At 54.9% G+C, this 113881-nt stretch carries 112 protein-coding genes (2 of these 112 only partly in view); 49 read left to right on the top strand and 63 right to left on the bottom strand.

Annotated features, from left to right (window positions below):
* From GH984_RS06920 to GH984_RS06910, 3 genes are all read left to right on the top strand, one after another.
* A protein-coding gene (locus tag GH984_RS06920) for an ATP-binding cassette domain-containing protein (protein ID WP_369691984.1) crosses the window boundary here: on the top strand, positions 1-245 show its 3' end. The gene continues 517 nt to the left of window position 1, outside the view; only the last 245 of its 762 coding nucleotides appear in the window; the start codon falls outside the window, past its left edge; its stop codon occupies positions 243-245.
* On the top strand, positions 245-1036 hold the full coding sequence (locus GH984_RS06915) for a metal ABC transporter permease (RefSeq protein WP_153719475.1): 792 nt from the start codon (positions 245-247) through the stop codon (positions 1034-1036). The genes GH984_RS06920 and GH984_RS06915 overlap by 1 nt, the downstream gene beginning before the upstream one ends.
* A 94-nt stretch (positions 1037-1130) precedes the next feature.
* On the top strand, positions 1131-1529 hold the full coding sequence (locus GH984_RS06910; RefSeq protein WP_153719474.1) for a PAS domain-containing protein: 399 nt from the start codon (positions 1131-1133) through the stop codon (positions 1527-1529).
* On the opposite strand, the gene metC is transcribed toward GH984_RS06910, so the two are convergent.
* Positions 1522-2721 carry a cystathionine beta-lyase gene (gene metC, locus GH984_RS06905; RefSeq protein ID WP_153719473.1) on the bottom strand — a complete coding sequence of 400 codons (1200 nt, stop codon included), beginning with the start codon at positions 2719-2721 and terminating at the stop codon, positions 1522-1524. The genes GH984_RS06910 and metC overlap by 8 nt on opposite strands.
* Positions 2722-2883: 162 nt before the next feature.
* Here metC and GH984_RS06900 point away from each other — a divergent pair, with 162 nt between their 5' ends.
* The gene (locus GH984_RS06900) at positions 2884-3306 is read left to right on the top strand and encodes an organic hydroperoxide resistance protein (RefSeq protein WP_153719472.1); all 423 of its coding nucleotides are present in this window, start codon (positions 2884-2886) and stop codon (positions 3304-3306) included.
* 81 nt (positions 3307-3387) lie between these two features.
* Here the strand turns inward: GH984_RS06900 and GH984_RS06895 are convergent, their stop codons facing one another.
* The gene (locus tag GH984_RS06895) at positions 3388-4074 is read right to left on the bottom strand and encodes a fumarylacetoacetate hydrolase family protein (protein ID WP_153719471.1); all 687 of its coding nucleotides are present in this window, start codon (positions 4072-4074) and stop codon (positions 3388-3390) included.
* 114 nt (positions 4075-4188) lie between these two features.
* Between GH984_RS06895 and GH984_RS06890 the strand changes: the two genes are divergently transcribed.
* Positions 4189-5190, top strand: a complete 1002-nt coding sequence (locus GH984_RS06890) for a transposase (protein ID WP_153719470.1) — start codon at positions 4189-4191, stop codon at positions 5188-5190.
* Here GH984_RS06890 and GH984_RS06885 read toward each other — a convergent pair.
* Positions 5156-5668, bottom strand: coding sequence for a DUF4864 domain-containing protein (locus GH984_RS06885; RefSeq protein ID WP_153719469.1), 513 nt, complete (start codon positions 5666-5668; stop codon positions 5156-5158). The genes GH984_RS06890 and GH984_RS06885 overlap by 35 nt on opposite strands.
* Before the next feature lie 106 nt (positions 5669-5774).
* On the opposite strand from GH984_RS06885, the gene GH984_RS06880 reads away from it, so the two are divergent.
* Genes GH984_RS06880 through GH984_RS06870 form a run of 3 tightly spaced genes read left to right on the top strand, consistent with a single transcriptional unit; the run spans position 5775 to position 7506 of the window.
* Positions 5775-6233: an SRPBCC family protein gene (locus tag GH984_RS06880; protein WP_369691983.1), complete on the top strand. Its 459-nt coding sequence runs from the start codon at positions 5775-5777 to the stop codon at positions 6231-6233.
* 44 nt (positions 6234-6277) lie between these two features.
* On the top strand, positions 6278-6754 hold the full coding sequence (locus GH984_RS06875) for a PAS domain-containing protein (protein ID WP_153719467.1): 477 nt from the start codon (positions 6278-6280) through the stop codon (positions 6752-6754).
* Between the two features lie 11 nt (positions 6755-6765).
* Complete coding sequence (locus tag GH984_RS06870) at positions 6766-7506, top strand: SDR family NAD(P)-dependent oxidoreductase (protein ID WP_153719466.1); 741 nt, start codon at positions 6766-6768, stop codon at positions 7504-7506.
* Positions 7507-7535: 29 nt separating this feature from the next.
* Here GH984_RS06870 and GH984_RS06865 read toward each other — a convergent pair whose 3' ends face one another.
* The 21 genes from GH984_RS06865 to rpmH all read right to left on the bottom strand — a co-directional run bounded on the left by GH984_RS06865 (position 7536) and on the right by rpmH (position 27069).
* Entirely contained in the window at positions 7536-8876 is a 1341-nt protein-coding gene (locus GH984_RS06865; RefSeq protein ID WP_153719465.1) for a hypothetical protein, read from the bottom strand.
* Positions 8873-10714: a glutamine--fructose-6-phosphate transaminase (isomerizing) gene (gene glmS / locus GH984_RS06860; RefSeq protein WP_153719464.1), complete on the bottom strand. Its 1842-nt coding sequence runs from the start codon at positions 10712-10714 to the stop codon at positions 8873-8875. The genes GH984_RS06865 and glmS overlap by 4 nt, the downstream gene beginning before the upstream one ends.
* 31 nt (positions 10715-10745) lie before the next feature.
* The gene (gene glmU / locus GH984_RS06855) at positions 10746-12197 is read right to left on the bottom strand and encodes a bifunctional UDP-N-acetylglucosamine diphosphorylase/glucosamine-1-phosphate N-acetyltransferase GlmU (RefSeq protein ID WP_253939151.1); all 1452 of its coding nucleotides are present in this window, start codon (positions 12195-12197) and stop codon (positions 10746-10748) included.
* Between the two features lie 12 nt (positions 12198-12209).
* A complete protein-coding gene (locus GH984_RS06850; protein WP_153719463.1) occupies positions 12210-12635 on the bottom strand; it encodes a F0F1 ATP synthase subunit epsilon in 426 nt (141 codons plus the stop codon).
* Between the two features lie 12 nt (positions 12636-12647).
* Positions 12648-14024 (bottom strand): F0F1 ATP synthase subunit beta, encoded by a 1377-nt coding sequence (gene atpD / locus GH984_RS06845; RefSeq protein ID WP_153719462.1) that lies wholly within the window; start codon positions 14022-14024, stop codon positions 12648-12650.
* Positions 14025-14093: 69 nt separating this feature from the next.
* A complete protein-coding gene (gene atpG / locus GH984_RS06840) occupies positions 14094-14987 on the bottom strand; it encodes a F0F1 ATP synthase subunit gamma (RefSeq protein ID WP_153719461.1) in 894 nt (297 codons plus the stop codon).
* 21 nt (positions 14988-15008) lie between these two features.
* Positions 15009-16559, bottom strand: a complete 1551-nt coding sequence (gene atpA, locus GH984_RS06835) for a F0F1 ATP synthase subunit alpha (RefSeq protein WP_153719460.1) — start codon at positions 16557-16559, stop codon at positions 15009-15011.
* A gap of 14 nt (positions 16560-16573) precedes the next feature.
* On the bottom strand, positions 16574-17110 hold the full coding sequence (locus GH984_RS06830; RefSeq protein WP_153719459.1) for a F0F1 ATP synthase subunit delta: 537 nt from the start codon (positions 17108-17110) through the stop codon (positions 16574-16576).
* A 9-nt stretch (positions 17111-17119) separates the two neighbouring features.
* Positions 17120-17590 carry a F0F1 ATP synthase subunit B gene (locus GH984_RS06825; RefSeq protein ID WP_369691981.1) on the bottom strand — a complete coding sequence of 157 codons (471 nt, stop codon included), beginning with the start codon at positions 17588-17590 and terminating at the stop codon, positions 17120-17122.
* Positions 17591-17614: 24 nt separating this feature from the next.
* Positions 17615-17878 carry a F0F1 ATP synthase subunit C gene (gene atpE / locus GH984_RS06820; RefSeq protein WP_153719458.1) on the bottom strand — a complete coding sequence of 88 codons (264 nt, stop codon included), beginning with the start codon at positions 17876-17878 and terminating at the stop codon, positions 17615-17617.
* A gap of 62 nt (positions 17879-17940) precedes the next feature.
* Entirely contained in the window at positions 17941-18711 is a 771-nt protein-coding gene (atpB, locus tag GH984_RS06815; RefSeq protein WP_153719591.1) for a F0F1 ATP synthase subunit A, read from the bottom strand.
* Positions 18712-18739: 28 nt separating this feature from the next.
* Positions 18740-19099 (bottom strand): ATP synthase subunit I, encoded by a 360-nt coding sequence (locus GH984_RS06810; protein WP_153719457.1) that lies wholly within the window; start codon positions 19097-19099, stop codon positions 18740-18742.
* A 63-nt stretch (positions 19100-19162) separates the two neighbouring features.
* Positions 19163-20035 carry a ParB/RepB/Spo0J family partition protein gene (locus GH984_RS06805; RefSeq protein ID WP_153719456.1) on the bottom strand — a complete coding sequence of 291 codons (873 nt, stop codon included), beginning with the start codon at positions 20033-20035 and terminating at the stop codon, positions 19163-19165.
* On the bottom strand, positions 20032-20829 hold the full coding sequence (locus GH984_RS06800) for a ParA family protein (protein ID WP_153719455.1): 798 nt from the start codon (positions 20827-20829) through the stop codon (positions 20032-20034). The genes GH984_RS06805 and GH984_RS06800 overlap by 4 nt, the downstream gene beginning before the upstream one ends.
* Positions 20826-21449 carry a 16S rRNA (guanine(527)-N(7))-methyltransferase RsmG gene (gene rsmG, locus GH984_RS06795; RefSeq protein WP_153719454.1) on the bottom strand — a complete coding sequence of 208 codons (624 nt, stop codon included), beginning with the start codon at positions 21447-21449 and terminating at the stop codon, positions 20826-20828. Before rsmG ends, GH984_RS06800 begins: the two co-directional genes overlap by 4 nt.
* Entirely contained in the window at positions 21446-23311 is a 1866-nt protein-coding gene (gene mnmG, locus GH984_RS06790) for a tRNA uridine-5-carboxymethylaminomethyl(34) synthesis enzyme MnmG (protein ID WP_153719453.1), read from the bottom strand. Before mnmG ends, rsmG begins: the two co-directional genes overlap by 4 nt.
* Before the next feature lie 18 nt (positions 23312-23329).
* Positions 23330-24664 (bottom strand): tRNA uridine-5-carboxymethylaminomethyl(34) synthesis GTPase MnmE, encoded by a 1335-nt coding sequence (gene mnmE, locus GH984_RS06785; RefSeq protein WP_369691980.1) that lies wholly within the window; start codon positions 24662-24664, stop codon positions 23330-23332.
* Positions 24665-24669: 5 nt separating this feature from the next.
* A complete protein-coding gene (gene yidC, locus GH984_RS06780; RefSeq protein ID WP_153719452.1) occupies positions 24670-26340 on the bottom strand; it encodes a membrane protein insertase YidC in 1671 nt (556 codons plus the stop codon).
* Entirely contained in the window at positions 26340-26573 is a 234-nt protein-coding gene (gene yidD / locus GH984_RS06775) for a membrane protein insertion efficiency factor YidD (RefSeq protein WP_153719451.1), read from the bottom strand. Before yidD ends, yidC begins: the two co-directional genes overlap by 1 nt.
* On the bottom strand, positions 26558-26929 hold the full coding sequence (gene rnpA / locus GH984_RS06770; protein ID WP_153719450.1) for a ribonuclease P protein component: 372 nt from the start codon (positions 26927-26929) through the stop codon (positions 26558-26560). Before rnpA ends, yidD begins: the two co-directional genes overlap by 16 nt.
* Positions 26930-26934: 5 nt before the next feature.
* Complete coding sequence (gene rpmH / locus GH984_RS06765; RefSeq protein ID WP_153719449.1) at positions 26935-27069, bottom strand: 50S ribosomal protein L34; 135 nt, start codon at positions 27067-27069, stop codon at positions 26935-26937.
* Between the two features lie 150 nt (positions 27070-27219).
* Here rpmH and dnaA point away from each other — a divergent pair, with 150 nt between their 5' ends.
* The 4 genes from dnaA (at position 27220) to gyrB (ending at position 33446) form a co-directional block, all read left to right on the top strand.
* A complete protein-coding gene (gene dnaA, locus GH984_RS06760; protein ID WP_153719448.1) occupies positions 27220-28542 on the top strand; it encodes a chromosomal replication initiator protein DnaA in 1323 nt (440 codons plus the stop codon).
* Positions 28543-28765: 223 nt separating this feature from the next.
* Positions 28766-29869 (top strand): DNA polymerase III subunit beta, encoded by a 1104-nt coding sequence (gene dnaN / locus GH984_RS06755; RefSeq protein ID WP_153719447.1) that lies wholly within the window; start codon positions 28766-28768, stop codon positions 29867-29869.
* Between the two features lie 12 nt (positions 29870-29881).
* Complete coding sequence (gene recF / locus GH984_RS06750) at positions 29882-30991, top strand: DNA replication/repair protein RecF (protein ID WP_172973194.1); 1110 nt, start codon at positions 29882-29884, stop codon at positions 30989-30991.
* Positions 30992-31028: 37 nt separating this feature from the next.
* Positions 31029-33446, top strand: a complete 2418-nt coding sequence (gyrB, locus tag GH984_RS06745) for a DNA topoisomerase (ATP-hydrolyzing) subunit B (RefSeq protein WP_153719445.1) — start codon at positions 31029-31031, stop codon at positions 33444-33446.
* 7 nt (positions 33447-33453) lie between these two features.
* Here gyrB and GH984_RS06740 read toward each other — a convergent pair whose 3' ends face one another.
* Genes GH984_RS06740 through glyQ form a run of 4 tightly spaced genes read right to left on the bottom strand, consistent with a single transcriptional unit; the run spans position 33454 to position 37746 of the window.
* Positions 33454-34191, bottom strand: coding sequence for a lysophospholipid acyltransferase family protein (locus tag GH984_RS06740; RefSeq protein ID WP_153719444.1), 738 nt, complete (start codon positions 34189-34191; stop codon positions 33454-33456).
* Complete coding sequence (gene gmhB, locus GH984_RS06735; RefSeq protein WP_153719443.1) at positions 34184-34741, bottom strand: D-glycero-beta-D-manno-heptose 1,7-bisphosphate 7-phosphatase; 558 nt, start codon at positions 34739-34741, stop codon at positions 34184-34186. Before gmhB ends, GH984_RS06740 begins: the two co-directional genes overlap by 8 nt.
* A 3-nt stretch (positions 34742-34744) precedes the next feature.
* Complete coding sequence (gene glyS, locus GH984_RS06730; protein ID WP_153719442.1) at positions 34745-36850, bottom strand: glycine--tRNA ligase subunit beta; 2106 nt, start codon at positions 36848-36850, stop codon at positions 34745-34747.
* Complete coding sequence (gene glyQ, locus GH984_RS06725; RefSeq protein WP_153719441.1) at positions 36847-37746, bottom strand: glycine--tRNA ligase subunit alpha; 900 nt, start codon at positions 37744-37746, stop codon at positions 36847-36849. The genes glyS and glyQ overlap by 4 nt, the downstream gene beginning before the upstream one ends.
* 221 nt (positions 37747-37967) lie before the next feature.
* Between glyQ and glnA the strand changes: the two genes are divergently transcribed.
* From glnA to trmL, 4 genes are read left to right on the top strand one after another with little or no spacing between them, the layout of a single operon-like run.
* A complete protein-coding gene (gene glnA, locus GH984_RS06720; protein WP_153719590.1) occupies positions 37968-39377 on the top strand; it encodes a glutamate--ammonia ligase in 1410 nt (469 codons plus the stop codon).
* A 42-nt stretch (positions 39378-39419) separates the two neighbouring features.
* Complete coding sequence (gene glnL, locus GH984_RS06715; RefSeq protein ID WP_153719440.1) at positions 39420-40478, top strand: nitrogen regulation protein NR(II); 1059 nt, start codon at positions 39420-39422, stop codon at positions 40476-40478.
* Positions 40471-41868, top strand: coding sequence for a nitrogen regulation protein NR(I) (ntrC, locus tag GH984_RS06710; RefSeq protein ID WP_153719439.1), 1398 nt, complete (start codon positions 40471-40473; stop codon positions 41866-41868). Before glnL ends, ntrC begins: the two co-directional genes overlap by 8 nt.
* Positions 41869-41887: 19 nt before the next feature.
* A complete protein-coding gene (gene trmL, locus GH984_RS06705) occupies positions 41888-42355 on the top strand; it encodes a tRNA (uridine(34)/cytosine(34)/5-carboxymethylaminomethyluridine(34)-2'-O)-methyltransferase TrmL (protein ID WP_153719438.1) in 468 nt (155 codons plus the stop codon).
* On the opposite strand, the gene GH984_RS06700 is transcribed toward trmL, so the two are convergent.
* Genes GH984_RS06700 through GH984_RS06690 form a run of 3 tightly spaced genes read right to left on the bottom strand, consistent with a single transcriptional unit; the run spans position 42352 to position 44222 of the window.
* Entirely contained in the window at positions 42352-43347 is a 996-nt protein-coding gene (locus tag GH984_RS06700; protein ID WP_153719437.1) for an NAD(P)H-dependent glycerol-3-phosphate dehydrogenase, read from the bottom strand. The two genes, trmL and GH984_RS06700, sit on opposite strands and share 4 nt — an antisense overlap.
* Positions 43344-43775, bottom strand: a complete 432-nt coding sequence (gene secB / locus GH984_RS06695) for a protein-export chaperone SecB (protein ID WP_153719436.1) — start codon at positions 43773-43775, stop codon at positions 43344-43346. Before secB ends, GH984_RS06700 begins: the two co-directional genes overlap by 4 nt.
* An 18-nt stretch (positions 43776-43793) precedes the next feature.
* Positions 43794-44222 carry a rhodanese-like domain-containing protein gene (locus GH984_RS06690; protein ID WP_153719435.1) on the bottom strand — a complete coding sequence of 143 codons (429 nt, stop codon included), beginning with the start codon at positions 44220-44222 and terminating at the stop codon, positions 43794-43796.
* A 62-nt stretch (positions 44223-44284) separates the two neighbouring features.
* On the opposite strand from GH984_RS06690, the gene GH984_RS06685 reads away from it, so the two are divergent.
* Complete coding sequence (locus GH984_RS06685; RefSeq protein ID WP_153719434.1) at positions 44285-45403, top strand: murein hydrolase activator EnvC family protein; 1119 nt, start codon at positions 44285-44287, stop codon at positions 45401-45403.
* A 3-nt stretch (positions 45404-45406) separates the two neighbouring features.
* The gene (locus GH984_RS06680; protein WP_153719433.1) at positions 45407-46693 is read left to right on the top strand and encodes a S41 family peptidase; all 1287 of its coding nucleotides are present in this window, start codon (positions 45407-45409) and stop codon (positions 46691-46693) included.
* Here GH984_RS06680 and ubiB read toward each other — a convergent pair.
* The 11 genes from ubiB to lptM are packed head-to-tail and all read right to left on the bottom strand — an operon-like array spanning position 46683 to position 55763.
* Positions 46683-48347, bottom strand: coding sequence for a ubiquinone biosynthesis regulatory protein kinase UbiB (gene ubiB, locus GH984_RS06675; RefSeq protein WP_153719432.1), 1665 nt, complete (start codon positions 48345-48347; stop codon positions 46683-46685). The two genes, GH984_RS06680 and ubiB, sit on opposite strands and share 11 nt — an antisense overlap.
* A complete protein-coding gene (locus GH984_RS06670; protein WP_172973193.1) occupies positions 48344-48880 on the bottom strand; it encodes a ubiquinone biosynthesis accessory factor UbiJ in 537 nt (178 codons plus the stop codon). The genes ubiB and GH984_RS06670 overlap by 4 nt, the downstream gene beginning before the upstream one ends.
* Positions 48870-49613: a class I SAM-dependent methyltransferase gene (locus GH984_RS06665; protein WP_153719430.1), complete on the bottom strand. Its 744-nt coding sequence runs from the start codon at positions 49611-49613 to the stop codon at positions 48870-48872. Before GH984_RS06665 ends, GH984_RS06670 begins: the two co-directional genes overlap by 11 nt.
* Positions 49610-50014, bottom strand: a complete 405-nt coding sequence (locus GH984_RS06660; RefSeq protein WP_153719429.1) for a gamma-butyrobetaine hydroxylase family protein — start codon at positions 50012-50014, stop codon at positions 49610-49612. Before GH984_RS06660 ends, GH984_RS06665 begins: the two co-directional genes overlap by 4 nt.
* A 7-nt stretch (positions 50015-50021) precedes the next feature.
* Positions 50022-51350: an ATP-dependent protease ATPase subunit HslU gene (hslU, locus tag GH984_RS06655; RefSeq protein WP_153719428.1), complete on the bottom strand. Its 1329-nt coding sequence runs from the start codon at positions 51348-51350 to the stop codon at positions 50022-50024.
* The gene (gene hslV / locus GH984_RS06650) at positions 51347-51898 is read right to left on the bottom strand and encodes an ATP-dependent protease subunit HslV (RefSeq protein ID WP_369691979.1); all 552 of its coding nucleotides are present in this window, start codon (positions 51896-51898) and stop codon (positions 51347-51349) included. Before hslV ends, hslU begins: the two co-directional genes overlap by 4 nt.
* Before the next feature lie 57 nt (positions 51899-51955).
* Complete coding sequence (gene xerC, locus GH984_RS06645; RefSeq protein WP_369691978.1) at positions 51956-52876, bottom strand: tyrosine recombinase XerC; 921 nt, start codon at positions 52874-52876, stop codon at positions 51956-51958.
* Complete coding sequence (locus GH984_RS06640; RefSeq protein ID WP_153719426.1) at positions 52860-53558, bottom strand: DUF484 family protein; 699 nt, start codon at positions 53556-53558, stop codon at positions 52860-52862. The genes xerC and GH984_RS06640 overlap by 17 nt, the downstream gene beginning before the upstream one ends.
* Positions 53555-54394: a diaminopimelate epimerase gene (gene dapF / locus GH984_RS06635; RefSeq protein WP_153719425.1), complete on the bottom strand. Its 840-nt coding sequence runs from the start codon at positions 54392-54394 to the stop codon at positions 53555-53557. Before dapF ends, GH984_RS06640 begins: the two co-directional genes overlap by 4 nt.
* Entirely contained in the window at positions 54391-55635 is a 1245-nt protein-coding gene (gene lysA, locus GH984_RS06630) for a diaminopimelate decarboxylase (protein ID WP_153719424.1), read from the bottom strand. Before lysA ends, dapF begins: the two co-directional genes overlap by 4 nt.
* Complete coding sequence (gene lptM / locus GH984_RS06625; protein ID WP_153719423.1) at positions 55632-55763, bottom strand: LPS translocon maturation chaperone LptM; 132 nt, start codon at positions 55761-55763, stop codon at positions 55632-55634. Before lptM ends, lysA begins: the two co-directional genes overlap by 4 nt.
* An 85-nt stretch (positions 55764-55848) precedes the next feature.
* Here lptM and GH984_RS06620 point away from each other — a divergent pair, with 85 nt between their 5' ends.
* On the top strand, positions 55849-56526 hold the full coding sequence (locus GH984_RS06620; protein WP_153719422.1) for an alpha/beta hydrolase: 678 nt from the start codon (positions 55849-55851) through the stop codon (positions 56524-56526).
* Here the strand turns inward: GH984_RS06620 and argH are convergent.
* The gene (gene argH, locus GH984_RS06615) at positions 56523-57917 is read right to left on the bottom strand and encodes an argininosuccinate lyase (RefSeq protein WP_153719421.1); all 1395 of its coding nucleotides are present in this window, start codon (positions 57915-57917) and stop codon (positions 56523-56525) included. The genes GH984_RS06620 and argH overlap by 4 nt on opposite strands.
* A gap of 143 nt (positions 57918-58060) precedes the next feature.
* On the opposite strand from argH, the gene GH984_RS06610 reads away from it, so the two are divergent.
* From GH984_RS06610 to GH984_RS06590, 5 genes are all read left to right on the top strand, one after another.
* Positions 58061-58810, top strand: coding sequence for a LytR/AlgR family response regulator transcription factor (locus GH984_RS06610; protein ID WP_153719420.1), 750 nt, complete (start codon positions 58061-58063; stop codon positions 58808-58810).
* Positions 58811-58880: 70 nt separating this feature from the next.
* Positions 58881-59810 (top strand): hydroxymethylbilane synthase, encoded by a 930-nt coding sequence (hemC, locus tag GH984_RS06605; protein ID WP_153719419.1) that lies wholly within the window; start codon positions 58881-58883, stop codon positions 59808-59810.
* A 4-nt stretch (positions 59811-59814) separates the two neighbouring features.
* On the top strand, positions 59815-60567 hold the full coding sequence (locus GH984_RS06600) for a uroporphyrinogen-III synthase (RefSeq protein ID WP_172973192.1): 753 nt from the start codon (positions 59815-59817) through the stop codon (positions 60565-60567).
* The gene (locus GH984_RS06595; RefSeq protein WP_153719417.1) at positions 60564-61655 is read left to right on the top strand and encodes a uroporphyrinogen-III C-methyltransferase; all 1092 of its coding nucleotides are present in this window, start codon (positions 60564-60566) and stop codon (positions 61653-61655) included. The genes GH984_RS06600 and GH984_RS06595 overlap by 4 nt, the downstream gene beginning before the upstream one ends.
* Positions 61652-62836 carry a heme biosynthesis HemY N-terminal domain-containing protein gene (locus tag GH984_RS06590; RefSeq protein WP_153719416.1) on the top strand — a complete coding sequence of 395 codons (1185 nt, stop codon included), beginning with the start codon at positions 61652-61654 and terminating at the stop codon, positions 62834-62836. Before GH984_RS06595 ends, GH984_RS06590 begins: the two co-directional genes overlap by 4 nt.
* Here the strand turns inward: GH984_RS06590 and GH984_RS06585 are convergent.
* From GH984_RS06585 to GH984_RS06535, 11 genes are all read right to left on the bottom strand, one after another.
* Positions 62816-63793 carry a quinone oxidoreductase family protein gene (locus tag GH984_RS06585; protein WP_153719415.1) on the bottom strand — a complete coding sequence of 326 codons (978 nt, stop codon included), beginning with the start codon at positions 63791-63793 and terminating at the stop codon, positions 62816-62818. The two genes, GH984_RS06590 and GH984_RS06585, sit on opposite strands and share 21 nt — an antisense overlap.
* Complete coding sequence (locus GH984_RS06580) at positions 63790-66075, bottom strand: NADP-dependent malic enzyme (protein ID WP_153719414.1); 2286 nt, start codon at positions 66073-66075, stop codon at positions 63790-63792. Before GH984_RS06580 ends, GH984_RS06585 begins: the two co-directional genes overlap by 4 nt.
* Entirely contained in the window at positions 66059-66826 is a 768-nt protein-coding gene (locus GH984_RS06575; protein ID WP_153719413.1) for an alpha/beta fold hydrolase, read from the bottom strand. Before GH984_RS06575 ends, GH984_RS06580 begins: the two co-directional genes overlap by 17 nt.
* On the bottom strand, positions 66823-71628 hold the full coding sequence (locus GH984_RS06570) for an NAD-glutamate dehydrogenase (protein ID WP_153719412.1): 4806 nt from the start codon (positions 71626-71628) through the stop codon (positions 66823-66825). The genes GH984_RS06575 and GH984_RS06570 overlap by 4 nt, the downstream gene beginning before the upstream one ends.
* Positions 71625-72638 (bottom strand): 3-oxoacyl-ACP synthase III family protein, encoded by a 1014-nt coding sequence (locus GH984_RS06565; protein ID WP_153719411.1) that lies wholly within the window; start codon positions 72636-72638, stop codon positions 71625-71627. The genes GH984_RS06570 and GH984_RS06565 overlap by 4 nt, the downstream gene beginning before the upstream one ends.
* A 6-nt stretch (positions 72639-72644) precedes the next feature.
* The gene (lpdA, locus tag GH984_RS06560; RefSeq protein WP_153719410.1) at positions 72645-74420 is read right to left on the bottom strand and encodes a dihydrolipoyl dehydrogenase; all 1776 of its coding nucleotides are present in this window, start codon (positions 74418-74420) and stop codon (positions 72645-72647) included.
* A gap of 22 nt (positions 74421-74442) precedes the next feature.
* Entirely contained in the window at positions 74443-75747 is a 1305-nt protein-coding gene (gene aceF / locus GH984_RS06555) for a dihydrolipoyllysine-residue acetyltransferase (protein ID WP_369691977.1), read from the bottom strand.
* Between the two features lie 26 nt (positions 75748-75773).
* The gene (gene aceE / locus GH984_RS06550) at positions 75774-78455 is read right to left on the bottom strand and encodes a pyruvate dehydrogenase (acetyl-transferring), homodimeric type (RefSeq protein WP_172973191.1); all 2682 of its coding nucleotides are present in this window, start codon (positions 78453-78455) and stop codon (positions 75774-75776) included.
* 207 nt (positions 78456-78662) lie between these two features.
* A complete protein-coding gene (gene hemF / locus GH984_RS06545) occupies positions 78663-79574 on the bottom strand; it encodes an oxygen-dependent coproporphyrinogen oxidase (protein ID WP_153719409.1) in 912 nt (303 codons plus the stop codon).
* Positions 79571-80233 carry a biotin--[acetyl-CoA-carboxylase] ligase gene (locus tag GH984_RS06540; protein WP_153719408.1) on the bottom strand — a complete coding sequence of 221 codons (663 nt, stop codon included), beginning with the start codon at positions 80231-80233 and terminating at the stop codon, positions 79571-79573. The genes hemF and GH984_RS06540 overlap by 4 nt, the downstream gene beginning before the upstream one ends.
* Complete coding sequence (locus tag GH984_RS06535; protein ID WP_172973190.1) at positions 80230-82587, bottom strand: tetratricopeptide repeat protein; 2358 nt, start codon at positions 82585-82587, stop codon at positions 80230-80232. Before GH984_RS06535 ends, GH984_RS06540 begins: the two co-directional genes overlap by 4 nt.
* A 38-nt stretch (positions 82588-82625) precedes the next feature.
* Between GH984_RS06535 and GH984_RS06530 the strand changes: the two genes are divergently transcribed.
* Genes GH984_RS06530 through GH984_RS06520 form a run of 3 tightly spaced genes read left to right on the top strand, consistent with a single transcriptional unit; the run spans position 82626 to position 84295 of the window.
* Positions 82626-83057, top strand: coding sequence for a molybdenum cofactor biosynthesis protein MoaE (locus tag GH984_RS06530; RefSeq protein ID WP_153719406.1), 432 nt, complete (start codon positions 82626-82628; stop codon positions 83055-83057).
* Positions 83058-83059: 2 nt separating this feature from the next.
* Positions 83060-84085 carry a GTP 3',8-cyclase MoaA gene (moaA, locus tag GH984_RS06525; RefSeq protein ID WP_153719405.1) on the top strand — a complete coding sequence of 342 codons (1026 nt, stop codon included), beginning with the start codon at positions 83060-83062 and terminating at the stop codon, positions 84083-84085.
* Between the two features lie 3 nt (positions 84086-84088).
* Positions 84089-84295: a DUF6494 family protein gene (locus GH984_RS06520; protein ID WP_153719404.1), complete on the top strand. Its 207-nt coding sequence runs from the start codon at positions 84089-84091 to the stop codon at positions 84293-84295.
* Between the two features lies 1 nt (position 84296).
* Here GH984_RS06520 and moeA read toward each other — a convergent pair whose 3' ends face one another.
* Genes moeA through GH984_RS06500 form a run of 4 tightly spaced genes read right to left on the bottom strand, consistent with a single transcriptional unit; the run spans position 84297 to position 88283 of the window.
* Positions 84297-86111, bottom strand: coding sequence for a molybdopterin molybdotransferase MoeA (gene moeA, locus GH984_RS06515; RefSeq protein ID WP_153719403.1), 1815 nt, complete (start codon positions 86109-86111; stop codon positions 84297-84299).
* 5 nt (positions 86112-86116) lie between these two features.
* Complete coding sequence (locus GH984_RS06510; protein WP_153719402.1) at positions 86117-86395, bottom strand: MoaD/ThiS family protein; 279 nt, start codon at positions 86393-86395, stop codon at positions 86117-86119.
* Positions 86392-87195: a selenium cofactor biosynthesis protein YqeC gene (gene yqeC, locus GH984_RS06505; RefSeq protein ID WP_153719401.1), complete on the bottom strand. Its 804-nt coding sequence runs from the start codon at positions 87193-87195 to the stop codon at positions 86392-86394. The genes GH984_RS06510 and yqeC overlap by 4 nt, the downstream gene beginning before the upstream one ends.
* Positions 87192-88283: a WD40/YVTN/BNR-like repeat-containing protein gene (locus GH984_RS06500; protein WP_253939150.1), complete on the bottom strand. Its 1092-nt coding sequence runs from the start codon at positions 88281-88283 to the stop codon at positions 87192-87194. The genes yqeC and GH984_RS06500 overlap by 4 nt, the downstream gene beginning before the upstream one ends.
* A 69-nt stretch (positions 88284-88352) precedes the next feature.
* On the opposite strand from GH984_RS06500, the gene GH984_RS06495 reads away from it, so the two are divergent.
* The 10 genes from GH984_RS06495 to GH984_RS06450 all read left to right on the top strand — a co-directional run bounded on the left by GH984_RS06495 (position 88353) and on the right by GH984_RS06450 (position 97410).
* The gene (locus tag GH984_RS06495; protein ID WP_153719399.1) at positions 88353-88850 is read left to right on the top strand and encodes a DUF6505 family protein; all 498 of its coding nucleotides are present in this window, start codon (positions 88353-88355) and stop codon (positions 88848-88850) included.
* On the top strand, positions 88847-89347 hold the full coding sequence (locus GH984_RS06490; RefSeq protein WP_153719398.1) for a DUF3305 domain-containing protein: 501 nt from the start codon (positions 88847-88849) through the stop codon (positions 89345-89347). Before GH984_RS06495 ends, GH984_RS06490 begins: the two co-directional genes overlap by 4 nt.
* Positions 89337-89861: a DUF3306 domain-containing protein gene (locus GH984_RS06485; protein WP_172973189.1), complete on the top strand. Its 525-nt coding sequence runs from the start codon at positions 89337-89339 to the stop codon at positions 89859-89861. Before GH984_RS06490 ends, GH984_RS06485 begins: the two co-directional genes overlap by 11 nt.
* 2 nt (positions 89862-89863) lie before the next feature.
* Positions 89864-91504: a 4Fe-4S binding protein gene (locus tag GH984_RS06480; RefSeq protein ID WP_153719396.1), complete on the top strand. Its 1641-nt coding sequence runs from the start codon at positions 89864-89866 to the stop codon at positions 91502-91504.
* An 82-nt stretch (positions 91505-91586) separates the two neighbouring features.
* Positions 91587-92198, top strand: coding sequence for a TorD/DmsD family molecular chaperone (locus tag GH984_RS06475; RefSeq protein ID WP_153719395.1), 612 nt, complete (start codon positions 91587-91589; stop codon positions 92196-92198).
* Positions 92199-92223: 25 nt separating this feature from the next.
* Positions 92224-92439 (top strand): twin-arginine translocation signal domain-containing protein, encoded by a 216-nt coding sequence (locus tag GH984_RS06470; RefSeq protein ID WP_153719394.1) that lies wholly within the window; start codon positions 92224-92226, stop codon positions 92437-92439.
* 15 nt (positions 92440-92454) lie between these two features.
* On the top strand, positions 92455-95436 hold the full coding sequence (locus GH984_RS06465) for a formate dehydrogenase subunit alpha (protein WP_153719393.1): 2982 nt from the start codon (positions 92455-92457) through the stop codon (positions 95434-95436).
* 29 nt (positions 95437-95465) lie between these two features.
* Positions 95466-96056 (top strand): formate dehydrogenase FDH3 subunit beta, encoded by a 591-nt coding sequence (fdh3B, locus tag GH984_RS06460; RefSeq protein ID WP_153719392.1) that lies wholly within the window; start codon positions 95466-95468, stop codon positions 96054-96056.
* 35 nt (positions 96057-96091) lie between these two features.
* Positions 96092-96304 carry a hypothetical protein gene (locus GH984_RS06455; protein ID WP_216643633.1) on the top strand — a complete coding sequence of 71 codons (213 nt, stop codon included), beginning with the start codon at positions 96092-96094 and terminating at the stop codon, positions 96302-96304.
* 29 nt (positions 96305-96333) lie between these two features.
* Positions 96334-97410 carry a formate dehydrogenase subunit gamma gene (locus GH984_RS06450; protein WP_153719391.1) on the top strand — a complete coding sequence of 359 codons (1077 nt, stop codon included), beginning with the start codon at positions 96334-96336 and terminating at the stop codon, positions 97408-97410.
* Between the two features lie 13 nt (positions 97411-97423).
* Here GH984_RS06450 and tsaC read toward each other — a convergent pair whose 3' ends face one another.
* Genes tsaC through GH984_RS06425 form a run of 5 tightly spaced genes read right to left on the bottom strand, consistent with a single transcriptional unit; the run spans position 97424 to position 102250 of the window.
* Positions 97424-97981: an L-threonylcarbamoyladenylate synthase type 1 TsaC gene (gene tsaC / locus GH984_RS06445; RefSeq protein ID WP_153719390.1), complete on the bottom strand. Its 558-nt coding sequence runs from the start codon at positions 97979-97981 to the stop codon at positions 97424-97426.
* The gene (locus tag GH984_RS06440; protein WP_153719389.1) at positions 97978-100341 is read right to left on the bottom strand and encodes a DNA topoisomerase I; all 2364 of its coding nucleotides are present in this window, start codon (positions 100339-100341) and stop codon (positions 97978-97980) included. Before GH984_RS06440 ends, tsaC begins: the two co-directional genes overlap by 4 nt.
* A gap of 9 nt (positions 100342-100350) precedes the next feature.
* Positions 100351-100824 carry a Smg family protein gene (locus GH984_RS06435; protein WP_153719388.1) on the bottom strand — a complete coding sequence of 158 codons (474 nt, stop codon included), beginning with the start codon at positions 100822-100824 and terminating at the stop codon, positions 100351-100353.
* Positions 100821-101894 carry a DNA-processing protein DprA gene (gene dprA, locus GH984_RS06430; RefSeq protein ID WP_153719387.1) on the bottom strand — a complete coding sequence of 358 codons (1074 nt, stop codon included), beginning with the start codon at positions 101892-101894 and terminating at the stop codon, positions 100821-100823. The genes GH984_RS06435 and dprA overlap by 4 nt, the downstream gene beginning before the upstream one ends.
* Complete coding sequence (locus GH984_RS06425) at positions 101894-102250, bottom strand: hypothetical protein (RefSeq protein WP_153719386.1); 357 nt, start codon at positions 102248-102250, stop codon at positions 101894-101896. The genes dprA and GH984_RS06425 overlap by 1 nt, the downstream gene beginning before the upstream one ends.
* A 60-nt stretch (positions 102251-102310) precedes the next feature.
* Here GH984_RS06425 and def point away from each other — a divergent pair, with 60 nt between their 5' ends.
* The 12 genes in view from def to hisH are tightly spaced (at most 52 nt apart) and all read left to right on the top strand, a layout consistent with a single transcriptional unit that may run on beyond the window.
* Positions 102311-102826, top strand: coding sequence for a peptide deformylase (def, locus tag GH984_RS06420; RefSeq protein ID WP_153719385.1), 516 nt, complete (start codon positions 102311-102313; stop codon positions 102824-102826).
* Entirely contained in the window at positions 102813-103778 is a 966-nt protein-coding gene (fmt, locus tag GH984_RS06415; protein WP_369691976.1) for a methionyl-tRNA formyltransferase, read from the top strand. Before def ends, fmt begins: the two co-directional genes overlap by 14 nt.
* Positions 103762-105063 (top strand): 16S rRNA (cytosine(967)-C(5))-methyltransferase RsmB, encoded by a 1302-nt coding sequence (gene rsmB, locus GH984_RS06410; protein ID WP_369691975.1) that lies wholly within the window; start codon positions 103762-103764, stop codon positions 105061-105063. Before fmt ends, rsmB begins: the two co-directional genes overlap by 17 nt.
* Positions 105029-105625: a DUF4390 domain-containing protein gene (locus GH984_RS06405; RefSeq protein ID WP_153719384.1), complete on the top strand. Its 597-nt coding sequence runs from the start codon at positions 105029-105031 to the stop codon at positions 105623-105625. Before rsmB ends, GH984_RS06405 begins: the two co-directional genes overlap by 35 nt.
* Positions 105622-107754: an ATP-binding protein gene (locus GH984_RS06400; protein WP_153719383.1), complete on the top strand. Its 2133-nt coding sequence runs from the start codon at positions 105622-105624 to the stop codon at positions 107752-107754. Before GH984_RS06405 ends, GH984_RS06400 begins: the two co-directional genes overlap by 4 nt.
* The gene (locus GH984_RS06395; protein ID WP_153719382.1) at positions 107751-109124 is read left to right on the top strand and encodes a sigma-54-dependent transcriptional regulator; all 1374 of its coding nucleotides are present in this window, start codon (positions 107751-107753) and stop codon (positions 109122-109124) included. The genes GH984_RS06400 and GH984_RS06395 overlap by 4 nt, the downstream gene beginning before the upstream one ends.
* A complete protein-coding gene (gene trkA, locus GH984_RS06390; protein WP_153719381.1) occupies positions 109121-110497 on the top strand; it encodes a Trk system potassium transporter TrkA in 1377 nt (458 codons plus the stop codon). Before GH984_RS06395 ends, trkA begins: the two co-directional genes overlap by 4 nt.
* 12 nt (positions 110498-110509) lie before the next feature.
* Positions 110510-111967 carry a TrkH family potassium uptake protein gene (locus tag GH984_RS06385; protein ID WP_153719380.1) on the top strand — a complete coding sequence of 486 codons (1458 nt, stop codon included), beginning with the start codon at positions 110510-110512 and terminating at the stop codon, positions 111965-111967.
* Between the two features lie 52 nt (positions 111968-112019).
* The gene (locus GH984_RS06380) at positions 112020-112391 is read left to right on the top strand and encodes a hypothetical protein (RefSeq protein ID WP_153719379.1); all 372 of its coding nucleotides are present in this window, start codon (positions 112020-112022) and stop codon (positions 112389-112391) included.
* Positions 112388-112840, top strand: coding sequence for a D-aminoacyl-tRNA deacylase (gene dtd / locus GH984_RS06375; RefSeq protein ID WP_153719378.1), 453 nt, complete (start codon positions 112388-112390; stop codon positions 112838-112840). The genes GH984_RS06380 and dtd overlap by 4 nt, the downstream gene beginning before the upstream one ends.
* Before the next feature lie 51 nt (positions 112841-112891).
* Positions 112892-113485, top strand: coding sequence for an imidazoleglycerol-phosphate dehydratase HisB (gene hisB / locus GH984_RS06370; protein WP_153719377.1), 594 nt, complete (start codon positions 112892-112894; stop codon positions 113483-113485).
* 3 nt (positions 113486-113488) lie between these two features.
* Positions 113489-113881, top strand: partial view of an imidazole glycerol phosphate synthase subunit HisH gene (gene hisH / locus GH984_RS06365; RefSeq protein WP_153719376.1) — the 5' portion only. Its footprint extends 246 nt past the window's final position; 393 of the gene's 639 nt are visible here — the first part of the coding sequence; its start codon is at positions 113489-113491; its stop codon lies off the right edge, out of view.

Genomic DNA, 113881 nt, shown 5'->3' with positions numbered 1-113881 from the left:
GCGGCGTGCTAATGGTAAGTCATGACTTACATGTCGTTATGCGGGCCGCTGATCGCGTTATTTGCTTAAATCAACATATCTGCTGCCAAGGACACCCCGAAGCTGTCACCACTGATCCTGCGTATCATGCACTTTTCGGGACAGACACCGACGAGGTACTCGCTCTTTTCCGACACGATCCGCACCAACATCCGCATCAAGAGACTGAGTCAACAAAAGAGACAACAAACGAGACACCCACATAATGTTAGACGACTTCATGGTTCGGGCCGCGTTAGCGGGGATTGGGGTAATGGTTGCTGCCGCGCCGCTTGGCTGTTTTGTGGTTTGGCGGCGAATGGCCTTTTTTGGTGCCGCTACAGCGCATGCTGCCGTATTGGGTGTCGCGATATCTTTGGCATTGTCTATCTCGGTTTTTGTGGGTGTCTTAGCTGTCTGCCTAGCGATGGCGATCACCGTTACCCTCTTAGCAGGTCGTGGTTATGCGATGGACACCCTTCTTGGCGTGTTAGCGCATGCAGCGCTAGCGGTTGGATTAGTGGCTGTCTCGTTTCTCACCCATATTCGGATTGACCTAATGGCTTATCTTTTCGGCGACATCCTGGCGGTTGGACATGCAGATATCGGAGTTATTTGGGGCGGTTCTCTTCTCGTGCTCGGCATAATGATTTGGCGTTGGCAAGCCATATTATTGGCAACAGTCAGCGAAGATTTAGCTTATGCGGAGGGCTATAGACCTTTTCGTGATGAGCTTTTGTTAACCATCTCTTTAGCGATCGTTATCGCGGTAGCGATTAAAGTTGTGGGTGTCTTACTTATCGCAGCCATGCTAATTATACCCGCCGCCACCGCACGAGCATTCTCTTCAACACCAGAGCGGATGGCGGTTGGCGCCGGGCTAATCGGTACGATTGCTGTTTTAGCGGGGCTGACTGGATCTTGGTATTTGGATACGCCTGCAGGTGCCACGGTTGTCACCGCGGCCACAATACTATTTGCGCTAGTTAACATAGCCGCTCGACTGAAGCAGCATTAGTGTGGGTGTCTGGGATGTTCGATTTAGCGTAATCGCCTCAGCATGCTAGCTTGTCACTACGGTTAACACAGAGTCAGCAGCAAAGGATTAGCTCATGCACGGACCCGACTTTTCAAATGAACTCGGCTATCAACTATTTAAAGCGGCCGCGGATTACGCCTTTAACGCCATCACAATAACGACTGCGAGTGATGACGGAGGCCCGGGCGTTATCGTTTACGTCAATGAAGCGTTTACAGAAATGACCGGATACACAGCCGAAGAGGTACTCGGCCAAAACCCTGGAATGTTACAGGGTCCAAATACCGAACAAGAGGTTCTCCAGAGGCTTGGAGAGCAAATTCGGCGTGGCGAGATTTTTCATGGAGAAACAGTCAATTACCGAAAAGATGGCAGTGAGTTCATTCTGGAGTGGCAGGTTATCCCTGTCAAAACAGAGGGCAAGACAACACATCATGTCGCCATCCAACATGATATCAGTGGGGTTATTTAACCCCGGCAGCCCATTTGGCTAACGCCTGATCGAGATCTGCGATCAAATCCCGAGGGTCTTCTAGTCCGATGTGTAATCGGACCAGCGATCCTTGGTGTCGGGAATCTTCTATCGACCGCAAGCCAGTCAAATCACACGGAAGCGCAAGACTCTCAAAACCGCCCCATGAGGCGCCAATGCCAAAGAGTTTGAGATGATCAACAAAGCCAGAAACATGGCGATTATTTTTTTTGCTGTCAGCTAGCTCGATGGTAAAAAGTCCAGCCGCACCCTCAAATTGACTATGCCAGAGATCGTGATCGGGGCTGGAAGGCAGCGGCGGATACAAGACACCCACAATTTCATCATGACCTTCAAGCCACTGTGCCACCGCTAATGCGCGTTGTGCATGAGCCGGATAACGAATGTGCAGCGTCCGCGCGCCTCTCAGCACCAATGCACAATCGTCAGCAGAAACTGCCATTCCCAGCAGACCAACAGTTTCGTTCAGAGATGCGAGGGTTTTTTCATTGGCTGTCACAGATCCCATTAAGACATCAGAATGCCCACCGAGATATTTTGTGCCCGCAACGATTGATAGGTCTGCGCCATGCTCTAACGGTCGATAGCAAAAACCTGAAGACCATGTGTTATCACAAGCAATAACGATATCGGGTCTGTCTTTTATGGCTGCTGCAACCAAAGATACATCTTGTAACTCCATGGTCACCGATCCGGGAGATTCGGTGTAAATCATGCGTGTATTGGGCTTTACCAGCGCTCCCAGATCTGGCTCCCGCGGACTATAAAACCGAAACTGAATTTGCCGATCCGCCAGAAACCGATTTAGTAGGGCTCGGACGGGTGCATAAACCGTATCAACCACCAGTACATCGTCACCTGGTTTTAAAAACCCGAGAAAAACAGCCGCAATCGCCTCTAAACCGGAGCTGAATAACTTTGTTCCGGCGCCATTTTCGAGATGACTAATCAGCGTCTCCAGCGCGAAGCTCGTTGGCGTCCCTCTAACGCCGTAAATAAACGATTGCTCGCCCCTAACCGCTTGAGATCGCGCCTGATTCATCGCTTCTAGCGTTTCAAAATCTACCGTTGACGCTCTTACTACCGGCGGATTAACCGGACGTCGCCCATCTTGATAAGGCGGACGGGCTAGATGAACAATGTGGGTGTCTCGGTTTAAGGGGCGCTTCATAAGAAATCCTGATAAATGCCACCAAAGGTATTGCTAAGGTTACCTTAGCTAGCCAACCCTACGCAGGGAGGGCTGATCTAGGGTTGCGGTAAGATGTAGACTTGCGGAGTTCATGGGTGTCTTAGATCACTTTCTTAGATCAAACCAGCAAAGGAGCTATCGATGGAAGTAATGTACAAAACAACGGGTACGGCAACAGGCGGACGCCAAGGTCACGCGTCCATCGAAGGCGGCGCTTTGGATGTCAAGCTAACTCCACCTAAGGAGCTTGGTGGCCCAGGCGGTGATGGCACCAACCCTGAGCAGCTATTTGCTTGTGGATATTCAGCCTGCTTCTTAGGTGCCATGCAGTTTGTGGGTGGCCAAGAAGGCATTGCAATACCAGCCGAAACCACTGTCACAGCAACGGTTGCCTTGGGCAAGCGAGATGATGGCGAGGGGTTCACTATCGCAGTCGATTTAACAGTAAACATCCCTGGGATAGACAAGGCGCAAGCCGAAGAGTTGGTTGGCAAGGCACATGTTGTGTGCCCTTATTCATACGCAACTAAAGGCAATATAAGCGTTAGCACCGCGCTGGCCTAGTTTAAAAACCAATCTTGCACACGGTGGTGGTGCTTCATATGGCGCCACCACCATGTGGGTTTAATAGCGTTTAATAGACGTTTAGTAGACACGCACAGAAAACGCGCCTACACCCTCTACGCTTGCCACTAGCTCATCTCCTCTTTGGACTGGGCCTACGCCCGCGGGCGTTCCCGTTAAAATGACGTCTCCGGCTGCCAGCGCAAACTGACGAGACAAAAAAGAAATCACCTCTGGCACCTTCCAAATTAACTGACTTAAATCTCCTTCCTGTCGCCGATCACCATTCACATCTAAAGTGATTGCTCCGGTACTTGGTTGTCCGGTTGTCTGTGCCGGTACCAGCAAGCCGCATGGGGCAGATGATTCAAAAGCTTTAGCAGACACCCACGGTCTACCCCTCTTTTTTGCATCTGCTTGGAGGTCTCGACATGTCATATCTAATGCAGGCGCGTAGCCCCACACCATATCCAACGCATCTTCAACGCAGACACCCACACCCCCGCTTTGCAAAGCAACGAGCAGCTCCACCTCATGATGAACATCTTCGCTTTGCTGCGGATAGGGAAAAGATCCTGAGGAATCTAAGTTTTCCGGATTTTTTTGAAAGAAAAAAGGCGGCTCTGCATTTGGGTCATGGCCCATTTCTATTGCGTGCGCGGCATAGTTTCGCCCAACACAGTAAACGCGCCGGACGGGAAAACCTTGACCCTCAGTCGTTGGAATAGTCCAACGCTCAGCGGGAGGGAAAACGTATTGCTGGCTCATAAGTAGCTCACCCTTTTTTTGGGATGTAGATCACATCTTTCGCAATAATTTTTATGCAGGCTAGATAGCGTCTAAGCACCATCATTTCAATGACCAGCGTACAGGAGGAATCTGATGCCTGCGCCCCGATATCGCCTCGTAAACCCCGAGGTCACACCCTATTATCACGTGATCTCACGCTGTGTTCGACAGCAATTTTTATGCGGATTTGACCGGACGCTTGGGCGCGATTTCTCCCATCGCCGGCACTGGATTGAGAGGCGCATCAAATTACTGTCCTCCGTTTTTGCCATTGAAATCTATGCCTACGCGGTGATGTCAAACCACTTTCACTTAGTGATCAAGGTTAACCCAGACGCGCCAAATCGCTGGAGAGACCGAGACATTGTTAATCGCTGGCGCAAGGCATTTGGGGGGCCAGACGTCGTTAAGCGATTTGCCAAGGGTGAGCTGCTCACCCATGCGGAGTACACCGGCTTACAACCGGTCATTGCCGAGTACCGCAAACGATTAGCCAGCTTGTCTTGGTTTATGCGCGCACTCAATGAGCCGATCGCTCGTCTTGCTAACAATGAGGACAATGTAACCGGTCGGTTCTGGGAGGGAAGGTTCAAGAGTCAGGCACTTTTAACAGCCGCCTCGGTCCTTAGCGCGATGGCCTACGTGGATCTAAACCCAATTCGGGCGGGTATCGCAAACACGCCAGAGGAGTCTGACTTTACTTCGGTAAAAGAACGAATCCATCAGGCGATAGACAGTGCAGTTGCCAGGAAGCCCGCTCACGAAAGAGAACTTGAGCCCATCGCCGGCTACACTGAAGGTCAGGTTCAAAACGGTATCGAAGGGTGTACGCTCGCAAGGTATTTAGAGCTCGTTGACTACAGCGGGCGGTCATTGCACCCAGACAAGCCAGGCTCTATACCGCCAGATCTGCCGCCTCTGCTCAAACGCCTCGGCATTAAACCAGCCGGGTATGTTCGATATATACGCCGCCAGGAGAAGGGCTTTCGTACCGCTATCGGCCCGAGCTCCGAGATTAAAGCTGCAGCGAAGAAATTTAAACTCTCGCGCCTGTGGGGCATTAGCGCAGGGAAACAGCTTTTTTCATCGGCATAAATACCTTGGAGAGCTGCTTTCCTGTTGATCTTGCTGGCGATACACTCAGGGTCATCCATGCCTTTCCGTCTGGCAATTCAACACGACCAAGCTGCCAAACAAACCCATAAAGTAGGCCATCCGTCGCAAGCACGATCACAGAAAAGGTAGCTATCCCGGCATCACCCTTGTCGCTGCGATTTCGCTCAAACGGAACGACTTCGTGTGTCTGATGGCCGATTAGTGGCTGATAGCCTGGTGCGGTTAGCAGTCGCGCAAATCGATCAATCGGCCCCGTCATTTTTTGATTTTCGGGATGGGCTCGGTCCCAAACCTCCCTTAATGCCTCGTCAACCCCCCTTCCATCCCACCGCTGGAGCGCCTCGAGCTGGGCGTAGACCACTTGTTCGGCAGGACCAGAAGCCCGGACATCCACACTTACTCCCAAACAACCCAGAAACACAAAAATTGTGCAGAAGTGAATCAGCAACTTGTTCATGATCATCTTCACCTTGGCTGTAGTTCAGGTTAAGGTGCGGCATAAGTACTGTGGATGTCTAGGAAACTCTTTAAGACCACCTCTCACCATGCAAGAGGTTGCAAAAGTGGTTAAAACTAGCGCAAGCATTGATATCGACCGGCCACCAACGTTGGTCTATTCGTTCATTGTTGATGATTTTTTAGTCAATTACCCGCGCTGGTCACCAGAGGTTAAGCGGCTTGAGGCGCTGTCAGCTGGGCCGATGCGACTTGGCTGGCGTGCACGTCAAGTTCGCGTTGATCAAGGACGGCGGACACAAACTGACTTTGAAGTGGTAGATATTAGCCCACCCTCGCGTGTGGCGTTTCGCGGTATAAAAGATCCTTACTTTATTGATTTCAGCTTAGATAGCACCGCCGACGCCGGCACGACCTTAATCTTCTCTTTTGAGCTTGGCAAACTCGGCTTTGCGTTTAAGCCTTTCGAAAAGCTTATTCGGTATGCCGTCCAAGAAGGGGTGACGCGTGTTACTCGAAATATTAAGGGCCTGATCGAATCAGAGGTTCCACATGAACCTCGCTAATTGGACAGGCAGCGACTTTAGTAGGCAAGAATGGAGCCTAAAAAATGCAGTTTAATCCAGAAAAAGACCCTTGCATCATCCCGAGTGTTCTCACTCAAATTCTTGATACCTGTGTTAATGGAATAACGCTCTCAGATCCTGAGCAGCCAGATAATCCTATCGTTTTCGCAAACGGTGTTTTTTGTGAAATGACCGGATATGACCTCGACGAGATCATTGGTCGAAATTGTCGCTTTTTACATGGTGATGATCGCGACCAGGAAGGCCTTGAGGAGATTCGTGAAGCACTTAAAAACCATAGCGATACCAAAGTGCTGCTTCGTAATTACAAGAAAAATGGCGAACTTTTTTATAACCAACTTACGATTCAGCCGCTGCGTGATTCACAAGGGAACCTCCTTTACTACTTGGGTGCCCAATATGATGTGACCGACTTAATCACGGCTCAGCGTGAAGCCGAGAGAATGTCGATCCTATTGGATCAAGGCTCCAAGTCGGAAAAGAAATTATCGGATAGATAACAGAGGGTTATATGAGATTTGATGAGAAAGGCGTGGTTGTAACTGGCGGCGCTAGCGGTATCGGTGAAGCAACGGTCAGGCGCCTTGTGCGCGACGGAGCGAAGGTTGTTATTGCCGATATCGACGACACCAAAGGTCGTCTACTTGAGCAAGAAATTGGCAAAGAGTTTGTGCGATTCTGCTCAACAGATGTCACTGACACCGGTTCAGTTGACGAGCTATTTAACTTAACTGAGCAATTCTGTGGCGTGGATGGCGTGTTTAATAATGCCGGTATTGGTGCTGTGTGCTCGGCAATCGACTATAAAGACGATGACTGGCAACGCGTTGTCGATATTAACCTAACAGGGGTATTTAAAATTGCCCGTGCCGCACTTGCGAGAATGAAACAACAAGGCAGCGGCAGCATTGTGAATTGCGCCTCTATTTTGGGTCATTTTGGACAGTCTCAGACAGCAGCCTACAGCGCGACTAAAGGTGCGGTCCTTAATTTGACCAGAACGCTCGCCATCGAGCATGCAGGAGACGGAATTAGGGTAAATAGTGTCTCACCTGGTTATGTAAGAACCCCCATTCTTGAAGCTTTAGACAAAGAAACCCTCGACTTTTTACAAACCCTGCACCCTATCGGTCGGCTAGGCGAACCACATGAAATTGCTAATGCCGCAACATTCCTGTTGAGTGACGAAGCCAGCTTCATCACAGGTGCTGATTTACTCGCAGATGGTGGTTTTACAGCCGGTAAATCTTAAATTACGGGTTCCGTAGTAAAATGAAATGTTTAGGCCGCTGGGTGCAGTTGCAGTAGGAACCCGGCGGCAAGCACCATTAAGACTGCATACCGTCCATTCCAGCGCAGAATATCGGACATCCTCATAGAAAAGCTGCCCTGCAGCGCCAAATTCATTCCCGACAGAGGGCTGGCCGCCACCCCAATACCCCATGCGGCTAAGAACGTGGAAGCAAGCAAACTCGGATCAGGCCCAATAGGCAAAATAATGGGGGAAGCGGCTGCAACGCCGATAATTGGATGGACACCCACCATTGAGGCCAATACGAGTGTAGTCAGTAACAGCGCGGCTTCTAAGCCTCCAAAATTTGAAACAGGAAACCCCAGTTCAAATTCTGTAACCACGGTTGCGATTCCGGCAGCCATCACGCCAGCGCCAAGAAATAACGACAACTCAGGGCTCATTTTGGGCAGATTAATAGTGATGTGGCGATGGAGTGTTCTGAGTGGTGTGGGTGTCTCGGTTTCTTTATTTCCTTTAAAACCACGCAAAAAAATGACTGCTACGCAGACCGCTGGCACTAAAGCCGCAATGAGCCCAAGAATTGAGATATTCGAGTCTATTGCGTGCACAGAGAGAATAAATATTGCCAGAAACCCCGGCATCCATAGGCTAGAGACGCTAACCGGGTAGCCCCTGAAATCTTTGACACCCACAGCGCTAACATCGTGAACGGTCAGCAAAAGGCTAATCGCGGCTAGTGGCAGTCCGAAGAGTATTAGCGAGGTCAGCTTAGCTCCCGGCGCATAAATCAGGGCCGCAGCCATTGAGGCAAAAAAGGGCGACCAGAAAGCGGCCGCCCCAAACAGCCTGGATAATGAAATATAGTGGCGGTGCTCAAGGTGGCCTTTTAAAGCTAGCGCTCTTGCCATGATAAAAACGGTGGATAAATTGATGACAGCACCAACGAAGTGCACGCCCAGTAGGGTTTGCCATAGAGCGCGCCGACCACGCGGATAAACCTGGGTTTCTGTTGCGCTGGATGCCCCTGCTAGCTGCAAAAAACTTACAGCTGCCAACATTGCTATCAGCCCGGCGTTCCCTTTAATGAGAAGCTGCCATGGTATTGTACCGCCCCGGGCTACAACCCATCCAATCAAGCTAAATCCAACGCCTAAAAGGACAGTCACTTGGATTTTCGACTGTCGAGCAACCGTAGGCCAAAGAAGAATACCCGCCACCCAGGCAAAAACACCCGCAGGCATCAAAGACACCCATTGAGTCAGCATGCCAACCGCACCCATGACAATTGTCAGTAAAAGGGAGACCCCGGCTAAGGCAGATACTGTAGATGCCGTGGGTGTCTGGGTAACTGGCGTTACTTCACTCACTCCACCGTCACAGATTTAGCGAGGTTACGGGGTTGATCAACATCTGTGCCCTTCAGAACCGCCACATGATAAGCAAGAAGCTGCAGCGGTACGGTATAGAGAATAGGGCTGATTAAATCGTCTATGGGAGGGATGACAATAACGTGGGTGTCTTGGTCTTGTTCAAAAGGCACCGCATGATCGGCAAAGATGATGAGACGGCCGCCGCGGGCTTGGACCTCATGAAGGTTGGAGCGCAGTTTTTCGACGAGGTCATCGTTTGGCGCAACGGCTATGACCGGCATCTCTGAGTCCACCAAGGCCAAAGGACCGTGTTTGAGCTCGCCGGCCGGGTAGGCTTCAGCGTGAATATAAGAGATTTCTTTGAGTTTTAACGCGCCTTCCATTGCGATTGGGTATTGCATACCGCGGCCAAGAAATAGGCTGTGGTGCTTGTCAATAAATTGCTCTGCCAGCGTTTTGATCTGGGGCTCTAAACTCAAGACTTCCTCAATTTGACGAGGCAAATGTCGTAGTGCCTCAACTAGGCGTCTTTCCATAGATTCTGGCAGGGCATGAAATCGACCTGCGGCAATCACAGTAATCATGAGCGCGACAAGCTGTGTAACAAACGCTTTTGTGGAGGCCACGCCGATTTCCGGCCCCGCTCGCGTCATCATCGCAAGATCGGATTCCCTCACAAGTGAGCTTTCTGGTACGTTGCAAATGGCCAGAGTAGCCAAGTAGCCCATTTGCTTGGCCTCTCTGAGCGCGGCCAGGGTGTCTGCTGTTTCACCCGACTGCGACAGCGTCACAAACAAAGTCCCGTCTGCGACCACGTGAGGACGGTAACGAAACTCGCTGGCAACCTCTATGTCGCAGGGCAGCCCGGCTAGGCTCTCAAACCAATACCGCGCCACCATGCCAGCATGAAAGCTAGTACCGCAAGCAACAATTTGAATACGCTGCGTTTTTGAGAGCACGGCGGTCGCTTCAGGGCCAAAAGCCTGCGGGAGAACGCGTTGTTCACTAACGCGCGCCTCAAGTGTTTCTGCGACTGCGCGAGGTTGTTCATGAATTTCTTTAGCCATAAAGTGGCGAAATTCACCTCGATCAGCCGCATCGGCGGAAAGCTCCGTCGTTTTTACTGGACGCGTAACTTTGTCGCCATTTGCGGCATAGATGGTGAGGTGATCACGGCAGATCTCCGCAATATCACCTTCTTCAAGGTAAATGAAATCACGTGTGACTGGCAGTAAAGCGGCCACATCAGACGCAATAAAGTGCTCGCCAATACCAATACCAATAACCAGCGGGCTACCCAAACGCGCAGCAACAATTCGATCTGGCTCGTTTTGACTAACGACGCCTAACGCATAGGCTCCATCTAACTCACAAACAACATGACGAACGGCATCAAGCAGTTGATCGCCGTGGTCTAGGCGCTCATGGATAGCATTCACCACAGATTCGGTGTCTGTCTGTGATGAAAAAACATAGCCCTTCGCTTCAAGCCGCTCTCTAATCGCCGCGTGATTTTCAATTATGCCGTTGTGAACAATCGCAACTTGATCGAGAGCCATGTGTGGATGAGCGTTTTCCTCAGTCGGCGCTCCATGCGTAGCCCAGCGCGTATGAGCGATACCGACTCCACCAGCTAACGGATCTGCTCGCTGCGCCTCATCTAGCATAGCGACCTTGCCAACGGCACGGTGACGCTTGAGCTTGGGGGCTTTGCTGTGGGTGTCTAGGATGACCATACCGGCCGAATCGTAGCCCCGGTATTCGAGCCGACGCAGCCCTTCCATGAGGATCGCCGAGACGTCCCGTTGCGCTACTGCCCCAACAATTCCGCACATCCGTCTATCTCCTGGTGGCTATTTGCAAGCCCTAATCCGATTTTGAAGGTTTGGAACGGGCACGCCAGTTATGGACAAGGTGGGTGTCTTTGTTCCCTACCGCCAGCGTATCAGGTGGTACGCTTTCTCGCAGTGTGCTGCCAGCCCCAATGGTAGCTCTCTTACCAATAGTAATCGGTGCAACGAGCGCGGTGTTGGATCCAATGAACGCGTGATCATCAATGTGGGTGTCATACTTGCGCTTACCATCATAGTTGCAGGTAATGGTGCCAGCACCAACATTGACACCCACACCTAACGTAGCGTCACCGATATATGACAAGTGATTAATCTTACTTCCTTCCCCCACAGTCACTTTCTTGGTTTCTACAAAGTTACCTATTCGTGCGTTCTGATCCAGCTTGGTGCCAGGTCTTAGGCGGGCGAACGGCCCAACACTGCAGTTGCTAGAGATGTGGGTGTCTTGGATATCGCAATGGGCGTGGATTTGGCTTGCAGAATCAATGTGGGTGTCTTGGATACGGCAGAAAGGCCCAATGCGGACTCCATCGCCCAGTGTGACGTTCCCTTCGATGATGACATCAACATCGACAAAGCAGTCTTTGCCAACGCTTAGGTGGCCTCGCAAGTCGAAGCGGTTAGGGTCAGCTAAAGCAAGGCCGTGTTCTCGCATCAGGCTTTCAGCTTGACGTCTTTGGTAAGCCCGCTCGACTAAAGCCAACTGAGCTCTATCATTAACCCCCTGAACTTCAACGGGATCGGTGATGCACACAGAGGAAAGCGCCTTTCCTTCTTGGTGCGCCATCGCCACACAGTCGGTCAAGTAATACTCGCCCTGTGCATTATCTGTATCTAACTGAGACAGCCACGTTTTCAGCGAGCTAGCTGGTAAACACATAACCCCCGTGTTGATCTCTTTCATTTGGCGCTGAGCTTCCGTTGCGTCCTTTTCTTCGACGATACCTCTTACAGAACTGTGGGTGTCTCGGATCACTCGACCATAGCCATGCGGGTTTTCGAGGCAGACGGTCAAAAGGGCGCCATTGGGATTAGCTGCGTTGATGAGGCGCGTGAGTGTGCCTGGGGTAATTAATGGAACATCAGCGCAAAGCACCAAAACGGTGTGGGTGTCCGGGATGCCGGGCAGGGCTTGCGCCACCGCGTGCCCGGTACCGAGCTGCTCAGCTTGGTGAACCCAATTAACGGGCACGTTTTTCCATTCAACCATATCCGAGACACCCACCGCAGCGTCCGAGACACCCATCGCAGCGCGCACTTGGTCGCCGGCGTGGCCATAGACAATGTGGATGTCCAAGTTGTGGATGTCCGGGTTGGGGCCCTTGAGGGCCGTGGCGGCCGAGAGGACGTGCGCGAGCATGGGTTTGCCGGCGATAGGGTGGAGGACTTTGGGGGTGGCAGAGCGCATGCGCTTGCCCTCGCCAGCGGCGAGGATCACGACACTAAGCGAAATTGGGCTACCCAATTGCAACCCGGTCTAGCTGCGAGCGTTTTTGCGGAGTTTTTGAATGGTTCGAAGCTGCGCGGCGGCCTCGATCAGTTCAGCCTGAGCGCGAGCATAATCAACTTCGCTCGTGCGGTTGGCCAAAGCCTCTTCGGCGCGACGGCGTGCGTCTTCAGCCGCAGCCTCGTCGATATCCTTTGCACGAACGGCGGCATCAGCCAAAATAGTGACCACATGCGGCTGAACTTCCATCGTGCCGCCCGAGACGTAGTAAAACTGCTCGTTATCGAACTCATCTCGCACGGTGACTTCACCGGCCTGCAGCTGCACAAGCATGGGCAAGTGGCGCGGGTAAATGCCCACTTCGCCGCCGGTAGCCCGAGCGATAATGAAAGATGCCGTACCCGAGTGGATAGACTCCTCTGCGCTCACAATGTCGATATGCATGGTCATGGCCATAATGGACCCACCTTAAAGGTTGCGCGCCTTCTCTACGGCTTCATCGATGCTACCGACCATGTAGAACGCCTGCTCAGGCAGATCATCATGCTCACCATCGACAATGGCACGGAAACCACGAATCGTCTCTTTTAAGGAGACGTATTTACCCGGGGAGCCGGTGAAGACCTCAGCCACAAAGAATGGCTGCGACAGGAATCGCTGAATTTTACGTGCGCGCGTTACCGTCTGCTTGTCCTCTTCAGACAGCTCGTCCATACCCAAAATGGCGATGATGTCTTGTAGCTCTTTATAACGCTGCAGCACCTGCTGTACGTCCTGAGCCGTGTCGTAATGCTCTTGGCCAACGACCTGCGGGTCGAGCTGACGAGAGGTAGAATCCAGCGGATCCACGGCAGGGTAGATACCCAGCTCGGCGATAGAACGCGACAGCACGACCGTGGCATCCAAGTGAGCAAACGTGGTGGCTGGCGAAGGGTCAGTCAAGTCATCCGCTGGCACATAAACGGCCTGAATAGAGGTGATTGAGCCTTTGCTGGTGGAAGTAATGCGCTCCTGAAGAACACCCATTTCCTCCGCCAATGTTGGCTGATAGCCCACCGCCGATGGCATACGGCCAAGCAGAGCAGACACCTCAACGCCGGCCAGCGTGTAACGGTAGATGTTATCGATAAACATCAGCACGTCGCGGCCTTCATCACGGAAATATTCGGCCATGGTCAGACCCGTTAGCGCAACACGCAGACGGTTGCCCGGTGGCTCGTTCATCTGCCCGTACACCAGCGCCACTTTATCGAGCACGTCCGACTCTTTCATCTCGTGGTAGAAGTCGTTGCCCTCACGCGTACGCTCACCCACACCGGCAAACACGGAATAACCGGAATGCTCGATAGCGATGTTACGAATGAGTTCCATCATGTTGACGGTTTTGCCAACACCAGCACCGCCGAACAAGCCAACCTTACCGCCTTTGGCGAAGGGGCAGAGCAGGTCGATGACCTTAATACCGGTTTCCAGCAACTCGGTGGAACCGGCTTGCTCTTCGTAGGAAGGCGCTTTGCGGTGAATTGGCCAATGCTCCGCCGCGGCAACTTCTCCGGCGTCGTCCACAGGCTCACCGAGCACATTCATGATGCGGCCAAGTGTCTTTTCACCCACCGGCACCGAAATCGGCGCGCCGGTGTTGGTGACACTCACGCCACGTTGTAACCCGTCAGTGGTGCCCATGGCGATGGTACGCACAACACCGTCACCGGTTTGCTGCTGGACCTCAAGCACAAGACCCTCACCGTCAACCTGGAGTGCGTCATAGACCTTCGGTACCGAGTCACGGGGGAACTCAATGTCCACCACGGCACCGATGATCTGTACGACCTTTCCTGAACTCATAGCGCGGTTCCTCTTCGCGAAAGCGTGTTATTCCGTTTGTTTTGCCGACCCCTGTTAGCCGACACCTTTTTAGACCGCCTCTGCGCCGGCCACAATTTCCGATAATTCAGTAGTAATGGCTGCCTGACGCGCTTTGTTGTAGGCCAGATTGAGCTCATCAATCAGCTTACCGGCGTTGTCTGAGGCAGACTTCATGGCCACCATTCGGGCGGCCTGCTCACAAGCAATGTTTTCAACCACGGCCTGATACACCAGCGATTCAAGGTATCGCTCAAGCAATAAACTTAAGGCTTCTTCGGCTGATGGCTCGTAGATGTAATCCCAAGTGTGTCCGCGCTCGACAAGCTCTGGCTCATCAGACGGCGGCAGCGGCAGCAGCTGCTCCATGGTCGGCGCTTGAGTCATGGTGTTAACAAAGCGGTTGTAACACAAGAGCACTCGCGAGATTTCACCCGCCTCAAACTGATCCATCATGACCCGAATCGTACCGATTAAGTCCTGCAGTCGCGGGGTATCGCCAAGCTGTGACACTTCACCAATGATTGGCGCCGATAACCGGCTAAAGAACTGAATGGCTTTTGAGCCCACCGTACAAAGCCGTGCTTCTTCACCGGCTTTACGATGCGCCATCAGCTCACGTAGCACCCCACGAAAGAGGTTGTTATTGAGCCCGCCGCAAAGCCCACGATCACTGGAGATAATGATGTACCCCACCGCTCCCGATTTGCCGTCGCTGGACGCATTGCCGTCACCACGCTGCAAAAACGGATGCGAGTAATCGGGGTTGGCCTGTGCCAAATGCCCAATCACTTGGCGCATTTTTTCAGCATACGGCTGAGCCTGACGCATGCGCTGCTGGGCACCGCGCATTTTGGAGGCGGCAACCATCTCCATTGCGGTGGTGATCTTCTGCGTGTTGTTCACGCTTTTGATCTGTGTGCGTATTTCCTTTGCGCCGGACATGCCGATATACCCCGATTGGCCCTATTTGCCCTGCCAGCTACCGTTGGCCTTGAAATCATCAAGTGCCTTGGTCAGCTGAGCGGCGATGTCGTCACCGTAATTACCGTCGGCATCAATGGTGCGCATTAGCTCACCAAAGTTGCTGTCCATGTACTGATGCAGCGCTGCCTCAAACGGCCCAACCTGTTTGAGCTCAAGCTCATCAAGATAGCCTTCGTTGAGCGCATACAATGAGACACCCATGTACGCGACGGACATTGGCGAATATTGGCCCTGCTTCAGGATTTCCATGGCACGCTGACCACGCTCAAGCTGCTTACGAGTGGATTCATCCAAATCGGAAGCAAACTGAGAGAATGCCGCAAGCTCACGATACTGAGCCAGCGCCAAACGGATACCACCGCCAAGCTTTTTAATGATTTTGGTCTGTGCCGCACCACCCACACGAGAAACCGACAGGCCCGCGTTAATGGCTGGACGAATACCGGCATTAAACAGGTCCGTTTCCAGATAGATCTGGCCATCGGTGATGGAAATCACGTTGGTCGGCACGAAGGCAGAGACGTCACCAGCCTGCGTTTCGATGATCGGCAGCGCCGTTAGAGAACCGGTTTTGCCTTTGACTTCACCATTGGTGAGGCGCTCTACCTCGTCGGCGTTAATCCGCGCAGCGCGCTCAAGCAACCGAGAGTGGAGATAGAAAACATCGCCCGGGAAGGCCTCACGACCCGGCGGACGACGCAGCAGCAAGGACACCTGACGATACGCCACGGCCTGCTTAGAGAGATCATCATAAATGATCAGCGCATCTTCACCGCGGTCGCGGAAGTATTCACCCATGGTGCAACCGGCATACGGTGCAATAAATTGCAGCGCGGCCGATTCCGCGGCCGAAGCAGCCACGACGATGGTGTGGTCCATCGCGCCGTGCTCTTCAAGCTTGCGCACCACGTTGGCAATGGACGAGGCTTTCTGCCCCACCGCCACATAAATACACTTAATGCCGGTGCCTTTTTGGTTGATGATGGCATCAACAGCAACGGCGGTTTTACCCGTTTGGCGGTCACCGATGATCAGCTCACGCTGACCACGACCCACCGGTACCATCGAGTCGATGGCCTTAAGACCGGTCTGTACCGGCTGGTCAACCGACTGACGGGCGATAACACCCGGGGCAACTTTTTCCACCGGCGCGGTTTGGTCGGTTTGAATTGCGCCTTTACCGTCGATTGGCGCACCCAGTGCGTTAACCACGCGACCGAGCAATGCCTCACCGATTGGCACCTCAAGGATGCGGCCGGTGGTACGAACGCTCTCACCCTCACTTAAGTGTGAGTAGTCGCCTAAAATAACGGCACCCACCGAGTCGCGCTCTAAGTTAAGCGCCATCCCGTAGGTATCGCCAGGGAATTCGAGCATTTCGCCCTGCATGGCATCGCTTAATCCATGAATGCGGACAATGCCGTCACTCACGCTCACGATCGTACCTTCGTTGCGCGCTTCCGCTACCGCCTCGAAGCTTTCGATGCGCTGCCGGATAAGCTCGCTGATTTCCGTTGGATTCAGTTGCATCTCATCTTTTCCTCTTAACGGCTTATGGCGCCGGTCAGTTTTGCCAACCGGCCGCGCACCGAACCATCAATGACCAGGTCACCGGCCCGCACAATGGCGCCACCGATGAGTGTTTCGTCGACTTCCGTCTCCAGCGTAACCTGACGGTCGAGCTGTTTGGACAGCGCAGCTTCTAATCGCTTGCGTGCCGCATCGTCTACAGGCTGAGCAGAAATAAGCTGGGCCTCAATGGTCCGCTCATGCTGCTCTCGTAGGGCGTGAAACTGCCGGCTAATTTCGGGCAGTGCCAAAATGCGACCTTTTTCGATTAGAAGCCGAATCAGGTTTTTTTGCTTTTGATCCAGCGCATCACCGCACACATCGATAATCAGCCCCGCCTTTGCTGCCGCATCGACACGCGGACTGCCAAGAATTTGCTCAACCCGCTCATCAGCCACCACTTGGGCGGCCATAGCCAGCCCATCTGCCCATGCCGGCAATGTGCCGTCATCGCGGGCCAAATCAAAGGCAGCCTCTGCGTAAGGTCGAGCAACGGTGATCATCTGCGCCATATCAGTGCCTTAGACCTGCTCAGTCAGTTGATCAAGCATCTGCTGATGCGCCTTAGGATCAACCTCACGTTCTAAAATGCGGCTGGCACCCAAAATGGCAAGCTCTGAGACTTCTCGGCGAAGCGCAGCACGAGCCTGAGAGACCTCTTGCTCGATTCGTGCTTCTGCCGCGACACGCTCACGCTCAGCCACTGTTCGTGCTTCTTCACGAGCCTCATCAACTAGGCTTGCCCCTTGGCGATTGGCCTTTTCAATGATCTCTGCCGCCTGATTTTTGGCTTCACGAATGTGTGCTGCGCCTTGCTCTTTAGCGAGTTCGAGCTCATGCGAGGCACGTTCAGCCGACGCCAGGCCATCTTGAATGCGCTTTTCACGCTCACTCATCGCCTGTTTGATGGGCGGCCAGACAAACTTCATCGTGAACAGAATGAACACGGTAAACGTGATCATCTGCCCAAATAGCGTGATGTTAATGCCCACGGTTCAAACTCCCTTTCTGACCTATTAGGTCAGGGCGCCGAGCAAAGGATTGGCGAACATCAACAGGGCAGCAAATGCCACACCGATGATGGAAAGCGCGTCAAGCAGGCCTGCCACGATGAACATGCGAACCTGAAGAACACCCGCCACTTCGGGCTGACGAGCGATGCCTTCTAGGAACTTTCCACCGAGCATGCCAAAACCAATGCTAGTACCAATGGCGGCAAATGCGAAAATGAGTCCGATGCTGATAGCGGTAAACGCCTGCACCTGAGCGATAGCTTCCATGATTCCTCCAAACAAGAGTCTTTAAGTTAAATCCAGCACGGCCAAACCCCCCATGGGTCAGGTCAGTGTTCCTCGTAAGCCAAGCTCAGGTATACCACCGTGAGCACCATAAAAATAAACGCCTGCAAAGGGATAACCAATATGTGGAATATCGCCCAAGCAACACCCGGTATCCACTGCGCCCAAATGGGCAACAATGCGATCAGGATAAAGATCATCTCTGCCGCGTAGAGGTTGCCGAATAGCCGCATTCCGAGCGAAACCGGCTTAGCAATCATCTCCACAATGTTCAGCATAAGGTTGGCAGGCCACAGCAGTGGGTGCGCACCAAAAGGATGATGAATCAGTTCTTTACCAAAACCGCCCCAGCCCTTGCCCTTAATGCTGTAAATAATAATCAGCGCGAGCACGGTTAACGATAGCCCAAAGGTGGCGTTCATATCGGCAGAGGGGAGGATTCGGACGTATTCAATGCCAACCAGTTTGCCCAGCACAGGGAAGAGGTCTACCGGCAGTAAGTCCATCAGGTTCCATAACAACACCCACACAAAGATGGTGAGGGCGAGGGGGGCCACAAACTCACGCGGGCCATGAAAGCTCTCACGGGTTTGGTTATCGATAAATTCAACGCAGGCTTCTATGGCCGTTTGGATGCCGCTAGGCGCTTCAACACTGGCGCGACGGGCAACCGAATAGAAAACGCCCAAAAAGATCAAACCAAGAACCCAAGACACAATGAGCGTATCTAAATGCAGGGTCCAAAAACCCTCGCCCACCGACGCATGCACTAGGTGATGCTGGACGTAGTCGGTGGCTGATCCGCCTGCTGCCATGATGTTTAACCCTACCTCGTCAGCGTTTTCAGTCAATCTTTCCAAGCAATACGAAACCGTATGCCGAAAGCGTCAAGGCGAGTGTGGTAACCAAGGCCGCAGCCTGATCTCGAAACACATACACGCCAATAAAAATCAGCCCGGTACCCAGTAATAATTTCATTACCTGCGCCCGGTAAAAGCCCCCAAGCATTGCCTGTGGCTCTCGTGGGTCGCTACTTAGCGACCATCTTAGCGCTACATAGCCGGTCATCAGTACTGAGATGCCCAACCCGACCAGCGCTGCTAATCCTGCCTCTAGCCCGCCAGCCCAAACCCAAACGCCAGAACTGACCAGACCGATCAGGAGCTGAATGCGCACCACTTTAAGTGCAACTTGCCTCAGCATCCTACCTTAACCGCCTTGTGAGCGGCATAGCGCGAAGCAGTATAAAGAACTCCTGCCGGCGCTTCAACGAATATGCGCAAGGATTCCATCAAGCTCATCGAGGCTATGGTACCGAATGACCAGTCGCCCCTTGCCTTTTTTGCCATGATCGATTTGAACTTCAGCACCTAGCCGCTCTGCCAAATCCTGCTGTAAGCGCCGTACATCGGGGTCATCCGCCGCATTAGCCTCAGCCTCGGCGGCCGGTTTTTCTGCCCGTTTTTGATGCTGCCGAACCAACGCTTCGGTTTGACGAACACTCAGCCCACGCGCAACAACCTGCGCGGCTAATTCGCCCTGAGTGGCTTCATCTAGCGTTAAAAGCGCACGGGCGTGGCCCATTTCTAAGTGGCCAGCTTCAATATGGCGTTTAACGGCGGCTGAAAGATCGAGCAGCCGCAACAGATTTGAGACACCCACACGCGAGCGGCCCACAGCATCAGCAATGGCCTGATGCGTCATCCCAAACTCTTCGGTTAGACGCTTAAGGGCCGAGGCTTCTTCTAGCGGATTAAGATCCTCGCGCTGAATGTTTTCTATCAGCGCAATCGCCACTGCCATTTCGTCAGGAATGTCTCGCACGATAGCGGGGATTTCGCTGAGACCCGCCAATTGCGCTGCCCGCCAGCGCCGCTCGCCGGCAATAATTTCATACTGATCATCGCCAGGCAGCGGGCGCACTACAATCGGCTGCACAACCCCTTGCGCGCGAATTGAAGTGGCTAACGCTTGCAAAGCATCAGGATCAAATTCACGACGCGGCTGATAACGCCCGCTTTCCAACTGATCTAGTGGCAAATTGGTGAGTGCGGCATCGTCTTGCCCCGTTGTACCGGTTGCGGCCTCCCCTAGCAGAGCATCCAGCCCCCGGCCCAAACCCCGTCGCCGACTATTCATGATTTATCTCCCACCTGAGCTTTGTTGGTGCGCTGGCGCCGCAACAATTCTGAGGCTAATGCCATATAGGCCACCGCACCGGCTGAACTGCGATCATACTGCAACACCGGCAAACCATGGCTCGGTGCTTCAGCAAGGCGCACGTTGCGCGGAATTAATGTGCGATACACCTGCCCAGAAAAGTGGGTGTCCAGTTGTGCGCCCACTTGATTGGCTAGATTGTTACGTCCATCGAACATGGTGCGAACAAGCCCTTCAATTTCAAGCGCAGGGTTAACCGTTTGTTGAACCCGCGCAATCGTATTCAACAAAGCACTTAAGCCCTCAAGCGCGTAATACTCGCACTGAATGGGTATTAACACCCGATCTGCTGCCACAAACGCATTCACCGTCAACACATTCAGCGATGGTGGGCAATCAATTAAAATGTGATCGTACTGATCGCGAATGGGGGCGAGCGCATCGAGTAAATGCCGCTCGCGGCCTTCTCCCTCACCCACTAACGCCACCTCGGCCGCCGTTAAGTCTGCATTGCCGGGCAGTAGGTCAAAGCCGCCTTTGAGTGCCTGACAGCGCACCGACTCCACATTGGCCTGACCCATGAGTAAGTCATAGTTGCTCAGCTCAACCGCGTCTTTATCAACACCCGAGCCCACCGTGGCATTACCCTGAGGATCTAGATCGACAACCAGCACGCGCCGACCATTGGCCACTAGCGAGGCCGCCAGGTTCACGCAAGTGGTGGTTTTACCGACACCGCCTTTTTGATTGGCTATGGCCAGGGTTTGGGTCATGTGGCTGTCCTTTGGCTCATCGTCCTTTGGCTCATCGTCGTTTCGCTCATTATTAGCAAGTGGCGCTCCGCATCCAGATCGGGCACCTGCAGGGTCTGTTGCCGGAATGATACGCCGGCCTGACGTAGCGCGGCTAATTCAGCATCATGTGTCTTCGCTTTCATCGCAATGGCCTGGCCGTCAGGCGCCAGTAAATGCGCCACCCCCTGCCAGAAGCTTAGCGCCTCACTGAATGCCCGGCAGATCACCACCGCAAATGGGCTACGTACGGTGTAAGCCTCCAGTCGAGTTTCCGCAATCTGCACATTCTGGAGCTTTAACTCTAAACACACCTGGCGCAAAAAACGGACCTTTTTTGAATTGCTCTCTAATAAGGTAACGAATCGCTCTGGCTCAGCCAGCGCAATCGGTATACCCGGTAGGCCCGCGCCCGTGCCCACATCTAACAAGGGGCCGGCGGGCAGCCAGGGCAGTACCGCTAGGCTATCGAGCAAATGCCGGCTGACCATTGCCTCGGGATCACGCACGGCAGATAAGTTGTAAACCCGGTTCCAGCGCGCCAGTAAATCTCGATACGCCAGTAGCTGACCCGCAAGCGCAGGGTCTACCCCTTGCATCATTGGCGAAGGTGAACAAGCAAAAGCGAAACCGCGGCCGGCGTCATACCGGGTATACGCGCTGCCTGCCCTAAAGTGCTCGGACGATGCTGGGCCAGCTTTTCGCACACTTCAGCAGATAATCCGATGACGTTCTTATAGTCAATGTCGTTGGGCACGCTTAAGGTTTCATGCTTTTCTGCCCGGGCGATTTGTGCCGCCTGGCGTTTAACATACCCATCATAGCGCGCAGCAATAACCACTTGCTGACAAACGCGTGGATCATCCGGCCCCGGGCCGGCCGCGGGGTAACTCATCAAGGCATCAAATTCCACGGCCGGGCGGCGCAACAGGGTGAGCAGGTTTTGCTCACGCGGCAAGGGCTTGCCCAATAAGGCCGCGCCCGCGTCATCACCCAAATCACTGGGTTTAATCCAGGTACGCTCTAAACGCTGAAGCTCTTGGTCGATGGCGCGGCGATAAATCTCAAATGCGGCCCAGTCTGCTGGTGCGATGAGCCCGTAGGACTGCGCCACCGGCAGCAGGCGTAAATCGGCATTATCTTCGCGCAACTGCAGCCGATATTCGGCGCGTGAGGTAAACATGCGGTAAGGCTCGGTTGTACCCCGCGTGGTGAGATCATCAACCAAGACACCCAAGTAGGCTTCGTGCCGCTGCGGTACCCAAGGTGATTCTGCCTGCGCGGCCGCCGCAGCATTAAGCCCGGCCAACAAGCCCTGCGCGGCAGCTTCTTCATAGCCGGTTGTGCCGTTGATTTGCCCGGCCAGATACAGCCCCGGCAAATGCAGACTCTCTAAGCTGGGATGCAAATCCCGCGGGTCAAGATAGTCATATTCAATGGCGTAACCCGGGCGGGTAATGCGCGCATTCTCAAGCCCGGCAATGGTTTTAATCAGTGCCTGCTGCACATCGAAGGGCAGGCTCGTGGAGATGCCGTTAGGATAGATCTCTGCCGTATCGAGCCCTTCGGGTTCTAAAAAGATCTGATGGCCATCGCGCTGAGCAAACCTCACTACCTTATCTTCGATAGATGGGCAGTAGCGCGGCCCCACCCCATCAATTTCGCCGCTATACATGGGTGAGCGATGCAATGCGGCACGAATAATCTCATGCGTTTGCGGATTGGTATGGGTGATGTAACAGGGCACTTGCTGTGGGTGCTCATCTCCCCGGCTCCAGCGAGAAAAATAGGGCGCTGGGGTTTGGCCCGGCTGCTCGGCCAGCGCAGAGAAATCAATACTTCGGGCATCAATGCGCGGTGGGGTACCGGTTTTAAGGCGGCCTACCCGCAGGGGCAACTCGCGCAACCGCGCTGCCAGGGCATTCGATGGGGCATCGCCCGCTCGGCCGCCTTCGCGCTGGTGCTCACCAATATGGATTTTGCCCCCTAAAAACGTGCCTACCGTTAAGACCACCGCTTTGGCGCGCAGCTCAAGGCCTAGCCGGGTTTTAACCCCACACACCTGATTATTCTCAACAATCAGATCTTCAATGCTGTCTTGAAACAGGGCAAGGCCAGGCTGCTCATCTAACAGCTGCCGCACCCCCTGACGATACAACGTGCGATCGGCCTGCGCACGGGTGGCGCGAACCGCCGGGCCCTTACTTTCGTTAAGGGTGCGAAATTGAATACCCGCCCGATCAATGGCCCGGCCCATGATGCCGCCCATGGCATCGATTTCTCGCACCAAGTGGCCTTTGCCAATACCGCCAATGGCCGGGTTGCAGCTCATCTGCCCCAGCGTGTCTAAGCTTTGGGTGACGAGCAGGGTATTTGCGCCCTTACGCGCCGCCACGGAGGCCGCTTCGGTACCCGCATGGCCACCGCCCACCACAATCACATCATAAGTCTGTGTACTATCCATAGCCGCAGAGTTTACCAATTACTTGCCAATACAAAAGGTTGAGAAAATCTCGCCCAGTAAATCTTCGGTGGTAATTGTACCGGTAATTCGGCCTAAGGCATCTTGTGCTTGGCGTAGTGACTCGGCAACCAACTCATCACCCAACCCATCGTTTAGCGCTGCAATGGCCTCATCAAGATCTTCAGCCGCTGTTTGCAGCGCCAATAAATGCCGGCGCCGCGCAATAAACGGGGGCTCTTCATGGGTATGGCCCAGTTGGGTAAACAGATGCTCACGCAAGGCATCAAGCCCCGCACCGGTAAGTGCTGACACCGCCACCATCTCAGACGAACCCGCTACCACACCCGGCGCTCGGCCGGTTAAGTCAATTTTATTCAGCACTCGAGTAATCGGCACGCCAGCCGGCAGATCAAGCGCGGCGGGTTCAATCACATCGCCTTCTTCAACTACCAGCAGTATTCGATCGGCCTGCTCCATGGCGGCGCGCGCACGGCGTACGCCTTCTTGTTCAATTTGATCGTCTGAGTCACGTAGCCCTGCGGTATCTAGCACCCGCAACGGGAGGCCATCCAGATGCAGCGCGGTATCAATAACATCGCGCGTGGTGCCGGCAATATCAGTCACAATGGCAGCATCCCGCCTGGCCAAGGCGTTTAGCAGGCTAGATTTACCCGCATTCGGCCGCCCCGCAATTACCAAGGTTAGGCCGGCTTGCAAGCGCTGGCCTGACTCAGCCAGCCGCAGGGTCTCCACTAAATCTGCTTTAATTTGATCCAGCGCCATTGCGAGCGCTTCGGTAGAAGACTCGGCCTCAGTTAATGGCTCATCGGCAAAATCGATATGCGCCTCGCACTGCACGCGCACGGCTAACAAGCGTTCAACGAGCCCATTAATGGCGCTGGCAAATGACCCTTGTAAGGAGCGCATCGCCGCACGGGCGGCCGCCTCACTCCCAGCACTAATTAAATCGGCGATGGCCTCGGCGCGTGTCAGGTCCATGCGCCCATTAATAAAGGCACGCTGGCTAAACTCACCCGGTTCGGCAAGTACCGCCCCAAGTGAAAGCAATCGTTGCAACAGCTGATCAAGCACCACCGGGCCGCCATGACCCTGCAGTTCGACCACGTCTTCGCCGGTCATTGAATGGGGGGCAGGAAAGTAAAGGACTAAGCCCTCATCAATAGCATCGCCTGCGGCATCTCTAAAGGTGCGTAAGGCTGCCACTCGGGGGGTGGGTAGATCACCCACCATGACGTGAGCAATGGCTACAGCTTCCGGGCCTGATAATCGAATAATGCCCACGCCCCCGCGACCGGGGGGCGTTGCAACCGCACAAATCGTGGTAGTGGCCACGTTCGCTACGACTTAGCGCCGGCCTCTATCCGCCGCGTAATAACCCACTGCTGGGCAATCGATAAGGTATTGTTGGTTACCCAGTACAGCACCAGCCCCGCTGGGAAGAAGATAAAGAACACCGTAAAGACCAACGGCAGCCCCATCATAATCTTCTGCTGAATGGGATCCATAGGCGCCGGATTGAGTTTTTGCTGCAGGAACATCGTTGCGCCCATCAGTAAGGGCAGGATGTAGAACGGATCACGTTCTGAGAGATCCTGAATCCAGAACATCCATGGGGCTTGGCGCAACTCCACACTCTCAAGCAGCACCCAATACAGGGCGATAAACACCGGAATTTGGACCAAAATAGGCAGACACCCACCCAATGGATTGATCTTTTCTTTTTTATAGAGCGTCATCAGCTCTTGGTTCATCTTCTGCCGATCATCGGGATAACGCTCTTTTAGGCGCTTCATTTCGGGCTGAAGCTTGCGCATTCTTGCCATGGAGCGATAACTGGCTTCGGAGAGTTTGTAAAACACCAGCTTGATAGCGAGGGTCAGCAGAATGATAGACCAGCCCCAGTTGCCCACCACGCTATGTATCCAAGACAGCGCAATAAATAACGGCTTGGAAATAATCGTAAGCCAACCATAATCGACTGTTAGCTCGAGGCCCTCGGCAATCGGCGCTAGGCGGTTTTGCTTTTTCGGCCCAACAACCAATCGGTTCTCTAAGGTGGCCTGACCACCGGCCTCAACCGTTACCCACGGTGAGCTCTGCCCCAGCACATACTCGCCACGATTAACCCGCGTGTAATAGCGCAGCACCTGATCACGTGGCGGCACCCAACCTGCCAAGAAATAATGCTGGATCATGGCCAACCAACCATCGGTGATATCACGCGATAGGTCGTCTTTTTCCATGTTGTTAAAGCTAATTTTTTCGTATTTATCGTCGGGGCTGTAAATCACGCCGCCGGTGTAACTGGCTGCGCCAAGAAAACCCGGCCCTTCGGTATCAGAAGAGCGTCGAAGTTGATTGTATTGATAAACCCGTACCGAATCGGCTAAAGGGTTTTGCACCTCGTGACGCACATCAATCAGATAACTATCACGCGTAAATACATATCGGCGCGTCACCATCAGACCATTTTCGTCGCGCCAGCGCAGCGGCACTTCGATCTGCTCCGCATCGCCCTCAAGGATATATTCCTGTTCATCGGCAACCCAGCGGGCACCGGGGCCCGGTGCCTCGATACCATCGCCCACGAGACCCGCTTGGGCAATAAAAAGGGGCGATTCTGTACCCATTAACTGAAAAGGTGTTGGGTCATCCAGCGAGACGGTGTGCTCGAGTAACCGTACGCCATGCACGTTGCCCCCGTTAAGATCGATATCAACCTCAAACAGATCGGTTACCACCCGGACTTGGTTGACACCGGTATCGGTCAGCGTATCGCTGGCGAGTTCGGGAACTGAATCACTACCCGCAGGCTGACCGGGTGCTTCAGCTTCAGCCTCCGCCTCAGATGGCGCGGGCGTTGCAGGTGCCGATTCTGGTTGATCCACACTCGCTGTTGGCGAGGCTTGCTGGGGTGCGGATGGGCCATAATCTTGTTGCCAGGTCATCCAACCCAGTAACAAGACAAGCGCAAGTGCGACGTAAAGAAAAAGACGTTGGTTATCCATTATTGATGGCTCGTGGACTCGCTTCCCGGTACCGGATCAATGCCCCCGGGGTGAAAGGGATTACAACGCAAAATGCGTCGTGTGGCGAAATAGCTACCACGAATTACCCCATGTCGTTCTACCGCCTCAATGGCATAGCAAGAACAGGTGGGATGAAAACGGCAACACGGGCCGAATAGTGGGCTGATGCAGTAGCGGTAAGCACGAAGAAATGCAATCAACAGGGTTCGCATGACTGAATGATCCGTTGCCAAAGACTGTAAAGAGATGCCAACAGTGTAGCGTTTTCTGTGTTACAAGCGATGGGGCGAACCATTACAACAATATCAACCGCCGGTAAATCATTTCGTATTTGCCGAAAACTCTCTCGAATCAGGCGCTTAATACGGTTTCGATCGCTTGCTCTTTTCGCAACGCGCTTAGAAATCGCTAGACCAAGACGCGCTTGCTCGACGGTATTAGGTCGGTATAACACCGTTAAGTACCGGTTGGCTTGCTTTTCTGCCCCGGCAAATACCGCTTTAAAATCTTGGCTACGGGTGAGTCTAACTGAACGGGGAAACGAATAATCGCCCCCCAGTGATGACATCACCTTTATGGTGCGAGCCGTGCCCGCCCTTTTGCACGCCGCCGGGCTAAAATTTTGCGCCCATTACGTGTCGCCATACGCGAGCGAAACCCATGGGTGCGCTTACGCTTAATGACACTGGGTTGAAACGTCCTCTTCATGCGGAAGCCGCCTTTTATAGGGGTTAAAAATCAAATTCAGCCGGCAAGAATAATCCCGGTAGGAACACCCTGTCAACGCATGTAGCGCCCCTGCGTAACAGCGGTTAGACTCGACAGCCTAAGTTTATCGCCTTTTTGAGGAGACGGTTTTTGACCGGTCTGTTATGGAAAGATTGTCTGCAGCGGTTGGAGCGAGAGCTTCCCGACCAGCAGCTCAACACCTGGATTCGGCCCCTTCAAGCCGAAGAGCACGGTGATGAACTCCGTTTGTATGCCCCCAATCGGTTTGTTTTGGACTGGGTGCGTGAGCACTTCTCAACGCGCATTGAAGAGCTACTCAGTCAGCAGCGCCCGCATGAGCCCCCCAAGCTCATTCTTGAAATTGGGGGTCAGCCCGCCAAGGCGCCGCGGGTAAAAACAACGCGGTCAAGTGCAGCCGGTGGGCCGTCATTTAACGCGCAGCTCAACCGGCTTTTTACCTTCGAGACGTTTGTCGAGGGTAAGTCGAATCAACTGGCTCGTGCCGCAAGCACACAGGTCGTTGAAAATCCTGGTAGCGCGTACAACCCACTTTTTATTTATGGCGGAGTTGGGCTAGGCAAAACGCATTTAATGCATGCCATTGGGAATGCGCTGGTAGCTCAGCGGCCGGATGCGCGCGTTCTTTACCTTCACTCTGAGCGATTTGTTGCCGATATGATTCGTGCGCTTCAACACAATGCAATTAATGAGTTTAAGCAGCATTACCGAGGTTTAGATGCGCTTCTCATTGATGATATTCAGTTTTTTGCCAAAAAAGAACGCTCCCAAGAAGAATTCTTTCATACTTTCAATGCGTTACTCGAAGGCCAGCATCAGGTGGTAATGACCTGCGATCGTTATCCAAAGGAGGTTCAGGGGCTTGAAGAGCGCTTAAAATCTCGATTTGGTTGGGGTTTAACGATTGCAATTGAGCCACCAGAACTAGAGACACGCGTGGCGATTTTAATGTCTAAAGCCGCTCAAGACGGGGTGGAGTTACCCCCTGAAGTGGCGTTTTTTATTGCTAAGCGTATTCGATCGAATATTCGTGAACTTGAGGGTGCATTGAGACGCGTGGTGGCCAATGCGCGGTTTACCGGAGCGCAAATTACCGTTGATTTTGCAAAGGGCGCTTTACGTGATCTGCTTGCCCTGCAGGAAAAGCTGGTTACTATCGAGAATATTCAAAAAACGGTGGCGGAGTACTACAAAATTCGGGTTTCTGATTTGTTGTCCAAAACGCGTAGCCGCTCGATCGCTCGGCCGCGGCAGGTGGCTATGGCGTTAGCAAAGTCGCTGACCAATCATTCTTTACCAGAAATTGGCGAAGCGTTTGGCGGGCGAGATCACACAACGGTCATGCATGCGTGTAAAAAGGTAGCAGAGCTGCAAGCAACGGATGCGCGCATTGATGAGGACTATCATAACCTGTCCAGAACCTTGTCAACATAATGGGGATAAGCTGGGGATAAAAGGCGATGGCTAAGTTATCCACAATGCGTCCACCGGTTATTGAGGGTTTATACCGAATGCACGCACAAGTTTTGGAAGTTTTAAGACATTGATTAGTATACTAAAAATAAGGTTACGCACAGACAATCGCCGCAGTTATTATTACGACTGTTATTCTATTTATAAACTAAACAATATTAATACTTAGCACAGGATAAGTCGCATGGAGTTCATCGTTAGCCGAGAGGCCCTTTTACGTCCCTTACAAGCGATCATCGGTGTTGTTGAACGTCGACAGACTCTACCAATACTCGCAAACGTTCTCATTGAAGCAGACAACAACACGCTAATGCTGACGGCAACTGATCTTGAGGTGGAGTTACGCGCTCATACGCCAGCAGAAATTGTTCAATCAGGCCGACTCACAATTCCAGCACGCAAACTGATGGATATTGTTCGAAATTTGCCTGAAGACGCAGAGCTGAAGATGAATCTAGAAGGCGAGCGGATGATCGTCCGTGCCGGGCGTAGTCGGTTTAGTTTGGCTTACCTTAGTGCCGATGACTTTCCTGTTGTTGATGAGGTTGAAGCCAATCAGCGGATTAAATTGCCGCAGCACCAGGTGCGCTGGCTAATCGAAAAAACACACTTTGCGATGGCAATGCAGGATGTGCGTTATTACCTCAATGGGTTGTTGTTGGAGCTAGATGGCCAAGGAATTAAAACAGTGGCCACCGATGGGCATCGATTGGCGCTGGCCGAATTGGCAGTGGATTTGCCGATTACTGAGGCAGTCCAAATTATCGTGCCACGCAAGGCCATTCAGGAATTGTTACGTTTGCTGGAATCTTCAGATATAGAGGTAGAGCTCATTTTAGGCAGTTCTCACCTTCAGGTTGTGCTGCCAGATATTCGATTTACCACTAAGCTCATTGATGGCCGGTTCCCAGATTACCAACGCGTTATTCCTGAAGCTGAAGGGTCGGTAGTGAATGTTGATCGAGAGATGCTGCGTAAAGCGCTCGTTCGGGCATCGATTTTATCGAACGAAAAATATCGAGGGGTTCGGTTTATCTTTGAACCTGATCAATTGCGTATTCAATCGAATAATCCCGAGCAAGAAGAAGCAGAAGAGGAAGTAGCAGCAGAGTCTAACGGCGGGGGTATGGAGATTGGGTTTAACGCCAGTTACATGCTTGATGCGCTAGGTGCCATCGAAGCGGAGTCAATTACGATGTATGTGCGCGACGGTAGTAGTAGTGCGCTACTGGTGGGTAACGGTAATGACCAGGATGGTCGTTATGTCGTGATGCCTATGCGGCTCTAGGCTATACGATTGGTGGCTGAGAAGGCCGTACCAAGCGGTTTAACCGTGTTGAATGTGCAGGGCTTTCGGCACTTAGCCAGCGTATCCCTCAATTTTTCACCCCATTTAAATGTGATTTATGGCGTCAATGCAGCGGGCAAATCCAGTCTGCTTGAGGCCATTTATTTTTTAGCACGGGCAAAAAGTTTCCTGACTCCTCGGCTGCAACGCGTTATTGCCAATGGTGGTAAAGAAGTTGTGGTGACGGGCCGTGTGCAAAACGCGAGTGGTCGCCACCAGTTAGGGGTGTCGTTTACTGAAGGAAAAACACGCGTCCGTTTAAATGGCGAGGATGTTCGATCGTTATCAGAATTTGCTGGACTAATCCCCATACAGGTTCTGAACACCGAAGCGCAGCGGTTATTAACGGAGGGGCCAACCGAGCGGCGAAGTTTTCTGAACTGGGGTGTGTTCCACGTGGAACCTGCCTACCGGGAGGTGTGGCGGCGGTATCAACGAGGGCTTAGACAGCGTAATGCTGCGTTACGGTTAGGGAATGAATCGGTTGCCAAGGCATGGGAAACCGAACTTAGTGAGGCGGGTGAGGTGGTTACTGAGGTGAGAACCCAGTTTTTAAACACCCTAATGACCGAGTGGGCGATGCTATTAAATGATTGGATGCCACATTTAACGTTTGATTGGCGCTATCGCACGGGTTGGTTGCAAGGGGAGTCGCTGAGTGATGCGTTGCAAAAAGGACGAAGTGCCGAGCTTAAACAAGGTTTCACATTATACGGGCCCCATCGAGCAGACCTCGTGTTAGTCGTCGATGATCAACCGGTCTCTCAGCGGTTAAGCCGCGGTCAACAAAAGATTGTAGTTATCGCATTGCGCCTGGCGTTATTAACGTTGTGGCGACAACACTCAGCAAACCGGCCCCTATTATTATTAGATGACCTTGCCGCGGAGTTAGATGCTCATCATCGTGGGTTGGTTATGGATCGTGTTCGAGGTATGGACGTGCAAACATTTATTACAACGATCGAAGCCGAACGCGTTCCTTTCTCTGACCAGGCGCAATGGTTCCACGTGGAACAAGGCAGGATTAGCGCTGATGAAAGGAATGAACGTGGCAGCGCTTAATCGGGTATAATAAGCGTATGAATAGAAAGGATGTTTTATGAGCGAACCGATCGAATATGATTCCTCACAAATTAAGGTGCTACGGGGCCTTGATGCAGTCCGCAAACGGCCTGGTATGTATATCGGTGATACCGATGATGGGACCGGTTTACACCACATGGTTTTTGAGGTGGTCGATAATGCGGTTGATGAGGCATTAGGCGGACATTGCTCAGAAATTGAGGTGATACTGCATCGTGACGAATCGGTTACGGTGAGTGATAACGGCCGTGGTATCCCAGTAGATATCCATCCCGAAGAAGGTCGGTCAGCCGCCGAAGTCATTATGACGGTGCTGCATGCCGGCGGTAAGTTCGATAACAGCTCTTATAAAGTATCGGGCGGACTACACGGTGTGGGCGTTTCGGTGGTTAATGCGCTCTCAGACCGGCTACGGTTGGTGATTAATAAGTCAGGTAAGGTCTATACCCAGGAATATGCCAGTGGTGAGCCGGTTGCGCCGTTGAAAGCGGTGGGAGAAACGGAAAAAACGGGCAGTGTGATTACGTTTCACCCCAGCCCAGAGATCTTTACGAATATTGATTTTAGCTATGACATTCTGGCTAAACGCTTTCGCGAGTTGTCCTTTTTAAACCCGGGTGTCCGAATTAGCCTAAAAGATGAGCGTACCGATAAAAACGATACGTTTGAGTATGCGGGCGGTATTCGGGCATTCGTAGAACATCTGAATAAGAATAAAACGCCCCTGCACCCGAGTGTTTTTTATCTCAGCACTGAGAAAGATGAAATTATCGTCGAAGTGGCAATGCAGTGGAGCGATTCTTATCAAGAAGCCATTTTCTGTTTCACAAATAACATTCCGCAGCGCGATGGTGGCAGCCACATGTCCGGTTTTCGGGCGGGCCTAACGCGTACGTTAAATCAATACATGGAAACGGAAGGGTATGCCCGTAAGCTAAAAGTTACGCCATCGGGTGATGATATTCGCGAAGGCTTAACGGCGGTTATCTCCGTTAAAGTGCCTGATCCAAAGTTTTCTTCGCAGACCAAAGAGAAGTTGGTCTCATCAGAGGTTAAGGGCGTTGTTGAATCCACATTAGCTGAAGCGCTCAATGCCTTTTTGTATGAGAACCCGGCAGAGTCACGGGCGATTGTTGAAAAGGTGGTTGATGCCTCCCGGGCACGCGAAGCCGCGCGACGTGCTAGAGAGATGACGCGCCGTAAAGGTGCTTTGGATATCGCTGGACTGCCTGGCAAGTTGGCTGATTGTCAGGAAAAAGACCCGAGTCTCTCAGAGCTCTATTTGGTAGAGGGTGATTCAGCCGGTGGGTCTGCCAAGCAAGGACGAGATCGGCGAACACAGGCCATTTTGCCGCTTAAAGGCAAGATCCTGAATGTCGAAAAAGCGAGATTTGACAAGATGTTAGCGTCTGCTGAGGTGGGTACGCTAATTACAGCATTAGGTTGTGGTATTGGCCGTGAAGAATTTGACCCCGAGAAGCTACGTTACCACCGCATTATTATCATGACTGACGCCGATGTTGATGGCTCGCACATCCGTACGTTGTTATTGACCTTTTTCTATCGGCAAATGCTTGAGTTGGTAGAACGTGGGCATGTTTACATTGCTCAGCCGCCTTTATATAAGGTTAAGCGCGGCAAACAAGAGCATTATGTGAAGGATGAAAAAGAACTGACCAACTATTTACTGCAGTTATCTTTGTCCAATGCCAGTATGGCGCCGGGTAATGATGCACCGGTCATGGGGCCAGAGGCGTTGGAGCGATTAATTCGCTTATATATCGACACCATGGAGACCATTGAGCATATTGGCCGGCGTATTGATCCGGCCATTTTGCGTGCAATGGTAGACCAACCCCCGGTAACCGAAGACCGCTTAAATGATGCTCAGTGGTTAGCCCATTGGTTTGAGCAGGTCACAGAACAAGTCAATAAAGACCTGCCGACGGGCACACAATATAAGCTGACCATGCAGGATGGTTCAGACGGCGGTTTCCAAGACGCGGTGATTACTAAACGTATGCACGGCATTTTCTATCCGCATATCTTTGGCCCATCCTTTTTCCTTTCCCGCGAATATGAAGCAATCAGAAAACTATCTGCCGCATTAGACGAGCTAATCGGTGAAGGTGCTGAGATACGGCGTGGTGAAAAATCCGAGCCAATTGATCATTTTCATGATGCTGTTCAATGGCTTATGGAAGAAGGGAAGCGCGGTTTATCGGTGCAGCGCTATAAAGGCTTGGGTGAAATGAATCCTGAGCAGCTTTGGGAAACGACGATGGATCCGGATTCTCGCCGTCTGCTTCAGGTTCGCATCGAAGATGTGGTAGCCGCCGATGAGATTTTCACAACACTCATGGGCGATCATGTTGAGCCGCGCCGCGACTTTATTGAGAAAAACGCGTTACAAGTCAGTAATTTAGACGTTTAGTGCCCGTCTATGGCTCTAGGGTCTCCATAACCGACTCAATCCATGCCTCGGTATCCGCAATAACCTCGGCAGGTGTTCGCCCTGCGGTTTGAATGGTGGGGCCAATACGTACCTGAATGGTTCCAGCCCGCATTCGAATGCTACGGGGTGGCCAGAAATAGCCCGCATTATGGGCAACGGGTACGACGGGTACGCCGGCCCGGCAAGCCAATAATGCACCGCCTTGTTGATAGCGGCCTCGCGCGCCAACCGGCACCCGGGTTCCTTCCGGAAATACGACAACCCAGCGGCCTAATTTGAGTCGCTCAGTGCCTTGGTTAATGACTTGCTTTAGCGCTTCTCGACTGGATTTTCGGTTAATGGCAATTGGGTCGAGTCGACCTAATGCCCAGCCAAACACGGGTATTTTGAGCAGTTCTTTTTTTAACACCCAGCTTTGTGGATAGAAATAAGACAGTAAGCTGAGTGTTTCCCAACTGCTTTGATGCTTAGCTAGCACCACACAGGCGGTATCGGGTTTGTTCTCTGCGCCCAGTACCTCTACCTTAATGCCGGCTACCCAGCGCGCTAGCCAACGAATATAGCTGCACCAGCGGGTAATCCACCAATAGCGGATCTTAAAAGACATACCGAACACAGGCAGTGTTGCCAGTGTCCAGATTGGCACCGAAATAATCATTCCCAAATGAAATAACCCGCCTCGCCAGAGGCTGCCTTTTTGGTAGGGTTTTACAAATTCATTCATGAATTGGCCTATTGAGCAGCGTGGTTACCGCTGCGTTCAGGTCATCAAATACTTCCACAGGCTGGGTATCATTGCACCATTGCGTTTCAGTTTGCCTGCCATTACCCGTGCGCACCAGCCAAGCTTCTACGCCAACCGCGGCGGCTGCGTCTAGATCGCGTTGGCTATCGCCAATAAAAAGGGCTTCATCAGGGGTTAAATTCCATTGGGCAAGCATTTGTAAAATCAGCCCCGGCTTGGGTTTTCGGCAATCACACTGACTTTCCGGTGCATGGGGGCAGACGGCAATGGCATCAAGATGCGCCCCGTTGGCTTTTAGTTGCGCCTGCATACGCTGGTGAATGGCATTGAGCGTTTGTTGGCTCATCATCCCGCGCCCCACGGCGGATTGATTAGAGCAAACACCCACCAACATACCGGCCTGGTTTAACTGGGCAATGGCCGCCAAGCTGCCGGGAAGTGCCTCCCATTGCTCGGGGCTAAGGATGTAATTTGGAGAATCTGCGTTAATGACGCCGTCACGATCCAATAAGATGGCTCGTGGACCCATGGGTTAACCTGATTCAGTTAATGCCGAGACATCGGCAATGGCCAGAAACTGCTGTTGCAATAGATGCAGCAACGCCAAACGGTTTTTCTGAATGGCAGGATCCTCTGCCATCACCATAACCTGATCAAAAAATTGATCCACTGGCTCTTTTAGCTCGGCAAGCAACGCTAATGCTTGGGCGTATTGTGCCTGGTCGATGTGTGATTGCAGCGTTGCCTGACGGTGGGTAACTGCCTCAAACAGGTCAGATTCCGCAGTCTGCTCGAATTGCGCCGGATTGACGGTTGTTTGGGTAACCGCTGCGGCCGCATCGCTTTCCGCTTTTCTGAGTAAGTTGCGGATACGCTTGTTAGCACTGGCTAAACTGGCGGCAGCAGGCAGCTGCGCAAAGGCCTGACAGGCGCGAAGCCGCCGGTCAAAGTCTAATGGTGAAAAGGCATTAGGATCGATGACGGTGCGCACGGCTTCAAACAACTCAGCCGCAAAGCCTTGTTCGTGATACAGCGCACGTAGTCTTTCTAAGCAAAAATCAACCAGAGCCGAAACCTGCTTAGAAGCCTCTACCGCGGCTGGCTGGCTACTGGCCGCCGCGGTAAATTGCGCGGTTAGATCCATATCGCGCTCGGCTTCGATTAACGTGCGGAGCAAGCCCAGTGCAGCACGGCGCAGGGCGAAGGGGTCTTTGGCGCCAGTGGGTGCTTTGCCAATGGCGAAGATACCCGTGAGGGTGTCGATCCGCTCGGCAACGGCAAGCAACTGGCCTAAGGCCGATGGCGCGATGGCATCACCCGAGAAGCGCGGTTGATACCCCTCATCAAGTGCCGCGGCTACGGCCGGGTTTTCACCACTTTCTAGTGCGTAGTACCGGCCCATGATGCCTTGCAGATCAGGGAACTCGCCCACCATTTCGGTGACTAAATCAGCGCGTGAGAGCTGCCCGGCGCGTTTAGCATCAGTGGCGCTGACCCCAAAGGTATCGGCTAATCCCTCGGCAAGCTGTGCCACACGCTGTGACTTATCGGCAACGCTACCCAGTGATTTTTGAAAAACCACTTGCTCGAGTGAACTGAGCCGATCGCCCAGTGCTTGATGGCGATCTTGATCCCAAAAGAACGCGGCATCGGCAAGCCTTGGCCGAATCACACGTTCATTACCGGCAATTACTTGTTCAGGCGCTTGGCTATCAATATTGGCCACGGTGATAAAATGCGGTAGCAACGCGCCCTGCTGATCTTTTACCGGAAAATACCGTTGATGCTCCTGCATGCTCGAGATTAGGGCTTCTGCGGGCACGCGCAAAAAGTCTTTCGCAAAACTGCCCGATAGCGCGACGGGCCATTCCACCAAGGCGGTGACCTCATCAAGCAATCCATCCTCAATCATTGCCTGTCCGCCTAAACGCTCGCCTTCTGCCATCACCTGCTCACGAATCGAGGCGCGCCGCGCAGCAAAATCGACCATGACATGGCCACGATGAAGTTGCTCGACATAGGTCGATGCCGAGGTAATCGCTATGGGATCAGGGTGATGAAAGCGATGCCCCTGGCTGTTGCGATCAGCGGTTACGCCAAAAAAGCTTGCGGGTACCACTTGATCGCCCAGCAGTAACACCACCCAATGCACCGGGCGGACAAACTCCAGGGTTTCGCTGCCCCAACGCATTCGTTTGGGAATGGGTAAGTGGTTGAGGGCCTGTTCGATAATGCCCGGTAAAAGGCTGGCTGTGGGTTGCCCAGGTTCTATGCCACGATGGACTAGCCAGGCGCCCTCGTCGGTTTCGAGGCGCTCTAGCGCATTAACGCTGACACCGCAGGAGCGGGCAAACCCTTCGGCCGCGCGGGTCGGATTACCGGCGTCGTCAAACGCGCTTGCCAATGCGGGGCCGCGTCGCTCAAACGACCGGTCTGCTTGCTCAATAATGACTTCGCTGACTTGCACAGCCAGCCGTCGGGGGGCGGCATAGCCGGTTAAGGCGCCATGCGTCAGTTCGGCACGATCCAGCCCGTCGCGTATCTTTTCAACCAACGCCGTTTGAAGTGATTTTAACGCGCCGGGGGGCAGTTCTTCGGTACCCAGCTCAAATAATAGGGGGGCGGTGTTTTGACTCATGCAGCGCCTGCCTTAGGTAACCCGGCCAATGGAAAACCGAGTGCTTCGCGCGATGCATAGTAAGCCGCCGCAACACCACGCGCTAAGCTGCGCACCCGCAAAATGTACGCCTGCCGCTCGGTTACCGAAATAGCATGCCGAGCGTCGAGCAGGTTAAAGGTGTGCGAGGCTTTTAGCGTCATTTCATAAGCTGGCAGCGGTAGCTCTAGCTCGATTAATCGCTGAGCATCTCGCTCATAGCCATCGAAGGCCGCAAATAAAGTTTCAACGTCGGCCAATTCAAAGTTATAGCGAGATTGTTCTTTTTCGTTTTGGAGATACACATCACCGTAGGTAACCGGGCCATCAGGGCCATCGGTCCAAATCAGGTCATACACGCTTTCTTTTTCCTGCAAATACATGGCAATGCGCTCTAACCCATAGGTCAGCTCGCCCATCACGGGATGGCAGTCAATACCCCCAACTTGCTGGAAATAGGTGACCTGAGTAATTTCCATGCCATTCAGCCATACCTCCCAGCCGAGCCCCCAAGCACCGAGAGTGGGAGACTCCCAGTTGTCTTCGACAAATCGAATGTCATGCACTAGCGGGTTGATGCCAAGTGCTTCAAGGGAGCCTAAATAAAGGGCTTGGAAATCTTTTGGCGAGGGCTTTAAAACCACCTGGAACTGGTAATAATGTTGCAGGCGATTGGGGTTTTCACCGTAGCGACCATCGGTTGGCCGGCGCGAGGGCTGAACGTAAGCGGCGCGCCAGGGCTCTGGGCCAATGGCCCGCAAAAAGGTGGCCGGGTGAAAGGTGCCTGCTCCAACCTCCATATCAAGCGGCTGCATGACAACGCAGCCATGCTGCGCCCAATAGGTTTGGAGCGAGAGAATTAATTGCTGAAAAGTCATAGTCACGAGTATAGCCGGCTCATAACGGGCTGTCAGTCTGGTAACGGCTAGCCATTCTCACCTCGCACTGTTATGGTGCACGATAAACCGCCGCCGCACAAAAACAGTGCGTTTTTGTCGTGTATGTCTTTTTTTGGTGCGTTTCTGCGGTTGGCATGAAAAATGCTTGCTATTAGACGGATAACCCTTTTTTGAATCCTATTGGAGGTTTAACAATGACGATGAGCGCTGATGACGTTCTCAAAATGATCGAAGAAAACGAGGTGCGCTTCGTTGACTTACGGTTTACCGATACCAAGGGCAAGCAGCAGCATGTCACCATGCCGGCCCATACCGTCGATGCCGATTTCTTTACCGAAGGTAAGATGTTTGATGGTTCTTCGATTGCGGGTTGGAAAGGCATTAATGAGTCTGACATGATTTTGATGCCGGATCCGGAAACGGCTGTTCTCGATCCGTTTTTTGATGATTCGACCCTGATTTTGGTCTGCGACATTATTGAGCCAAACACGATGCAGGGCTATGAGCGTGATCCGCGTTCTATTGCGCGCCGTGCCGAGGCCTACCTGCAGTCTACGGGTGTGGGCGATGTTGCCTACTTTGGCCCAGAAAACGAATTCTTTGTTTTTGACGATGTCCGCTGGGGCAACGACATGAGCGGTTGTTTCTTTAAGATCGACTCTGAAGAAGCACACTGGAATGCTGAGCGGGTTTATCCCGATGGCAACATGGGCCATCGCCCCGGTGTGAAGGGCGGCTACTTTCCGGTACCACCGGTAGATAGCCTGCATGATATGCGCTCGGCCATGTGCGAAGCACTGACCGATATGGGCCAAGAAACCGAGGTGCATCATCATGAGGTAGCCACCGCGGGGCAGTGTGAAATTGGTGTGGGCTTTAATACGTTGGTGAAAAAGGCCGACGAAGTGCAGACCCTAAAATATGTGGTTCACAACGTTGCCGCCGCTTACGGTAAGACGGCTACCTTTATGCCAAAGCCAGTTGTTGGCGATAACGGCAGCGGTATGCACGTGCATCAGTCAATTGGTAAGACGGGTGAAATGCTGTTTGCCGGTGATCAGTACGGCGGACTGTCTGAAACCGCGCTGTACTACATTGGCGGCATCATTAAGCATGCCAAAGCGCTGAACGCGTTTGCCAACGCATCTACCAACAGCTACAAGCGTTTGGTGCCGGGTTTTGAAGCGCCGGTTCTGCTGGCCTACTCCGCACGTAATCGGTCGGCTTCGGTGCGTATTCCGTGGGTGTCCAATCCTAAGGCGCGTCGGGTTGAGTTACGCTTTGGCGATAGCACCGCTAATCCGTATCTCTGCTTTGCCGCCATGCTGATGGCAGGCCTTGATGGCATTCAGAATAAGATTCACCCTGGCGATGCCATGGATAAGGATCTCTACGATTTGCCGCCTGAGGAAGAGGCGGATATTCCCAAGGTTGCCTTCTCGTTGGAAGAGGCCCTTGATGCCCTCGATCAGGATCGTGAGTTCCTGAAAGCGGGTGGTGTCTTTACCGATGATTCCATCGATGGCTACTTGGCGCTTAAGCGAGAGGAAGTCCAGCAGCTGCGTATGACAACGCATCCACTGGAATTTGACCTGTACTACAGCGTTTAAGCGATAGCGCAAAGCCCCTGTGATACGGCAGGGGCTTTTACCATGATTAAACCACCTCAAAATGCCACTAGCGAGATCCTCGATAATCTCAGTAGCGCGGTGATCGTGCTGGACCAAGCACTCAATGTGCAGTGGCTCAATGCGGTGGGTGAGGCGTTGTTGCAACTCAGCGCGCGGCAGGCCATTGGGGAGTCGCTATTAAGCGTTGCCCCCGGGTTGGCTGTCTTAAATGCGGCCATCGCGCATGCACAAGATCAGGGCGCGAGTTATGCCGAGCGTGAAATTCGTGTGGCGTTGAGTGGTGAGAGAACCGTAACGCTGGATTGTGCCGTCACGCCCCTGCCGGGTGGGCGTTTACTGTTGGAGCTAGAACATATTGATCGGCATCTGCGCATTTCAAGAGAAAATCGCATGATTGCGCAAAATGCGGCCATTCGAGAATTGGTGCGCGGGTTAGCGCATGAAATTAAAAACCCCCTTGGGGGCTTGCGTGGTGCAGCACAGCTGTTGGAGTCAGAGCTCGGTCGCGAAGAGCTACAAGAATATACGCGAATCATTATTAACGAAGCAGATCGTCTGCGGGCATTGGTAGATGGCCTGCTGGGGCCAGAGAGTCGGCTAGAAAAACAGCCCACGAATGTGCATGAAATTTTAGAGCGAGTGCGTCATTTGGCGGTGGCTGAAGCGCCAGAAGGGGTAGTGATTCGGCGGGACTACGACCCCAGTTTACCGCCCCTGCCCGCTGCGGGTGATCAGCTCATACAAGCGCTGCTGAATATTGTGCGTAATGCGCTACAGGCGCTGGATGGTGAGGGTGAAATCCTGTTGCGTACCCGCAGCCAGCGGCGATTTACGATTGGTAACCGTCAGCACCGACTCGTCTTGCGCATCGATATTGTTGATAACGGTCCAGGGATACCGCTGGCACTACAAGATCGAATTTTCTACCCCATGGTGACCGGTCGCCCAGAAGGGACAGGCATTGGTTTGCCGATTGCACAAAATTTGGTAGACCGGCATGGCGGGTTAATCGAGTGCAATAGCGAACCCGGGCATACGCTTTTTACCGTCTGGTTACCGCTGGAGGAAACCGATGAGTGATCAAATCACAGCCTGGATTGTGGATGACGATCGATCGATTCGCTGGGTGCTAAAAAAAGCCCTTGAGCGGGCAGGTATTGACGCGGTTGATTTTGAAACGGCAGAAGAGGCGTTAGCGCAGCTAGAGCGCCAACAACCGGATGTTTTAATTAGCGATATTCGGATGCCGCGTTTTGATGGCCTGCATTTAATGGAGCGGGTGCATTCAACGTACCCAGACTTACCCATCATTATTATGACGGCGCACTCAGATTTGGATGCCGCCGTGTCGGCTTATGAAGGGGGGGCATTTGAGTACCTGCCAAAGCCCTTTGATATGGAAGAGGCGGTTGAGCTGGTGCGCCGTGCCGCGGCGGCGGCTCGGAGCACGGCCGCGCCCTCGGCTGGGCGTGAAGATATGCCCGAAATTATTGGCGAAGCCCCGGCCATGCAGGAGGTGTTTCGTGCCATTGGGCGGTTGTCTCGCTCAAATATTACCGTGTTAATTAATGGAGAATCCGGCACCGGTAAAGAGCTTGTGGCCCGAGCGCTGCACCGACACAGCCCCCGGGCAAACGCCCCGTTCATTGCGTTAAATATGGCGGCAATACCACGTGATTTAATGGAATCAGAGCTGTTTGGCCATGAAAAAGGCGCTTTTACTGGGGCCCACCAAGTTCGCCGGGGGCGCTTTGAGCAGGCCGATGGCGGCACGTTGTTTTTAGATGAAATCGGCGATATGCCGGCCGAGTTACAGACCCGATTACTGCGGGTGTTGGCGGATGGTGAGTTTTATCGGGTGGGCGCACATACCCCGATGCGGGTGGATGTTCGCATTGTTGCCGCCACCCATCAAAACTTAGAGGAGTTGGTACAGGCGGGGCGGTTTCGTGAGGATCTGTTTCATCGCTTAAATGTAATTCGTATTCAGGTGCCCGCTTTACGTCAGCGTCAGGCGGATATTCCGGCGTTGGCTGCGCATTTTTTGCAGCGGGCAGCCAAAGAGCTCAATGTTGAAGCAAAGCAGCTCACCCCAGCGGTGGCACAAAGCCTTCAGCAATTGCCGTGGCCAGGTAATGTGCGTGAATTAGAAAATACCTGCCGATGGTTGACCGTGATGGCCAGTGGGCGCGAAGTGCAAATGGAAGACCTGCCGTCTGAACTGCTTAAAGAGCGAGCGGTTGCCGAGCCAGCAATGGACTGGGAAAGTGCGCTGGCTCGTTGGGCAGACCAACAAACAGCCGAGCGCGGTGAGGGATCATTAGCCGATGCACAGACTCGTTTAGAGCGGATTTTAATTGAAGCAGCGCTGCGCCGAACAGGCGGAAGACGCCAAGATGCCGCTCGCCTACTTGGCTGGGGCCGCAATACCTTAACGCGCAAAATTAGAGATCTGCGATTGCCGCTGTGAGCAGGTATGATCTACGCCCATGCCCTGCCATGTTGTACTGCATCGACCGGAGATTCCGCCCAACACCGGTAACGTGATTCGTTTGTGTGCGAATACGGGCGCGCGTTTGCACCTCATTGAACCGCTCGGTTTTGTACTGGATGACCGACGGATGCGTCGAGCCGGGCTCGATTACCATGAGCTAGCTGCCTTGCAGGTGCATGCGGATTTGCAGGCCTTTATTACAGCGGTGCAGCCTGAGCGGTTATGGGCATTAACCACGCGCGCAACGCGGCGCTTTGATCAGCCGAGCTTTGGTAGTAATGATGCGCTGGTGTTTGGTAGTGAAACGTCTGGATTACCGGCCGAGGTGTTGAGCTTATTTGCGCCAGAGCAGCGGCTTCGGCTACCAATGCGCCCCGGTAATCGCAGTTTAAATTTGTCAAATAGTGTGGCGGTAACAGTTTTTGAAGCCTGGCGGCAGCAGGGCTATAGCGGCGGATGTTAATTAAACTCAGCGCGAGGCGCACGATCCATTAAAAGTTGGGCTGCCGTATGCGGAGCCACCCTCTGCGATAACACCGCATGCACCTGTTGGCAGATCGGCATTTCAACCGCTAATCGATGCGCCATTTCAGCCACTTCTGCGGCGGTAAACGCCCCTTCCACCACTTGACCGATTTGCTCAGCCGCATCGTTTGCTGACTCGCCACGCCCCAGGGCAATGCCAAAGCGTCGGTTTCGAGATTGGTCATCGGTACAGGTGAGAATTAAATCTCCCATGCCAGCGAGCCCGGTGAGGGTGGCATCTTGCGCGCCAAGATGGGCGCCTAGCCGCCGCACTTCAGCCAAACCACGGGTGATTAAACCGGCCCTTGCATTGGCACCAAAACCCAAGCCATCGGCGATACCCGTTGCAATGGCGAGCACGTTTTTAACAGCGCCGCCAAGCTGTACCCCGACCATATCGTTGCTGGTGTAAACCCGAAATCGTTCGTCATGAAAAAGGGCGGTTAGCTGATTGGCCGTCTTTGCATCATGGCTTGCCAATACAATAGCGGTTGGCAGCCCGGCGGCCACCTCGGCCGCAAAGCTAGGGCCTGAAAGCACGGCGAGTGGTGCGCCGGGCAGAGCGGCTTGAGCCACTTCATGAAGCAGCCCATGCCCGTTGGCGGCTAAGCCTTTAGTGGCCCAAACAATGGGCACCGGTGTTACTAAGGTGGTGGCCAATGTTTGGCAGAGCTCAGCAAATGTGGCACTGGGCACGGCAATGAGCACGACATCCGCGTTTTTAACGGCCGCGGTTAGGTCTGCCATTGGGGTAATGGCGGGGGGCAACACCTGATCGGGCAAATAGCGAGCATTAACGCGGTTTTCGCGCATAATGGCCATGGTGTCTTCGCTGCGACCCCAAAGACATATCTCATGGCCATTGCGTGCAAGTACCAGCGCAAGGGCAGTGCCCCAAGAGCCAGCGCCCAACACCGCGATCCGTTTCATTGCTGGTTTTGCTTTTTCCGTGCGTACAAGGCGTCGAAATTGACCGGTGACAGTAGCATCGGTGGGTAGCCCGCCTTGGTTGTTAAATCAGACACGGCTTCTCTGGCATACGCAAAAAGCACGCCGGGGCAGTATGCGCCGAGTAGCTGATCGGTGGCTTCCTCGGTAAAACCGCTTAGCGTAAATACCCCCGCTTGATGGATTTCACACAGATAGATGGTCTGCTCGTCTTTGGTGGCCGTGACAGTCACGGTTAAAACGACTTCAAACAGATTCTCGCCTAAATCTTCGTGTTTGGTGTTGAGCTCAACGCGGGCCTCAGGCTTCCAGGTTTCACGAAAAACCGCGGGCGCTGCCGGGTTTTCTAAGGAACAGTCCTTGAGGTAGAGCTTTTGAATGGCAAATTGTTGTGTTGGCTCGTCGGCCATGGGAACTCCTCTATTGGGTTATTTACGTCCATCAATGGGTAGGCCGGCATCCCGCCAGGCATTAATGCCACCACGTAGCTGATGCACCTTATCCCATCCTTGTGCCTGCAGGGCTTTTACGGCTTTGAGTGTGCTGCTGCCGGTATCGCAGTAGGCAATCATGGTCTGGCCGCTAAAGCGTTGTAGTTTATCCTTGCGTTTATCGATGTGTTCGAGTGGGATATTGATCGCACCGGGCAGATGGCTTTTTTGATACGCATTTTCGTTGCGAATATCGACAAAGACCGCTTGATCGCGATTAAACAAGCGCGTGGCATCGGTGGTATCGATCGCAAATCGGCCTTTGCGAAAGGTCATTATCTCATTAGTAATGATTGCTGAGACCACAATAAAAAAGGCGGCGGTCAGCAAAAGATTGTTTACGGCAAATTCAATAACTCTTTCCATAACTCATGCGCTGTTAGGATGAATGAAGTGACAGGGAGTATACCAGCGGAGATGGCAGTCTGATGAAACACATTGGGTGTTTGGTTTTTTTATGCCTAATGCTGGCAGCAACAGCGCATGCCAATCAGGCAGAGCTTGCCGAGCAGCGGGCGCGCCTGCAGGCCTTAAGTAGCGAGCTTGAGGCGCAGCGAGAAAAGGCCGGGGGTGTGGCCGCTGAACTGGCAGAGCTTGAGCAGCGTATGGGCCAGCAGCAGGTTGAGCTGCGCGATTTAGATCAGCAAATTGCCGCCCGGCAGGCAGAGCTAACAGAGCTAGAAGCGGCGGTTGAGGCGCAGGCCCAAGATGCGGCTGCCGATCAGGCCTTTTTAGAAGCCGCCTTGCGGGCCGCATTTCGCCGTGGCGAGGCGCCTCAAATGGCGTTACTGCTTGCCGATGAGCCCCCGGCTGAGCGCGATCGGCTGATTATTTATGACCGTTATTTAGGTGAGGCGGTTGCCGAGCGGCTGCAAAGTGCACGTGCCACTTTGGCGGCATTGGCTAAGCAGCGGCAGGCATTAGCGGAGGTGCAACGTGAGCAACAAGCAGCGCGCGCGGCCCAAGTAGAAGTGTTGGCTGCGTTAGAAGCATCAGCTAAGGAGCGAGCCGCAGTGGCCGAGCGCCTAGCCAACGAAATCGATAATGATCAAGCCCAAGTGGCCGAGCAGGAAGCGCTGGTGCGCGCGCTAACCCAACGCGCAAAAGCGGCAGCAACACCTCCACCAGTGCCGGCGCCCAGTGCGAGTGCGCCCACCCGAGTGGATAAATCTGGCAGTTGGCCGCTGAATGGCCCTGTGCTTGAGCAATTTGGTGCCAGCCGCAGTGCCGCCGGCTTGCAGTGGACGGGATTGCTAATTGGCGGCGAAGAGGGCGCCCCTATTCAATCGGTTGCCGCGGGGACGGTCGTTTTTGCGGAGTGGTTGCGTGGCTTGGGTCTGCTGCTCATTATTGATCATGGAAATGGTCTAATTAGTCTTTATGGACGCAACCAAGCGCTTTATGTTGAGGTCGGACAAAGGGTAAATGCCGGCGATGTGGTTGCCGCGGTGGGCCGGACGGGGGGTGGCGCAGAGGCCGCTCTGTATTTTGAGGTGCGCGCAAATGGTGAGCCCGTTAATCCGGTCGCCTGGTACGAAGGAAGATAGAACATGCAGTGGTTAAAACAGTCTGGCGTGGTTTGTAGTGCGCTTTTTTTAACGGCCCTATTGCTACCAGCCAGCCCCTTAAGCGCCGAGTCGCCAGCAACAGACAGTGCTCTGCCATTGGAGGAGCTACGCACCTTTACCGAAGCTTATGAGCGAATTCGCGAGGAGTATGTCGAGTCGATTGATGAATCTACGCTGATTCGTAATGCCATTCGCGGCATGTTGGAAGGCTTGGACCCGCATTCCGGTTATTTAGATGCCGATGACTATCAGCGGCTGCGCGATGGCACGCGTGGCGAGTTCGGCGGTTTGGGTATGGAAGTGGGTATGGAGGATGGTTTTATTCGTGTCATCGCTCCCATCGATGGCACGCCGGCAGAGGCGGCCGGCATTCAGCCTGAAGATTTGATTATTCGGATCGATGGCGCCTCGGTTAAGGGTTTGGGGCTTGAGGAGAGCTTAAATCTTTTGCGTGGCGAGCCGGGCACTGAGGTCACGCTGACGGTGCTGCGTGGCAATGATGATCGGCCATTTGAGGTGGTAATAGAGCGCGCGATTATTGAAGTGCGCAGTGTGCGAACCCAGTTGCTAGAGCCGGGGTATGGCTATTTGCGTATCAGCCAGTTCCAAGACCGCACAGGAGAGGCGGTGCTCGATGCGGTAGATGAGTTAATGACCGAGAATGATGGCCCGCTTAAAGGATTGGTGATGGATTTGCGCAACAACCCCGGTGGGTTACTTGAATCTGCCGTGGCCGTGGCCGATGCCTTTATTACCAGCGGTGTGCTGGTGAGCACCGATGGCCGGGTAGAGCGGGCAAAGGATAGTTTTAGTGCCACCCCAAGTGATGTGATGGAGGGGGCACCGCTTGTGGTTTTGGTGAATGCCGGCTCGGCCTCGGCATCAGAGATTGTGGCGGGCGCTTTGCAAGATCATCGTCGTGCCGTGGTAATGGGTGAGCCCACTTTTGGCAAGGGGTCGGTGCAATCGATTATGCCGCTGCGCAATGCCACAGCAATTAAGCTGACCACAGCACGGTATTACACGCCGAATGGTCGTTCGATTCAGGCGGAAGGGATTGTGCCGGATGTGCGTGTTGATGACCTGCGGGTGAGTGAGCGCGAGGCCGTGGCAAGACAAACGCGCGAGTCGGATTTACCACGCCATTTGCGCGGAGATGCTGAGGCTGACTCAGAATCTCAAGCGCCGGCATCGGCACTGGCTACACAAGATTATGTGTTGGCCGAAGCGCTCAATTTGCTAAAAGGTTTAACTATTTTTACTCAGTGATTTGCCGGCTGAGTAGCACCCAAGCCCAAGCAACAACGCCAGTGCCGGCAGCCACAAAAGGCAGATAGCGCCACGCATCTGGCAGTGGCATATTAGCAAGTAAAACCGCCGCAATAATGAGGGTTGTGCCGAGAAGGCCGCCGAGGCGGCGCTGACTATCCCGTCTGATTTCTTGTCTTAATGCATTTAAGCTTTGTTGTTGCTCGTTTAGCGTGTCACGCAATAGCGCGGTTTCCTGCAATGCATGATCGAGTCGGCGCGGCAGCGCGGGTAGCGTTTCTGCCAAACGGGGCAGTTCTTGGCTGAACTGTTTAAGCAGTGCCTTTGGCCCCACCTGCTCTTTCATCCAGCCTTCAAGGTAGGGTTTGCCGGTATCCCATAGATCAAGCTCGGGGTAGAGCTCGCGGCCAAGCCCTTCGATGGCAAGCAGGGTTTTTTGCAGCAAGACCAGCTGTGGCTGGACTTCCATATTAAAGCGCCGGCCTGTTTGGAACAGGCGCATTAACAGCGCACCCAGCGAGATTTCACCCAGCGGGCGTTCAAAAATCGGCTCGCATACGGTGCGCATGGCCGCTTCAAACTCATCGACGCGGGTATCTGCCGGCACCCAGCCCGAGGCCACATGCAGCTCAGCCACGCGGCGATAATCCCGGTTGAAAAACGCAATAAAGTTATCGGCTAAATAGCGATGATCAACCGGGCTTAAAGACCCCATAATGCCAAAATCGACGGCAATATAGTGCGGGTCGTCGGGGTTGCTAACATCTACAAAGATATTGCCAGGGTGCATGTCGGCATGAAAAAAGCTATCGCGAAAGACCTGAGTGAAAAAGATCTCAGTACCCCGCTCGGCCAGTCGGCGCATATCGACCCCGGCGTTACGAATTCCCTCAATATCGCTGATTTGCAGGCCGTAAATACGCTCCATCACCATTACGTTATGGCGTGTGGCAGGCCAGTAGACGTCGGGCACATACAGCAGGTCAGAGTCTTTAAAATTGCGCCGCAGTTGCGAAGCATTGGCCGCTTCGCGCATTAAATCGAGCTCATCATGCAGGGTTTTATCAAACTCCTGAACCACCTCAACGGGGCGTAACCGAGGGCCTTCGCTCCAGTAGCGCTCGGCTAAGCGGGCAAAGGTATGCAGAACGCGGAGGTCGCGCTGAATGGCTTGTTCAATGCCAGGGCGAACCACTTTAACGATCACATCTTGGCCATCATGCAGGCGGGCAGCATGCACCTGCGCGATGGAGGCCGAGGCCAGCGGCGTGTCTGAGAAATGCGCAAACCAGGCGTCGAGCGGTTGCTGATAGGCCTGCTCGATAATTTCTCTGGCTGCTGAGCTAGGAAACGGCGGCACGCGATCTTGTAAGCGTGAGAGCTCGTTAATGATGTCGGCGGGCAACAGGTCGCGCCGGGTAGAGAGAATTTGGCCAAATTTAACAAATATTGGGCCAAGATCTTCTAAGGCAAGCCGAATACGCTCGCCCTGTGATTGTTTGTGGCGGCGCAGCCACATCCATGGCATAAACAGCCGCAAGAAGCGCACAGGTCGAAAAAGCCGTGTGGCAAACAAAACCTCATCAAGCCCATGCCGAAGGAGGACCCAGTTGATTTGCGCAAGGCGCAATACGATGCGGGGGTTAGGAATCAAGGGGTTTGCTCCGACTGACGCTGCTGCTCTAAACGGCGCAGGCGTGCCTCAAGGCGATCGGCGGCTTCACGTAGGGCATCAACGCCGGCAATAAATTCATTGGCTTCGGGGGCGGTGGGTAGCCAGCCGCGCTCTTCAGTTGCCAGCTCAGCAAGGTTGCGGAGTAATGTTTCGGCTCCCTCGCGCCCGGCACCCAGCGTACCGTTAGGGTCTAAGTTAAGCCCAGAGAACAGCTGCCGGACCTCCTGAATTGTGCCGATATCACCGCGTAACTGCACATTGCGGCTGCGCTGCCCGCCAGATAGCGCAAGGCTGGCAAGGCCCGCGGGTGTTGCCTCTAGCACCGCATCACAGCTATCTAAATCGCCAGCTTCTCGAGATAAATGCACGCCACCCACATGAAAGCTGATACGCAAACTGATTTCGGGCTCGCTTAAGCGAAGGCCTAGGGTTTTGCCTAGCAACGGCTCGAGACGTTCGTTGAGTAACGGGTCTCTTGCCAGTAGTTGGTTAATGGCGCGCTCAGTAAACATAGCCATAATGCAGGGCAACGATACCGCCGCTTAGGTTGGTGTAGCCGCAGTCTTCAAACCCCACATCTTCCATAATTTGTTGCAGCGTGGGCTGATCGGGGTGCATGCGAATGGATTCGGCCAGGTAGCGATAGCTATCGGCGTCGTTGGCAACTAACCGCCCCATGAGGGGCAGCAAACGAAAAGAATAAAGATCGTACATCGGTTGTAAAGACTGCAGATACAGTTTGGAGAACTCCAAAATGACAAGCTTACCGCCCGGGCGCAGTGCTTCACGCATAGCGGCCAAAGCCCGTGGAATACGGGTGACGTTACGCAAGCCAAAGCCAATGCTAATTCGATCAAATTGGCGCGGCAGAAAAGGCAGCTGCTCGGCATTGGCCAAGGTGTAGTCAACATTGCCGACTACGCCCGCGTTGAGTAGCCGATCACGCCCCCGTGAGAGCATATCGGCATTGATATCGCTCATTACCACATGGCCTTGCTTGCCAACCTGATGGGCAAGACCAATGCTTAAGTCACCGGTACCTGCCGCTAAATCGAGAACCTGCTGGCCCGGTCGGGCATTAATAAGCCGTAGGGCCTGTTGCTTCCAAAGCCGATGCAGGCCCACCGACATTAAATCGTTCATCACATCGTAGCGTTCGGCTACCGAGCTAAAAACCTCGCCCACGCGGCTGGCCTTTTCTTCGGCAGGCACTTGCTCAAAGCCAAAATCAGCCAGATCTTTCATACTGCGTCTCCGCTATTATCATCGCTGCGCCGTTGATAGCCTGCTGCTTCAAGCTCAGCCAAATAATCACGCCAGTATTCGGCCTGATGGGTGGCTAAGTCATACAGTAAATCCCAAGAATACAGCCCAGTGCTATGGCCATCGTCAAAGACAATGCGAATGGCATATTGTCCAACAGGCTCAAGATCGGTAATGCCAACTGCTTCTTTGCCAACCTGCAAGATGGCCTGACCGGGGCCATGGCCTCTCACCTCGGCCGAAGGAGAGTACACGCGCAAATACTCTGCGCTGAGCGAGTAGGTTTGTTCGCCGTCAAATTCGAGCTCAAGGGTGCGAGAGCGCCGATGTAAGCGGATATCGGTGGGGATCACGCCGGTGTTTTTGCGCTCGGGTCTTTTCATGATGGCCTCATAGAATATAGCGGCTTAGATCTTCATTATGCGCAAGGTCGGCAAGCTGTGCGTCGACATACTCAGCATCAATGTGCAACGTTTCGCCTTGGCGATCGGGCGCAGCAAACGAAGCGGCCTCTAACAGACGCTCCATGATGGTATGTAGCCGTCTTGCGCCAATGTTTTCAGTGAGATCATTCACCTCACAGGCAATGGTGGCTAGGCGTTCAATGGCCTCATCGGTAAAGGTGAGGGTGACCCCTTCTGTGGCCATTAGCGCGGTGTACTGCCGCACCAGTGAGGCATCGGGTTCGGTAAGGATGCGCACAAAGTCTTCCGCCCCTAGCGAGTCGAGCTCAACCCGAATGGGCAGGCGACCCTGAAGCTCGGGGATCAGATCCGATGGCTTAGAGACATGAAACGCGCCAGAGGCAATAAATAAAATATGATCGGTGTTCACCATGCCATGCCGGGTCGACACGGTACTGCCCTCGACCAAGGGCAGTAGGTCACGCTGAACGCCTTCACGGGAGATATCGCCGCCACTGCCGGATTCGGCGCGACGAGCCACTTTGTCTATTTCATCTAAAAAGACGATGCCGCTTTGCTCTACTAACTGCACCGCTTTGCTTTTAATTTCTTCATCATTAACGAGCTTGCTGGCCTCTTCGTCACGCAGCACCTTCCAAGCATCACGAATACGCAGGCGCTGATGCTCGCTGCGCTGCCCTGTGAGGTTTTGGAACATGCCCTGTAGCTGGCTGCCCAGCTGCTCCATGCCCGGGGGCGTCATAAATTCCATGCCCGGTTGGCTGGCGCGCACTTCAATCTCAATTTCTTTATCGTCTAAATCGCCCTCACGCAGTTTTTTGCGCATTTTCTGGCGCGTGGTTTCTAGACTGTTGTCTACCTCGCCCGTGCTGCTGCGGGCCTGCGGCAGCAAGGCATCGAGAATGCGATCTTCGGCTGCATCTTCAGCGCGATTGGCTTGGCGTGCCATTTCTTGCTGACGCACCATTTTGATTGCGTTATCGACAAGATCGCGAACGATCGACTCGACATCGCGGCCCACATAGCCCACTTCGGTAAACTTTGTGGCTTCCACTTTAATAAAAGGTGCATTGGCAAGCCGTGCAAGGCGCCGGGCAATTTCCGTTTTGCCCACGCCGGTCGGGCCAATCATGAGAATATTTTTTGGCGTAATGTCGGCACGTAGCGATTGATCGACCTGCAGACGACGCCAGCGATTACGCAAGGCATTGGCCACTGCGCGCTTGGCATCGGCTTGGCCGATGATGTGTTTATCGAGTGCTTCGACGATTTCCCGCGGGGTCATTTGCGTCATGACGGCGTTTTATCTCCCAGCGTTTCAATGGTGAGCGAATGATTAGTGTAGATACAAATATCGGCCGCAATGTTCAATGACTGGCGCACAATGTCTTCGGCACTGAGCGTGGTGGAATCTACTAACGCATGCGCAGCCGCGCGCGCAAAGCCTGCGCCCGAGCCAATTGCCATAAAGTCACGTTCAGGTTCCACCACATCGCCATTACCCGAAATCATGAGTAGGGCATCTTGGTTAGCCACCATCAGTAGCGCTTCAAGCCGGCGCAGGGCGCGATCTGAGCGCCAGTCTTTGGCCATTTCAACCGCGGCGCGCGTAAGGTTGCCGCGCTGCTGCTCCAGCTGGCTTTCAAAACGCTCAAAAAGTGTAAAGGCATCGGCTGTGCCCCCGGCAAAACCGGCAAGGACCTGATTATGAAAAAGGCGGCGGACCTTTTTTGCGTTGCCCTTCATCACCGTATCGCCCAGCGTGACCTGCCCATCGCCACCGAGTGCGATTTGGCCGTGGCGCCGAACGGCGAGAATGGTTGTGCCCTGATATTGCTGCACAAAGGAGCTCCCAATTAAATAGAACGTACATTCTAACGCAGCCTGAGGCGTCTGCGGTTACTTGCGGCGTGCGCGCGGATGCGCTTGATCATAAACCGCGGCTAGCCGTTGAAAATCTAGATGGGTATAGATTTGGGTGGTGCTGATGTCGGCATGCCCCAGTAGCTCTTGGACGGCGCGTAAATCACCGCTTGATTCCAGCAGATGGGTGGCAAAGGCATGGCGAAGCATGTGCGGGTGAACCTGCTGACCCAAGCCTTGTTGTTGGGCACGATCCTGCAGGCGTTGCTGAATGGCGCGGTGTGATAAGCGCGTACCGCGGCGGCTGACGAACAGCGCCGATTGTTGTGGGGTGGCCAGTTGAGCTCTTACTTTAAGCCAGTCGGCGACGGCCTCTTGGGCCATGCGGCCCACCGGCACAATGCGCGTTTTTGCGCCTTTGCCGGTAATGCGTAGCTCGGTGGTGCTGCCATCCATATCGGCAAGGTTTAATGCGGCCACTTCGGCAAGACGCAGGCCTGCGCTGTAGATTAGCTCGTAGACGGCCCGGTCGCGAATGGCAAGGGGGTCATCGCCCGCGGGCCCAGCTTGGTTATCAAGTAACTGCGCCATGCTATCGGCATCTAGGGTATGCGGCAGAGTGCGGCGTTGTTTAGGTGCCTGCACGCTCGTTGCCGGATTGTGCGAGGCCAGTTGTTCGCGTTGTAAAAACCGAAAGAGGCTGCGCAGTGCGCTTAAGCCGCGCTGCAAAGAGCGTGAGCCAAGGCCGCGGCGATGCCGCTGTGCCACCCAAGTACGCACCTGCCCTTCATCAATAGCCGACCATTGGGTGATGCCCGCCTCACGGCAGTGCGCTAGAAAGTGCGTTAAATCGCGGGCGTAATGCTCGCAGGTTAGCGTTGCTAAGCGGCGCTCGTGGCGAAGATAGCTGAGGTAGCACTCAAGGCCCTCAGCTAGGTAATCAGGGCTCGATGGCACGGTGCAAAATACGGCTAACCAGCGCACCGAGGTGGCTGAGAAAGACCGTCCCTTGCTCGATGTGATAGCGATCGGGGTCACGGCTGCCAATGGCGATAAAGCCCAGTATGGGTGGTTCGTCTAAAGGCACAACGGCGGCTGAGCGGATGTCTGCTGCTTGTTCACCAAACACAAGTTGCAGGCGCTCGGTATCTAGCTCACCCAGTACTGGAGTTTCATGCGAGAAGTGAGCCTGCAGCGCCTCGGTGGCAGCATCATCTGGTGCCAGCACAGGAATGGTGCTGGTGGGGGCTTTGTCTGCAATTAAGATAACTTGCACCACATCGGCTTTAAAGTCTTGGCGCAGGCCATCGCGCAATGCCACGAGGGCTTCTTCAAGATCATTGGCGCTGAGCATTTCGAGTGTAAAGCGATGCATTTGCTCGGCCAACCGATCATTATCGCGCGCAATCCAAAGCAAATGTTCAAGCCGGGTGGAGAGCTCGCGGGTTTTGTTCTGCAATACGCGGGCTTGGTACTCCACTAAAGAGATGGCATCGCCACTGTCATGTGGAATGTCGAGTGCGCTGAGTACCTCGTCATGCCGACGCAGTAAATCAGGATGTGTACGCAGAAAGTCGAGGACTTGTTCCTCGGTAATGCTGGCCTCAATGGGCGCGGATTTTGTGGTTTGTCGCGTCATGCCATGCCTGCTGCTAGTCTTCCTTCAAAGACACTGACTGCCGGGCCGGTCATCCAAACCGGCGTATTTAATCCCTGCCAGTCTATCATTAGCTGACCGCCTGGTACGCTAACTTCTACTTGAGCCTCCGTCCAGCCATTTAAAATGCTGGCCACTACGGCAGCACAGGCACCCGTGCCGCAGGCGGGCGTCTCACCCACCGCACGCTCAAAAACACGCAGCCGTATGCGCTTTGGATCGATAATTTGCATAAAACCCACATTCACTCGCTCAGGAAAGCAGGGGTGATGCTCGATCAGCGGCCCAAGCGTGCTAACGGGCGCTTGATCGACATTATCAACGCGCAACACCGCATGTGGATTACCCATTGAAACAGCGGCGATTTGCCAGGTGGTGTTGTCTACCGTTAGTGGATATTGGTTGGCTTGGGCATCCGCTAAAAACGGAATATCGGCAGGCTTGAGCACGGGGGCGCCCATATCAACGCGCACTAACCCGTCAGCCAACCGCTCTGTTCGGGTAAGACCACGTTGGGTCTGGAAGGTAAGTTGGGTGGCATCACTTAAGCCGCGCTCTACAATAAAGCGGGCCACACAGCGCACACCGTTGCCGCAGTGCTCAACCTCTCCGCCATCCGCATTCCAAATGCGATACCGAAAATCGGCATCGGCGTGGGTGGCGGGCTCAACAAGCAAGAGTTGATCGCAGCCCACCCCTAGCCTGCGATCGGCAATGGTACGGATTTGCTCGGGTGTTAAGTGGATAGACGCGTTAACACCGTCGAGCACAACAAAATCATTGCCTAGGCCCTGCATTTTGGTAAAAGACAGGCTCATGAGGGCTCCAGCAGCACTTCGCCCTGCCAGAGTGACTCTAGCGATTCACGATGCCGAATAATATGCGCTTGATTGCCATCCACTAATACCTCGGCGGCACGCGGACGCGCGTTGTACTGTGAGGCCATTGCAAAGCCGTAGGCGCCCGCATCAAAAACTGCCAGCAGGCTATGGGGCGCTAAAGCCAGATGCCGCTCACGCCCTAATACATCAGCAGTTTCGCAAACCGGGCCAACGATGTCATAAAAGCGTGCTTCGCCCTGCCCGGCATCGACAGTTTCAATCCGCTGCCAGGCATCGTAAAGCGCGGGGCGAAGCAAATCGGTCATCGCCGCATCCACAATCGCAAAATCACGATGCCCGGTTTTGATGTATTCCACCTGGGTGACTAATAGCCCGGCTTCACCAACAATGGCGCGCCCCGGCTCCATGAGTATCCGCTGTGGGCGATTGGCCAGCAGTGGTTTGATGGCCGTTGCTAAGGCCGCGGGTGTGGGCGGGGTCTCATCTTGATACGCTATTCCCAGGCCGCCGCCAATATCTAAGTGCTCCAGAATAATGCCCTGTTCGGCCAACCGGTCGACCAGCGCCAAGCTGCGCGATAGCGCATCCACTAATGGCTCGATTTCGGTGAGCTGCGAGCCAATATGAAAATCCAGCCCGGTAATATTTAGCCCGGGTAATTGAGCGGCGTGCGCATACACCGCCCCGGCACGATGGATATCGATGCCAAACTTATTATCTTTAAGCCCGGTTGAGATGTAGGGATGCGTGCGGGCGTCGACATCGGGGTTGACGCGCAGCGATATGGCCGCTGTTTTTCCAAGCGCCTGAGCAATTTCTGAGATGCGCTCAAGCTCGGCTTCTGATTCGACATTAAAGGCCAAAATACCCACTTCTAATGCACGGGTAATTTCAGCGCGGCTTTTGCCAACGCCTGAGAAAACAATCTTTTGCGGCTGCCCGCCGGCTTTTAATACCCGCTCAAGCTCGCCACCTGAAACAATGTCAAAGCCGCTGCCAAGCTTGGCGAGCAACTGCAAAATGGCCAGATTGGCGTTGGCTTTTACCGCATAACAGATGAGGTGTTCGCGGTCGGCAAAGGCGGCATCGTAGGCGCGCCATGCCTGCTCAATTGCGGCGCGAGAATACAGATAAAGCGGCGTACCAAAACGCTCGGCTAACGCAGAGACCGCGCAGCCCTCAATGTTTAGCTCACCTTGCTGGCGACTAAAACTCATGATTCGCTCGTTGCTTCACCTTCACTGGGTGGTGCATCCGGTGGCATCGTTAGCCCCCCTTTCACACCGCAGCCGGTGAGGATGAAGAGGCTGAGTACTAATGCAAGCAGCTGTGTCGGTCGCGACATGGGGCAGTCTCCTTTTATTGGCGCGTAGTATACCTGCTGTGGCAGGCTTGCGGTTTATCGTGTTCTGACAGGAGTGATCCTAGCAATGAGCGAAGCGTTGCTCGAAACCGTGGAAGTCGGCCCGGCTGATGCCAAGGCCAGTGTGATTTGGTTGCATGGCTTAGGTGCCAACGGCCACGATTTTGAACCGATTGTGCCTGAGCTTCAGCTACCTGCCGATGCGTCGGTGCGGTTTGTCTTCCCGCATGCTCCTGAGCAAGCGGTGACGGTGAACGGCGGCATGGTAATGCCGGCCTGGTATGACGTTTATGGCCTAACAGCAGGTACACCGGTAGATGAGCCAGGCCTAGATCGAGCCGCCGGCTGGGTTGAGGCATTAATTGCGCGCGAGGCAAACCGTGGTGTGCCCGCCTCTCGCTTGGTGCTGGCTGGGTTTTCGCAAGGCGGTGCCTTAGCGCTGCATACCGGGTTGCGTTATACCGATGGCTTAGCTGGCGTGATGGGGCTTTCTACCTATTTGCCGCTGCGCGATCATTTAGCGCAGGCGCGGGCAAGTGCCAATCGGCAGACGCCAATTTTTCTTGCCCATGGCCATCAAGACCCGGTGCTGTCTTTTGAAATGGGTCAGACCGCACGCGATGCGCTTGAAGCGCTTGGCTATCCCGTGGCATGGCATGAATACCCCATGGCGCATCAGGTGTGCCTTGAAGAGATTCGTGCGGTGGGTCAGTGGCTGACCGAGCGCTTGGGGCTGGCCCGCTAGTCGTTGGCCAGCCGATCGCGCGCGGCCGCCACTTGGCTACGCACTTGAGCCGGTGCCGTGCCACCAAAATGGTTGCGTGCGGCAACGGAGCCTTCCAGCGTAAGCACTTCAAAGACGTCTTGTTCAATTGCATCGGAAAAGCGCTGTAGTGTTTCTAGTGATAGGTCAGCCAAATCACATTGTTGGGTAACGCCTAGAGCAACGGCTTGGCCCACAATGGCATGCGCATCACGAAAGGCAACGCCTCGGCGTACGAGGTAATCGGCTAGATCAGTAGCGGTGGCAAACCCCGCTTTAGCCGCATTGCGGGTGTGATCGCGATTCACACTCATTGCTGGGATCATATCGGCAAAGGCGCGCAGGCTATCTCTGAGTGCATCAGCGGCGTCAAAGAGCGGTTCTTTGTCTTCTTGATTGTCACGGTTATAGGCCAGGGGCTGCCCCTTCATTAGGGTAAGTAATGTGTGCAGGGCGCCCTGCACGCGCGCACTTTTACCCCGCACAAGCTCTGCAACATCTGGGTTTTTCTTTTGCGGCATGATTGAGCTGCCGGTGCAAAATCGATCAGGCAGCTCAATAAAACCAAACATGGGCGAGGCCCAGAGCACTAATTCCTCTGCCATACGCGAGAGATGCGTCATCGTTAGTGCCGCGGCCGAAGTAAATTCAATGGCAAAATCACGATCGGACACCGCATCAAGCGAATTGCGTGTGGGGTGGTCAAAACCGAGCTCAGCACAGGTTTGTTGCCGATCGATTGGAAAGGTGGTGCCTGCTAAGGCCGCCGAGCCAAGTGGCATTTGATTCATACGCTGACGGGCGTCAATAAACCGCCCCTCATCGCGCACCAGCATTTCATACCAGGCCAGCATATGGTGGCCAAAGCTTACGGGTTGGGCCACCTGCAAATGGGTAAAGCCCGGCATGATGGTATCGGCTTCTTGCTCGGCTAAATCAACTAGGCCTTTTTGGAAATGACGCAGCAGCGCAACAGTCTCATCGGTGGCCGCACGCAACCACAGCCGAATATCGGTTGCAATTTGGTCGTTGCGTGAGCGCCCCGTGTGTAGTCGCTTGCCCGCCTCGCCAATGCGCTCGGTTAGGCGTGCTTCGATGTTCATATGCACATCTTCGAGCGCTGGATCCCACGGAAACTGCCCCGCCTCAATTTCTTGCTCGATGGCATTCAGGCCTTCGATAATTTGCTCGGCATCGGCTTGTGTGAGCACTCCAACATCCGCAAGCATGCGTGCATGTGCGCGTGAGCCGCGAATATCTTCGCGATAGAGTCGACGGTCGTAGTGTTCTGAAGCGGTAAATTGCGCAACAAATGCGTCTGTGGCTTCAGTAAAACGCCCGCTCCACAGCCCTTTTTTATCTTTTTTGTTCATAAACGCCAGTATATCAGCCGTTATAACTACCGAATAATTTGCGCAACCTGTGAACCAGTCGGCGTTACCGGTTGTCGGCTTCATCCATCCTCTGTGTTACCGGCTATCTGTGCCGGCATTGCGAAAACATTGGAGGCAAATCGATGGATATTATCATCGCAAGTGAAAGTTTAAATGTTCGTCAGGCTTTGGTGCGGCAGCTGATGCCGAGTGCAGAAATTACTGTGCAGGCCTTACTTAAGGATCCGGCGGAACTATGGGATTACTGCCAGCAGCAGGCCGTAGACGTCGTCTTATTACACGCGGCATCGGCAACGCATGATTATCTGCAAACCGCCGTTATGGTGGGCCAGCAACCGGGTGCACCGGCTATTGTGTTTGTGGCAGAGGCGCAGGATCCGCTTATTAGCGTGTATCGCCAAGCAGCGCTGCCCTTTTTGTATCACCCCATGGCAACCCTCGATATTGTGAATCGTCTGCGCCTGGCGCGACCAATGTCAGCTGCGCAAATCGAGCGGTTGCAAACCGATGTTGAGGGCGGCGATTCACGGGCGCATTTATTATGCCGCCGGCGCACGGGCCTAGGGCTCATTCCGGTATCGGCGGTGCGGTGCTTTGTGGCCGATCATAAGTACGTCACGGTCGAGCATGAGGCGGGTGAGGATTTAATCGAAGACTCATTGGTGCAGTTGGAGGCAGAGTTTGGCGGGCGGTTTTTACGGTTGCATCGGAGTGCGTTGGTGGCACGTGATTCGCTGCGCGGTATCGAAAAAGACCTCGACGGCCGTGTGCATGCGCTTGTGGCGGGAACGCAGCAGCGCTTGCCGATTAGTCGGCGGCATTTGCCCCGGGTTAGGCGTTGGTTAAAGGACGCTGCATCGCCGCCACATTAGACGTTTTTATTTTGCTCAGGGCCCATCAGGCGGTATGGTTTGCGCACGTAACCACCGCCGAGAGCCCTGAATGTCCAGACCAACCAGTATTAAAATTGCAACCCGTCGTAGCCCCCTTGCTATGTGGCAGGCAGAGCATGTGGCCGCCCGCTTAAAGCACCTGCACCCGGGGTTGGAAGTTGAACTGGTCGGAATGTCCACCCGAGGTGATGAAATTACCGATCGCCCACTCATGGCCGTGGGCGGTAAAGCATTATTTGTTAAGGCATTAGAAGAAGGCATGCTAGCTGGGCGGGCTGATATTGCGGTGCATTCGATGAAAGATGTGCCGGCGGTGGTGCCCGGTGCCTTTCGCTTACCCGTTATTTTAGATCGTGATGATCCACGCGATGCATTTGTTTCAGAGAAATATGACACGGTGGATGCCCTACCCGCCGGCGCGCGGGTGGGTACCGCAAGCTTGCGCCGCGAGTGTCAGTTGCGGGCACGTCGCCCCGATCTGCAGGTTGAGTCGCTGCGCGGCAATGTGCAAACGCGGCTGAGTAAGCTTGAGTCTGGAGAATTTGATGCCATTATTTTGGCCGCTTCGGGGCTTAAGCGCCTTGGCATGGCTGATCGGATTCGTGCCGCCATCCCGCCAGAAGAAAGCCTTCCAGCGGTGGGCCAGGGTGCGCTGGGTATTGAATGCCGTGCTGAAGATGACACGGTGATGGCCCTGCTGGCGGGCCTGAATGATCCGGATACGCACGATCGAGTAACTGCCGAGCGTGCCGTTAATGCGCGGCTTGAGGGCAGCTGTCATGTGCCATTGGCCGCTTATGCCGAGCTTGAGGGGCAAGATGGATTATGGCTTCGAGCGCTGGTGGCCAGCCGTGATGGAACGCAGGTTTTACGTGCGGAACAGCGGGGTAGCCGCAGCGATGCCGAAGCGATCGGTGAGGCAGTTGCCCAAGCGCTGCTTGCTCAGGGTGCCGCTGAGTTGCTGGCGGCGGTGGAGTAAGACCGTGAGCCTGCCCCTGGAAGGCCAGCGCGTGCTTGTCACCCGCCCTGCCGGGCATGGCGATAGTCTCGTATCAACGCTGGAAAACGCCGGTGCGCAGGTGCTCCATCGCCCCACATTGGCTTTAGTTCCCAATCAGGCGCCTCTGCCGGTGCTGGATTTGCCCCCAGATTGGATTGTGTTTGTCAGCCCCTTTGCGGTAGACACCGGTTGGCCGCGGCTACCCCTTGCGTGGCAGCAAACCGCGCGTTTGGCCGCGGTAGGGCCCGGGACTGCTAGCGCGATGATCGCGCACGGGGCGTTATCGGTGATAGCGCCACCACAAGGTGGGGGCGCTGAGGCGTTGCTGGCAGCGCCCGAATTTGCCCCGCAGGCCGGGCAAACCGTGTTGCTTGTGTGTGGCACAGGCGGCCGGCAGCAGCTACAACAAACGCTGCGCGCGCAAGGTGTGCAGGTTGTAGAAGCGGTGGTTTACGATCGACAACCCGCGGCTGCGCAGTTGAACGTGCCTGAGGGCTGGCAGCAAAGCGCGCTGGATTTTTTGATTGTCACAAGTGCTGCGGGATTGGAATATTTACTCGGCATGGCAGGGCCATCCGCGCTACAGTGGCTTAAACAAGGCCGTTTGGTTACGGTAAGTGAACGGCTGGCGCAGGCAGCCGTGATGGCGGGGTTTGCCGACCCTGTTGTTGCCGCTGGCGCTGATGATGCAGCCTTGCTGGCAGCCCTGTCTGCTCGCGTAGGGAGTACGAAATGAGCGATAAAAAAGACCTTGAAGCGGAACCAACGCCGGAAGACCCGAAGACACCGGACACCCCGGACACCTCGGTAACCCCGGGCTCTTCAGAGCCGGTTGATAAGCCGGCAAAGCCCAGTCGCCTATGGCCCGTGATGGCCTTTCTTTTGATTGGTTTGATTGCGGCTGCGGGTGGTGGTGCCGGTTGGTATTTTGATCAGCGCTTAAATGAGCAGGCTGTTGTTCAACAAAACCTTGTTTCTGACGTGCAGCAGCAGTTGGGCGAAATGGCCGGACGAGTCACGGTGCTTAACCAAGCGCTGGAGTCCCGCCTTGAGGGGGTGGCGCGGCTTGAAAATCGCGTGGATGATCTGCGCGATGCCTTAAGCCAACAGGCAGAAGAGTCTGAGGAAACCAACTGGCAAGAGGCAGAGGCCGCTTGGCTGGCAAGGTTGGCCATTAATCGCCTGCGGTTTAATGCCGATTACGAAGGGGCGCTAGAGGCCTTAAAGACGGCCGATGGGTTGCTGGCTGAGATGGGAGGCGCAGGCATTGATGGGCGCGCCGCCATTGCTGAGGCGGTAGATCGGGTACTGCAGGCTGATCGCCCAGAAACACCGCTAATTACGCAAGGCTTAACGGCACTGGCCGAGCGCTTGGATGCATTACCGCTGGCCCAAGACATTGAGCCAACCGCTGGCAGCGCAGAGCCTTTAGCAGAAACAGAGCCAACACCCACGGGTGCTTGGGAACGAGTACAGCGCGCTTGGAGCCGGTTTGTGGCCGGTTTAGAAGGGCTGGTGGTGGTAAGCCGAGACCGTACAGTTGTGCCATTGCCAGATCCAGAAGAGCGATTTTTGCTGCAGCAAACCCTGCAAATGAAGGTGGAGTCAGCACGGCTTGCCGCTTTAGTGGGTGATGCCGAAGTTTATGACGCAGCCCTAGTGCAGATTGATGGCTGGGTTGGCGCGTACTTCGATACGCTAGCGCCTGAGGTGGTTGATGTGCGTGAGCGGATTAGCGAGTTGCGTGAGCGCATCGTGGTTGCTGAGCCGCCCAACATTCAAGGGCCATTGCAAGGCCTTGTTAATGCGATAGGAGACGAATGATGCGTCGGCTGCTGCTTATGGTGGTCGTTCTCGTTGGCAGTGTTGCGGCGGCACTGTGGTTTGATCGCCAAAACGGATTTGTGCTCATTCGACTGGGTGAATTGACGGTGCAGGCTAGCCTGTTTATTGCCGTTTTAGGCCTGGCAGTGGCATGGGCAGCCGTCACGCTGGTGCTATGGATTATACGAGGAATATCGCGTACGCCATCCGGGCTAAAGGAGCGCTGGGATAATCGTCAGCTAGTGCGCTCACGCGAGCATTTGGTTGACGCGTTAATTGAGTTAGCAGAGGGGCGCTATAGCGATGCCCGCCGGCATTTATCGGGCACCGCGGAAAAATCAGAATTACCGCTGTTTAGTCATTTGCTTTCTGCAGTGGCAGCGCAGCGAGAAGACGACTGGCAGGCGCGAGATGAAGCCTTAGCGCTTGCCGATCAAGCAGAGCCGCGGGCAAGAGTGGCGGTGGGGCTGCTGCAAGCTCAGCTGCAGGCCGAGGTTAGACAGTGGGAAGAGGCCATTGCAACGCTGGGCTGGTTGCGTGAGCAGGCACCAAGAAACCATCGCGTACTCACACTATATGCCCAAGCCTTAGAGGCCGTGGGTGATGATGAGGGCCTGGCGAATCTGCTGCCCGAGTTGCGACGAGAAAAAGCCTTACCTGAGGAGCGTATTGTGCGCATCGAAGCGCATGCTTTTGAGCAGGCATTGCTGGACTTAGGGCCGGATGCAACCGCCCGTGATCTTGAGGCGGTTTGGAAGCGCTTGCCGCGCAACCGCCAGGCCGACAGCCTGCTGCGTGCGCGCTATTTGCGGGCCTTAATGGCCGCCGGTTGCCCAGCGCATGCACTGCAGTTACTCAAGCGGTGGCTTAAGGCGCGTTGGGATGCCGTGTTGGTGGATGTGTTTGGTGAGATCGTCTCTGACCCGCCCCATCAAGCGTATGAGCAGGCGCAGCAATGGCTTAATGAACGCCCCGAAGATGCCGATTTGCTTTTTGCCGCGGCGCGGCAGGCGATGCATTGTGAGTTATGGGGACAGGCACGCAGCTACTTAGAGGCAGCCGCAGCGCGTAGCGATCGCTCTGATATCGATCAAGCCCTCGCCGAGCTTTATGAGCAGCTCGGCGAGAGTGATCAGGCACGGCTTGCTTACCGCAGCGCGCTAGACCACCAGCGTGGTTGAGCCGGTGGTCTGACGGCTCTCTAGCGCGGTATGTGCAGCCCCCGCATCTTTGAGCGGGTATTGATGTGCCGCATGAATATGAATTTCTCCCTGCCGAACGCGGGCAAATAGCGCCTCTGCCGCCTCGAGCAGTGATTCTCGGGTATCGATGTAGTCAAACAAGGTGGGGCGCGTTAAAAACAACGAGCCTTTGCGGGCCAGAACCCCAACCTCGATAGCAGGCGGTGGGCCGGAGGACTGACCAAAGCTCACTAACAACCCGCGTTTGGCCAATGAATCCAGTGAGCTGGCCAGCGTGCTAGCACCAACGGAGTCGTATACCGCACGCACACCCTGCCCGCCTGTTAGATCACGGACTTGGCTGGCAACATCCTCGGCATCGTAAAGCACGGTATGGGTACAGCCATGGGCTTTTGCCAGTGCGGCTTTTTCTGCATTACCTACCGTACCGATCACGTTTGCACCGATGGCGGCCGCCCATTGACACAGGATAAGCCCAACCCCGCCGGCGGCGGCATGCACTAAAATGTGATCACCCGCTTGAATGTTGATAACCCGTTGCAACAGCATGTGGGCCGTCATGCCCCGCAACATCATGGCGGCTGCCGTGGCGTTATCGATGTCATCGGGCAATGGAACGAGCCGATCGGCGGGCATAACCCGCTCGCTGGCATAGGCACCTACTGGCGGTGTGGCGTAGGCAACGCGCTGACCGGCGCGTAGCGTATCTACCCCGGGCCCAACGGCAATTACCTCTCCGGCCGCTTCCATACCAGGGGTAAATGGCAGTGCCGGGGGCGGGTAGAGGCCTGTGCGAAAGTACACATCGATAAAGTTCACGCCAATATGGGTTTGCTTTAGCAATACCTCGCCAGTATTGGGCGTGGGCGTATCGACCGATTCTAGTTGCAACTGCTCGGGCCCACCGTGGGCGTGAATGCGAATGGCTTGACTCATTTAGCATCCTCCTCGGCGGCGATCGCCGCTTCAACGGCGGCCAATGCCGTCATATTTACAATACCGCGTACGGTCACCGATGGCGTCAAGATATGGGCAGGCTGCGCCATGCCTAAAATAATTGGCCCAATCGAGACCGCATCGGTTACGGTTTTTAATAAGTTAAACGCAATATTGGCGGCATCCAAGGTTGGCATGATGAGCAAATTGGCCTGGCCTTCCAATCGGGAGTTCGGGAAAATCCGCTCACGAACGGCTTCACTCAATGCCGCATCGCCGTGCATTTCCCCTTCCACTTGCAGCTGATCATCGCGATCTTCGATTAGGCTGAGTGCCTGGCGCATTTTGAGTGCTTGTGGGTCCTCTGAGGTGCCAAAGTTCGAATGCGAAAGCAACGCCACTTTGGGCGTGATGCCAAAGCGACGAATCTCATCGGCAGCCAGTACGGTCATTTCAGCAATTTGCTCAGCCGTTGGGTTCTGATTGATATAGGTATCGCACAGGAATAGCGTTCCTTTAGGGGTGATGATGGCATTCATGGCAGCAAGGTTGCGTACACCTTTGCGCCGTCCAACAACCTCATTCACATAATCCAGCTGGCGATGGTACTTACCAACCATGCCAGCCAGCATGGCATCGGCCTCACCCCGCTTGATCATCAACGCAGCAATCACGGTGTTGCGGGTGCGCACGATTTGCCGCGCCCGATCGGGCGAGATACCCCGGCGCTCCATGAGTGAATGGTAAAGCTGCCAGTACTCGCGGAAGCGAGGATCATCTTCGGGGTCGACCAGCTCGACATGTTCATCCAGCTTAAGACGTAAACCCAGCCGTTCGATGCGCATTTCAACCACGCGGCGACGGCCAATAAGAATGGGTTTCGCTAAGCCATCATCAACGACAACCTGCACGGCCTGGAGCACCCGCTCGTCTTCACCATCACCGTACACAACGCGTTTGGTGTTTTGGCTTGCCCGCTCAAACATGGGCTTCATGAGTAGCCCTGACTGGAAGACGTAATCGGATAAACGCCGACGATAAGCCGTGAAATCGTCAATTGGCCGTGTGGCCACACCACTTGCCATGGCGGCCTTGGCCACCTCGGGAGCAATCCGTGTGATTAGGCGCGGGTCAAAGGGCTTAGGAATCAAATATTCCGGACCAAATGAAAGTGGCTGTCCGCCATAGGCGGCAACCACCACATCAGACGACTCCATCGTCGCAATGTCGGCAATAGCGCGCACGCAGGCTTTTTTCATTTCATCGTTAATGGTCGTGGCGCCAACATCCAGTGCGCCGCGGAAAATAAAAGGAAAACAAAGGACGTTGTTCACCTGGTTGGGATAATCCGAACGTCCGGTTGAGATAATGGCATCGGGCCGCACTTTTAAGACTTCTTCCGGCCAAATTTCAGGGGTTGGGTTGGCCAAGGCCATAATCATCGGCTTATCGGCCATTTCTGCCACCATCTCGGCGGTTAGTACGCCCGGTGCAGAGAGGCCAAGAAAAATATCAGCGCCGCGAATGGCCTCAGCCAGTGTGCGGCACTCGGTGTCGTTGGCGTACACGGCTTTGCGCGGGTCCATGTATTCCTTGCGCCCCGCATAAATCACGCCTTTGCGATCGGTTGCAATAATATTCTCGCGGCGCAAGCCCATGGAGACAAGCAAATCAAGGCAGGCGATGGCTGATGCGCCGGCACCCGAGGTGACTAAGCGAACATCATCAAATTCCTTACCCACTAGGCGTAAGCCGTTGTAGATCGCGGCAGCGGCCGTAATGGCGGTGCCATGCTGATCATCATGAAACACGGGGATGTTCATGCGCTCGCGCAGCTTCTCTTCCACCTCAAAGCACTCAGGCGCTTTAATGTCTTCTAGGTTAATGCCGCCAAACGTGGGCTCAAGGCTGGCGATAATTTCAATCAGTCGCTCGGGGTCTTTTTCGTCTACTTCAATATCAAAGACATCAATGCCGGCGAACTTTTTAAATAAAACCCCTTTACCTTCCATGACCGGCTTAGACGCCAGTGGGCCAATTGCGCCAAGCCCGAGTACGGCCGTGCCGTTGGTGATCACACCCACAAGGTTACCCCGTGCGGTCATATTGGCGGCTTCTTTCGGGTCTTCAACAATCGCTTCACAAGCTGCTGCCACGCCAGGACTATAGGCCAGCGCTAAGTCGCGTTGGTTGGCCAGTGGCTTGGTCGGAGTCACCTCTATTTTTCCCGGCGTGGGGTAGCGATGGTATTCAAGTGCGCTTTTTTTAAAGTCCTCGGACATGATGTTTTCCTGTCAAAAATGAATGAAGTTCTGTGGCAAAGGCGTCGGGCTTTTCGGCATGAACCCAATGCCCAACGCCATCGATGCAATGCAGAGTTGCTGCGGGGAAAAACTGCCGGATCGTTGCATGGCTTGATGGCAGTACATAGTCGGATTGTCCGCCGTAGACAAAATGAGCCGGCCCATCCCATTGCCGGCCGCTTAGCGAGGCAGGCCAATCCTGAAGCTCGGGTAACTGATCAGCAAGAATATCGAGCGGTAGGCGCCAGGCCCATTGGTTGTCCTGCCGCACGAGGTTGGTGAGTAAAAACTGACGCACGGGCGTATTGGGTATGGATTTACTGAGTGCTTGGTCGGCATCTTCACGCGAATTTACCGCGGTTAGATCGAGAGCCTGCATGGCGTTAATTAGGCTGCCATGCTCGCGGCTATGGTCATAAGTAACGGGTGCGATATCCACCACCATTAAGCCGCTAACGCGAGTCGGCTCGAGCAAAGCCGTGGCCATGGCCACTTTTCCGCCCATGCTATGGCCCACCAGCTTGGCCTGATCGATATTCTCTTTATCGAGCAGATCAATGATATCCGCTGCTAGCGTGGTGTAGCGCATATCAGGGTGATGGGGTGCGCGGCCATGACAACGCAAATCCGGTGTGTAAAGGGTGTAATCCTTCTCAAACCGCCGAGCGATGCTGCGCCAGTTGTTGCCTGAGCCGTATAGCCCATGTAATAAAATGGCCGGCTGACTCATGGGCTGATCTCCAGCCCACCGGCGGTTAATTGGCGAAGTTCTTCCACCGCCACACTGAGCATAGTGAGGTCAGGTTGTGCCGCGCTGGCGATTTGCTCTGTGGTTTGTTTGAAAAACTCCACACGGTCTTGGTTGGCTTCCATCCAATCGGCAATACGCTCAGCTGGGTTTTTCTTTTGACTGCCCGTTAGGATCGACTCAGTCAGTCGGCGATGCTCACTAAACAGTGCCTCTAATAGTCCGCGGCGATGCCGGGTTTGCCAGTTATCGGCCGGTGTGAAGTCACCCAGCGCTTCGCGCAGGCGGTTTAAATCGAGCGCGTTTGCCGCACCAAAATGCACGCGGGCGGTGGTTTCAAGGCTAGCAGCAGCGGTTTGCGATGCTTCGTGTACATCAAACGCGGTTGCCATCATGGGCAGCCTTGCTAGTCGGGTGGCGAGTGATTTAGACAGCCCAAGTTCACTCAAGCGCGCATATCGCTCTTCCAGCCAGGCAAGATCGGTTTCGGCCACAAATTCAGGCAATCTTTCAGCCAGCTGCGCAATCGGCGGCTGCATGCGGTTAACCAGTTGGGTTTGCTCAATTGGCTGCGGGCAGTGGCGCAGCAGCCAAAGTGTGCCACGCTCCTGCAGATCTCCCATTTCATGCAACAAGGCATGCTGCGCTTGCGCCGGAATATGGTTATCGAGGGCATCAACCTCATGCCATAGCCCGCGTAAGCCATGGATGTCTCGGGTGGCTAAATACGCCCGAATGGCCTCGGTTAAGCTTACACCCGTGCTATCGCTGATACGCATTAAAAAGGTGGCGCCCATGCGGTTGAGCACATGATTGATCAGATCGCTGGCAATAATCTCTTGGCGCAGCGGATGTTCGTCAATCCGCTTGGCAAAGCGCTCGCGCAACGGGCTAGGGAAGTAATGCAGCAGCGCTTCTAAGTTTTCTGTGCCCGTGACTAAATCTGATTCGAGCAACGCCTCGTAGCCTTGGATTTTGGCATAAGCCAGCAAAATGGAGAGCTCGGGCCGCGTTAGCCCGCGGCCCTGTTGCTGGCGTTCGGCCAGTATTTCATCATCGGGGAGTTGCTCGACCGCTCGATCAAGCTGCCCTTCCCGCTCGAGCGCCCGCAGGTAACGGGCCTGTTCATCAAGCCGCACGCTGGCGCGCTCAAACATCAGGCTGATGGCTTGGGTTTGCCGGTAGTTATTGGCTAAGACGAGCTGCGCAACCTCATCTGTCATATCAACAAGCAGGCGATTGCGTTGCTTAACGGTCAGGTCGCCATCATCCACCACACCGTTGAGCAAGATTTTAATGTTGACCTCGTGATCTGAGCAGTCAACGCCGCCCGAGTTATCGATGGCATCACTATTAATCAATCCGCCATTGGCCGCAAAAGCCACACGGCCAAGTGCGGTGATACCTAAATTACCGCCTTCGCCGATGACCTGACAGCGCAGCGCATCGGCATCGACTCGCACGGCATCGTTGGCTTTATCGCCCACATCGGCATGGCTTTCGTCGCTAGATTTAATGTAAGTGCCAATACCGCCATTCCACAGCAAATCAACCGGCGCTTTTAGGATGGCGCTAATCAGTTCATTCGGTGTTAGGCGTTCGGCATCAATCGCTAACGCGGCACGGACAGCGGCAGACAGGCGAATGGATTTGGCGGTACGTGGCCAGACCCCACCGCCCGGAGAGATTAGTGATTCGTCATAATCTTCCCAGCTTGAGCGTGGCAATTGGAATAGACGCTCGCGCTCAGCATAGGTGGTTGCTGGGTCGGGGTCGGGGTCGATAAAGATATGCCGATGATCGAATGCGGCAATGAGGCGAATGGTGCGCGATTGCAGCATGCCATTCCCAAAGACATCCCCCGACATATCCCCAATGCCGACGACTGAGACGGGCGTGGTTTGAATATCTCGCCCAAGCTCACGGAAATGCCGCTGCACCGCCACCCAGGCCCCCCGTGCCGTAATGGCCATGCCCTTGTGGTCATACCCGGTTGAGCCACCCGATGCGAACGCATCATGTAGCCAAAAATTATAGGCTTCGGCCAGTGCGTTGGCCTCATCTGAAAAAGTGGCTGTCCCTTTATCGGCGGCCACCACCAAGTAGGGGTCATCTTCATCGCGTCGAGTGACTTGTGGTGGTGGCACGATGCAGGCATCGATAATGTTATCGGTAATATCGAGCAGGCCTTGAATAAACAGCCGGTAGCAGGCAAGTACTTCTGCGGGCTGGTCTTGTCTTTGTTTGGGCAGTTGCTTGCAGACAAATCCGCCCTTGGCGCCCACCGGCACAATCACGGCATTTTTGACCATTTGCGCTTTCATTAGACCGAGCACTTCGGTGCGATAGTCTTCGCGTCGGTCTGACCAGCGTAGCCCCCCACGGGCCACTTTGCCCCCGCGAAGATGAACCCCTTCCATGCGTGGGGAGGTCACAAAAATCTCAAACGCCGGCACGGGCTTGGGAATATCGGGAATGGCTGAGGGTTGCAGCTTAAATGACAGAAATTCGCGGTGCTCACCGGTTGTTTCATTAACGCGGTAGTAGTTTGTGCGCAGTGTGGCGTTAATGGCCGCTAAAAAGCGCCGCAGGATGCGGTCATCATCAAGGCTTTCGACGTCATCAAGCTGTGCTTCGATTTCCGCGCTCAGCGTGTTTGCCACAGCTTCATCGGCAGTATCCGGCGCAAATTGCGCATGAAACAGCGCAATCAGCTTGCGGGTAATATCAGGATGTGTCGCGAGGGTGTCTTCGATGTAGGGCTGGCTGTAGCTAGTGCCAGCTTGACGCAGATACTGCGCATAACTGCGCATGATTAAGACTTCTCGCCAATCTAGGCCCGCCAACAGGATTAAGCGGTTAAAGCCATCGCTATCGGCTTTATTATGCCAAATGGCCGCGAATGCGGTTTGAAAGGTGTCGCGCAGCTCGCCACTATCTAGCGCAATGGCGGACTCATGGGATAGGCCAAAATCATGAATCCAGGCCACCGCTTGGTCACGGCGATGGATGCCATAGGGCCGTTCATCGATCACCCGCATGCCCAACTGTTCGAGTACGGGTAAAACCTCTGATAAGCCAATCGGCTCACCCACATGATAGAGCTTGAGGCGAACAATATTTTCTGGCGCTTCGAGCGGGCGATACAGGCTAATGGCAAGCGGCTGCTCGGAGGTGAGTGGCTCAAGGCGTGCAATATCTTGCGCGGCCGTCCGAGGACTGGTGTCTTCACGATAGGCGGCGCTAAAGGCCCCCGTGTAGGTTTGTGCTAATGCTGTGCCGCGCGCTTCGCCAAAGTGCTCAAGCAATGCGGTATCAAGATCATCGGACCAGGCGCGAGTGGTCTGCGCCAGTTGATCTTCAACCGCCGCATGATCAACGGTATCCGGTGCGCCTTCGCCAAGGTGAATAACAAAGTGGATGCGCGCTAAAACGGCTTCAGAGAGCTGCACGGTAAACTCTGAATGCGCCCCGCCGAACGCGGTCATTAAAATATCCTGCATGCGCTTGCGCACGGCGGTGTCATAGCGATCACGCGGTGCATAAATTAGGCAGGAGACAAAGCGGCCAAACGTATCGTGGCGTACAAACAGCCGCACCCGTTGGCGCTCTTGAAGATGCAAAATACCCACGGCAATACGGTGTAATGTGGGTGGCTCAATTTGAAAGAGCTCATCGCGGGGGAAGGTCTCAAGAATATGCGCCAGCGCCTTGCCCGCATGGCTATGGCGGCGCAGGCCGGCCCGCGTTAACACGGCCTCTACTTTGCGTCTGAGCAGGGGAATTTGGCGTGGGTTACGACTGTATGCGGCCGAGGTGTACAGGCCTAAGAAGCGATGTTCACCAATCACCTCGCCCGTCTGATTAAAGCGCTTTACCCCAATGTAATCCATATAGCCACGCCGATGTACCGTCGAACGGCGGCTTGATTTGGTGATAATTAGGGGGTCAGGGTTGCGCGCTTGCTCGCGCAATGCGGTGGGCAGCGCATCAAAACTTGCTGATGGTTGGCCCTGATGGGATGGCTCGCGCAGCAGCCCCAACCCCGAGCCTGCCGTGGCTTTAAGCGTCATCTTGCCGTTGCGCTGACGCAGGTCATAGCGGCGATAACCTAAAAAGGTGAAGTGATCGTCCAGCATCCATTCCAAAAACGCGACCACCTCGTCTCGATTACGCTCTCCAATGGGCAGTGGGTGTCTTTGTAATCCGCGCAGTGCGCGTTGGGCGGCTTGGCGCATTGGCTTCCAGTCTTCAACCGCTGCGTTTACATCGGCAATGGCAGACTCAAGGACTTTTTTAAGGGCGTTGAGCTGGCTGGTTTCGGCTTGGCGGTCTACCTCAATATGAATCCAGGCTTCCGTTTCTTTGCGGCCCAGCTCATCGGCATCGACGCGGGTAATCCGATGCGCAGCATCGCGCGAGACCTCGAGAACCGGATGCACAATCATGTGGATCATCAGCCCATATTCATTAATGGCCATCGTTAAGGAGTCGATTAAAAAGGGCTGATCGTCGGTAACGAGTTGGATAACCGTATGGGTTGATTCCCACGCGTTACGCTCGGCATCAGGGTTATAGACATGCAGCTGCGTTTTGCCGCGTGGACGCTTTTCTCCCATCGCCCAATGCGAGAGAGCCGCCCCATAAAGACTGGGAGTTTCTCGGGATGCTAAATCATCCGGGGCAACGGCAGAGTAGTAGTGCGTAAGAAAATCGCGGATCACTGCAAAACGTGCAGCCGGCCAGCGCTCTTTTGCGTACTTAATGAGGGCGTCAGTCTTCATGTTGCCATGCCTCCTGCAAGCCGCACCGCCACGCCTGCCATGTTATAGCCAACGCCCGAGCCAATCAGCGTGATGAGTTGATCATCGGTGCTCGGCTGAGATTCCAGCAAATGATCAAGCGTGATCGGTATGCAGGCTGATCCGGTGTACCCGTAGTAGTCCATTAATCGAGGCGCTTTTTCAAGCGGTATACCTAACTCGGCGCTGGTGGTGGTAATGGTGTCAGCGTTTACTTGCGTGAAAATCGCCCAATCCACATCGGTAGCCTGAAATTGTGCACCGGCAGCAAGCTCATGAAATAGCTGCGACCACCCCACTTGGTTAATTTCAGGTGGGTAGCGTTCTTTAAGCCGTACTTGGTGGTGCCCTTGTGCCAGCGCACTGCTACTGGCCGGCTCTCGTGTGCCCCCCGCTGCGATGCCCCAATGATCGGCGTACTGCCCGTCGGCCAGAAAAGCGCTGGCGCAAATGCCATCGGTTTCGCTGGGTTCCACCACAGCCGCGCCGGCACCGTCTCCGTAAAAAAAGATCATCGGATCATCAGGGTCCGCTAAACGCTGCATCAGATAAGCCCCCACTACCAGTACGCAGCGCAGCTGTGGGTTGGTGGCGATGAGGCCGGCAGCAATGGCCAAGGCGGTGGGAAAGGAAGCGCAGGCGCAGCCCACATCAAACGTGCCGGCACGACTGGCGCCGAGCTTGGCTTGCAGGATCACGCTAGTGGCCGGGGTGGTTTGATCGGGGGTGTCGGTGCCCAAAATAATCAGATCCACCTCTTTGGCCTTTCGGCCAGCGCGCGCTAGGGCCTGACGTGCCGCATGCAGGGCAAGATCCGAGGTGGCTTCTTGCGGCTCGGCCCACCAGCGCTGACGGATGCCTGAGCGTTCAGCAAACTGGTCGATAACCTCGCCCTTGCCATGGCGTTCAAAATGCGCGCGCAGTTCATCGTTGGTCACACAGCGACCCGGCAAATGCCGCCCTGTGGCAACGATGCTGGCGCTTCTGGCCATACCGAACTAGCGTTTCCGTGGCATATAAAGATCCGTTAACGTTCCCGCGGCGGCCTCGGCTGCCATCGCCACCGACTCAGACAGCGTCGGATGCGGATGAATGGTAAGCCCGATGTCGTGCATATCGGCACCCATCTCAATGGCAAGCGCCACTTCGGCAATAAGATCGCCGGCGTTGGTGCCGACAATGCCCGCGCCAATCACTCGCTCGGTGTCTTTTTCAAAAATGAGTTTAGTCACGCCCTCATCCCGCCCTAACGAGAGTGACCGGCCATTGGCCGCCCAGGGGAAGGTGCCCACTTCAACGGCCAGCCCTTCTGCCTTGGCTTGCTCTTGGGTAACGCCCACCCAGGCCACTTCAGGGTCGGTGTAAGCCACAGAAGGAATAACACGGCCATCAAAGCCGCTTTTCTCACCGCCGATTACCTCGGCTGCCACCTTGCCTTCGTGCACGGCTTTATGCGCAAGCATGGGCTGGCCAATCACATCACCAATGGCAAAGATATGTTCAACGGCGGTGCGCATTTGATCATCTGCCGCAATGCAGCCGTTATCCTGCAGCGATAGCCCGCTGGCCTCAATATTTAACCCATCGGTGTTGGGGCGGCGGCCGACCGAGACTAGAACCCGGTCAAAGCGATCTTTGGCCGGTGCTTTATCGCCCTCAAACTCAACATCAACGCCTTTATCATCAGCGCTTAGCGAGACCACGCGAGTTTTTAAGTAGATGTTGGCATAGCGCTTATCGATGATTTTGCGGAACGGTTTAACGATATCCGCATCGGCGCCGGTCATGAGGCGATCAGCCAGCTCAACCACCGTGATTTCGCTGCCCAGAGCATGATAAACCGAGGCCATTTCAAGACCAATGATGCCGCCGCCAACAATCAGCAGCCGTTTGGGGATCTCTTCAAGCTCCAGCGCATCGGTAGAGTCCATGATGCGAGGGTGTTTGAGGTCAAAACCGGGCGGGGCCACCGGGCGCGAGCCAGCCGCGATAATGCAGTGACGAAAGCGAATGGCACGGCTACCGTCGTCGGTTTCCACATTCAGGGTATGTGGGTCAGTAAAGCCCGCCTTGCCCGTTACCACTTCTACTTTGCGTTGCTTAGCAAGGCCTTGCAGGCCGCCGGTGAGTTTACCGACAACGCTTGATTTCCAGGCCTCAAGCTTTTTCAGGTCAATTTTGGGCTTGCTGAATTTAATGCCGTGATCGGCAAAAAACTCCGCGTCATCAATCACCTTAGCGGCATGCAGCAGTGCTTTGGACGGAATGCAGCCCACATTTAAGCAAACACCGCCTAGTGCGGCATAGCGCTCTACCAAAATCACTTTTAAACCCAGATCGGCGGCGCGAAATGCCGCTGAATAACCGCCTGGGCCGGCTCCAATCACGACTAAGTCGCAGTCGGCATCATCTGGGGCAGCAGCGGCTGGTGTCGGTGCCGGTGCGGGCGCAGGTTTTTCAGCGGCTGGTGCTGGCTTGTCAGCGGCTGGCGCCTCAGTTGGCGTGTTAGCGGGCGCGTCATCTGCCTCTGCGTCGGCCGCTGTGGCCAAGGCAATCAGATCGCCTTTAGCCACGCTATCGCCAACGTTCACTTTTAGTGTGGTGATGGTGCAATCAAACGGTGCCGGCACCTCCATGGTGGCTTTGTCGCTTTCCAGCGTAATCAGTGAAGCTTCTGCCTCAACGCTATCCCCCGGCGCAACCAAGATTTCGATGATTTCAACCGCATCAAAATCGCCAATATCGGGGACGCGGATTTCCTTTTCTTCTGACATAAATGCAAGCTCCTTGGCCGGCTTATAGGATAAGACGACGGAGGTCGCCCAGCAGGCTTGAGAGGTAAGTGGTAAAGCGCGCAGCGGCAGCACCGTCAATCACGCGGTGGTCGTAGGACAGGCTTAGCGGCAGCATCAACCGCGGCTGGAAGGCCTGGCCATCCCACACCGGCTGTGTGGAAGACTTAGAAACACCCAGAATAGCCACCTCTGGCGCGTTAACAATCGGTGTAAACGCCGTGCCGCCAATACCGCCAAGGCTAGAGATGCTAAAGGTGCCGCCTTGCATGTCGCCAGGGCCGAGTTTGCCATCACGCGCTTTAACCGATAGTTCGCCTAAATCGGCCGCAATGGCATAGATGCCTTTTTTGTCTGCGTCTTTAATGACGGGTACGACCAGCCCATTAGGGGTATCTACCGCAACCCCAATGTTGATGTAGTGCTTCATGATGAGCGCGGAGCCATCAGGGTTGAGCGAGCTGTTCAGGGTGGGGTGCTCACCTAGGGCTGAGGCGGCTGCTTTCACTAAAAAGGCCAGTGGCGTGAGTTTAACGCCGGCTTTTTCGGCCGCCGCTTTTTCACGCTGGCGGAATGCTTCTAGTTCCGTGATATCTGCATCGTCAAATTGCGTGACATGAGGAATGTTCAGCCAACTGCGATGTAAATGTGGCCCAGAGAGCTTTTTAATCCGTGATAGCGGTACTTCTTCAATTTCACCAAATTTGGCAAAGTCGACCGCTGGAATAGGCGGAATACCGCTGCCACCGCTGGGCGCAGCGCCAGCACTGCCGCCACCGCTCAGCGCGCTCTTAACAAAACTTTGCACATCTTCGCGAGTGATTCGGCCCTTGCGGCCCGTCCCTTTGACTTCACCCAGCGGAACACCGAGCTCACGGGCAAAACGCCGTACTGACGGGCTGGCATGTGCCAGTTTGCCATCTGATGGCGCTGCGGCGGGCGCAGGTTCTGGGGCAGGTTCAGCCTTGGGCTCAGCTTTAGCCGCCGGCTCAGGTTTTGACTCTGGCTCGGGTGCCGGTTCGGGCTCAGGCTCAGGCTCAGATTTAGATTCAGGTTCAGCGGCCGCTTCGGCCACTTCGATTTTAGCCACGGCGGTGCCTTCAGAAACCTGATCGCCCGCGCTGATTAAAATCTCCTTAATGGTGCCGCTAAAGGGGGAGGGCACCTCCATGGTTGCCTTGTCACTCTCTAAGGTAATGAGTGAATCTTCAGCGGCGACGGTATCGCCGGGACCCACCAAAATCTCAATGACATCAACGGCATCGAAATCGCCAATGTCGGGAACGGTAATTTCCTTGACCTCTGCCACGCAAACTCTCCTTTAACCGAAAACCCTCAGACAGTGCTGGGGTTAGGTGCTTCGGTATCGATATCGTATTTTTTGATCGCCTTGGTTACCTGATCTGCTTTGATAACCCCTTCATCGGCCAGCGCTTTGAGCGCTGCCACGGTCACGTAGTAGCGATCGACTTCAAAGAACCGGCGTAGGTTCTCTCGGGTGTCTGAGCGGCCATAGCCATCGGTGCCGAGGGTCACGAAATGCCGATCTAAATAGGGGCGAATTTGATCAGGGAAGCTGCGCATGTAATCGGTAGACGCCACGATTGGCCCTTCGTACTTCTCAAGGCACTCACGAACATACGGGGTACGTGGTTTTTGCTCGGGATGCAGCAAGTTCCAGCGCTCACAATCAATGCCATCACGGCGTAGTTCAGTAAACGATGGACAGCTCCAGATATCTGAATCAACACCCCAGTCTGCTTTGAGCAGCTCGGCGGCGGCCATCACCTCAATTAAGATGGTGCCCGAGCCCATCAGCTGCACACGCTTTTTGCCACGACCGCCCTTTTGCAACAGGTACATACCGCGGCGAATGCCTTCTTCAGCGCCTTTTGGCATGGCGGGCTGATGATAGTTTTCGTTCATCATCGTGATGTAGTAGAAAACCGGCTCTTGGTCTTCATACATCCGCCGCATTCCATCCTGAATGATAACGGCCATTTCGTAAGCAAAGGTGGGGTCGTAGGAAATGCAGTTCGGAATAGTGGCACTCATTAAGTGGCTATGACCGTCTTCATGCTGCAGGCCTTCACCGTTGAGTGTTGTGCGGCCAGCAGTGCCACCCATCAGAAAACCTTTAGCCTGCATGTCGCCGGCCGCCCACGCCAAATCACCAATCCGCTGGAAACCAAACATCGAGTAGTACGCATAAAACGGGATCATCTCGACGCCGTGATTGGCATACGCGGTGGCCGCTGCAATCCAGCTGGACATGGCGCCCGCTTCGTTAATGCCTTCCTGCAGAATTTGGCCCTTTTGGTCTTCGCGATAGTACATGAGCTGGTCGGCATCTTGGGGCTCGTAGAGCTGCCCCTTGGGTGCATAAATACCAATTTGCCGAAACAGCCCTTCCATACCAAAGGTGCGTGCCTCATCGGGCACGATGGGCACTAAACGCGGTGCGAGTGTTTTATCACGCGCAATTACAGACAAGGCCCGCACATAGGCCATGGTGGTCGACATTTCCCGCTCGCCACTGTCTTTGAGCAGTACATCAAAAGCCGAAAGATCGGGCGCTTTTAATGGCTCGGCGGTAACGTTGCGCGCCGGCAGATGCCCACCGAGTTCATCACGCCGCTCTCTGAGATATTTAATCTCTGGTGAGTCTTCAGGGGGGCGGTAAAAGGGAGCATCGGCCACTTTGTCGTCTGGCACTGGAATTTGGAAACGATCCCGAAATTCTTTAAGTGCTTGCTCGGCCATCTTCTTTTGTTGATGGGTAATGTTTTGGCCTTCGCCCGCTTCGCCCATGCCATAGCCTTTGACGGTTTTGGCAAGAATAACGGTGGGTTGGCCGGTATGCTCGGTGGCGGTTTTGTAGGCGTTATACACCTTAGAGGGGTCGTGGCCACCGCGATTTAAACGGTAAATGTCGTCATCCGATAGGTTGGCCACCATTTCTTTAAGCTCAGGATACTTACCAAAGAAGTGCTCTCGCGTGTAGGCACCGCCTTTTGCTTTAAAGTTTTGGTATTCGCCATCAACGGCTTCTTCCATGCGCTGCCGCAGCAGGCCAGCATGATCCTGCGCAAGCAGCTTGTCCCAAGCCGAACCCCAAATGACTTTAAGCACATTCCACCCGGCACCGCGGAATTCGCCTTCAAGCTCTTGAATGATTTTGCCGTTGCCACGGACCGGGCCATCGAGGCGCTGCAGGTTGCAGTTGACCACAAAGATAAGGTTGTCGAGTTCCTCACGGGCGGCAACGCCGATGGCGCCCAAGCTCTCGGGCTCATCCATTTCGCCATCGCCACAAAACACCCACACCTTGCGGTTGCTGGTATCAACAATGCCGCGATTGTGGAGGTATTTTAGAAAGCGCGCCTGATAAACGCCCATGATGGGGCCTAAGCCCATGGAGACTGTGGGCAGCTGCCAAAAGTCAGGCATCAGCCAGGGGTGTGGGTAAGAGGACAGCGGCTTGCCGGTTTTAGCAAGATCAGCCCTAAAGTTATGTAAGTCTTCTTCGCTCAAGCGGCCCTCTAAGAAGGCGCGGGCGTAAATACCGGGTGCCGAATGACCCTGTATAAAAATCAGATCGCCACCATGATCTTCGGTGGCGGCATGCCAGAAGTGGTTAAAGCCGACTTCGTAGAGCGTGGCAGATGAGGCAAACGAGGCAATATGCCCACCAATGCCATCGCGATCACGGTTTGCCTGCACGACCATCGCCATGGCGTTCCAGCGAATGATCGAGCGAATTCGTTTTTCGAGCGCGCCATCGCCGGGCATGGGCGCTTCGAGATGCGTTGGAATGGTGTTTTGGTAGGCAGTTGTGGCCTTAAAAGGAAGCTGGCCACCGCTGCGTCGGGCCGCATCAACCAAGCGTTCGAGCAAAAACTGCGCACGTTCTGGCCCGTCATATTCAAGAACGGATTGAATGGCTTCGAGCCACTCCCGAGTCTCTTGCGGATCCGGGTCACCCGGCGTCGGCATCGGCTTGATTATTGCTGCCATCGATTACCTCTTTTTTACTATCTCGCCGCATCAGATTAACGCCCCATTTTGCTTCTGGCTAGCGCTTAAAGTGACGTAGGCTATTGTTGCAGTGCGGAAAATTCCGCGTTAAGCATCCCGCCAAAGTACCCGAGTCTGTTAGCGATGTAACCCCATCATTTAAGACTGTGGGGAACAAATGATGTGATAAAGGCTGCAGGCGGAGGCTCAAACCCACTGTCGTGGGACGAGATAATAATCCGTCAGTTCCGCCTCTGCTGAGCCCTCCTCGGCCGTGTATCCATACTCCCATCGAGCCAATGGTGGCATGGACATCAGGATGGATTCGGTGCGCCCTCCCGATTGAATCCCAAAGCGAGTGCCGCGGTCATAGAGCAGGTTAAACTCAACGTAACGACCGCGTCGGTAGAGCTGAAAGGCGCGTTCGTGCTCGGTAAATGGTGTTGCCTGGCGGGCATGAACAATCGGCAGATAAGCGGGTAGGTAGGCATTGCCAACAGCCTGCATTAAGCCAAAAGCCGCATCAAAACCGCCTTCATCGTAGTCATCAAAAAACAATCCGCCAATGCCACGCGCTTCGTTGCGATGGGGTAGGTAGAAGTAGTCGTCGCACCATTTTTTAAAGCGCGGGTAAAGCGTTTCTCCAAACGGCGTGACCGCCTCTTTGGCAATACGATGCCAATGCTGGCAGTCGGTTTTAAACGGGTAAAAGGGGGTTAAATCAAAACCGCCGCCAAACCACCAAATCGGCGGTGCATTGGGTGCATCAGCAACAAAAAAGCGCACATTGGCATGTGAGGTTGGCACGTAGGGGTTGCGGGGGTGAATGACTAACGACACCCCAAGCGCTTGAAAAGATCGGCCTGCTAGCTCGGGGCGGCGCTCAGTGGCTGTGGCGGGCAGATGATCGCCATGCACATGCGAGAAGTTTACGCCGGCCTGCTCAAAGACTTGGCCGTCGGTCAGCACCCGGCTTTGCCCACCGCCGCCTTGTGAGCGCTCCCAGCGATCTTCATGAAAATCTTGCTCGGGTTCTAAATCGGCTAGCCCCTCGCAGATACGCGTCTGCAAATCGAGGAGGTAATGTTTAACGGCCGGCGTATCAACCACTTCGCTCATTGAGTGACCTCGGCAAAGAAATCGCTTAGGGGGGTAAATTGACTAGGCTCAGCCAGGCTGCCGTCGCGTTCAATGCCGGGCATGCCTCGGGCACGCATTGAGCGATAAATAGAGGCGATGCCTTCGTCATGCCAGCGCTGCAGATTATCGAGCAAATACCGGGCATAGCGCTCAAGTGCCTCACCCGGTGTGGTCTCTGCGGCACCATCTGCCAGTAAAGAGGCGTACTCCCATGCCTCCACTGGGGGGGCAACATTGAGCTGCGCGGTAATGATTAATCCATCGGGCGCGGCTTGCTGCAGGCTAATACCGCCCACTTTGTAGCCATTCACTAAAACATCGTTAGGCCAGGCAAAATCCAGCCCGGTCATGGGTGGCAGAAGCTCGGCCACAGCGGTGCCGAGTGCCAGCAATGCCACCGGCCCAATTTCAGGCCAGTGCGCCTTGGCAAAGTCAGGGCGTAGCAATACCGCGCAATACAGCCCACCGGGCGGAGAAACCCATGGGCCATGCTGGCCTTTGCCTTGGGTTTGTTCGCCTGCCCAAATCAGGGTGCCCTCTTCTGCACCCTCAGCAGCGCGACGTTGTAATTCGGCGGTCACGCTATCGACCGCGTCTAAATAAATCACATCAAATACCGGTGGCAGTGAGATGTTCATGTGTCAGTTCCTTTCACCGCTTTGCGTAAGCCATCGAGGTGACGGCGGAGTTTTTGTAAACGGGGAGATAAAATACGTGTTGTTCCGGCGGCTTTGTCATAGGCGGCTTCAAGCAGCGCGACCCCCTCGGCAGCGCGACCCTGCGTGCGAAGCAGTGCGGCAAGTCGGCAGAGGCTATCAATATGTAGGGTGCTATCAACCCCCATGATGCGCTCGAGTCTTTGCACTGCCTCACGCAACATGGGCTCGGCCTGCTGAGGTCGGCTGGCATCGGCATGTAGGCCGCCGAGTTCGGCAGCGGTCATGGCCGTGTTGGGATGTTCGTCTCCATACAAATTGCGCCAGCGCTGTAGATTTTCTTCATACAGGGGTTGGGCTTCGTCTAAGCGGCCATTTTCGCGTAGCAAATCTGCCAGGTTATTAATGCTAGTGGCGGTGGCCGGGTGTTCATCACCCACTACCGCCTGCCAAATGGCGATGGCCTCGCGATAGAGGGTTTCGGCCTCTTCGCGCTGCCCGGTTACATCTAGTATGCCGGCTAGATTGTGCAGACTGGTTGCCGTTTCGGCATGCTCGCGCCCGAGCGCTTGGGTTCGGATGTCTACTGCCTGCCGGAAGCAGCGTGCCGCCTCGTTAAATTGCTCTTGGGCATCTAGCACCGTCCCTAAGTTATGGATGGCCGCCGCGGTGGCTGGATGCCCAGGGCCAAATAACGTTTGCGTTACGTCGAGTGCTTGGCGATAGCGCGCTTCCGCGCCCGCATGGTCTTGCCCGGCGTAAAGCAGACTGGCGAGGTTATCGAGCGCCACAGCAAGGGCGGGGCTGGGTCCGCTGCTGGCGGCTTCAGCCAATTTGACAGCCCGCTCGAATGGCCCGCGTGCGCGCTCAATCTGATTGGCGGCCCGTTGTGCGGCGCCTAAATTGCCGAGCAGCGGAATTAAGGCCGGATGCTCTCGACCCAAATGGGCCTCACGCGTGGCGACCAGCGCGGAGTATTCGGCAATGGCCTGCTCAAGCTGGCCGGCGGCTTCCCACGCGGCGGCAAGAGCGTGCCGAGTGGATCGGGTGTCGGGATGGTCATCGCCCAAGGCTTGTTGGCGCACGCTAAGCGCTTGTTGCAGTAAGGCGGCGGCTTGCTCTGGGTTTGATTCTGATAGATCAACGGCCGCGTAGTGGTGTGTGGCATGCGCGCTGGCCAAGGTATTCGGCGCAATGCGCGTGAGCTGTTTGTGCGCGGCAAGCCGGATGCTGGCCGCGGCGTCTGTTGCATCGAGCTGATCAAGAATGCGCGCGGCATTGGTATGTGCCATGGCAAGGCGCTCGGCAGTATCTGCGGGTTCGGTCTTGCGTAGGGTGTCGAGTTGGCGCAGCAAATGGCTGATGGCGGTGTCGCGTGCCGGTAACTCAACCCAAAGCGATTGCCAGGCAAAGGGGTCATCGCGCCACAGCAGGAGTTGGTCGGTTTCTGCCAGCATTTCCAGCAATGCTGCCCATTCAGCGGCGTTTGCCAATTCACGGGCTTGTAAAAGCGGGGTGGGCATTTCGTTGGCGAGTAGCGCATGTAGGCGACGCGCCTCAGCACTGCCGCTAATCAGCAGTCGCTGCACCGCTTTGCGAATAGCGGGGTGCGTAATAACCAGCCGTTGATCCGGAAAATCGGGCTGACGCGCACCGAGCGCCTCGAGCTGTGCGGGCTCAAGGCCTTGCGGGGTCACGGCCAGTAGGCGTAGTGCCTCGCGCAGAGCGGGGGTTTGTGCTGCTTGCTCAATTAGCGCCTGGGTTTGGGTAAGATCGTGCTGGGCGCTACGATTCATATCCACCCCTTCCCAGCCCGAGCTGCGCAGGCGTTCAGCCAGCAGGCCACGCTCAGCGCTTACAATCAGGGTCAGCTCGGGCGGTAGGTAGGGTGGCAGCCAGTCAGGCTCGCCCGTCAGATCGCTGCCGGATATTTGGTCGATATCATCAATGATAATCACCGAGGGTTGGGTGCCGAGCCTTGCCAGCCAGTTGGGCAGGGATTCTCGCAGGCCCGATTCATCCAGTGGTATGGCATCAAGTACACCTAACTGTTCGCGAATAGCAGCAATCAACCCGTAAATAACCCCGGCCGGATGATCGCGATCTGGGTTTAAACCGGTGGCATGAAAATAGGCAAATTGAGGCTTTTGGGTTTGGTTAAGCCAGGCCCGTAAGGTACTGCTGCGGCCGCTAAAGGTAGGCCCCGTCAAGACAATTCGCCGTCCACCGCGCGCACTATGATTGAGGTGCTCAATCACATTTTCTGCCGGCGAAACGAGCTCGGCATCAAAAATTTGGCTGTTAAAGACTGGACAGACAGGGTCTCTCAACGGCATCTTGATCATCCTGAATGGTCAATTAATGGATGGCAATAATGGATCACATCGGTGCAGATGTCATCGATATCGAGCAGCTGCTTGCGGAAACGGACTCGCCAGATGCCGGTGCATTTGTGGTGTTCGGCGGTACGGTAAGGCGTCATCATGATGGTAAGTCGGTGAGCGCAATTGAGTATTCCGCGTATGAGCCGCTCGCTGAAAAAGCGCTGGCTGAGGTTGAGGCTGAGACTCTAGCGCAGTTTGATGTGATCTCTTGTGTTATCCGTCATCGCACAGGACGGCTGCAGGTGGGTGAGCTCAGTGTGGTGGTGGTTGTGCGAGCCGCGCATCGGGGTGATGCATTTGCGGCAGGTCGTTATGCCATCGATACGTTAAAAAAGACCGCCCCGGTGTGGAAACGGGAGCGCTATAGCGATGGCAGTGAAGTCTATTTGCAGGGCGAAACACTGCCTGGCGCGGGGGAGTAATAATGACAGACGAGCTTATCGTAGATCGATTAGATCGCCCGCTGCGGGATTTGCGTATCTCGTTAACTGACCGGTGCAATTTCCGCTGTAGTTATTGCATGCCCAAGGCGTTATTTGGCGCGAACCATGCGTTTATGCCGCGGCGTGAGCTGTTGAGTTTTGAAGAAATTACGCAGCTGGCGCGGGTTTTTGTGCGCTTAGGCGTGCGCAAATTACGTTTGACGGGCGGTGAGCCACTGATTCGGCGAGACATTGAGCTGCTGATCGAACAGTTGGCGGGCATTGAGGGGGTGGAAGACATCAGCCTGACCACTAACGCCTCGCTGCTCACTCTTGAGAAAGCGCAGCGAATGAAAGATGCCGGGCTCAATCGGATTACGGTCAGCCTTGATGGTATTGATGATGCCGTGTTTAAGGCGATGAATGATGTGGGCTTTCCGGTGGCGCAGGTGCTTGAGGGCATTGCCAATGCCGAGGCGGCCGGCCTAGCACCCATTAAGATTAATATGGTGGTGCAGCGTGGTGTGAACGATCAAGACATCGTGCCAATGGCCGCGCATTTTCGGGGTAGCGGGCATATCGTGCGCTTTATTGAATATATGGATGTTGGCAATAGCAATGGCTGGCGTCTTGATCAGGTGGTGCCATCGAAAGAGGTGGTTGAGCGCATTGCCGCTAAGTGGGCTATTGAGCCCGTCGCACCCAACTATCGGGGCGAGGTTGCAGAGCGTTATCGCTATACCGATGGCAGTGGCGAGGTGGGCATGATTAGCTCAGTTACCCAACCATTCTGTGGTGATTGTAGCCGAGCGCGGCTGTCGGCTGAAGGTAAGCTGTATACCTGTTTGTTTGCCAGTGCCGGGCATGATTTACGCGATCGGCTGCGCGCGGGTGCATCAGAAAACGAAATCGAAGATGCCCTTCGGCAAATTTGGTCAAAACGCGTTGATCGATATTCAGAAGTGCGCACGCATGACACCAAACCGATCGATACGCGAAAAATTGAAATGTCTTACATTGGTGGATAAACAATGAACGAAGAAGCGCTGAACTTAAGTGTGCGGAAATTTTTAAAAAAAGTGGGCATTACCGCACAGCGAGAAATTGAAGCTGCGGTGCGCGAAGGCATCGAAAGCGGCAAACTGACGGGTAATGAGTCGCTTAAAGCCGTGGTTAAGCTTGAGGTGGAAGGCGTTGATGTTGCCCATCAAATTGATGGCGAAATCACCCTAGAGTAGATCAGGTTAAGGTAAACGGTTCTACCTCAACTTGGCTGCCTGCTGGCATGTCTTCTGCGTCTGCCGGCAGCACGATAAAACAGTTAGCGTCACTCATGGAGCGTAAAATGCCAGAGCCCTGGCGGCCTACGCTTTCTACGGCTCGCTGTCCTGATTCAGTGGTAATAATACGGCCGCGTTGAAATTCTTGTCGGCCGGGTTTTTTCCTTAAATCAGACAGGCAAGGCAGTTGAAAGCGTGGCGCTTGGTATGGCGGGTTTTCTCCGGCCAGCTTGCGCAGTGCGGGCGCCACCATTTGCGCAAAGGTTGCCATAACCGAGACGGGGTTGCCCGGCAAACCAAAATACCAAGCCTCACGGTAGCGGCCGAAGGTTAGCGGGCGTCCGGGCTTCATTGCGATGCTCCAAAAATGCGGCTCACCATGGGCGCGCAGCAGTTTGACCATATAATCGGCTTCGCCCACAGAGACACCCCCTGAGGTGAGCACAACATCGGCGTCTGCCGCGCATTCATCGAGTGCTTGGGTTAGCGCCGCTTCATCATCTTTCACCACACCACGGTCGATGATCTCGATATGCAAATTGTTGAGCATGCCGTAGATCGTATAGCGATTGCTGTCGTAAATTTGCCCCGCTTCCAGCACCTCTCCCAGACTGCGCAGCTCGTCGCCGGTGGAGAAAAAGGCCACGCGCAAGGGCCGCCAGGTGGTGACCTCGGCTTGGCCAGTTGACGCGATCAGGCCTAAGTCAGCAGCCGTAATACGACGCCCTGCCGGCAGGATGATATCGCCGGTTTGTAAATCCTCACCCGCGCGGCGGATGTTCTCGCTTAGCTCGGGCCATTGATTGATAACGACGGTATTGCCGTCGCGTTCTGCGCGCTCTTGCATAACCACCGCGTCGGCGCCTGCGGGCACGACACCGCCGGTCATGATGCGCACGCATTCGCCAGCGCTAAGCGTGCCGGTAAATGGGTGTCCGGCAAAGGCGCTGCCCACGAGTTGTAGGCTTTTTTGCTTGGCATCGATGGTGCGCAGGGCATAACCATCCATGGCAGAGTTATCATGCGCCGGCACGGGGGCAGGTGCGGTTATGGGTTCGGCGAGGACTTGGCCCAGTGCGCTGCGCAACGCAAGCTGACGGCGCCCGGTAATGGGGGTAACCGCATTCAGCATGCGCGCCAGTGCCTCTTCAACGGGTAATGAAGGTGCATCATGGCCGCAGTTATTGGCTGTTGGGTTGAGTCGTTGCTCCATCGCATCGCGCTCCATTGGCGTATTGACGTTAACAAACAGATCCTGTTGATCCGATAAATCAGCGGTACGTTGATCAAGCTCGGCATACCAGCGATCAATTTTACGCCCGCCCTCCGCAATAAATCGCTGCAGACTCGGCAGGCAGCGCCGATGCAGTAGCACATGCACCGGCTGCAACCGCTTGCCATCATGGGCAACGGCTACATCGCCATCACCTAGCGCAGCCAGCAGCCGCGCCACTAGGTCATTAGGGACCAGCGGCCCATCGCAAGGCAGCATCAGTAATCTTTCGCTCGGGCTCCAGGCCAACCCGGCTGCCATGCCGGCAAGCGGGCCCTGATAGCCGCTAATATTATCGCCAATCACCGGATACCCCAGCGCAGCATAGTCCGCCTGGTTGCGATTGGCATTAATGGCAAGGTGGTCTACCTGCGGGGCAATGGTATTGATCACATGCTGAATCATCGGCTGGCCTGCGAGGGCGATAAGCCCTTTGTCTTGGCCGCCCATGCGCGTTGCCCGCCCGCCCGCCAGAATCATTGCGCTGACAGAATGCGCCATGGGTACTACCCGCCCGCCACGGATGCGACGATGGTCATTTCTTGATAGCCATCTAGTGGGGTTTCAAGCCCGTTGAGATGTCGAATGTCTTGCTCATCAAGAAAGACGTTCACAAAGGGGCGTAGCTGGCCGCCGCGCGTGAGAATGCGCTTTGCCAATAAGTCGTGTTCCTGTGCAATTTGCACAAACGCCTCATTGACTGTTTGCGCGTTCAGCCTGAGTTGCGCCTGATCGTCTGCCAAGCTCTGAAGGGCTGCAGGCAGGGTGATAATGATGGGTGTCATACTAATGAGTCTGCCTTTTTCGGGGTGGCTTCCACAATATCAATCAGCGGTTGCGCGGCGGTCATCGAGCCAAGAACAACCCGAGCCGGTGGGTTTTCGCCCTGCAGCGCTGCTTGTGCGGCGGCCATCGCTAAGTTATACCGCTCGGCATTATCAACTTGATTAATCAGCGTGACTAACCGGCTTTTGCCCACGCCCTGCCAAGCGCCTTGTGGGTGACTGAGTAAGCGGCCGATATGTGTGGGTGTCAAGGATGCGCCCGCTTGGATGCCAAGACGCTCCTCGAGGAGCGGCACGCGATGGGCAATCTCTTCTGAGAGTGGCTGTCCAATAACGTGCGCGGAAACGACAAAGATCACGGTGGTGCAGCCCGGCACGATCAGTGGCTCATCGGGGCGTGGCGCCTTAATACCGCGCATGCGGGCGCCATCAGCTTTTACCAAAGTCAGATTAAACCCGCTCTTTTTATGTAGGTCTGCAATGAGCGCCGGGGGTAGGCCTGCTACGCGCCCCGATTTTTGACTGGGGCAGGCATAAGCGATGCGCTGATGTGTTTGCGCTGCAAGGGGGATCTCTGCTTCTAGCGCTTCAGGCTCTGCAAAAAAGCGCGCATCAAACCGCCGCCGTGGTGGTGTGGTGGTCATGGCCGTGGCGGTAAAGCCCACGCGCCCCGATGCATGAGCCAGCAGCTGATAAAGCGTGCTCTTTTTGCCACCAGCACCCACCGCGCAAATAATGCCATGGGTGGCCAGCAATGCCTCAGCAAGTGCCGTGGGTGTCTGGTTTATTCCCTGGCTCATGCCAAATCCTGAGTGGCCCTAACACTGAGAATGCCCGGTAAAAAACCAGCAAGTAGGGCCCAGTGATCACCGCCATCGCGACTGGCAAAAAGATGCCCGCTAGAGGTACCTAAGTACAATCCAAGTGGGCTTGCGCCGTCGCTTGCTAGACCGTCGCGCAAAATCGTGACGAAGACATTCTCCTGCGGCAGCCCATCGCCCAGTGCTTCCCAGTGTTTGCCGACATCGCGGCTGCGATAAACCCGCAGCCGACCATCTACCGTGGCCCGAAACTGGCTGCTCTCTTCGGGCACACAGTAAATGACGTCAGGGTTGACAGGGTCAGTGGCCAGCGCATAACCAAAATCGCTCGGCAAACCTTGATCTATGGCCTGCCAGTGATCGCCATAGTCATCACTAACATAGGTGCCATGATGACTTTGTTGATAGGCGCGGCCCGGCTTTGCCGGATGCACTAATAAACGATGCACACATTGCCCGCAGGGGGCGTTTTTTTGCGCCAAATAGGGTGCGCGTATGCCATGGTTAGCGGCCTGCCAAGTGGCACCATTGTCTGATGAGCGATAAATGCCACCGGCTGAGAGTGCGGCATAGATCTGCTCGGGATGGTTGGGATCAACTTGCACCGAATGCACGGCTAACCCGCCTTTGGCGGGGCTCCATTGAGTACGATCAGGGTGTTGATTAAAGCCATTGAGTGGCTGCCAACTCTGCCCAGCATCGCTGCTACGAAAAACGCCCGGTGGCTCAATGCCCGCTAAAATTTCATCGGGGTGATTGGGGCGCCCAGGGGCGAGCGACCAAATCATCGTTAGGCTATCTGGGTCATCATCCTCACGATGCCGAGGCACTTCGGCTAAGCTCTGCCAGCTTCGTCCGCCATCGTGTGTGCGATAAATATGAATGCCCCATACGGGGTGATGCCCAGCCGCATAGCCCACAAGCGGCTGGCGAGGATCCAGAAAGGCCGATTGAATTTCGTAGCCAGCCAGATGCGGGCCTTCTAATTGCCATTCAGCGCGTTCCGCAGTACTGCGCGCAATAAATAGCCCCTTGCGGGTGCCAACCAGCACGGCAACAGCCCCCATATTATCCTCCATCTTCTGTTTACCGATCGGCTAATATACCGTAGAGAGTGATCAGGGGAGGACAGCACTTTGCGGTTTTTGCGCGCGTTACGTCTTGATGATAGCGATGAATCCGTTTACCCACGGGCAGCGGAGGCCGGCGAGTGGGTTGTGCCCGGCACCTTTGTTTTTAATTTTGGCGAACGTGACCCTACCCATTTAGATGGGGGCGAGCGGTCGGCATTTCGTCACGGGTTTTTGGGGCTAACCTCGTTTGGCTGGAGCACCCTAGCCGTTGTAGTAGAAATGCCTACCACGGAGCAACGCCAAGTTTTAGAGCGCCTCGCGCATCATTTTGTGGATCAATATGGCGCTCCTGATATGGCGGCTGCGATGACCGAAGCGCGGCAGGAGTTTGAGTTTTGCGAGTCGCTGTGCACCCCCGATATCAACACCGTGCTCTCGCTGCAGCGCGATTTTGTGGATGGTGAAATTCGTGAAGCGTTTCGAGTGCACCGCCCCAAAAGTGAGTGGGAATCTGCCCCTGTTTTTCGCATGGAACCGGACGAAAAGGACCCAGCATCATGAATCAGCCTTCGATGGTCGAACCGCCTGAGCGCACGAGCTGGCCGATTATTGTGGTGTTGCGGCGAGAGATGCGCCAGCGTGGGCAGTGGCAGTTTCCCGCCTGGAGCTTGCAGGCTATTGAGCGCGGCGCAGCCGAAGAAAAAATGACCGAAACTCGGATTGATGAGGGTATTCGTGAGTTTCGCTGGTCGGGTCTTGCGGTGGTATTGCTGCGTTCAAATGCCGAAACCTTCTGGTACAACCTGACTAGCGCCCGGCCATCGCTGTTTGTGATTTGTCAGGAAGATCCACAGTATGGACTGATGCCAATGATGGTCACGCTGGATCAGGATGAGTCGGCACGTCAGCAGGAAAGTGAGACCGAGATTTTTCGAATGGATCCGCCGGCATGGTTGCTTGAAGAAGTGGAACGCTTTGTGATGGCGCATTACCAACCCGATGATAAGCGCGGCAAAAAACGCCGCCGTAAACCACGGGAGCAGATGGATGACTTCTGAGAACGAGGGCTTTTTAGAGCGCTGGTCACGGCGCAAGCAGCAGCCAGAGGAAGAGCCGAAAGAGGCGCCTCAAGAGGAGCCGGCTGCGCTGCCCGAGGAGCAAGCCGAGCCTGATGAACCCGTTTTAACCGATGAAGATATGCCCGATATCGAGACATTGGCGCCGGATAGCGATGTCAGTCCCTTTTTCTCGCCAGGCGTGAGTGAGCGGCTTCGGCAAAAAGCGCTGCGGAAGATTTTTCATTCTGCGCGCTACAACGTAAAAGATGGCCTTGATGACTATGACGAAGACTTCACCTTGCTGCAGCCCCTAGGGGATGCCGATACCTGGGAGTGGCGCCGGCAGCGCGAGCGTTTGCTAGAGCGCGAAAAAGAACGTGAGCGTAAGCGCTTAGAAGAAGAGGAAGAGAAGGCGTCTGAGCTTGATGCTCAGGAAGCCCCGCTGGAAGCTCCAGAAGACACTGAAGGCCGCGATGACGCTGATCAATTAGAAGAACAACCTGAGGAGAAATAGCCTTGTTAGAGATTAAACACGCCCCTGCCAGTGAGCTGCCTGCTGTAACAGCAGACGGAGCCGCACGGGCAATGGCGCTGGCAGGCTTAGCTGAAGCTAACTTAGGTACTGCGGGGTTTGTGGAATATCGCTCGGCAGGCCGCTTGTTGATTATCGGCGCCACGGCGCGCGCCTTAGAAGCAGCTCGCGGGTTATCGGATCAGCTGACTTGCGCCATCGTGGTCAATGATGATGCGCCGATTGAAGGGCTTGAGCGTGAGCAGTTTTTACTGGCGCGGGGTCGCCCTCGGTTAACCGGTTATTTAGGGGCGTTTGAGGCCTCGATAGATGGCGATGCCGGAGAAGTTAGCCTGGGTAGTTTTGATTTGGTGCTTGATCTATCTGCGCAGCCGGTTATTACCGTTGAAAAGCCGCCGCTGGGGTATTCGCGCCCCGGCTCAGATCCAGAGGCCTTGGCGCATGCGCTTGCCTTATTGCCAGAGCTGATTGGCGATTTTCAAAAACCCCGATTTTTTGCCTACGATGAAAATCTTTGTGCGCACGGTGCTCGTGGCCTAACCGGTTGTACGCGCTGTATGGATGCTTGTGCTACCGGGGCAATCTTCTCGAAAGGCGAAACAATCGAAGTTGATCCCTACCTTTGCCAAGGCTGTGGAAGTTGTGCGGTGGTTTGCCCGAGTGGTGCGATCAGTTATGCCTTCCCTCACGCTGCTGATTTGCTGGGGGCCTTGCGACGTGCGCTCAAGATTTGGGCGGAGCAGACGAAAAACCCGCCGGCCGTGCTATTTCACGATGACGATGCCGGTGTGCAGGCAATAGAAGCGGTGGCAGCGGATTTGCCGGAACGCGTGTTAACCATTGCCGTTGAAGATGCGGGCAGCATTGGCCCGGATATTTGGCTGACGTTACTGGCGATGGGCGCCAGCGATGTCTGGGTGCTATTGCCAGAGCAGGCTGAGGCCTCATTGGCAGAGGCCAGCGAGTCGCAGCGGGCGTTATTTGTGCCGGTGCTTGAGGCGCTGCAGCTAGAGCCTGACCGAGTGCAGGTTTTACGTGATGTTGCCGTTCTGCAATCGCTGCCCTTACATGACGGACATGGTCTGCCAGCCGCCAAGTACAGCTTAAGCGGTAGTAAACGAGATCGAATTCAGCGTGCCTTTGCGCATTTGTATCGGCCCGCGCGGGCCGATACGACCACAGCGCTGCCAAAGGGGTCACCGTTTGGACAAATAGTGGTGAATCAGCAGACCTGTACTTTGTGTATGTCTTGCGCAGCGGTTTGCCCGGTAGAGGCTGTTACGACAGGCGGTGGTGAGCCGCGATTATTATTTGATGAGTCGCGCTGTTTGCAATGCGGGCTGTGTGAAACGGCCTGTCCTGAAGATGCCATCCAGCTTGACGCGCGCTTGCACCTGCCCGCGTTTGCGAATCCAGCTCAGCGCGTACTGAATGAAGAAAAGCCGTTTCACTGCGTTGGCTGTGGCAAGGCATTTGCCACAGAGAAAATGATTTCAAAGATCACTGAGCAGTTATCAGGCCACTGGATGTTTGGCGATACACGGGCGTTTGAGCGATTAAAGATGTGTGAAGACTGTCGTATTCGTGATTTGTTTGATGAGGAAGGTAGCCGCTTAGGCGGCTAGTAATGGCGCAGCGCAACATAAAAACCAGTTGCCATTTGTCAGACACGCAGGCTATAAAGCACGATACAAGAGGGGAGAATGTATGCAGGCTAATGCGTTAATGGATGAGCAGCAGGCACCGGAGGATTACCTTCGTTCGCGCACGTATGCGCTGCTCTCAGCGCTGTTTGCCCGCACCCCCACCCCTGATCTTCTCGCTCCGCTCGCTACCCTTGATGTTGACGAACAAGCAGGCCCGCTTGCCGAGGGCTGGCGTGGGATGGCTGATGCGGCTGGACGCTGCCAACAAGACGATCTTGAAGCGCTGGATATCGAGTATCACGATTTGTTTATCGGTATCGGCCGAGGCGAACTCATGCCTTATGGATCTTGGTATCAAACCGGGTTTCTGATGGGTCGGCCTCTGGTTAAGTTGCGTGATGACTTGAAAGCGCTCGGTTTAGAGCGTGAAGCAGAAGTGTACGAGCCAGAAGATCACATTTCGGCATTGTTCGATTCAATGGCCATTTTGAGTGGCCCCGACGGTGTTTCTGTTGCGGGGCAGCGCGTGTTTTTTAATGATCACCTGGCAAGCTGGGTGGAGCGTTTCATGCAGGATCTTCAAAAAGCGAAGTCCGCAGTTTTTTACCGGTCCGTAGGTGCTTTTGCAGAGCGCTTTATTGTGGCTGAAAAGCAGTATCTGGAAATGGCCTAAGGGCCAGGCTCAGGAGGAGAGCATCATGAGTTCAGAAAAGTCAGAGCGTAACGAAAGCCGGCGGAGTTTTCTTAAAGGCTTGGTTGTTGGCGGCGCTGCCGTTGGCGTAGCGGCGGGGTCTGGGGTGATGGCTTCTGAGCCAGCACCAACGGCTGATCATGCCGAATCCTCTTCATCTAAAGTGAAGGGCTATCAGGAAACGGCGCATGTGCGTCGCTTCTATGACTTAGCTCGTAGCTAATTCGGAGCGTTTGTTATGAAACTAATAAAGAAAAATACCAGCGCAGGCGCCGAGCAAGTCGCACGCAGTGGCTTTCCTAGCATGTTCTACACGGCGATGGATCGACGTACGTTCCTGCGTCGCTCCGGTTTGACGGCAGGCGCCGCAGCCGTTGGCGCTGCCCTGCCACCCACGATGATGCGACGGGCCAATGCGGCCGAGAAGAACACGCGTGAAGCGGGTGTTGCTGCTGAAATCAAACGTTCAGTGTGTACCCATTGTTCCGTGGGTTGTGGCGTGGTTGCCGAGGTGCAAAACGGCGTTTGGACGGGCCAAGAGCCGGATTTCGATTCGCCATTTAACTTGGGCGCTCATTGTGCCAAAGGCGCCTCGTTGCGTGAACACGGCATTGGCGAGAAGCGCATCAAATATCCCATGAAGCTGGAAGGCGGGCGCTGGAAGCGGATGAGCTGGGATGACGCCATCAACGAGATTGGCGATCAGTTCATGAAGATCCGTGAAGAAAGTGGCCCAGATTCCGTTTGGTGGTGTGGGTCTTCGAAGTCCAACAACGAAGGCAGCTACCTGCAACGTAAGTTTGTTGCGTTCTGGGGCACCAATAATATCGACCATCAGGCGCGTATCTGCCATTCCACAACGGTTGCTGGCGTGGCCAATACATGGGGCTACGGCGCCATGACCAACAGCTACAACGACATGCATAACGCCAAGTGCATGTTCTTTATCGGTAGTAATGCGGCTGAGGCGCATCCGGTTTCCATGCAGCATATCCTGCGCGCTAAGGAAAACGGGGCGAAGATGATTGTGGCAGATCCTCGGTTTACTCGAACCGCTGCCCATGCCGATCAGCATATTAGCTTCCGTGCCGGTACAGACGTGCCACTGATTTGGGGCATGCTTTGGCATATCTTTGAGAATGGCTGGGAAGATCGTGAGTACGTCAACCAGCGGGTGTATGGCCTAGATAAAGTGCGCGAAGAAGTTGCACATTGGACGCCAGCCCGTGTTGAAGATGTAACCGGTGTGCCAGAAGCACAGGTTTACGAAGCCGCTAAAACGATGGCTGAACATCGCCCGGGCACCATCGTATGGTGCATGGGGGGTACGCAGCATCACGTTGGCAACAACAACACCCGTGCGTACTGCATTTTGCAGTTGGCCTTGGGTAATATCGGCGTTTCTGGCGGAGGTGCCAATATCTTCCGCGGTCACGACAACGTGCAGGGCGCCACCGATGTCGGCCCCAACTCGCACACACTGCCAGGCTACTATGGCCTTGCCGAAGGCGCGTGGCGCCATTGGTGCCGGGTTTGGGATGTAGACTTCGACTACATCAAGAGCCGCTTTGATGATGGCCAGTACGATGCCGGCGGCGGCAACATGGCACACCCAATGAATATTGTGGGTATTCCTGTGTCACGCTGGATTGACGGGATCTTAGAAGATCCATCTAACCTGAGCCAGCGAGATAACACCCGGGCGGTCTTCTTCCAGGGTCATGCCGTTAACTCGCAGACACGTGGGCCGGATATGAAAGAGGCCGTCGAGAAACTCGACTTGGTCGTGATCTCTGATCCTTATCCAACCCATCTGGCGGTAATGAGTGAGCGCACCGATGGTGTGTATCTGCTGCCAACCTGTACGCAGTTTGAGCAGCGCGGCTCGGCCACGGCGTCAAACCGCTCTTTGCAGTGGCGTGAGCAGGTGATCGATCCGCTGTTTGAATCCAAAACGGATGCACAGATTCTCTATCGTTTGGCTCAGAAGTTTGGCTTTGAAGATCAGATGTTTAAAAACATCTCGATCGAAGGCGACGACATGCCAAACCCAGAAGATACGCTGCGTGAGATCAACCGGGGCACTTGGACGATCGGTTATACCGGTCAGAGCCCGGAGCGTCTCAAGCTGCATCTTGAGAATAAGCACACGTTTGACACCACAACGCTACGTGCAGTGGGTGGCCCTTGCGATGGCGACTACTACGGTCTGCCATGGCCATGTTGGGGCACGCCAGAGATGAACCATCCTGGCACGCATGTGCTTTACGATCCGAGTCAGCCGGTTAAAGACGGTGGCCTCACCTTCCGTGCCCGCTTTGGCGTAGAGCGTGAGGGCGAAAGTCTGCTGGCCAATGGATCCTTCTCAGAAGGCTCTGAGCTGCGCGATGGTTATCCTGAGTTCACGTTTGCCACCCTGCGTCAGCTGGGATGGCATGTGGATCTTACCCGTGAAGAGCTTGAAGCTTGTGCCCGCGTTGCTGGCGTCGATTCAAGTGATCTGCCACGCAATATCCGTACCGCAAGTACTGAGGTGCTGGAGAAGCTGGACGGCGTTAATTGGAAAACTGACCTGTCTGGCGGTATTCAGCGTGTGGTCATTGCCCATGGTTGTGCGCCATTTGGTAATGCCAAGGCACGTTGTGAGGTATGGCAGTTCCCTGATCCGATTCCGGTTCACCGTGAGCCGCTGTACACACCGCGTTACGACTTGGTGGCTGAGTACCCAACCTATGAGGATGTGAAGGCCTCTTACCGGTTGCCAACCCGTTATGCCTCGGTGCAGAGCGAAGATTATTCACGCGACTTCCCGCTGATCTTTACCAGTGGCCGACTCGTTGAATACGAAGGCGGCGGTGAGGAAACTCGCTCTAACCCATGGCTGGCTGAGTTGCAGCAGGAGATGTTTGTCGAAATTCATCCAGCGGATGCTAATGACCGGCAAATTGCCGATGGTCAGGACGTCTGGCTTGATGGCCCTGAGGGCGGCAGCATTCGGGTGAAGGCGATGGTAACGGAGCGTGTGCCGCGTGGCACCGTTTGGACGCCATTCCATTTCGGTGGTCATTATCAGGGTGAAGACCTGTTAGACCGTTATCCGGAAGGCACGGCGCCTTATGTTCGAGGTGAGGCCTGTAACACGGCTACAACGTACGGCTACGACCGGGTCACGCAAATGCAAGAGACCAAGTCAACGCTTTGTGAAATTCGCGCCGCCTAAGGCGGGAACTTTTCTGGAGGAGAGCCAAAATGGCCCGAATGAAATTCCTGTGTGACGCCGAGCGGTGTATTGAATGCAACGCTTGTGTAACCGCATGTAAAAACGAAAACGAAGTGCCTTGGGGCGTTAATCGCCGCCGAGTGGTCACCATCAATGACGGTGTGCCAGGGGAGAAATCGATCTCTGTTGCCTGCATGCACTGTACGGATGCCCCTTGTGCGGCGGTCTGCCCGGTGGACTGTTTCTACACCACCGATGACGGCATCGTCTTGCACGATAAAGATCTCTGCATCGGTTGTGGCTACTGCTTTTATGCTTGCCCATTTGGCGCGCCGCAGTACCCGCAGCAAGAGGCCTTTGGGGTGCGCGGAAAAATGGACAAGTGCACGTTCTGTGCCGGTGGTCCTACCGCTAACAACAGTAACGATGAGTATGCCAAGTACGGTGCCAACCGTGTGGCCGAGGGCAAATTACCGGCCTGTGCGGAGATGTGCTCGACCAAGGCGTTGCTTGCTGGTGATGGCGACATGGTGGCCGATATCTTCCGCGAGCGGACATTGCGTCGTTCAGGACGACCCCAAACTTGGGGTTGGGAACAAGCATACGGAGCGGGCGTGTGACGCGCCCTTCGCTCCCAATGTTGGAGGTAACTTCAATGGTGTCCGTCTTCGGATCCCGACTGGCCAAAATGGCGGCACTCGGTCTGCTCGTGTTCACGCTCACCGGCTGTTATGAGTCAGCGAGTGATGTCACGCTCTATGAACCCGGTGTCTACAAGGGCAGTGATGATCCATTGCTGAATCAAGCCGGCTCAGCCGAACGCGAGGACGCTTTGCGCGAACGCTTCGGTGGACAGCGGGATCGCTGAGATTGCATCTCAGCACAGGAGGATTTGATATGAAAAAGCAAGGTGATGCGAAGGCTAGGGCCAAGCGCGTACACGTTAAAATCATGCTCTGGAGCATCCTGCTGATTGCGGTTGGCGCGATGGTGGCGCCCCTGAGCGGTTATTTGTTTGTTGAGCTGGCCTCGGCGCAAGGATCTTCATTTGAAGAGGTAAACCCGCGCTCAGAGACCACTTGGCGCTCTGTTCGCGAGGGCGTATCGGGCATAACCACCGTGCAGTCACCGGAGGCTGGCGTTCTGATTCATAACGGTGGTGAAAACTGGCGGCAGATTCGTAATGGCTTAGTAGCAAACGTGATGCCATGGGTGCTTGCGGCCGCGGTAATCGCGATTACGTTGGCTTATTTGATTGGTGGCAGAAATCGCCTCGATCATCGCCCCACCGGCCAAGTGGTATTGAGATGGAAGTTGTGGGAGCGCGTGCTGCATTGGACAACGGCAACCCTGTTTATCGTTTTATCGATTACCGGGCTAAGCCTGTTGTTTGGCCGTGCTGTGCTCATTCCGATTCTTGGGCCAGCGGGCTTTGCAGCGTATGCCGAGGTGGCCATGATGAGCCATAACTATTCGGGGCCGTTCTTTGCGGCTTGCGTAGCGGCAATGGCACTCGCCTGGGTTTGGCATAACGTACCGAATAAGACCGACTGGGAGTGGTTTAAGGCCGGTGGCGGTATCTTTGGCGGCAAGCATCCATCCGCAGGCCGGATGAATGGCGGCGAGAAAGTCTGGTTTTGGTTTGTGGTCCTCGTGGGTGGCATCGTTTGCATTACCGGTGTGGTTTTGAACTTCCCTATTTGGGGTCAAACGCGCGAAATCATGCAGCAGGCTTCGCTTGTACACGCCGTGGCAGCTATCCTGTGGATTGGGCTATTCTTAGGGCACGCCTATATTGGTACGGCGGGCACCGAAGGCGCTATCGACGGCATGGCAACTGGCTATGTCAGTGTTGAGTGGGCCAAACAGCATCATGATCTTTGGTATGAAGATGTGAAAGATCAGGCAATAGACGCCAGTGAAGCGGGTGTTAAATCGGGGGTTGCCGTTAGTCAACGGGATAAACCCGCCTAGCGCCTTTTAGCGTCTAGCCACCAGCTGGGCGTAGCACTCGACCCGTCGCGGCCTCTCTGATCTCAGAGGGGCCGCGTTGGTTTCCAAGCTTAGCTGGCAGTATCCATTCTACGCCGTGCCGAAATTGCTTTCTGATTTGCCAATCGTAACGACAGGCCGGGCGGCCACTGCGATTGGCGCTGGTGGATACCAAGGGCATGCCCGCGGCATTGCATAGGGCAATAACCGGCGGGTGGTTCGTTACCCGAACCGCAATGGTTTCACGCCCCCCGGTTAATAAAGGCGGCAGCCCCTCTGCGGCGGGCACTACCCAGGTAACTGGGCGTGGACCAGCCTGCAGAGTAAAGCCTTCTGGCCATGCCACAAACGGGTCAAGCTGACGCTGGCTAGCCGCAATCACGATGAGGCCTTTGTCATCAGCGCGCCCTTTTAGCGCAATAACGCGTGCGATTGCCTGTTCATTGAGTGGATCACAGCCCAAGCCATAAACCCCTTCGGTAGGGTAGGCACCAATGCCTCCTGCCTGAATGAGTGCGCCAATGCGGCGCAGAGCAATGGGTGAGGGTTTCATGACTTGGTGGTTTTACGAGCCTTGGGTTTTGCTTTGGTTTTTTTTGCCTTACCCTTTGGCTCGGGTGCCTCAGCAATTAATTCACGACAACGAGGGGCTGTCAGCGTTTCTGCTTCTTCATCTTTTGGAATTTTGGCACGCTTGCGCCCATCGGTAATGTAGGGGCCAAACCGGCCGCGCATCACTTTAATAGCGCCATCATCAAACGTTTGAATCGTGCGCTTGGCTTCGTTGATCTTTTTCTCTTCAACCCGCTCGAGTGCGGTTTCACGATCAATCGTGTAAGGGTCATCGTCTTTTTTGAGCGATGCGAATTGATCACCAAAGCGAACATACGGGCCAAACCGGCCAATGTTTACGCTCATGGGCAGTCCATCGGGGGTTTCACCCATGTCTCGCGGCAACGCAAACAGCGCGAGCGCATCATCTAGCTTAATGGTTTCGATACTCTGCCCTGGCCGCAGGCTGGCAAATTTGGGCTTTTCTTCATCGTCCCGCGTGCCGATCTGAATAAACGGCCCGTAGCGGCCTAGGCGTGCTGACACGGGTCGCCCCGATTTCGGGTCCGTGCCTAGCTCACGAGCTTTCATGACATCGCTACGCGAAACCTGCTGGGTGTCTTCAACTTGCTGATGAAAAGGCTTCCAAAACGCTTCTAATAGCGGTATCCATTCACGCTCACCGCGCGCCACGGCATCAAGTCGGTCTTCTAGCTCAGCGGTAAAGTCGTAGTCGACATACCGCTCAAAATGCTCGGTTAGAAATTTATTGACCACTCGCCCAGTATCGGTGGGATGAAAGCGACGGGCCTCAAGCGTGACATAGTTCCGTTGCTGCAGGGTTGAGATGATCGACGCATAGGTAGATGGCCTGCCAATGCCATATTCCTCAAGCGCTTTAACCAGTGTTGCCTCAGAAAATCGCGGCGGCGGCTCAGTAAAATGTTGCTCTGGCCTTAGCGCTGTAAGCGAGACGGTCTCACCCTCAGCGAGTGGCGGCAGCAGCCGATCTTGAGAATCTGCGGCGTTATCATCTTGGCCTTCCTGATAGACCGCCATAAAGCCAGGATCTCGAATCACCGAGCCTGTTGCTCGAAATAAAGCCAAATCCCCTGCTTTTAGATCGACGGATACGGTGTCGATGGTGGCGTGAATCATCTGGCAGGCCACCGTACGCTTCCAAATTAGATCGTATAAACGGTACTGATCTTCACTTAAATAGCCTTTGAGGCTTTCTGGCGTGCGCTCGGGGTCGGTTGGCCGAATGCCCTCATGCGCTTCTTGGGCGTTTTTGGCCCGTGTGCGGTATTCATGCGCCTTGGCGGGTAATTTTTCGGGGCCAAAGCGCTTTTCGATTAGCCCGCGTAGCCCGGCAATTGCCTCTTGAGACAGATTGACCGAATCGGTCCGCATGTAGGTGATTAGACCAATAGCGCCGTTGCCGGTATCTACGCCCTCGTACAGCTGCTGGGCAATTCGCATTGTTTGCTGAGCAGAAAAACGCAGCTTGCGTGAGGCCTCTTGCTGCAAGGTTGAGGTAATAAAGGGTGCTGCTGGGTTACGGCGGCGTTGTTTTTTCTCAACGCGGGTCACTAAAAGCGTGCCAGGCAGTGCCGCGCCATCAGCCCCCGCGCCGGCGGCTTCAAGAATTCGGCCCGTCACATCCATTGCGTTTGTTTCGTCTGTGACTGAGAACTGCTCAACTTTATTGCCGTCGAGCTGGTGCAAACGCCCCACAAAGGCTTGGTCTTTGTGCGCTAGGTCTGCTTCGATGCTCCAGTATTCCCGCGGAATGAACGCTTCAATTTCCTGCTCACGCTCAACAATCATCCGCAGCGCAGGCGATTGAACGCGCCCGGCAGATAGACCACTGGTGATCTTTCTCCATAACAGCGGCGAGAGGTTAAAGCCGACCAAATAATCGAGTGCACGGCGGGCTTGCTGAGCGTTGACCAAATCGGTTGAAAGCCCGCGCGGGTGGTCGATCGCATCGCGTATCGCCCCTTGTGTTACCTCGTGAAAGACCACCCGGTGAACGGGTTTGTCGCCAATAACATTACGCTCTTTTAACAGCTCATGAAGATGCCAAGAGATTGCCTCACCTTCGCGATCGGGGTCAGTAGCCAGATAAATGGCGTCGCTTTTGCGGGCTGCCTTTGCAATGGCATCCATGTGTTTTTGGTTGCGCTCGACGGGCTCGTAGCGCATCGCAAAATCATGTTCGGTATCAACGGCGCCATCTTTGGAGACCAAGTCACGAACGTGGCCATAAGAGGCAAGAACTTCAAAGTCGCTGCCAAGATATTTGTTGATCGTGCGCGCCTTGGCCGGCGATTCGACAATAACAAGATGAGTGCTCATGTAACTTTTCTAGTGTGCCAAGGGGCGAGGGCCGTCAAAAAGAAGACTCTCCATCCAGGCGCAGGCTTCTTCTTCACCCGGCCGACTAAAGAGGACCATTAAAACCACCCATTTGAGTTTTTCCAAATCAACCGCGGGGTCTCCTAATGCCATTAACCGCTCGATGACGACTTCCCGATTGGCCGGGCTGAGAATGCCGGCTTGCTCTAGATAGAGTAAAAACCCCCGACATTCCGTATCAAGCCGGCGCGACTCGACGGGGTTATAGACCCTTAAAGAGGGCCAAGGGTTTCCACTGGATGGCAATTCGCGGTTTTCCGCGAGTGCGTCAATCCAGTTGAGTGCTTTGTGAATCTCTGATCGTGAAAATCCGGCTTCAAGCAGCTCACCTTCAAGTTCATCGCGGTCAGGATCGACCTCGACGGCGTCGTTAAAGTAATGCTCGAAGAGGTACATCAGGATGTCAAAGACGTTTTCTTTCATCCGCCCGTCCGTTGATTGCTTCTCTCATATCGGCCGCCGTCTGTTGGGATTAACAGCCCGAGCAGCTCTAGGTTAAGGAGCATGGAGGAAAGCCTATCGGGCGTCAATCCAAGCCGTTTAACAAGCACATCAAAGCTCACTGCTTCGTACCCAAGCGCATCCATTACGCGTTGCTGCTCCGCATCAAGCTCGGGGCTGGCTTGGCTAGTTTGTATCACATCAACGGGTTCAATAACGTTTCCATCTAATTTTAAGGTGGAGAAAACATCGTGGGCGGTTTCTATTAAACTCGCACCGGTACGAATGAGGGAGTGGCAGCCACGGGCCACTGGGCTTTGTACCGAGCCCGGAATAGCCATTACCTCACGATTTTGTTCGAGGGCTTGTTGTGCGGTGCCCAGCGCGCCACTTTTAGCACCGGCCTCAACAACCAAAGTGCCTAAACTCAAACCGCTGATTAATCGATTTCGGCGCGGAAAAAGCCCCCGGGTGACGAGGGTACCCACCGGCATTTCAGTGACCAGCGCACCGGATTGCTGAATCAAATCGGCCAAATATTGGTTCTCTTGTGGATACAACCGCTCTGGCCCTGTCGCCATCACGGCAATCGTTTGACCTTGAACGGCCAAAGCGCCTCTGTGCGCGTGCGCATCAATCCCGGTAGCCAGCCCGCTCGTGATCGTTAGCCCCCCAGTCGCCAGCATAGCCGCCATTTCAAAGGCTCGGTCTTTGCCGTTATTCGTTGCGTTGCGTGCGCCCACGATGGCCACTTGTGGTTGGTTTAGCGCCTTAGGGTTACCTTGCACAAATAACCGCGGTGGCGGGTCTGCAATATCTGTAAGTGCTGTCGGATAGGTTTTGTGGGCACGAGTAATGAGATGGCAGTTTTCTCCCTCTGCCCAGCGGAGGTCGTTTTCAACGCCAATTTCAACGGCTTTGCTGGGGCGCTTTTGTGTTTCCAAATAAGCTAAAGGCGAGTCAAAATGCTTCAAAATATCAGCAAAGCGGCGCGGTCCAGTGTGCGGCATGCGCGCTACGGTTAACCAGGCTTTGAGAGTGGCGTCGTCCATTATTGCGCCTCCGGCATGGGGATTAGTCGATCGCCCGTGCGCACTTCTTGTCGGGCTTTTTCAATGATCAGCGTGGCGGGTTTGCCATGGGCCACTAATCGAGCCATGCCAAGTGCAGTCACCTCTAAAGCATCTGCATGCTGCGCTTGTATCGGGGCGTCATTGCGAATCAGCCAAAAGCGGGCATGCAGTGGCTCAGCAATGCCTTGCACATAAATAATGTCACCGGCAGCGTGTAGTTGGCGCTGTGCCTCACCCCCAATCACCTTGGGCAGGGTGTCTGGCTCTGCAGCTACGGTAACCGGTAGGGTCAGCAACAGGCTAAAAAGCCATCCTAATAAAAGACGTGTTTGCATTGCACTATCCTTGTGTGGTCGTTGATATACTGTGAAGTCGAATACTGCGACGGAATAGCGATGGCGAAACGAGAAATACTGCAATATCCCGACCTACGGCTGCGTACATGCGCCAAGCGGGTAGAGGTGTTTGATCAGGCTCTACAAACATTAATCGACGATATGTTTGAGACGATGTACGACGCACCGGGCATCGGTTTGGCCGCCACGCAAATTGATGTGCATCGGCAGGTGGTGGTTATTGATGTGAGTGAAGAGGGTGATGCACCGCAGGTGCTTATTAACCCTGAAATTGTTGAATCAGGTCAGACCTGCGATGTGGCCGAAGAAGGTTGTTTGTCCATTGTGGGCTATACCGATGAGGTAGAGCGCCCCACCACCGTAGTTGTGAGCGCTCAAGATCGGCACGGGCAGCCTTACCGCATTGAGGCAGATGGGCTGCTGGCTCGCTGCATTCAGCATGAAGTCGATCATCTAGAGGGCCGATTGTTTATCGATACGCTCTCGGCCCTTAAGCGTAATCGGCTCAAACGGCGCTACGAGAAAGCAGCGCGCGCACGCGGTGAGCCCAATTAAGTCGCAAACAACACCGCTTCGTATTGTTTACGCGGGCACGCCTGAGTTTGCCGTGCCGGCCCTGCAGGTACTCATTGACTCTGCGCATACCGTGGTGGCTGTTTATACACAGCCCGATCGACCTGCAGGCAGGGGTCGGCAGCTCACCGCATCACCGGTAAAGCAGCTTGCACTAGAAGCGGGGCTGCCGATTGAGCAGCCCGAAAAGCTCAGCACGGCCGAGGCACAAGCGCGCCTTCAAGCATTAGCGCCCGATGTAATGGTGGTGGCAGCTTATGGCTTGTTATTGCCGGCCTCTGTTTTATCGATACCCCAGCGTGGGTGTCTTAATTTGCACGCCTCTTTGCTACCCCGTTGGCGTGGCGCAGCACCCATTCAGCGTGCAATTGAAGCAGGCGATTCGCAGACCGGGGTGTGTTTGATGGAGATGACGGCGGGCCTTGATGAAGGGCCAGTCGTCTCGCAAATAACAACACCGATTAGCGATACCGATACCGGCGGCAGCGTGCATGACCGATTAGCCGTGCTGGCCGCGGAGTTATTACAGCGAGATCTAGATGCCTGGGCTGCCGGGCAGTTAGTGGCTGTACCCCAGTCAGATCAAGGGGTGGAATATGCGCGTAAGCTGACCACCGCTCAGGCATGGATTGACTGGTCTAAATCGGCACAGGCACTGGCTTGGCAGGTGCGGGCCTTTAATCCATGGCCCGTGGCCCGCTGCCAGTGGTCACAAACCACCCTGCGGGTTTGGCATGCGGAGGTCGTAAGTGGGTCAGGCCCTATCACCAGTACCCCTGGGCAGGTGGTTGCCGTTGGCCGTGATGGGATTGATGTGGCCACGGGTGATGGACTGCTGAGATTGACGCAAATACAGCTGCCGGGACGGCGCGCGCAGCCGGTTAGCCAGTTTTTGCAAGGCCAAGCGATTAGCGTGGGTGAGCAACTTGGTTGAGCCACGCCATGAGGCCCTTGCCGCGGTAGTGGGGGTTATCAAAAACGGCCGCTCATTGGATGTCTTGTTAAGCGCTGCGGATGCGCGCTTGACCGACGAACGGGATCGGCGTTTTTGTCGTGCGCTGGCCTTTGGCGTACTACGTCATCATCGGTGGCTCCAAGCGCAGGTGGCGGCATTACTCGAGCGCCCATTACGCAATCGCGATCAAGACGTTAGTTTATTGATTGAGCTGGGCATTTATCAGCTGGCATGTTTGTCGATGCCGCCGCATGCGGCGGTTGGTGAAACCGTGGCGGTTACCCGTCCTTTGGGCAAACGCTGGGCGGCAAAGGTGGTTAATGCAACATTACGCCGGTTTCAGCGTGAAGGGGTTGTATCTGAGCTGGGGATTGAGTCTCCCGCCATTGAGTATTCTCTGCCCGATTGGCTTTATGCGCAGATTCAGTTGGATTGGCCAGAAGCATGCTCAGCCGTGCTGGCGGCACAAAATGCGCGCGCACCCATGTTGCTGCGAACAAACCTCAAGCGCAGCACAACCGCTGAGCTGCAGGCTCGCTTAGCCGAAATTGAGGTTACCTCAGAGCCGGTAGCAGACTTACCGGCGGCGCTGGCGTTAGAGGTACCGGTTGCGCCGGCACGCTTGCCCGGCTTTGCAGAAGGGTGTTTTTCGGTGCAGGACGGCGCTGCACAATTAGCCGCACCCTTGTTGGCACTTGAACCTGGGCAGCGGGTGCTTGATGCTTGCGCGGCGCCCGGGGGTAAAACCGCGCATTGTCTAGAGCTTGCCGACGTTGAGATGGTGGCTTTAGATAGCGATGCAGATCGTTTAGCGCGTGTCGACGAAACATTGAGCCGTTTGGGGTTGTCCGCGCAGCTCATTAGTGCGGATGCCGGCAACCCGCAAACCTGGTGGGATGGCAAACCGTTTGAGCGAATTTTGCTTGATGCGCCCTGCTCGGGCACCGGCGTCATTCGTCGGCACCCCGATATTAAATGGCTAAGACGCTCTACGGACCCTGCCCAGCTAGCGGCCGGTCAGCGCCGTTTGCTCGCTCAGCTATGGCCCCTATTGGCACCGGGTGGGCAGTTAGTTTATTGCACCTGCTCAATTTTAAAACAGGAAAATGAGGCGGTTATTGCTGATTTCGTGCAGGATCAGGATGATGTAACGATCCAACCGCTTGCGCTACCGTTTGGACGCGCTCTGCGGTACGGCTGGCAGATCCTTCCTGGAGAGGGCAACTGTGATGGCTTTTACTACGCTTGCCTGCGCAAAGATTAATCGCTGGGCTGTGCTGCAGCGATTCATGCTGGGCTGCGTGGTCTGGGCGTTGGCTGGCACTGCCCTATCCTCGGGTGATTTTCGGGTTGATAACATCGTGCCGCGCTTTGAGGCCGAGTTATTGTCAATGGATGCTCAACTGACCTATCGGCTTAGTGAGAAGGCAGATCAGGCTTTGACCAATGGTTTGCCCTTAGAGATTCAGCAGACATTGCAAGTACAGCGAAAGCGCAAGTGGTGGTTCAATGCTGCGGTGGTTACCCAACAGCGGCATTATCGCATTCAATTTCATGCGCTGAGTCGTCGCTACGTGCTAACGCGCCTAGAGACCGGTGCAAGCCGAAGCTTTAGAGATCGACAGGCATTACTCAGTGCATTAGGACGTATTGAGGGCTGGCCGGTAATGCGGGAGTCTGCCGTACAGGCACTCGGCCCCATTCAGCTTCGCCTAACTACAAAGTTAGTGCGTGATGCGCTGCCAAGGGTGCTGCGTATGGCCGCCTGGCTCGATGCAGACTGGCAGCTACGTGGCGGCCCGCTGGTTAAGGAAGTGCAGCCATGATTCGCATTTTGCTTAGCGTTTTATTAATCGCCTCGCTTTATCTGTTAACAGCCGCCACTGAAAATACAACGCGCTTTGGCAGTTTGTATCTTTGGTTGTTGCTGCTCAATGGCGTTGTATTGGTCATTTTGTGTGGCTTAATCATCCACAATTTGTGGCGATTGCTGCGCTCACTCCGTGCCAATCAAGCGGGCAGCCGCTTAACCGCCCGGCTGATGGGGCTGTTTGTGGTGATGGCCGTTTTGCCCGGATTGGTGGTGTATGGGTTTTCGATGCAATTTCTTCAGCGCGGCGTCGATAGTTGGTTTGATGTGCGAGTTGAAAATGCTCTCGATGGCGCGCTGGAGTTATCGCAGGCATCGCTCGATCAGCGGATGCAGGATATGTTGCGCCGCTTGCAAGACGCGGCCGAGGTTTTGGTTGACAGTGAAGATGAAATGATCCCGCTGACGCTGGGTGATTTGCGCGCGCGTACGGCCGCCTCCGAGCTCACGCTTTTAGGCGGTAACGGTCGTATCATTGCGGCAAGCAGTGTGGATACCGAAGATATCCTGCCGCATCGCCCCGAAGAGAGCATTTTACTTCAGCTACGACAGGGCAGACCCTATGTGGCCCTTGATCCTATCGAAAACGCGGGGCTGCATATTCGCGCGTTGGTGGTTGTGCCTACGCCGGCAAGCCCACAGAGCGCGCGGGTTCTGCAGGGGCTTTTTCCGGTGTCGCCACGGGTAGATGCGTTGGCAACCGAGGTGGAAGCGGCCTTCACCGAGTATCGCGCCCTTTCCTATTTAAGAGGCCCGTTAAAAGACAGCTTTACGCTAACCCTATCGTTGGTGCTGTTGTTATCACTTTTATTTGCGGTTTGGTCGGCGTTTTATTTAGCGCGGCGCCTAGTTGCACCCGTCAGTCGCTTGGCCAAAGGCACCGAAGCAATGGCAGCCGGTGAGTATGGAACACAGCTACCCCCGGGCGGAAACGATGAGCTGGGGTTTTTGGTGCGCTCCTTTAACGACATGAGCCGACGTGTTGCGGAGGTGAGAAATGCCGCTGAACGTAGTCAAGAGCTTGTTGAGGCGCAACGAACTTACCTAGAAACGGTGCTGGGCCGGCTATCTTCAGGGGTGCTAGCGCTTGCACCGGATGGCAGTCTGCGTACCTTTAATGAGGCGGCAAGCGGCATTCTTTCAGTGCCTTTGGATCAGGGTGTTGGCAGTCCGTTAACCAGCCTTGCGGCTCAATACCCCGATATTGAGCCCTTTGCGGCGCTCGTTTCACGGCAGCTACAGTCTGGCGCAAGCGAATGGCGTGAAGAGGTCACATTAGACACGGCGGAGGGGCGGCGTACCTTAATTTGCAGTGGGGCAGCGCTGCCGAGCGGCCCGGCCGGCGATGGCGATGTCATTGTGTTTGATGATGTGACAACGCTTATTCAGGCCCAGCGAGATGCGGCATGGGGCGAGGTTGCACGGCGCTTGGCCCATGAGATTCGTAACCCCCTAACGCCCATTCAGTTATCGGCTGAGCGGCTCCAGCATAAGATTGGCGCCGCGCTGGATGGCAGTCAGGCCGACTTACTGAAACGCTCTACCGACACCATTATTCATCAGGTTGAGGCGATGAAAGAAATGGTGCAGGCGTTTTCTGACTATGCCCGTCCGCCAGCTTTGCATTTACAATCTGTAGATCTGAATGCGTTGATTCGCGAGGGAGTGGAGCTGTATCGCGGTCAATCGGGGCAGCCTAAATTTACTTTAGAGCTTGCTGATGATTTGACGTCGCTCGAGGCAGACCCTGGTCGCCTGCGGCAGTTGCTGAACAATTTATTGCAAAATGCATTAGAAGCCACGCAAGGACAGCCTGATTGCCAGATCGAGTTACGCACCCGAAATGGTGAGGGACGCTACGCAGACATGCTTGAGCTGCATGTTCAAGACAATGGCCCTGGGCTGGATGAGGCGGTGATTGAGCAGCTCTTTGAGCCCTATGTCACGACAAAGCCGCGGGGCTCTGGGTTAGGGCTTGCGATCGTCAAAAAGATTATTGAGGAGCACAATGGCACGATTAGCGCACGAAACACCGACACAGGCGCGCGAATCACAGTGCGGCTGCCGTTAAGGATGAAGACATGAGCAAAGCCAATATTTTGGTCGTGGATGATGAGCCGGCAATTCGGGGTTTGGTGCAAGAGATCCTTGAGGATGAGGGCTATGCCGTTCGTTTAGCCGAAAGCGCTGAAGAGGCGCGGGTTTTACTGCGCCAACATGCGCCCGACTTGCTACTGCTTGATATCTGGATGCCGGGTGAAGATGGCATTTCTTTGCTCAAAGATTTAGCGGGCAGTGGAAGCCTTTTGTACCCGGTTGTCATGATCTCAGGGCATGGCACCGTTGAAACGGCGGTTGAGGCAACACGGCTTGGCGCGGTGGATTTTGTTGAAAAACCCCTTTCGATGGGCAAATTATTGGCGACGGTAGAGCAGGCATTGGCCAGCGGGCCATCGGGTCGGGCAGAAACCGAGCCGCTGGCAATGGTTGAGCCCGTTGGCAAAAGTGCCGTGTTACAAGCGCTACGTGAACAGGCGGCAAAGGTGGCAACCACTAACAGTCGTGTGCTCATTAGCGGCCCGCCGGGTAGCGGTTGTCGGGTTTTTGCTCGCTATATTCACGCGCTGAGTGATCGTGCTCAAGGCCCGTTTTTAGAATTTTCAGGGGCGGCAGTAAACGCTGATATAGCCGCTGAGCAATTATTTGGTGTTGAAGAAGAAACAGCTCGTCGCCCCGGTTTATTAGAGCTTGCTGCCGGCGGCACACTGGTGATTGATCGCACCAGCGAGCTTGCCACAGCGATTCAAGACCAGTTGGTTGCCGCGTTGGAGTTTGGCTGGTTCTTGCGCACGGGGGGCTCCTCACGAGTCGCTTTGGAGGCCAGGGTACTTTTTGTGGTGCGTGAGGATATTGCGCAGGCCGCACAGGCAGGCCGCTTAAGGGAAGACTTGTGCTATCACCTTAACGCGGTGCCCCTGTATGTGCCGCCTTTGCGCGAGCATTCTGAAGATGTTCCTGAATTAGTGACGTATTTTGTCGATCAACTGGTTGATCGGGAGCAATTGCCCTTTCGGCGGTTTACTGTGGCGGCGCAAAACCGACTCCGCCACCACGATTGGCCAGGCCATGTGCGAGAGCTTGGCAACTTGGTGCGCCGATTGTTGGTGATGGGCGATGGGCGAGAAATTGATGTGGCTGAGGTGGCAGAGGCAATGGCCATGGATCAAGCTAGCTTTGATCAAAGCAGTGACTGGACACCAACGCGGGTACTCGATCTGCCATTGCGAGAAGCCCGCGAGCAGTTCGAGCGTGCCTATTTGCAGCGCCAATTGCAGCGCGCTGGGGGTAACGTGGCGCAGCTGGCCCGGTTGGCAGGCATGGAGCGTACCCATCTTTATCGTAAGCTGCGCTCACTGGGGATTGATCAGCAAAAGCCGGAGGATGTCGGAGAATGAAGATCGTCATACTCGGTGCAGGTCAGGTGGGGGGTACCGTTGCTGCAACGCTGGCAACCGAGGCCAACGACATTACCGTGGTGGACACAAGCGCCCAGGTTTTACAGGGGCTACAAGATCGCTTGGATCTGCGCACCGTGACTGGCAATGGCACCTATCCTGAAGTGCTGGCAAGGGCAGGCGCGGATGATGCCGATATGATTATCGCGGTGACCGATTCGGATGAGGCCAATATGGTGGCCTGCCAAGTGGCGGCTACCTTGTTTCACACGCCCACTAAAATTGCGCGAGTTCGCGCTATCGAATATTTATCGCATCCACAAATTTTTGCACCTGATGCTTTGCCCATTGATGTGCTCATCTCCCCCGAGCAGCTCGTTACCCAGTATGTGAGGCGCCTCATTGAGCACCCCGGTGCACTGCAAGTGATGGACTTTGCCGATGGCAAGGTCCGGCTTGTGGGCGTGCGCGCTTATTATGGAGGCCCACTAGTAGGACAGGCACTCAAAACCCTGCGGGAACACGTGCCGGGGGTTGATACACGGGTGGCGGCGATTTATCGCCGCGGTAAGGCGATTATTCCTGAGGGCGATACCGTTGTTGAGGCAGGTGATGAGGTCTTCTTTGTGGCTGCGCGTAAAAATATTCGCGCGGTCATGAGCGAGCTTAGGCGCCTCGATAAGCCTGTGAAGCGCATTATGTTAGCCGGCGGCGGAAACATCGGGACCCGTCTTGCGCAATCGCTGGAGGCGTCCTACCAAGTCAAGATTATTGAGCATAATGCCCAGCGTTGTCGGGCAATAGCCGATGAGCTTAAAAAGACGATCGTACTGCATGGTGATGCGGCCGATGAAGATCTGTTGCTCGAAGAAAATATTGAAAATACTGACGTCTTCTGCGCGCTTACCAACGATGATGAGGCCAATATTTTGTCTGCCATGCTCGCCAAGCGGCGCGGCGCAAGAACGGTTATGGCGCTCATTAACCGCGCGGCTTACGTTGATCTTATTCAATCCAGTGATGATATTGATGTGGCCATTTCGCCTCAGCAGGCAACGATTGGGAGTTTGCTGGCGCATATTCGGCGCGGCGATGTGGCCACAGTCCACAGTTTGCGTCGCGGTGCGGCAGAGGCAATCGAAGCCATTGCGCATGGTGACGCGGGCAGTTCTGATGTGGTGGGTAAGCGTGTGGAAGACATTCGCTTACCGCGTGGCACCACAATTGGGGCGATCGTACGCGACGAGCAGGTCATAATGGCGCATCATGACACGGTCATTGAGCCTGAGGATCATGTGATCCTATTTTTAGTGGATAAAACGCGCCTTGCTGATGTTGAAAAGCTCTTTGCTGTGGGCGTGACGTTTTTCTAGAAGGATCAGCGCATGCATCCTGATGCAGTTCAACGAGTGCTCGGCGTTTTGCTGATGGTGTTTAGCGTGACCATGCTGCCACCGGCATTTTTAGCCTTGGCCGCAGCCGATGGTGTTGCCTCCGCATTCTTTCTCACTTTTTTACTGCTAATTGCCTTGGGTGCAGTGTTATGGCTGCCCGTGCGCCGATCACGCCGAGAGCTCAGAACGCGCGATGGCTTTTTGGTTGTGGCCTTATTTTGGATTGTGCTTGGGGCCGCCGGCGCGATGCCCTTGGTGCTCCAAACGGTAGCGCCTTTCTCGCTGGTCGATGCCTTTTTTGAGAGTGTCTCGGGTCTAACCACCACCGGTGCAACGGCGATTATCGGGATTGACGATCTGCCGATTTCTATTCGCTATTATCGCCAGCAGTTGCAGTGGCTTGGGGGTATGGGGATTATCGTTTTGGCGGTGGCGATATTGCCCATGCTGGGCATTGGTGGGATGCAGCTGTATCGCGCAGAGCTGCCCGGGCCGGTTAAAGATGCCAAGCTCACACCGCGCATCGCCGAAACCGCTAAAGCGCTATGGAACATCTACTTAGGCCTCACCATTGCTTGCGCGCTGGCTTATTGGTTAGCCGGCATGTCTGTTTTTGATGCGATTAGTCATGCATTTACCACGGTGGCAACTGGCGGTTTTTCTACCTACGACGCAAGCCTGGGGCACTTTGATAGCGCGCTAATCGAAATGATTGCCGTGTTTTTTATGCTGATCTCTGCGCTGAATTATTCGCTGCATTTTATGGTGTGGCGGCGCAAAAGCATTGAGCCCTTGCGGCGCGACCCCGAAGTTCTCACTTTTTTAGCGGTGGTGATTACGGTGTCTGTCCTCGTTATGGGTGGGCTGTTTGTTTACGAAGCTGCCCATGGTCTGCCGCGTGCCGACTCTTGGAATCATGCCATCTTCCAGGTGGTGTCTTTTGCTACAACCACCGGCTACACCACGGCAAATTACTCCTTGTGGCCGGCCTTTCTGCCAGTTTTGTTGTTGATTGTGGCGGTGGTCGGTGGCTGTGCAAATTCCACTTCAGGCGGGCTAAAGGTGGTGCGTGTTTTGCTGCTTTGGCGACAGGGTGGGCGTGAAATCATCCGCCTGATTCATCCGCAGGCGCAATTGCCGGTAAAAATCGGGCATCGCCCGGTGAATGAGCGGGTAATTGATGCGGTATGGGGCTTTTTTGCTGCCTATGTGGTGCTGTTTGTTTTGTTAATGCTGACGTTGTTGGCAATGGGGCTTGATCAGGTAACGGCGTTTTCTGCGGTGGCTTCCGGGCTTGCTAACTTAGGCCCAGCCTTGGGTGATGTGGCGACAAATTTTGCTTCGGTAGACGACGGGCCTAAATTGGTCATGTGCGTGGCAATGATTATGGGTCGATTAGAAATCTTTACCTTGCTGGTGTTGTTTACCCCGGCATTCTGGCGGCGCTAGGCTAGCGCTGGTAGTGTGGAGCTGCCATTAAAATACCTCAGGAGGTATCGCTATGAACTGGCACAAACAGACCGAAGAAATGATTCATTCTTGGACCGAGGCGCAGCGCCGCCTTGTTGATCAATGGCTTGAGAGCGTACAAGGCGTTGCCCCCGGCGCCGATAAGCTCAAAGCCGATTACCATCGGCAGATTGATGCATGGGAAGAGGCCGTCAGCGAGATGCTACGGCGGCAGCAAGAGCTGGCCGACTCAATGTCAGGCTCGGCGGCTAACTTAGACGCAGCGCCAGAGCTGGCTAAAGAGTGGGTAGATCGCTCTCAGCAAATGATGCAGAACTGGACAGACACCCAAATGCGTTTTATGCAGGAATGGGTGGAGCACATGGCGAACCAGCCTGGCAGCTCGTCTGATTCATCGCGTTGATTGGCCTGCTGCAGCGGGTTACCGAGGCCAAAGTGGTGGTGGCGGGTGAAACCGTTGCCACCATTGGCCCCGGGTTACTAGTACTGGTGGGCGTGCAGCGTAATGATACGCATGCCAGTGCTCAACGACTTTTAGAGCGGTTGCTAAGCTACCGGGTGTTTCCAGATGATGCCGGGCGTATGAATCGGTCTTTGCAAGATACCCATGGTGGGTTGTTATTGGTGCCGCAGTTTACCTTGGCAGCCGATACGCAGCGGGGCACGCGCCCGGGGTTTTCTACCGCGGCAACTCCGGATGAGGCTGCTAGGCTGTTCTCGACGCTATGTGAAGACGCTCAGCGCCAACACGCCAATACCCAAGTGGGAGTGTTCGGTGCCGATATGCAGGTGAGTTTATGCAATGACGGGCCGGTTACATTTTGGCTTGAAGTGCCGCCTGACTCCCGATAACCCCGCCAGCATGGTATTCTGCGCCGCGTCTACTAACCGAGCGGTGACCCCATGAACGAACGCAGTGCAGCGGTCGAGCGTAATACCCTCGAAACCCGCATTAAAATTCACCTACAGCTTGACGGTACCGGTAACGGTAGCCGCCAAACCGGTGTGGGTTTCTTTGATCACATGCTGGACCAAATAGCCCGGCATGGGCAGTTTGATATTGATATCGAAGCCATCGGCGATCGGCACATCGATGATCATCACACGGTTGAAGATGTGGGCATTGTGCTGGGGCAAGCGTTTGCTAAGGCACTTGGCGATCGGCGTGGCATTACGCGTTACGGCCATGCGCTGTGCCCTTTAGATGAGGCATTATCTCGGGTTGTGGTCGATCTATCGGGTCGGCCCGGCTTGTATTTTCGTGCCAAATTTCCGGCTGAGCGTATCGGGCAGTTCGATACCGAATTAGTGCGTGAGTTTTGGCAGGGCTTTGTTAACCATGCTGGGGTTACGCTGCATGTGGATGCGCTGGCCGGCGATAATGCCCACCACATGGTTGAGAGCCTGTTTAAAGCAGCGGGGCGTGCGCTTCGTATGGCGGTGGCCAGCGATGCGGCACTCAATGGCGCGATGCCGTCAACTAAAGGAACGCTCTAACGAATGCGAGTTGCGGTCATTGATTATGGCATGGGTAATTTGCGCTCAGTTGCCAAGGCGCTGGAGCATGTTGGCGCAACGGCCGTAGCCATTACCGATGATCCCGCGGTGATTGATGCTGCCGATCGGGTTGTCTTCCCGGGGCAGGGTGCCGTGCGCGATTGTATGAGCGCCCTGCACCAGCATGAGCTGATTGAGGTGCTTGCCCGTGCAATGGCAACCCGCCCTTTTTTGGGCGTTTGTATGGGCATGCAGGCATTAATGACCCGCAGCGAAGAGAACGCAGGCGTTGAGGCGCTAGGGCATTTTGCGGGTACCGTGCGGCATTTCTCACATCTTACCGGCGGCCACTCGGCACTTAAAATTCCGCATATGGGGTGGAATCGGGTGCGCCAA

The sequence above is a fragment of the Spiribacter salilacus genome, from assembly GCF_009649225.1.
Classification (GTDB): Bacteria; Pseudomonadota; Gammaproteobacteria; order Nitrococcales; family Nitrococcaceae; genus Spiribacter; species Spiribacter salilacus.
This window is presented reverse-complemented; position numbering and strand designations above follow the sequence as displayed.

Excerpts from the sequence above, each read along its gene's own strand:
- GH984_RS06690 (WP_153719435.1), bottom strand. The coding sequence starts at position 44,222 with ATGGAAAGAGTTATTGAATTTGCCGTAAACAATCTTTTGCTGACCGCC.
- GH984_RS06380 (WP_153719379.1), top strand. The coding sequence starts at position 112,020 with ATGAACTGGCACAAACAGACCGAAGAAATGATTCATTCTTGGACCGAG.
- GH984_RS06910 (WP_153719474.1), top strand. The coding sequence starts at position 1,131 with ATGCACGGACCCGACTTTTCAAATGAACTCGGCTATCAACTATTTAAA.
- GH984_RS06425 (WP_153719386.1), bottom strand. The coding sequence starts at position 102,250 with ATGCAAACACGTCTTTTATTAGGATGGCTTTTTAGCCTGTTGCTGACC.
- trmL (WP_153719438.1), top strand. The coding sequence starts at position 41,888 with ATGCCCTGCCATGTTGTACTGCATCGACCGGAGATTCCGCCCAACACC.
- GH984_RS06830 (WP_153719459.1), bottom strand. The coding sequence starts at position 17,110 with ATGGCGCAGATGATCACCGTTGCTCGACCTTACGCAGAGGCTGCCTTT.
- GH984_RS06885 (WP_153719469.1), bottom strand. The coding sequence starts at position 5,668 with ATGAACAAGTTGCTGATTCACTTCTGCACAATTTTTGTGTTTCTGGGT.
- GH984_RS06700 (WP_153719437.1), bottom strand. The coding sequence starts at position 43,347 with ATGAAACGGATCGCGGTGTTGGGCGCTGGCTCTTGGGGCACTGCCCTT.
- GH984_RS06895 (WP_153719471.1), bottom strand. The coding sequence starts at position 4,074 with ATGAGCCAGCAATACGTTTTCCCTCCCGCTGAGCGTTGGACTATTCCA.
- GH984_RS06510 (WP_153719402.1), bottom strand. The coding sequence starts at position 86,395 with ATGACACCCATCATTATCACCCTGCCTGCAGCCCTTCAGAGCTTGGCA.
- GH984_RS06595 (WP_153719417.1), top strand. The coding sequence starts at position 60,564 with ATGAGCGATAAAAAAGACCTTGAAGCGGAACCAACGCCGGAAGACCCG.
- rsmG (WP_153719454.1), bottom strand. The coding sequence starts at position 21,449 with ATGATGCAAGGGGTAGACCCTGCGCTTGCGGGTCAGCTACTGGCGTAT.
- dprA (WP_153719387.1), bottom strand. The coding sequence starts at position 101,894 with ATGGACGACGCCACTCTCAAAGCCTGGTTAACCGTAGCGCGCATGCCG.
- dnaN (WP_153719447.1), top strand. The coding sequence starts at position 28,766 with ATGGAGTTCATCGTTAGCCGAGAGGCCCTTTTACGTCCCTTACAAGCG.
- mnmG (WP_153719453.1), bottom strand. The coding sequence starts at position 23,311 with ATGGATAGTACACAGACTTATGATGTGATTGTGGTGGGCGGTGGCCAT.
- GH984_RS06610 (WP_153719420.1), top strand. The coding sequence starts at position 58,061 with ATGGATATTATCATCGCAAGTGAAAGTTTAAATGTTCGTCAGGCTTTG.
- lptM (WP_153719423.1), bottom strand. The coding sequence starts at position 55,763 with ATGTCGCGACCGACACAGCTGCTTGCATTAGTACTCAGCCTCTTCATC.
- tsaC (WP_153719390.1), bottom strand. The coding sequence starts at position 97,981 with ATGAAACCCTCACCCATTGCTCTGCGCCGCATTGGCGCACTCATTCAG.
- GH984_RS06530 (WP_153719406.1), top strand. The coding sequence starts at position 82,626 with ATGGATCACATCGGTGCAGATGTCATCGATATCGAGCAGCTGCTTGCG.
- GH984_RS06540 (WP_153719408.1), bottom strand. The coding sequence starts at position 80,233 with ATGAACATCTCACTGCCACCGGTATTTGATGTGATTTATTTAGACGCG.
- GH984_RS06470 (WP_153719394.1), top strand. The coding sequence starts at position 92,224 with ATGAGTTCAGAAAAGTCAGAGCGTAACGAAAGCCGGCGGAGTTTTCTT.
- GH984_RS06405 (WP_153719384.1), top strand. The coding sequence starts at position 105,029 with ATGGCTTTTACTACGCTTGCCTGCGCAAAGATTAATCGCTGGGCTGTG.
- GH984_RS06435 (WP_153719388.1), bottom strand. The coding sequence starts at position 100,824 with ATGAAAGAAAACGTCTTTGACATCCTGATGTACCTCTTCGAGCATTAC.
- GH984_RS06875 (WP_153719467.1), top strand. The coding sequence starts at position 6,278 with ATGCAGTTTAATCCAGAAAAAGACCCTTGCATCATCCCGAGTGTTCTC.
- hemC (WP_153719419.1), top strand. The coding sequence starts at position 58,881 with ATGTCCAGACCAACCAGTATTAAAATTGCAACCCGTCGTAGCCCCCTT.
- GH984_RS06385 (WP_153719380.1), top strand. The coding sequence starts at position 110,510 with ATGCATCCTGATGCAGTTCAACGAGTGCTCGGCGTTTTGCTGATGGTG.
- glyQ (WP_153719441.1), bottom strand. The coding sequence starts at position 37,746 with ATGACTTTTCAGCAATTAATTCTCTCGCTCCAAACCTATTGGGCGCAG.
- atpB (WP_153719591.1), bottom strand. The coding sequence starts at position 18,711 with ATGGCAGCAGGCGGATCAGCCACCGACTACGTCCAGCATCACCTAGTG.
- moeA (WP_153719403.1), bottom strand. The coding sequence starts at position 86,111 with ATGGCGCATTCTGTCAGCGCAATGATTCTGGCGGGCGGGCGGGCAACG.
- secB (WP_153719436.1), bottom strand. The coding sequence starts at position 43,775 with ATGGCCGACGAGCCAACACAACAATTTGCCATTCAAAAGCTCTACCTC.
- GH984_RS06570 (WP_153719412.1), bottom strand. The coding sequence starts at position 71,628 with ATGAAGACTGACGCCCTCATTAAGTACGCAAAAGAGCGCTGGCCGGCT.
- GH984_RS06485 (WP_172973189.1), top strand. The coding sequence starts at position 89,337 with ATGACTTCTGAGAACGAGGGCTTTTTAGAGCGCTGGTCACGGCGCAAG.
- GH984_RS06490 (WP_153719398.1), top strand. The coding sequence starts at position 88,847 with ATGAATCAGCCTTCGATGGTCGAACCGCCTGAGCGCACGAGCTGGCCG.
- hslU (WP_153719428.1), bottom strand. The coding sequence starts at position 51,350 with ATGACGCAAATGACCCCGCGGGAAATCGTCGAAGCACTCGATAAACAC.
- def (WP_153719385.1), top strand. The coding sequence starts at position 102,311 with ATGGCGAAACGAGAAATACTGCAATATCCCGACCTACGGCTGCGTACA.
- GH984_RS06455 (WP_216643633.1), top strand. The coding sequence starts at position 96,092 with ATGGTGTCCGTCTTCGGATCCCGACTGGCCAAAATGGCGGCACTCGGT.
- gyrB (WP_153719445.1), top strand. The coding sequence starts at position 31,029 with ATGAGCGAACCGATCGAATATGATTCCTCACAAATTAAGGTGCTACGG.
- atpG (WP_153719461.1), bottom strand. The coding sequence starts at position 14,987 with ATGTCCGGCGCAAAGGAAATACGCACACAGATCAAAAGCGTGAACAAC.
- GH984_RS06395 (WP_153719382.1), top strand. The coding sequence starts at position 107,751 with ATGAGCAAAGCCAATATTTTGGTCGTGGATGATGAGCCGGCAATTCGG.
- GH984_RS06640 (WP_153719426.1), bottom strand. The coding sequence starts at position 53,558 with ATGACGCGACAAACCACAAAATCCGCGCCCATTGAGGCCAGCATTACC.
- yidD (WP_153719451.1), bottom strand. The coding sequence starts at position 26,573 with ATGCGAACCCTGTTGATTGCATTTCTTCGTGCTTACCGCTACTGCATC.
- aceE (WP_172973191.1), bottom strand. The coding sequence starts at position 78,455 with ATGGCAGCAATAATCAAGCCGATGCCGACGCCGGGTGACCCGGATCCG.
- rnpA (WP_153719450.1), bottom strand. The coding sequence starts at position 26,929 with ATGTCATCACTGGGGGGCGATTATTCGTTTCCCCGTTCAGTTAGACTC.
- atpA (WP_153719460.1), bottom strand. The coding sequence starts at position 16,559 with ATGCAACTGAATCCAACGGAAATCAGCGAGCTTATCCGGCAGCGCATC.
- yidC (WP_153719452.1), bottom strand. The coding sequence starts at position 26,340 with ATGGATAACCAACGTCTTTTTCTTTACGTCGCACTTGCGCTTGTCTTG.
- glmS (WP_153719464.1), bottom strand. The coding sequence starts at position 10,714 with ATGTGCGGAATTGTTGGGGCAGTAGCGCAACGGGACGTCTCGGCGATC.
- GH984_RS06475 (WP_153719395.1), top strand. The coding sequence starts at position 91,587 with ATGCAGGCTAATGCGTTAATGGATGAGCAGCAGGCACCGGAGGATTAC.
- GH984_RS06800 (WP_153719455.1), bottom strand. The coding sequence starts at position 20,829 with ATGACCCAAACCCTGGCCATAGCCAATCAAAAAGGCGGTGTCGGTAAA.
- GH984_RS06805 (WP_153719456.1), bottom strand. The coding sequence starts at position 20,035 with ATGAATAGTCGGCGACGGGGTTTGGGCCGGGGGCTGGATGCTCTGCTA.
- GH984_RS06520 (WP_153719404.1), top strand. The coding sequence starts at position 84,089 with ATGAACGAAGAAGCGCTGAACTTAAGTGTGCGGAAATTTTTAAAAAAA.
- GH984_RS06870 (WP_153719466.1), top strand. The coding sequence starts at position 6,766 with ATGAGATTTGATGAGAAAGGCGTGGTTGTAACTGGCGGCGCTAGCGGT.
- GH984_RS06450 (WP_153719391.1), top strand. The coding sequence starts at position 96,334 with ATGAAAAAGCAAGGTGATGCGAAGGCTAGGGCCAAGCGCGTACACGTT.
- GH984_RS06810 (WP_153719457.1), bottom strand. The coding sequence starts at position 19,099 with ATGCTGAGGCAAGTTGCACTTAAAGTGGTGCGCATTCAGCTCCTGATC.
- glnL (WP_153719440.1), top strand. The coding sequence starts at position 39,420 with ATGATTAAACCACCTCAAAATGCCACTAGCGAGATCCTCGATAATCTC.
- atpD (WP_153719462.1), bottom strand. The coding sequence starts at position 14,024 with ATGAGTTCAGGAAAGGTCGTACAGATCATCGGTGCCGTGGTGGACATT.
- GH984_RS06440 (WP_153719389.1), bottom strand. The coding sequence starts at position 100,341 with ATGAGCACTCATCTTGTTATTGTCGAATCGCCGGCCAAGGCGCGCACG.
- GH984_RS06620 (WP_153719422.1), top strand. The coding sequence starts at position 55,849 with ATGAGCGAAGCGTTGCTCGAAACCGTGGAAGTCGGCCCGGCTGATGCC.
- yqeC (WP_153719401.1), bottom strand. The coding sequence starts at position 87,195 with ATGAGCCAGGGAATAAACCAGACACCCACGGCACTTGCTGAGGCATTG.
- gmhB (WP_153719443.1), bottom strand. The coding sequence starts at position 34,741 with ATGGGTCCACGAGCCATCTTATTGGATCGTGACGGCGTCATTAACGCA.
- GH984_RS06665 (WP_153719430.1), bottom strand. The coding sequence starts at position 49,613 with ATGAAAGATCTGGCTGATTTTGGCTTTGAGCAAGTGCCTGCCGAAGAA.
- argH (WP_153719421.1), bottom strand. The coding sequence starts at position 57,917 with ATGAACAAAAAAGATAAAAAAGGGCTGTGGAGCGGGCGTTTTACTGAA.
- GH984_RS06890 (WP_153719470.1), top strand. The coding sequence starts at position 4,189 with ATGCCTGCGCCCCGATATCGCCTCGTAAACCCCGAGGTCACACCCTAT.
- GH984_RS06535 (WP_172973190.1), bottom strand. The coding sequence starts at position 82,587 with ATGCCGTTGAGAGACCCTGTCTGTCCAGTCTTTAACAGCCAAATTTTT.
- lysA (WP_153719424.1), bottom strand. The coding sequence starts at position 55,635 with ATGAGTTTTAGTCGCCAGCAAGGTGAGCTAAACATTGAGGGCTGCGCG.
- GH984_RS06900 (WP_153719472.1), top strand. The coding sequence starts at position 2,884 with ATGGAAGTAATGTACAAAACAACGGGTACGGCAACAGGCGGACGCCAA.
- moaA (WP_153719405.1), top strand. The coding sequence starts at position 83,060 with ATGACAGACGAGCTTATCGTAGATCGATTAGATCGCCCGCTGCGGGAT.
- rpmH (WP_153719449.1), bottom strand. The coding sequence starts at position 27,069 with ATGAAGAGGACGTTTCAACCCAGTGTCATTAAGCGTAAGCGCACCCAT.
- GH984_RS06500 (WP_253939150.1), bottom strand. The coding sequence starts at position 88,283 with ATGGGGGCTGTTGCCGTGCTGGTTGGCACCCGCAAGGGGCTATTTATT.
- GH984_RS06465 (WP_153719393.1), top strand. The coding sequence starts at position 92,455 with ATGAAACTAATAAAGAAAAATACCAGCGCAGGCGCCGAGCAAGTCGCA.
- GH984_RS06685 (WP_153719434.1), top strand. The coding sequence starts at position 44,285 with ATGAAACACATTGGGTGTTTGGTTTTTTTATGCCTAATGCTGGCAGCA.
- GH984_RS06660 (WP_153719429.1), bottom strand. The coding sequence starts at position 50,014 with ATGAAAAGACCCGAGCGCAAAAACACCGGCGTGATCCCCACCGATATC.
- GH984_RS06585 (WP_153719415.1), bottom strand. The coding sequence starts at position 63,793 with ATGAGTCAAGCCATTCGCATTCACGCCCACGGTGGGCCCGAGCAGTTG.
- trkA (WP_153719381.1), top strand. The coding sequence starts at position 109,121 with ATGAAGATCGTCATACTCGGTGCAGGTCAGGTGGGGGGTACCGTTGCT.
- GH984_RS06575 (WP_153719413.1), bottom strand. The coding sequence starts at position 66,826 with ATGAGTCAGCCGGCCATTTTATTACATGGGCTATACGGCTCAGGCAAC.
- ntrC (WP_153719439.1), top strand. The coding sequence starts at position 40,471 with ATGAGTGATCAAATCACAGCCTGGATTGTGGATGACGATCGATCGATT.
- GH984_RS06740 (WP_153719444.1), bottom strand. The coding sequence starts at position 34,191 with ATGAATGAATTTGTAAAACCCTACCAAAAAGGCAGCCTCTGGCGAGGC.
- metC (WP_153719473.1), bottom strand. The coding sequence starts at position 2,721 with ATGAAGCGCCCCTTAAACCGAGACACCCACATTGTTCATCTAGCCCGT.
- lpdA (WP_153719410.1), bottom strand. The coding sequence starts at position 74,420 with ATGTCAGAAGAAAAGGAAATCCGCGTCCCCGATATTGGCGATTTTGAT.
- fdh3B (WP_153719392.1), top strand. The coding sequence starts at position 95,466 with ATGGCCCGAATGAAATTCCTGTGTGACGCCGAGCGGTGTATTGAATGC.
- atpE (WP_153719458.1), bottom strand. The coding sequence starts at position 17,878 with ATGGAAGCTATCGCTCAGGTGCAGGCGTTTACCGCTATCAGCATCGGA.
- GH984_RS06565 (WP_153719411.1), bottom strand. The coding sequence starts at position 72,638 with ATGGCCAGAAGCGCCAGCATCGTTGCCACAGGGCGGCATTTGCCGGGT.
- dapF (WP_153719425.1), bottom strand. The coding sequence starts at position 54,394 with ATGAGCCTGTCTTTTACCAAAATGCAGGGCCTAGGCAATGATTTTGTT.
- hemF (WP_153719409.1), bottom strand. The coding sequence starts at position 79,574 with ATGAGCGAAGTGGTTGATACGCCGGCCGTTAAACATTACCTCCTCGAT.
- GH984_RS06580 (WP_153719414.1), bottom strand. The coding sequence starts at position 66,075 with ATGTCCGAGGACTTTAAAAAAAGCGCACTTGAATACCATCGCTACCCC.
- GH984_RS06680 (WP_153719433.1), top strand. The coding sequence starts at position 45,407 with ATGCAGTGGTTAAAACAGTCTGGCGTGGTTTGTAGTGCGCTTTTTTTA.
- glyS (WP_153719442.1), bottom strand. The coding sequence starts at position 36,850 with ATGAGTCAAAACACCGCCCCCCTATTATTTGAGCTGGGTACCGAAGAA.
- GH984_RS06400 (WP_153719383.1), top strand. The coding sequence starts at position 105,622 with ATGATTCGCATTTTGCTTAGCGTTTTATTAATCGCCTCGCTTTATCTG.
- glnA (WP_153719590.1), top strand. The coding sequence starts at position 37,968 with ATGAGCGCTGATGACGTTCTCAAAATGATCGAAGAAAACGAGGTGCGC.
- GH984_RS06670 (WP_172973193.1), bottom strand. The coding sequence starts at position 48,880 with ATGTTTACTGAGCGCGCCATTAACCAACTACTGGCAAGAGACCCGTTA.
- GH984_RS06590 (WP_153719416.1), top strand. The coding sequence starts at position 61,652 with ATGATGCGTCGGCTGCTGCTTATGGTGGTCGTTCTCGTTGGCAGTGTT.
- hisB (WP_153719377.1), top strand. The coding sequence starts at position 112,892 with ATGAACGAACGCAGTGCAGCGGTCGAGCGTAATACCCTCGAAACCCGC.
- GH984_RS06850 (WP_153719463.1), bottom strand. The coding sequence starts at position 12,635 with ATGGCCATGACCATGCATATCGACATTGTGAGCGCAGAGGAGTCTATC.
- GH984_RS06915 (WP_153719475.1), top strand. The coding sequence starts at position 245 with ATGTTAGACGACTTCATGGTTCGGGCCGCGTTAGCGGGGATTGGGGTA.